Annotated in this window: 84 protein-coding genes and 1 riboswitch (1 of these 85 running past the window's edge); of the genes, 45 read left to right on the top strand and 39 right to left on the bottom strand. The window is 37.8% G+C overall.

Annotated elements, in window-relative coordinates; translation table 11 throughout:
* From EO244_RS16860 to EO244_RS04250, 6 genes are all read left to right on the top strand, one after another.
* A partial coding sequence (locus tag EO244_RS16860) for a hypothetical protein (protein ID WP_206734482.1) occupies positions 1-2,187 on the top strand: 2,187 nt, incomplete at its 5' end.
* A gap of 165 nt (positions 2,188-2,352) precedes the next feature.
* Complete coding sequence (locus EO244_RS04230; protein WP_129253287.1) at positions 2,353-2,859, top strand: hypothetical protein; 507 nt, start codon at positions 2,353-2,355, stop codon at positions 2,857-2,859.
* A gap of 307 nt (positions 2,860-3,166) precedes the next feature.
* A complete protein-coding gene (locus EO244_RS04235; RefSeq protein ID WP_129253289.1) occupies positions 3,167-12,676 on the top strand; it encodes a Tc toxin subunit A-related protein in 9,510 nt (3,169 codons plus the stop codon).
* Between the two features lie 347 nt (positions 12,677-13,023).
* Entirely contained in the window at positions 13,024-20,091 is a 7,068-nt protein-coding gene (locus tag EO244_RS04240) for a SpvB/TcaC N-terminal domain-containing protein (RefSeq protein ID WP_129253292.1), read from the top strand.
* A 22-nt stretch (positions 20,092-20,113) separates the two neighbouring features.
* On the top strand, positions 20,114-20,488 hold the full coding sequence (locus EO244_RS04245; protein WP_164977400.1) for a hypothetical protein: 375 nt from the start codon (positions 20,114-20,116) through the stop codon (positions 20,486-20,488).
* A gap of 580 nt (positions 20,489-21,068) precedes the next feature.
* The gene (locus tag EO244_RS04250) at positions 21,069-21,476 is read left to right on the top strand and encodes a GxxExxY protein (protein WP_129253295.1); all 408 of its coding nucleotides are present in this window, start codon (positions 21,069-21,071) and stop codon (positions 21,474-21,476) included.
* Positions 21,477-21,505: 29 nt separating this feature from the next.
* On the opposite strand, the gene EO244_RS04255 is transcribed toward EO244_RS04250, so the two are convergent.
* Positions 21,506-22,183 carry a LexA family transcriptional regulator gene (locus EO244_RS04255; protein ID WP_129253297.1) on the bottom strand — a complete coding sequence of 226 codons (678 nt, stop codon included), beginning with the start codon at positions 22,181-22,183 and terminating at the stop codon, positions 21,506-21,508.
* A gap of 734 nt (positions 22,184-22,917) precedes the next feature.
* Between EO244_RS04255 and EO244_RS04260 the strand changes: the two genes are divergently transcribed.
* Positions 22,918-23,247 (top strand): hypothetical protein, encoded by a 330-nt coding sequence (locus tag EO244_RS04260; protein ID WP_129253299.1) that lies wholly within the window; start codon positions 22,918-22,920, stop codon positions 23,245-23,247.
* Positions 23,248-23,846: 599 nt separating this feature from the next.
* Here the strand turns inward: EO244_RS04260 and EO244_RS04265 are convergent.
* The 4 genes from EO244_RS04265 to EO244_RS04280 form a co-directional block, all read right to left on the bottom strand.
* Complete coding sequence (locus tag EO244_RS04265; protein ID WP_129253301.1) at positions 23,847-24,386, bottom strand: hypothetical protein; 540 nt, start codon at positions 24,384-24,386, stop codon at positions 23,847-23,849.
* Positions 24,376-24,897, bottom strand: coding sequence for an RNA polymerase sigma factor (locus EO244_RS04270; RefSeq protein ID WP_164977401.1), 522 nt, complete (start codon positions 24,895-24,897; stop codon positions 24,376-24,378). Before EO244_RS04270 ends, EO244_RS04265 begins: the two co-directional genes overlap by 11 nt.
* Before the next feature lie 220 nt (positions 24,898-25,117).
* Positions 25,118-25,246, bottom strand: coding sequence for a transposase (locus tag EO244_RS17205; RefSeq protein WP_129253305.1), 129 nt, complete (start codon positions 25,244-25,246; stop codon positions 25,118-25,120).
* A gap of 88 nt (positions 25,247-25,334) precedes the next feature.
* Entirely contained in the window at positions 25,335-26,345 is a 1,011-nt protein-coding gene (locus EO244_RS04280) for a TolB family protein (protein WP_164977402.1), read from the bottom strand.
* Between the two features lie 108 nt (positions 26,346-26,453).
* Here EO244_RS04280 and EO244_RS04285 point away from each other — a divergent pair, with 108 nt between their 5' ends.
* Positions 26,454-26,906 carry an FKBP-type peptidyl-prolyl cis-trans isomerase gene (locus EO244_RS04285; RefSeq protein ID WP_129253308.1) on the top strand — a complete coding sequence of 151 codons (453 nt, stop codon included), beginning with the start codon at positions 26,454-26,456 and terminating at the stop codon, positions 26,904-26,906.
* 739 nt (positions 26,907-27,645) lie between these two features.
* Here EO244_RS04285 and EO244_RS04290 read toward each other — a convergent pair.
* From EO244_RS04290 to EO244_RS04305, 4 genes are all read right to left on the bottom strand, one after another.
* Complete coding sequence (locus tag EO244_RS04290) at positions 27,646-28,062, bottom strand: DoxX family protein (RefSeq protein ID WP_129253310.1); 417 nt, start codon at positions 28,060-28,062, stop codon at positions 27,646-27,648.
* 283 nt (positions 28,063-28,345) lie between these two features.
* Positions 28,346-31,459 carry an efflux RND transporter permease subunit gene (locus EO244_RS04295; RefSeq protein ID WP_129253312.1) on the bottom strand — a complete coding sequence of 1,038 codons (3,114 nt, stop codon included), beginning with the start codon at positions 31,457-31,459 and terminating at the stop codon, positions 28,346-28,348.
* Between the two features lie 24 nt (positions 31,460-31,483).
* On the bottom strand, positions 31,484-32,569 hold the full coding sequence (locus EO244_RS04300; protein ID WP_129253314.1) for an efflux RND transporter periplasmic adaptor subunit: 1,086 nt from the start codon (positions 32,567-32,569) through the stop codon (positions 31,484-31,486).
* A 19-nt stretch (positions 32,570-32,588) separates the two neighbouring features.
* The gene (locus EO244_RS04305) at positions 32,589-34,934 is read right to left on the bottom strand and encodes a TolC family protein (protein WP_129253316.1); all 2,346 of its coding nucleotides are present in this window, start codon (positions 34,932-34,934) and stop codon (positions 32,589-32,591) included.
* 373 nt (positions 34,935-35,307) lie between these two features.
* Here EO244_RS04305 and ruvX point away from each other — a divergent pair, with 373 nt between their 5' ends.
* The 5 genes from ruvX (at position 35,308) to EO244_RS04330 (ending at position 41,576) form a co-directional block, all read left to right on the top strand.
* On the top strand, positions 35,308-35,730 hold the full coding sequence (ruvX, locus tag EO244_RS04310) for a Holliday junction resolvase RuvX (protein ID WP_129253318.1): 423 nt from the start codon (positions 35,308-35,310) through the stop codon (positions 35,728-35,730).
* Between the two features lie 45 nt (positions 35,731-35,775).
* Positions 35,776-36,330 carry a peptide deformylase gene (gene def / locus EO244_RS04315; protein ID WP_129253320.1) on the top strand — a complete coding sequence of 185 codons (555 nt, stop codon included), beginning with the start codon at positions 35,776-35,778 and terminating at the stop codon, positions 36,328-36,330.
* A gap of 157 nt (positions 36,331-36,487) precedes the next feature.
* Positions 36,488-38,524: a ComEC/Rec2 family competence protein gene (locus EO244_RS04320; protein ID WP_129253322.1), complete on the top strand. Its 2,037-nt coding sequence runs from the start codon at positions 36,488-36,490 to the stop codon at positions 38,522-38,524.
* A 229-nt stretch (positions 38,525-38,753) separates the two neighbouring features.
* Positions 38,754-40,094, top strand: coding sequence for a Trk system potassium transporter TrkA (gene trkA / locus EO244_RS04325; RefSeq protein WP_129253324.1), 1,341 nt, complete (start codon positions 38,754-38,756; stop codon positions 40,092-40,094).
* 33 nt (positions 40,095-40,127) lie between these two features.
* Entirely contained in the window at positions 40,128-41,576 is a 1,449-nt protein-coding gene (locus EO244_RS04330) for a TrkH family potassium uptake protein (protein WP_129253326.1), read from the top strand.
* A gap of 73 nt (positions 41,577-41,649) precedes the next feature.
* Here EO244_RS04330 and EO244_RS04335 read toward each other — a convergent pair whose 3' ends face one another.
* Positions 41,650-42,417 (bottom strand): TrmH family RNA methyltransferase, encoded by a 768-nt coding sequence (locus tag EO244_RS04335; RefSeq protein ID WP_129253328.1) that lies wholly within the window; start codon positions 42,415-42,417, stop codon positions 41,650-41,652.
* Positions 42,418-42,590: 173 nt separating this feature from the next.
* Between EO244_RS04335 and tamL the strand changes: the two genes are divergently transcribed.
* The 5 genes from tamL to EO244_RS17210 all read left to right on the top strand — a co-directional run bounded on the left by tamL (position 42,591) and on the right by EO244_RS17210 (position 51,054).
* On the top strand, positions 42,591-44,912 hold the full coding sequence (gene tamL / locus EO244_RS04340) for a translocation and assembly module lipoprotein TamL (protein WP_129253330.1): 2,322 nt from the start codon (positions 42,591-42,593) through the stop codon (positions 44,910-44,912).
* 231 nt (positions 44,913-45,143) lie between these two features.
* Positions 45,144-46,220 (top strand): class II fructose-bisphosphate aldolase, encoded by a 1,077-nt coding sequence (fbaA, locus tag EO244_RS04345; protein WP_129253332.1) that lies wholly within the window; start codon positions 45,144-45,146, stop codon positions 46,218-46,220.
* A 173-nt stretch (positions 46,221-46,393) separates the two neighbouring features.
* The gene (locus EO244_RS04350) at positions 46,394-47,755 is read left to right on the top strand and encodes a sodium-dependent transporter (protein ID WP_129253334.1); all 1,362 of its coding nucleotides are present in this window, start codon (positions 46,394-46,396) and stop codon (positions 47,753-47,755) included.
* A 309-nt stretch (positions 47,756-48,064) separates the two neighbouring features.
* Positions 48,065-50,617, top strand: a complete 2,553-nt coding sequence (locus tag EO244_RS04355) for a bifunctional aconitate hydratase 2/2-methylisocitrate dehydratase (protein ID WP_129253336.1) — start codon at positions 48,065-48,067, stop codon at positions 50,615-50,617.
* Positions 50,618-50,895: 278 nt separating this feature from the next.
* Positions 50,896-51,054 (top strand): transposase, encoded by a 159-nt coding sequence (locus tag EO244_RS17210; protein WP_129253338.1) that lies wholly within the window; start codon positions 50,896-50,898, stop codon positions 51,052-51,054.
* Between the two features lie 234 nt (positions 51,055-51,288).
* On the opposite strand, the gene EO244_RS04365 is transcribed toward EO244_RS17210, so the two are convergent.
* Positions 51,289-53,679, bottom strand: a complete 2,391-nt coding sequence (locus tag EO244_RS04365; protein ID WP_129253340.1) for a cache domain-containing protein — start codon at positions 53,677-53,679, stop codon at positions 51,289-51,291.
* Between the two features lie 473 nt (positions 53,680-54,152).
* On the opposite strand from EO244_RS04365, the gene EO244_RS04370 reads away from it, so the two are divergent.
* The 6 genes from EO244_RS04370 (at position 54,153) to EO244_RS04395 (ending at position 67,558) form a co-directional block, all read left to right on the top strand.
* Positions 54,153-54,860 (top strand): hypothetical protein, encoded by a 708-nt coding sequence (locus tag EO244_RS04370; protein WP_129253342.1) that lies wholly within the window; start codon positions 54,153-54,155, stop codon positions 54,858-54,860.
* A 112-nt stretch (positions 54,861-54,972) separates the two neighbouring features.
* Positions 54,973-55,278: a TfoX/Sxy family protein gene (locus EO244_RS04375; RefSeq protein ID WP_129253344.1), complete on the top strand. Its 306-nt coding sequence runs from the start codon at positions 54,973-54,975 to the stop codon at positions 55,276-55,278.
* 4 nt (positions 55,279-55,282) lie between these two features.
* Positions 55,283-55,531 (top strand): putative signal transducing protein, encoded by a 249-nt coding sequence (locus tag EO244_RS04380; protein WP_129253346.1) that lies wholly within the window; start codon positions 55,283-55,285, stop codon positions 55,529-55,531.
* 473 nt (positions 55,532-56,004) lie between these two features.
* Positions 56,005-56,589, top strand: coding sequence for a phage tail protein (locus EO244_RS04385; RefSeq protein ID WP_129253348.1), 585 nt, complete (start codon positions 56,005-56,007; stop codon positions 56,587-56,589).
* 64 nt (positions 56,590-56,653) lie between these two features.
* Positions 56,654-57,814, top strand: a complete 1,161-nt coding sequence (locus tag EO244_RS04390) for an ABC transporter substrate-binding protein (protein ID WP_129253350.1) — start codon at positions 56,654-56,656, stop codon at positions 57,812-57,814.
* A gap of 60 nt (positions 57,815-57,874) precedes the next feature.
* A complete protein-coding gene (locus EO244_RS04395) occupies positions 57,875-67,558 on the top strand; it encodes a cadherin-like domain-containing protein (RefSeq protein ID WP_129253352.1) in 9,684 nt (3,227 codons plus the stop codon).
* A 73-nt stretch (positions 67,559-67,631) separates the two neighbouring features.
* Here the strand turns inward: EO244_RS04395 and thiC are convergent, their stop codons facing one another.
* The 7 genes from thiC to EO244_RS04430 form a co-directional block, all read right to left on the bottom strand.
* Positions 67,632-69,296 carry a phosphomethylpyrimidine synthase ThiC gene (gene thiC, locus EO244_RS04400; RefSeq protein WP_129253354.1) on the bottom strand — a complete coding sequence of 555 codons (1,665 nt, stop codon included), beginning with the start codon at positions 69,294-69,296 and terminating at the stop codon, positions 67,632-67,634.
* Positions 69,297-69,488: 192 nt separating this feature from the next.
* Entirely contained in the window at positions 69,489-70,226 is a 738-nt protein-coding gene (locus EO244_RS04405; RefSeq protein ID WP_129253356.1) for a HesA/MoeB/ThiF family protein, read from the bottom strand.
* A 100-nt stretch (positions 70,227-70,326) separates the two neighbouring features.
* Positions 70,327-71,433, bottom strand: coding sequence for a 2-iminoacetate synthase ThiH (gene thiH / locus EO244_RS04410; RefSeq protein ID WP_129253357.1), 1,107 nt, complete (start codon positions 71,431-71,433; stop codon positions 70,327-70,329).
* Between the two features lie 2 nt (positions 71,434-71,435).
* Positions 71,436-72,206 (bottom strand): thiazole synthase, encoded by a 771-nt coding sequence (locus EO244_RS04415; RefSeq protein ID WP_129253359.1) that lies wholly within the window; start codon positions 72,204-72,206, stop codon positions 71,436-71,438.
* A complete protein-coding gene (locus EO244_RS04420) occupies positions 72,194-73,456 on the bottom strand; it encodes a thiamine phosphate synthase (RefSeq protein ID WP_129253361.1) in 1,263 nt (420 codons plus the stop codon). The genes EO244_RS04415 and EO244_RS04420 overlap by 13 nt, the downstream gene beginning before the upstream one ends.
* 33 nt (positions 73,457-73,489) lie before the next feature.
* Positions 73,490-73,690, bottom strand: coding sequence for a sulfur carrier protein ThiS (thiS, locus tag EO244_RS04425; RefSeq protein ID WP_129253363.1), 201 nt, complete (start codon positions 73,688-73,690; stop codon positions 73,490-73,492).
* A gap of 33 nt (positions 73,691-73,723) precedes the next feature.
* Positions 73,724-73,814, bottom strand: a riboswitch (TPP riboswitch).
* A 322-nt stretch (positions 73,815-74,136) separates the two neighbouring features.
* Positions 74,137-74,379, bottom strand: coding sequence for a hypothetical protein (locus EO244_RS04430; RefSeq protein ID WP_129253365.1), 243 nt, complete (start codon positions 74,377-74,379; stop codon positions 74,137-74,139).
* 242 nt (positions 74,380-74,621) lie between these two features.
* Here EO244_RS04430 and EO244_RS04435 point away from each other — a divergent pair, with 242 nt between their 5' ends.
* The 4 genes from EO244_RS04435 to EO244_RS04450 all read left to right on the top strand — a co-directional run bounded on the left by EO244_RS04435 (position 74,622) and on the right by EO244_RS04450 (position 77,714).
* On the top strand, positions 74,622-75,158 hold the full coding sequence (locus EO244_RS04435; RefSeq protein WP_129253367.1) for a hypothetical protein: 537 nt from the start codon (positions 74,622-74,624) through the stop codon (positions 75,156-75,158).
* Positions 75,142-75,687, top strand: coding sequence for a PepSY-associated TM helix domain-containing protein (locus EO244_RS04440; protein WP_129253368.1), 546 nt, complete (start codon positions 75,142-75,144; stop codon positions 75,685-75,687). Before EO244_RS04435 ends, EO244_RS04440 begins: the two co-directional genes overlap by 17 nt.
* A 428-nt stretch (positions 75,688-76,115) precedes the next feature.
* A complete protein-coding gene (locus EO244_RS04445) occupies positions 76,116-76,865 on the top strand; it encodes a hypothetical protein (RefSeq protein WP_129253370.1) in 750 nt (249 codons plus the stop codon).
* A 444-nt stretch (positions 76,866-77,309) separates the two neighbouring features.
* Entirely contained in the window at positions 77,310-77,714 is a 405-nt protein-coding gene (locus EO244_RS04450) for a transposase (protein ID WP_129253372.1), read from the top strand.
* A gap of 312 nt (positions 77,715-78,026) precedes the next feature.
* Here EO244_RS04450 and EO244_RS04455 read toward each other — a convergent pair whose 3' ends face one another.
* The 10 genes from EO244_RS04455 to recG all read right to left on the bottom strand — a co-directional run bounded on the left by EO244_RS04455 (position 78,027) and on the right by recG (position 88,292).
* Entirely contained in the window at positions 78,027-78,599 is a 573-nt protein-coding gene (locus EO244_RS04455) for an electron transport complex protein RnfA (protein ID WP_129253374.1), read from the bottom strand.
* Positions 78,600-78,611: 12 nt separating this feature from the next.
* Positions 78,612-79,196, bottom strand: coding sequence for an RnfABCDGE type electron transport complex subunit E (locus EO244_RS04460; protein WP_129253376.1), 585 nt, complete (start codon positions 79,194-79,196; stop codon positions 78,612-78,614).
* Complete coding sequence (locus tag EO244_RS04465) at positions 79,189-79,806, bottom strand: RnfABCDGE type electron transport complex subunit G (RefSeq protein ID WP_129253378.1); 618 nt, start codon at positions 79,804-79,806, stop codon at positions 79,189-79,191. Before EO244_RS04465 ends, EO244_RS04460 begins: the two co-directional genes overlap by 8 nt.
* 2 nt (positions 79,807-79,808) lie before the next feature.
* Positions 79,809-80,804, bottom strand: a complete 996-nt coding sequence (locus EO244_RS04470) for an RnfABCDGE type electron transport complex subunit D (RefSeq protein ID WP_129253380.1) — start codon at positions 80,802-80,804, stop codon at positions 79,809-79,811.
* Between the two features lie 74 nt (positions 80,805-80,878).
* A complete protein-coding gene (locus EO244_RS04475; protein WP_129253382.1) occupies positions 80,879-81,238 on the bottom strand; it encodes a four helix bundle protein in 360 nt (119 codons plus the stop codon).
* 56 nt (positions 81,239-81,294) lie between these two features.
* Positions 81,295-82,623 (bottom strand): electron transport complex subunit RsxC, encoded by a 1,329-nt coding sequence (gene rsxC / locus EO244_RS04480; protein ID WP_129253384.1) that lies wholly within the window; start codon positions 82,621-82,623, stop codon positions 81,295-81,297.
* A gap of 129 nt (positions 82,624-82,752) precedes the next feature.
* Positions 82,753-83,688, bottom strand: a complete 936-nt coding sequence (locus tag EO244_RS04485) for a Fe-S cluster domain-containing protein (RefSeq protein WP_129253385.1) — start codon at positions 83,686-83,688, stop codon at positions 82,753-82,755.
* 5 nt (positions 83,689-83,693) lie between these two features.
* The gene (locus tag EO244_RS04490; protein WP_129253387.1) at positions 83,694-84,119 is read right to left on the bottom strand and encodes a SoxR reducing system RseC family protein; all 426 of its coding nucleotides are present in this window, start codon (positions 84,117-84,119) and stop codon (positions 83,694-83,696) included.
* 555 nt (positions 84,120-84,674) lie between these two features.
* Positions 84,675-86,060, bottom strand: a complete 1,386-nt coding sequence (locus EO244_RS04495) for a hypothetical protein (RefSeq protein ID WP_129253389.1) — start codon at positions 86,058-86,060, stop codon at positions 84,675-84,677.
* 126 nt (positions 86,061-86,186) lie between these two features.
* Positions 86,187-88,292: an ATP-dependent DNA helicase RecG gene (gene recG, locus EO244_RS04500; protein WP_129253391.1), complete on the bottom strand. Its 2,106-nt coding sequence runs from the start codon at positions 88,290-88,292 to the stop codon at positions 86,187-86,189.
* Positions 88,293-88,463: 171 nt separating this feature from the next.
* Here recG and EO244_RS04505 point away from each other — a divergent pair, with 171 nt between their 5' ends.
* From EO244_RS04505 to EO244_RS04515, 3 genes are all read left to right on the top strand, one after another.
* The gene (locus EO244_RS04505) at positions 88,464-89,222 is read left to right on the top strand and encodes a hypothetical protein (RefSeq protein WP_129253393.1); all 759 of its coding nucleotides are present in this window, start codon (positions 88,464-88,466) and stop codon (positions 89,220-89,222) included.
* A 131-nt stretch (positions 89,223-89,353) separates the two neighbouring features.
* The gene (locus EO244_RS04510; RefSeq protein ID WP_129253395.1) at positions 89,354-89,914 is read left to right on the top strand and encodes a cob(I)yrinic acid a,c-diamide adenosyltransferase; all 561 of its coding nucleotides are present in this window, start codon (positions 89,354-89,356) and stop codon (positions 89,912-89,914) included.
* Positions 89,915-89,965: 51 nt separating this feature from the next.
* Positions 89,966-90,187, top strand: a complete 222-nt coding sequence (locus tag EO244_RS04515; RefSeq protein ID WP_125031983.1) for a DUF2795 domain-containing protein — start codon at positions 89,966-89,968, stop codon at positions 90,185-90,187.
* A 15-nt stretch (positions 90,188-90,202) separates the two neighbouring features.
* On the opposite strand, the gene EO244_RS04520 is transcribed toward EO244_RS04515, so the two are convergent.
* From EO244_RS04520 to guaB, 5 genes are all read right to left on the bottom strand, one after another.
* Entirely contained in the window at positions 90,203-91,837 is a 1,635-nt protein-coding gene (locus EO244_RS04520; RefSeq protein ID WP_129253397.1) for an OstA-like protein, read from the bottom strand.
* A 59-nt stretch (positions 91,838-91,896) separates the two neighbouring features.
* Complete coding sequence (locus EO244_RS04525) at positions 91,897-92,862, bottom strand: AAA family ATPase (protein ID WP_129253399.1); 966 nt, start codon at positions 92,860-92,862, stop codon at positions 91,897-91,899.
* Between the two features lie 85 nt (positions 92,863-92,947).
* Positions 92,948-94,300, bottom strand: a complete 1,353-nt coding sequence (locus EO244_RS04530; RefSeq protein ID WP_129253401.1) for a peptidylprolyl isomerase — start codon at positions 94,298-94,300, stop codon at positions 92,948-92,950.
* 10 nt (positions 94,301-94,310) lie between these two features.
* Entirely contained in the window at positions 94,311-95,153 is an 843-nt protein-coding gene (locus tag EO244_RS04535) for a hypothetical protein (protein ID WP_129253403.1), read from the bottom strand.
* Between the two features lie 89 nt (positions 95,154-95,242).
* Positions 95,243-96,712 (bottom strand): IMP dehydrogenase, encoded by a 1,470-nt coding sequence (gene guaB, locus EO244_RS04540; protein WP_129253405.1) that lies wholly within the window; start codon positions 96,710-96,712, stop codon positions 95,243-95,245.
* A gap of 249 nt (positions 96,713-96,961) precedes the next feature.
* On the opposite strand from guaB, the gene EO244_RS04545 reads away from it, so the two are divergent.
* The 8 genes from EO244_RS04545 (at position 96,962) to EO244_RS04580 (ending at position 106,679) form a co-directional block, all read left to right on the top strand.
* Positions 96,962-98,860 (top strand): RecQ family ATP-dependent DNA helicase, encoded by a 1,899-nt coding sequence (locus EO244_RS04545; protein WP_129253406.1) that lies wholly within the window; start codon positions 96,962-96,964, stop codon positions 98,858-98,860.
* A gap of 79 nt (positions 98,861-98,939) precedes the next feature.
* The gene (locus EO244_RS04550) at positions 98,940-99,569 is read left to right on the top strand and encodes a DUF5063 domain-containing protein (RefSeq protein WP_129253408.1); all 630 of its coding nucleotides are present in this window, start codon (positions 98,940-98,942) and stop codon (positions 99,567-99,569) included.
* A 64-nt stretch (positions 99,570-99,633) separates the two neighbouring features.
* Positions 99,634-100,221, top strand: coding sequence for a 3'-5' exonuclease (locus tag EO244_RS04555; protein ID WP_129253410.1), 588 nt, complete (start codon positions 99,634-99,636; stop codon positions 100,219-100,221).
* 80 nt (positions 100,222-100,301) lie between these two features.
* Complete coding sequence (locus tag EO244_RS04560; protein ID WP_241687936.1) at positions 100,302-101,489, top strand: class I SAM-dependent rRNA methyltransferase; 1,188 nt, start codon at positions 100,302-100,304, stop codon at positions 101,487-101,489.
* 275 nt (positions 101,490-101,764) lie between these two features.
* Complete coding sequence (locus tag EO244_RS04565; protein ID WP_129253412.1) at positions 101,765-102,970, top strand: DEAD/DEAH box helicase; 1,206 nt, start codon at positions 101,765-101,767, stop codon at positions 102,968-102,970.
* Positions 102,971-103,001: 31 nt separating this feature from the next.
* Positions 103,002-104,198 (top strand): protoporphyrinogen/coproporphyrinogen oxidase, encoded by a 1,197-nt coding sequence (locus EO244_RS04570; RefSeq protein ID WP_129253414.1) that lies wholly within the window; start codon positions 103,002-103,004, stop codon positions 104,196-104,198.
* A 70-nt stretch (positions 104,199-104,268) separates the two neighbouring features.
* Positions 104,269-106,395, top strand: coding sequence for a Tex family protein (locus EO244_RS04575; protein ID WP_129253416.1), 2,127 nt, complete (start codon positions 104,269-104,271; stop codon positions 106,393-106,395).
* Between the two features lie 47 nt (positions 106,396-106,442).
* A complete protein-coding gene (locus EO244_RS04580) occupies positions 106,443-106,679 on the top strand; it encodes a CpXC domain-containing protein (RefSeq protein ID WP_129253418.1) in 237 nt (78 codons plus the stop codon).
* Positions 106,680-106,746: 67 nt separating this feature from the next.
* Here the strand turns inward: EO244_RS04580 and EO244_RS04585 are convergent, their stop codons facing one another.
* Positions 106,747-107,469: a head GIN domain-containing protein gene (locus tag EO244_RS04585; RefSeq protein ID WP_129253420.1), complete on the bottom strand. Its 723-nt coding sequence runs from the start codon at positions 107,467-107,469 to the stop codon at positions 106,747-106,749.
* 220 nt (positions 107,470-107,689) lie between these two features.
* Here EO244_RS04585 and EO244_RS04590 point away from each other — a divergent pair, with 220 nt between their 5' ends.
* The 6 genes from EO244_RS04590 to EO244_RS04615 all read left to right on the top strand — a co-directional run bounded on the left by EO244_RS04590 (position 107,690) and on the right by EO244_RS04615 (position 111,761).
* Positions 107,690-108,178 carry an RNA polymerase sigma factor gene (locus EO244_RS04590; protein ID WP_129253422.1) on the top strand — a complete coding sequence of 163 codons (489 nt, stop codon included), beginning with the start codon at positions 107,690-107,692 and terminating at the stop codon, positions 108,176-108,178.
* A complete protein-coding gene (locus EO244_RS04595; RefSeq protein ID WP_164977403.1) occupies positions 108,159-108,611 on the top strand; it encodes an anti-sigma factor family protein in 453 nt (150 codons plus the stop codon). Before EO244_RS04590 ends, EO244_RS04595 begins: the two co-directional genes overlap by 20 nt.
* Positions 108,612-108,655: 44 nt before the next feature.
* Positions 108,656-109,930, top strand: a complete 1,275-nt coding sequence (locus EO244_RS04600) for a hypothetical protein (protein ID WP_129253426.1) — start codon at positions 108,656-108,658, stop codon at positions 109,928-109,930.
* 298 nt (positions 109,931-110,228) lie between these two features.
* Complete coding sequence (locus EO244_RS04605; RefSeq protein WP_129253428.1) at positions 110,229-110,483, top strand: hypothetical protein; 255 nt, start codon at positions 110,229-110,231, stop codon at positions 110,481-110,483.
* A 74-nt stretch (positions 110,484-110,557) separates the two neighbouring features.
* The gene (locus tag EO244_RS04610) at positions 110,558-110,755 is read left to right on the top strand and encodes a PspC domain-containing protein (RefSeq protein ID WP_129253430.1); all 198 of its coding nucleotides are present in this window, start codon (positions 110,558-110,560) and stop codon (positions 110,753-110,755) included.
* A 289-nt stretch (positions 110,756-111,044) separates the two neighbouring features.
* Entirely contained in the window at positions 111,045-111,761 is a 717-nt protein-coding gene (locus EO244_RS04615) for a hypothetical protein (protein ID WP_129253432.1), read from the top strand.
* 69 nt (positions 111,762-111,830) lie between these two features.
* On the opposite strand, the gene EO244_RS04620 is transcribed toward EO244_RS04615, so the two are convergent.
* The 5 genes from EO244_RS04620 to EO244_RS04640 form a co-directional block, all read right to left on the bottom strand.
* Positions 111,831-112,220 carry a hypothetical protein gene (locus EO244_RS04620; RefSeq protein WP_129253434.1) on the bottom strand — a complete coding sequence of 130 codons (390 nt, stop codon included), beginning with the start codon at positions 112,218-112,220 and terminating at the stop codon, positions 111,831-111,833.
* 286 nt (positions 112,221-112,506) lie between these two features.
* Positions 112,507-113,082, bottom strand: coding sequence for a nicotinate (nicotinamide) nucleotide adenylyltransferase (nadD, locus tag EO244_RS04625; RefSeq protein ID WP_129253435.1), 576 nt, complete (start codon positions 113,080-113,082; stop codon positions 112,507-112,509).
* A 79-nt stretch (positions 113,083-113,161) separates the two neighbouring features.
* Entirely contained in the window at positions 113,162-113,725 is a 564-nt protein-coding gene (gene gmk / locus EO244_RS04630; protein WP_129253437.1) for a guanylate kinase, read from the bottom strand.
* 77 nt (positions 113,726-113,802) lie between these two features.
* Entirely contained in the window at positions 113,803-114,705 is a 903-nt protein-coding gene (locus EO244_RS04635; protein ID WP_241687937.1) for a YicC/YloC family endoribonuclease, read from the bottom strand.
* Between the two features lie 81 nt (positions 114,706-114,786).
* Positions 114,787-115,343, bottom strand: the 3' portion of a protein-coding gene (locus EO244_RS04640; protein ID WP_129253441.1) for an MATE family efflux transporter. 778 nt of this gene lie beyond the right edge of the window; only the last 557 of its 1,335 coding nucleotides appear in the window; the start codon falls outside the window, past its right edge; its stop codon occupies positions 114,787-114,789.

Below are 115,343 nucleotides of genomic sequence, written 5' to 3' on the forward strand. Positions count from 1 at the left end.
GCTGCGATTAGTGCGGCGGCGATTGAGGCACAGGCGAAGGCTGATGCGGCCCTTGCAGCAGCTCAAGCGGATGCTAAGCTCAAAGCGGATCAGGCCAAAGCGGATGCTATTGCATCAGCTAATGCCAAGGCAGAAGCCGAAACAGTGATAGCCAAAGCTTATGCTGATGGTATTGTCACAGAGGCAGAACAACGCGCCATTGATGATGCCACAATTAAGGCGAATAATGCAGAGGCAGCTGCCATTAGTTCAGCTCGATTAGATGCTACGGCTAAGGCCGCTGCTGCTGAAGCTGCCGCCATAGCAAGTGCAGCTACAGATGCTGCAACAAAAGCAACAACAGCTAAGAATGCTGCGATTAGTGCGGCGGCTATTGATGCACAAGCGAAAGCAGATAAGGCATTGGCTGATGCAAAACTACACACCGGAGGATTGATTGGTAGTAAGTTAACGAAGATTGGTGCAACAGGTATCTATACAGGCACATTGAGTGCAGACCAGATTTTGGCAACAGGTATTAAGGTTGGCACAGGAGGTATCCAACTTGATTCATCAGCAGTTATCTCATGGAACAATGTATCAAGTAAACCATCCATAGAAACACCTGCTGGAGCACAGTCTAAAGCAGACGCTGCTAAAAATTCTGCAATCTCTGCTGCCGCAAATGATGCAACATCAAAAGCAAACCTATCTGCTAAAATGTCTGGAGCTAAAATGCTGTACCGAGATCCTAATTTTATTAATGGTTGGAATGGCACAGGAACATACAATAATGCTGCTAATGGTAATGTTGTACGTACTCTTGTAGCACCTACTTCTGATTCTCCAAATAAAGTTGGACAAATGATGAAAATTGTAACAAGTGGAACTGCATCACCTGGGCACGGAGGTTTTTATTTTTCAGTTGGGACTCATGCAAACAGGGAGCTTATCTGTAAGTTTATTGCTAAAATTCCAGTGGGATATAATGTAGCTTGGGCTTCTAATAGTATTGGTACAGGTGCTATTAACAAATGGCTTACACCTACAGTAGGTACTGGTAGATTTGAGGAGTATGTATACTACGTAAAAGCTGGTTACTCGGGTACATTAAGCTCTACTCATTACTACTATTTAAGTGGGGGTTCTGCTCCTGTAACCTGGTATGTGGCATATGCTACAGTGTTTGACTCTTCTATAGCTGAGGGATATACTACTACAATTGATGCTAACGGTATCTATACTGGTACTATCACAGCAAATCAAATAAATACTGGATATATAGATTCTGCTAGGATAAAAGCCGGTACTATTACAGCCGATAAAATAGCAGCGGGAGCAATTACCGCAGACAAAATAGCAGCGGGTACTATATCTGCAGATCATATTAATTCTCTTACGCTAGATGTAACTAAAGGTAGAATTGGAGGCGTTAACATATACAATAACAAACTAGAATCCACATCTACATTAAATCTATGGGGAGGTTCTAGTAGCGGTGATGTAACGACAAAGGTAATAATGGATGCATCAAGCGCAGTGTTTAGAGCTGAACATAGTTCGACCGGAACTGTTTCTTCTGGAACGGCATATGTGTCTTCAAAGGGAGTCTTTGCAAATCATGCTGGAACAAGTGGATTTTCTCCATCAAGCGGATTAGATATTAGAGGTGCAATTGTAGGATTGGGATATAGTAACGTTGAGGCTTCATCAATATATACCTCAAATCGAAGAGCCACGGCAGGAATTCTAGGATCTGCTTACAATTCTAGCACCAATCCATGCTATGCCTACGCGGGTTATTTCCAGGGAAATACGAGAATTAATGGAATGCTGATAGCTCAAGCCAAAGTATCTGATACTTGTGATTTTGGTACATCTTCCTCTGGAACATTAATTGAACCATTCAAGTATAGTAAGTGGAATTATAGTACCTACTTCATAAAGGCTGCTTCTGGAAGTAAAGTGTATTGTAGATTACCAAGTTTAAGTTACACGAACCCATTAAGAGTTCCAGAGGGGACAATGATAACATTTGGAACAAGTGGCAGGGATATCGGTATCGTTGCTAGTGCTGATTCTCCATTAGTTTGGGATAGTTATTCTAGTCGAACTTCTGGAATGTATACAATTAGTGAAGAAAATAGATGGGCAACTTTTATTTATGTGAATGGAGCTTGGAGACTTAGAGAAAATCAAAATTGTTAATGATTAGTCAGAAGGCCTAATGAATCATTAATAGAACTTATATGCCTTCTATATGTTTAATGAAATAGCAATGTTAAATACAATATCATTCGGTTAATTCAGATGTTATTGGAAAATATTAACAAAGTTCAAGTATTATTATTTATAACAGATAAATTTAACGAAATGAAAAACAAGAATCTTTACGAATTAAAAGAAGTCATTAGCCGTGTAAATAACAAAGGCAACAACAAATTTAAATTGGCCTTATTGTTAAATGAAAAGATGATTGAAGAGCGCATCGCGACAATTGATAAACTACGTGAGCAATCAGATGAGTTTAAAGTCTTTGAACAGAAACGAAACGAGTTGATTACAGCCCATGCCGAATTGGATGAGAACGGACAAATTATTGTTTATACTCAAGCTGAAGGCCGTGGTGAAAAATCAAGTAATGGGTATGGTTACCCGAATATTGTTAAAGAAAAAAAGAAATACGAAAAACAATTGATCGCAATGCAGGAAGAATACAAAGAGGTGATTGAGGCTGAGATCAAGAAGGAAGCTGATTTTGTTGAAACACTTAACCAGTCAGTAGATCCTGAAATTGAGTTCAGTTCAATTCCATTTGACTCTGTACCGGAAATTGAATATGAAGAAATGAAGGTTTTAATGCCTTTTATTGAAAAGTAAAAAATGATTAGATGTGTTAAAATTTAATAACACACCAGTATTATCCCTTATCTGAAGACTAGAATATCCGGATCTAATTTTGATTGACCATTCATTCTGTTTCCCCAATAGAAAAGTTGATCATAACCTAGGAAGTTCGTTCAAATAAACAAAAGAGGTTACCCTTAATTTTCAGTTGAATAGATTGAAATTGGTGGACTAACAGACATATTGGTTGTTGGTCTACCCTGGGTAAGCTATGCAATAATTTTAAAAAATTTAATACTACAAATCAAAATAGACGTAGTGTTAATTAACAACTATTAATATGATAAGTAAATTAGAAGAATTTAGAGAATTTGATGATATCGCCCCAGGTGGGGAGTCATATAAAACAATACCTGAGAAGGGCTTACGTCTTAATTCCTTCATGATAACTGGTCGTGTTTTCGATCAGGCAACAACGGGACTTGGGCGTGGATTGTATGTCAGTGCATATCAACATGACACAGATAGTCTGGTTTTCAAGAAAAAAGTGTTCTGTAAAGCTGATGGTAGTTACAGTATTAAGTTTTGGGAAAATGAAATAATAAATTTAAATTATAATAATCCACTTGAACTTTTTGTATACCAGGGAAATACTCAATTGCCTTTGGTTAATGATGGTCAGATTATTGTATCAGCAACGCAACCGCATTATTTAAAGGATTTGTTCATTGCAACCAGATCATCGGTAAAAGGTGTTGTGAAACGTAAAAACTTTGTTAATGCAGCCGGTTGTTTGGTAGAATTATACAAAGATACTGACAACGACACCACCACAGCAACATTGATTGATGGTGCAATGGCTTTCACCAACATCAATGGTGAGTACAAGATTCCTTATGTTGGGGATGAAAAAAACAGCTTACGGTTAAAATTTTATAACAATGAGGATATTGTATCTAAAACAGTAGATGTAAATGTTTCTGAATTGGGTGATACACCCTCATTAATTGTTGAAGAAGTTGTTCCTTCTAATGGGAACTCATATTCAGAGGGGGAATGGTTCGAGGTATATACAGCTTCTGAAAGTAAGGTTTATGAGTATATATCAGATGCAGGTTCAGGAAATGTTAACGCAAAGTTAGTTTCATGGACTGATGAGAGTACCTCATTGGAAAAGTTTTTTTATAAACGTGAATTTGATAACAATAATTATTATCTGGTTCTTGATAAGAAGGTTGTATATAGCTTTGATGGGAAGTCGAGAGTAACTTATATTCGTGTTCCGGAAAGTTTTTCTACTGGAAGTCCAACTTTACACGATAAGATTACTGAAACTTACAATTCATATTGGTCGCCACAAATGGTTACGGCTAATCAGGAGGAAGAGGTAAATTATTTATTTACCAACAATACTTTGGATGAATATACAAGAATTATAAACCGTGAGGAGGAGTTTATCGCTGCAAAAGCATCTAGTGGCAGCACCATTCCTACGCGAAGCAGGCTAAAAGGCTATAATGCTGAAGAAACTTCATCCATTGCATCATTAATTGGTGCGACTGAGGAAGATGTACAGAGCTTGAGTCAGGCACGTGATTTTAACAGCCAAATGAAATTGGATCATGAAATGATTCTATTTGGATTGGCTAAGAAAAGTGTGAAGCTTGATATGGCCGTTTTCTTTAGCATGTCGGAGAGGAATTTAAAACTAAAAATTGAAGAAGCGGTTAAGGACAATTTTATTCCTGCACAAGATGATGTACAGTCGATTTTAGACGAGATCAAAGCGAGACTGATTGAAATAGTTTCAAATGAATTTACTGATCTTTTCAAAGGTGTTACGGATACAAAGGTAATGGCTGTTATTAACGACTCAACTAAAAAAGGAAAGTTTATTCGTTGTATGGCTCAGTATTCTTATGATAATAAAGTTTTGGATGCAGAGTTTTGGTCTGCACTGAGTTTAGATGCTTTAGAAGAGCAACAACTGAGACGAACAGTACAGTATAGTGAGATTTGTAACAGTAACGAGATTTTTATCAATCGCTTTGTTGTGTCAGGGGCTTTACAGCCATTTAGTGTCGTTTTGAATAAAACCAAAGCAGAGATTGAAGCTGAAATTACACCTGAAGTATTGGCATCTGAAGATGTGCCTGAGGGAGTTTCCACTAAAAGCGAATATGCAACTTTTATTTATGATAAAATTGAAGAACTTTTTGCTACAGAATCACTTTTTTATGATTTAGCTAATACTTCTTTTACCATTGAAGGCGATACTGAATTTACAACAAAATTTAATCTGTTTAGAACTAAGTTAATCACTGAGTCTGAGAATAGTAATGCTCATTTCTACGATATTCTTTTTGGATCTGGTCATACTTTTAATATTGAGAAAGGACCTGTGCGGGATTATCTTGAAATTAGTGGAGTTGATACGGCTCTAACTTCGTTTTACAGCGCATTAGCGCCATATGGTAAACAGGACTGGATCAATTTTATGACTCTGATTCAGCGTGTTTACAGTATCACCTCAGAGGGTAAGTTTGAAACAATTAAGGCTCTAATTGAGAAAGGCTACCATTCGGCTTATGATATTGTGAAAGATGGAAGAAGCAATCTTATCAACAAGATGCAAGGTCGACTGGATGATGCAAAGTGTATTAAAATTTATAAAGCTTCTGAATATAAGGTGAATAAGGCACTTGTTATTTTGAACAAGTATTCCGGTAATTCAAGCTCTGGTACGCCGATAGTTGTGAAAGATAAAAAGTTGGTGTCTGGTAATGAAACTAAAGTTCAATTACTGAGTCTACCTGAGATGTCTATGCTTTTTGGTGATCAGGATGTGACTGATACCAAACATGGAGAATCTGTATTAGGGCCGGCCGCTTATTTGGTAGATGTCTTAAATGTGCTGAAACAGTTTAAGGTGAGTGATAAGGATAATGAAAAAACGTTGTATGATAAGTTAATCTTACGTCGTCCGGATATTACCAAGATTCCTTTGAATTGCGCTAATGCTATAACACCATTGCCTTATATCGATTTGGTGATGGAGATATTGGAGGATAAAATTCATGAACTGGAAGAATTGCCTGAAGATCCTGCAATAAAATATGATACCACAAAAACAGAAGAGCAGTTAAAAACTGATCCGGAATACAAGCGATATGCAGTTTATGAGATTATTAAAAATGCAGCAATTACCAATTGGTTGCGCAAGCCTTTAAATCTTTTTAGCGAAGAGCTTAAGTTGTATGCTAAAACATTGGGGATTAATCGTACTAAATTGGCAGAACCCTATTATAAAAATGTAAGTAATGCAGTAAAGCCTTATTTCGATGTTTTGGGTCTGAGTTACGGAGAGGTAATTAATATCGATGGAAAAAGAAGAGCTACAGGCGATTTAGCATTATTTCCAGCTACAACGCTTGCCACTTATGATGTGTTGGATTTTACTGCAGATGCTATAGTCGCTGATCCGAAGTCTATTCAAGCAAGCTTTTTAGTGAAAGAATTCCTGGAGAATACATCAATGACACTCAGTGAATTCAATGATTTGCTTGGCTCTTATTATGTGAATCCGAATGTGACAGATGGTCAAGACTATCAGCGTTTTAATATTCATTTCAGAGGGAAGCAAGAGTTGAGTACTACATATATGGAGTTTGCATCACTTGATGTAATGCATGCATTTATTATGCGTATGTACCAATTCCGTCATTTATTGAATGCTACCGGATGGACTGTACCTGTGTTGGATGCGGTATTATTATCAGGAAACGAGTACGAGGCGTATTATAATGTTGCTCAGACAAATAATAATTTGATTACATCGGGTGCTGTTGAGCGCATTGGAAAAGCTAAAATGAACCAGGATTATCTGGATTTAACAGACAATCAGGTGTCAACTATCTTTAGTAAGGCAGTCATATACGATTATGAAGGTACAAGCTCTTTTATCAAGTCTACTTTTATTGAAAATGACCTTGCGGAAGAGCATAAGGAAACGTTTACAGAATGGTTAAGCTTTGGTAAAGTAGATAAGGCGCCTTTGGATGAATTGGCTTATTCGTCTGAAAATGTACCTAATGTATTCATGGAGTACCTTAAGGACGCTATGAATTTGAATGAAGGTGAGCTATTAGCTTTGTCATCTTTATTGGAACAAAATGCAGAAAATCATCCAAAATTAACAGCCAGAGGTGTCCAAAATATGATCACTGCATGGCAACTGGCCGAAGGATTTGGTCTGGAAATTGAGGAATTGGTGAGTTATTGTCAATTGATTCAGTTTAAAACTAATTTGCCTTTGGTCGACAGTATCGAAATGCTGACCAATGCTCAGAAAACAGTCATTGCTAATCAGACCAATGTATTAGAGTTATTGTTTTTACTATATCACCAGGGAACTGACAAAGAGTTGCAAGACTTTGAAGATAAAGCTCTGAAAATTGTCAATAATATTATTGAAAAGAGAGAGGAGTATGCGCCTAAATTAGAAGAGGGCAAGTCAATGACTCCGGAGGATAAAGATGCATTAATTACTGCCTTAAAGCCAGTCGTTGAGGAACAGTTGAACAATACGACAGGTTTGGATTTGGCTTTTGTTTCAAAAGTATTGGCACTAAAAACCATTGATGGTAAGGAAGTCGCTTCGTATGTTGCTGATCCAGGAAACGACGAGTCTTCAGTTGTAAAGAATAAGCTAGCTGCGGTAATCAAATATTGCCTGAAAGGCTTATCTTTTTGTGAGCTAATGGGTATTGAATTGGTAGATATTGATCATATTAGTAACAGTCCTGTTTCTATTTTTGATTTACCTATGAATGCGGCACAAGCTTTATTCATTGAGGATTTTAACAAGTTTTCTGCTATTTGCCAGGCCGGACAATATCTTATTGAAGGGAAAAACCGCTTTGAGTTTTATAACCAGGTTATTTCAACAGATAAGGCGAATATGACGCTTTCTGATTATATCGACTGGGCTCCAATTTTAACGGACTGGAAGCACAATGATGAATTGGAAGGAAACAAATATAACAGTAAGCTGAATTGGTTCTTACAGGCAGGGGAAATTAATCAGTTTTTAAATCGATATGACATTGCCTCTTCGGATGCGATTAAGTTGATTAAGTGGAATTGGGCTGATATAACAGAAGCAAAGGCAAGTGTGACAAGTATGGCAACGATTGCTCAAACTAAGACAAATGCCGCGATTTATGCTGCAGAAATGACTGCAGGCCGTAATAAGCTTCGGACTAAGCAGCGCGATGCTTTGGTACAGTATTTGTTTGAAAAAGAGCGATCTAAAGCAGATCCTCAGTTTGCAACCCTTTATGATTTGTATGCTTATTTCTTGATCGATACGCAAATGACACCAGCTGTTTCGAGTAGTCGTATTTTACAAGCGACTTTAGCGGTTCAGTCTTTTATTCAACGCGTTCAGTTGGGACTGGAAACAGATGTTGTTTTTACCAAGAAAGATGCAAAAAAGTGGGAATGGATGAGTTTGTATCGTGTATGGGAAGCTAACCGTAAGATTTTCTTATATCCTGAAAACTGGTTAGAGCCTGAATTACGTGATAATAAATCACCGTTCTTTAAGGAGTTGGAGAAAGAGCTAACAGGTAAAGAAATTACCAAAGAGGCAATAGAGAGTTCTTATATGGACTATGTCTCTAAATTTGAACAGGTTGCTAATATTGAAATTTGTCAGTTGTATAACGAAGAACATGATAATTTCTCGGTATTGCATGTGATTGGTCGTTCACGTTTCGAACCACATGAGTATTTTTATCGTAAGCTGATTAACGAGTCGTATTGGACGCCATGGGAGAAAATGGGAATTGAGATCAATACAGATCATATTGCTCCTGCTATCATCAAAGACCGTTTGGTTGCTTTCTGGTTGGAGTGTACCGATGTGGCTAAGGAACCATCTGATGAAGATTTATCGGTAGTAAATCCAAAAGAGGGATCGACCATTGCTCCTAAACGTGCACAAAAACAATTGCAGATGCAGGTGTGCTGGAGCGAATTGATCGATAATAAGTGGACACGTAAACGTAAATGTGATGAAACAGTAAAGATTAATGATTTAGGAACGAAGGATAAATTTGATTTCCGTTTGGTATATGAGGCTGGGGATACAAATTATCTGCACATCTTAAATGCACCCCAATCATTTCTTGCTAAGAAAAATGGGGTTACTTTTTCAGTTGAATGTTTTAATCATATTCACCTAACGAAAGAAAGTGATTTTAAGGGAACAGGTTATGTGATGCCAGAGGGGATGAGTACCTATGGGCAAAAAGCTCAGATGAATAATGCTAAGAATTGGTTGTCATTACCTGTTGCAGCGACTAATGGAGTTGCTTATGTTAATAATGTCGTTGAAAATATCAAGGGACAGACTCGTTTGGTTTATCCACATCAGTATAAGAATTTTATCAGTAATGCACCTTTTGTTGTTGAAACCAATATGCAATCGGTCGTTTTTATTCCAACGGTGAAAGCTGAACGTAGTTCTGTACTCCTGAAAAAAGTGATGAAGTTCACCTATACACAACCAAAGTTCAGACCCAAAAGAAACTGGTACAGAACTGATTATTCTTGTCGTTACAGGAATGAAGAGAGATACTATCGTGAAGATAGGTACTATAATGACTGGAGGAGAGAAGAACGTAGCGAGTATAAGATGCCACATTATTTTACACACGATCATGAACATCTTTCTGTAATTAAACAAACGCCAACAGGCAGAGTGATCGCTTTTGAAAAGGAGTTTAGTCATTTTGAAACGATACTCAGTCATTTGAAAATGCCGAAATCAGTTGTGTTTAAACCGGAAATGAAAGCCAGTTTGGCTTATCATCCGTATATGGAAACCCTACGTTCCAATCTGCAAAAGTATGGCATCGATGGTATTTTAGATCCATTGGGTATTGAAGATAAAAATCATCAACTATTACCACAGCAATCTAATAGAGCTTATTTGAGAGACTTTGAGTTGAATAGTGAAGTGGTGAAAAATGTACTTAAGGACGCTAAAACGGAAGACAATGAAAAGTATATCGAAGAGAAATTTGAGTATGGCCTAAGTGGTGCTTATTCTTTGTATAACTGGGAGTTATTTTTCCATATTCCTTTTTTATTGGCCAATCGCTTTTTAATCGAGGGTAATTATAAAGAAGCCTTAAAATGGATGCACTATATTTTTGATCCACGTGAAACTGAGGGTGATACCTCGGCAAAATACTGGAAGTTTAAGCCTTTTGCCGATTACAATTCAACAGTTGGTATTGATGATTTGTTGTTCGACTTGAATATGAACGGCATTGATGATCCTGAGAATGTGGAGTTGAATAAGCAGATTGAGATGTGGAGTAACGATCCGTTTAAGCCACATAATATTGCTCAGATGCGTCCAGGGGCTTATATGAAGGCCGTTGTTATGCGCTACCTCGATATTATTTTTGCTCATGGTGATGATTTGTTCCGTATTGATACAACAGAATCGATTAACGAAGCCATGCAATATTATATGATTGCTGCCCAATTATTGGGACGCAAGCCTGAAGTGCTTGAGACAGAGATTTTAGCTCCTAAGTCTTATGCACAGATGAAAACGGATGGCATGGGGAATGCGATTGAATATTTCGAAGAAGGAATTATTAAGCCTGAAAATGCTGCCTATTTGGAGAAATATGTTGAGTCCAGTGAGTTGGAGATTGCGTCTAAGCCATTTAGCAAAGACAAGGACCTTAAAGGCATGTTAACCGATGTATATGGTGCGCTTGAACATGAAGGAGATGTTGCCAAACTCTACTTTGGTATTCCAAAGAACGATAAGATGTTGGCTTACTGGGACCGTGTAGCCGATAGGTTGTTTAAGGTTCGTAACAGTTTGAATATCGACGGTATTAAACGTACAGTGGCCTTGTTTGCACCGCCAATTGATCCGGGGCTGTTGATTCGTGCCCGTCAGGCAGGACTTAATATTGCTGATGTAATGGCTTTGAATAAGGCTAATCAGACTGATTACCGTTTCCAGACCCTATTGCAACGTGCTTTAGAGATTTGTAGCGAAGTAAAATCGCTTGGGTCACAATTGTTGTCAGCACTTGAGAAAGGGGATACCGAGTATATTAGTGTGTTGCGTGCCAGTCATGAAAAAACGCTGACTGAGCAGGTAACGAAGATTAAGGAGAAGAGTATAGAAGAAGCAGAAGTGGCCATTGAGCAAGTGAAACTGCAGCAAGAGAATACTCAGTTTAGGGAAAGCTACTACCGTAAAAAGAAGAAAATTAGCGGTAAGGAACAGCAGCAGCTGAACTTTATGGATAAAGCTATGAAATTGCAAGTTACATCTCAGGCACTTCAATTGATGGCTGGAAGTTTAAGTCCAGTTCCTGATGTTGAAGCAGGTGCAAATGGATTTGGTGGTTCGCCTGTATTTACAACAACGTTTGGAGGAACAAAGCTCACTCTTGGTGGAACTACAATTGCTTCTGCAGTAGGTATCTTGGGGACTATTGCAAGCCATAAAGGCTCTAAAGCAGGTCTTATTGCAGGCTACGAGCGTCGTAAGGAGGACTGGACTTTCCAAGCCGATGTAGCGAAGCGCGAGATGGAGCAATTGAAACAACAAGAGCTGTCTGCAGAAATTCGTAAGGCGATTGCTGAGTTGGATCAAGCCAACCATTTGAAACAGGTAGAGCAAACGCAGAAAAGCTATGAGGTTTTAAGCAGCAAGTTTACCAACGAGCAATTGTACCTATGGATGGCTGGAGAGATCAATACCCTTTATCGCTCTGCCTTTGATATGGCCTATAAAATGGCCAAGCAGGCCGAGGCTGCTTATAACTTTGAGTTATGTCCTGATAAGCCAAGAAAACCTTTCGCAACTGATTTTTTCAGTGCGCAGAATAAGGGCTTGTTAGCAGGTGAAAAGTTGTATATGGAATTGAGGAAGATGGAAGCCGATTATCTGTCAGATAACAAACGAAAATTTGAATTGACCAAGCATGTGTCAATGGCGATGCTTGATCCTCAGAAGATTTTGGATTTACGCAGCGGTGGAACTTGTTCTATTGAATTGCCTGAGGTCTTATTCGATTTGGATCATCCGGGACATATCAATCGTCGCATTAAGAGTGTATCCTTAACCATTCCGTGTGTAGCGGGTGCTTACACTTCAATTTCGGCTGATTTAACTCTTATTGGCAGTTCAATTGTGACTGATGATAAGGGAAGTGTGTTGACGCTAAATAACAAGATTACGAGAATGGCAACGAGCAATGCTGTAAATGACAGTGGTTTGTTTGAGTTGAATTTCAACGATGCCCGTTATTTGCCATTTGAGGGTTCAGGAGTTGCAAGTCAGTGGGTTATTACTCTGCCGAATAACATTCGTCAGTTCGATTACAACAGTATTAATGATGTGATTATGCATATCAACTATACAGCTGTGGATGCAGGTAACAGAGCAACCGTGGAAAACGATCTGGTTAGCAAGTTGAATGATATAGTGAAAGATGCTGATTTGGCTTCCATGTTTAGTTTGAAAGCTCAGTATCCTGAAGCTTGGGCTAAGGTCGGAACTGAAGATGTGATCATTGAGCTTAAAAAGTCGCAATTGCCATTCTATTTGCAAGGACAAAGTATTAATGTGACCGGAGCTGAAGGAACCATTCTTTCCGGAAAGGATCAAACCGCTCAGGCACTTACAAATGTTGCTACCGGTACAATGGGAACTTCACATTCAGTAACCATTCCCGCGACGGCAGATGTTAGCAATGCTGACGACCTGATGATTGTATTGAAATATAAGGTAGCGGCTTCGTAATTCAATATTTAAGCTTTGATTAAAAGAACATAAAATTTAATCATTGGTTGTAATCTAAACAGTGGTTAATACAATTTTTAGAACGGTTTATTTCATTCTACAAACTCAGCCAGTTTTAAGGCAAATAACACAAGGTAGCTGATGTAAATAAGTCCCGTTTTAATATTAAAAACTATTAACCGATAATTCTTCACAAAAACCTGTGCATACCGAAGGCCTTTGGATGCACAGGTTTTAAAAATATACCAGAGGAATTTATTCAAATTATCCATTCTGTTGTAAGTCCCTGGGATATACATCAGCTGGGCTTGCTATATCTAAAAAAATAATCATTCAATCTTTTATCGATGGAAAACAGGAAGTCAGATAAACCGGAAATAAATAATAGTGCACATGAAACGACTGCACAAAATAAATCGGCTGGAACTCGATCTGCCGGAACAAAAAATGAATCATCACAACAAGGAAATAAATCATTAATTAACCTACCTAAAGGAGGAGGTGCTATTAAGGGGATTGGCGAAAAGTTTGAAACCAATCCGGTAACCGGTACTTACTCGATGAGTGCCCCCTTAGCCATTAGTCCGGGACGTGGAGGTTTCACTCCCCAATTGGCATTGTCCTATAATTCGGGCAGTGGCAACAGTCCTTATGGTATCGGTTGGGGGATTGGCATTCCCAATATCACACGAAAAACAGACAAAGGCTTGCCTCAATACGACGATCAGAACGATTCCGATACCTTTATTTTATCGGGAGCTGAAGATTTGGTGCCTTTAAATGGAGCCATTCGTGAACAAGGTGACTTTGCTATTCGCCGATATATTCCACGTACCGAAGGCTTATTCGCTCGTATTGAACAATGGAAAAACAAAACGACCGGAAGAATTCACTGGCGTAGTATTTCTAAAGAAAATATCACCTCGGTTTATGGGGAAAACAAGTCTGCTTGTATCTCACATCCCGACGATGAGAACAAAATTTTCTCCTGGAATTTAGAAAAAACTTACGATGCAAAGGGGAACCTGATGCAATATTCTTATCTGAAAGAGAATAGCGATAATATTCCCAATACAGCCAACGAAATACATCGTCTGAAATCAGGTAAAACCTTTAATCAGATCTATTTAGATCGTGTGCAGTACGGGAATACCCAAATGTATTCGCCAGCGACACCAAATTATACGGGTAAGTGGTTGTTTACACTTGCTTTTGATTATGGCAATTACAGTACATATTCAACAGCAAATGCACAGCTCACCTCTCAAGCCAATTGGGAAATGCGTGAAGATGCCTTCTCGGTTTACAAATCAGGTTTTGAGTTGCGTACCTACCGTTTGTGTCAGCGTGTGTTGATGTTTCATCAATTTGACGAATTGGGAACAGATCCCGTATTGACTAAGGCTACGAATCTGCATTACACCAAAAACGAGCATTTAACTCAGCTTAGTCAGGTGAGTCACACCAGTTATAAAAAGGGAGAAGAACCCGCAGAAATGCCGCCTTTAACCTTTACTTATACGCAGGCAAAAGTTGGTACAAAACTACATGCTGTAGATCCCCATATGTTGGAAAATCTGCCCAATGGAACAAGCGATTCAGCCTGGCAATGGGCAGATTTATATGGCGAAGGCATTAACAGCTTATTGCGTACCGACAACGAGGCCTGGTATTATAAAGCCAATTTGGGCGAAAAATCATGGGCAACATCCGTTGAACCGACAGGGGAACGTGCGCCCGAACTGAATTTAGGCAGTTTAACACGTATGGGCAATAAACCCAATGTGGTTAATGCTAAAGGTTCATCATTTTATTTGGGTGATGTTGACAGCGACTCGGAACCGGAAATTGTGGTTCATGGTTCGGGTATTCATGGTTATTATAGCCTTGAGGATGGGGTTTGGCAAAATTTTAAGTCTTTCGACCAGATGCCAAATATCAATTTATCTCATCCTGATGTCAAGCAAATTGACCTGACGGGGGATGGTTTGGCCGATTTACTGATCAGTCGCGGGGACTATTTTGAGCTTTACTTTTCGGCTGGAAAAGAAGGTTATAAAGATTACCGCAGAATTCATAACGGAGAGGACGAAGATGCAGCTCCGGTGATTCTGTTTTCCGATTCGCAAAGCAGCATTTACCTGGCGGATATGACGGGTGATGGTTTGAGTGATATTGTGCGTATTACCAACAATTCAGTTTGCTACTGGCCCAATATGGGATACGGTCATTTTGGTGAGAAGGTACTCATGAAAAACCCGCCTCTTTTCGATGCACCGGATCTTTTTAATCCTTCGCGCATCCGTTTATCCGATGTGGATGGAACAGGTACTGCCGATATCATTTATTTGGGAGCCAGAGGCCGCACCCTGAGCGGAGTCGAAGGGGTGGCTTACTACAAGAATCAGGCTGGTAATGGCTTGAGCAACGCCGAGAGCATTAAGGCATTCCCGAATATCGATAACTTATCGCAAGTGAGTGTGGTCGATTTATTTGGTAATGGTACTTCGTGTTTGCTATGGTCTACGCCTTTGCCCAATCATATACAGGAGATGCACTTTGTTGAACTGACATCGGGTATTAAACCCTATATTCTGAGCAGTTTCGAAAATGGCATGGGACGAAAAGTCAGTTTGCAGTATGCGCCTTCAACCAAATTCTTTGTGCAGGATAAGCTGGCAGGTCAGCCATGGATTACCAGGCTGCCATTTCCGGTTCAGGTGTTGGAGCGTGTTGAAGATCACGAACAGGTTTCGGATATTCGATTGGTAAATAAGTATGCCTATCACCATGGGCATTACGATATTGCCGAACGCGAATTCCGTGGATTTGGAATGGTGGAACAATGCGATACCGAAATTATCAACAGTGAAAGCGAAGGCTATCAAGCGCCGGTTTATACGAAAACCTGGTTTCACACGGGTATTTATAAAAACAGAGAATCTATCTCTCAGCAATTTGCCAAAGAATATTTTAATCAGGATATCAAAGAATGGCTATTACCCGATTCGCTTATCCCTCAGGGCTTGAGCTCAGAGGAAGAACGTGAAGCTTGCCGTGCTTTGCGTGGACAAGTGTTGCGTTCTGAAGTGTATGCTCTGGATGGTACTGATAAAGAAGATATTCCTTATACCGTTGAAGAGAAAAACATGTCGGTTAAAATGCTTCAGTCAAAAGGGAAGAACAAACATGGTGTTTTTCTGGCGATTGACAATGAAGCGATTTCTTATCATTACGAACGTGATGTAACTGATCCGCGTATTTCGCATGCCCTGAGTATTGAAACCGATCATTACGGTAATGTGTTACAAGCGGTACAATTGGCCTATCCACGCAGGGTGGTTGATGCCAAAGATGAGCAAAAATCCTTGAAGGTTGTTTGTACCCAAACCGATTTTATCAATCGCTCCGAAACCGAGGTGAATCTCATTGGTTTGCCATATCAGAAGCAAAGCTTTGAACTGACAGGCTTGATTTATACCGGAAACCGATTCGATACGGAATCGCTTAAAGCGGCTATGGATTGGGCGACTGAAATTGATTATGCCGAAACCAATTTGGCCGGGATTCAGAAACGTTGTTTTTCGCACGAAAAATCGCTGTTCTATAAGGATGATTTAAGTGCAAGCCTGCCTTTGGGACAAGTGGGGGCACTGGCATTGCCCTATCAGACTTTATCGGCTGACTTAACGGACGATTTGTTGAATAAAATTGATCCTCTAAGAGAAAAGTACAGCAATGATTTATTATTAAACGAGGGGAAATACATTCACGAAAATAATAAGTGGTGGGTGCCTTCGGAACGTGCAAGTTTCGATGCTTTGGCCTTTTATTTGCCCGTGAAAAGTACCGACGCTTTTGGCAACGAGAGTTTTATTAGCTACGATACATCTGCCTTTTTTGTAACAAAAACCAAAGATGCTCTGGGCAACGAGACTCTGGCCGAATACGATTATCACTTTTTACAGGCCAAAAAGATGACCGATCCCAATGGCAATAGCCAATTGGTGGGATTCGATACCCGAGGGATGGTAACTGCGCTGGCTTTAAGCGGTAAAAATGGCGAAGGCGATACACTGGCCTCACCAAGTGTGATTTACGATTACGATTTGTTTCAATGGTTGGATCATAAAAAGCCTGTTTTCTCGCATGTCAAAACGCGTGAAACACATGCTGCTGCTGATACGGCATGGATGGAAACTTATGCGTATACCGGAGGTTTGGGAAATTCGGTGATGAGTAAAGTGCAAGCCGAAGATGGACTAGCCAAACAATTTAATGCCGATGGCAGTGTAGAAAACGTACAGTGTACCAATCGTTGGGTTGGCACAGGGCGTACTGTCGTGAATAATAAAGGGAAGGTGATTAAGCAATACGAACCCTATTTTAGTACGACCCATGAATACGAAGCAGAGACTGCACTGACTCAGCATGGTGTGAGCCCTGTGATGTATTACGATCCGGTAGGACGAAATACGAAGACTGAATTTCCCGATGGAACACTAACACGTGTGGAATTTACGCCCTGGGTACAGAAAAGTTACGATCAGAACGATACGGTGCTCGAAAGTGACTGGTATGTAGCAGCCGGATCACCCGACCCTCAGGGTACTGAGCCAACAGATGCGAATATCAGAGCGGCCTGGTTATCGGCACAACATGCCAATACACCACAGGTGAGCTATTTCGACAATTTAGGGCAGGTGTTTATTGTTGAGGACGATAATAATAACAACAATAAGTATTGTGTGACCACAAGCTTTGATATTGCAGGAAGACCCGTTAGCGTAACTGATGCCAAAGGGCGACTGATGACTACAAATACCATGGGTATGTTGCAGCCATTGGGCATGCAGAATATCGACTCGGGCAGCCGACAGATGATTTCGGATGTGGGAGGTAATCCTTTAAGAGCCTGGGACAGCCGCGGGCATATGTTACGTATGACTTACGACGCTTTGCGACGCCCTGTTGCCACTTATTTGACTGAAGGGAATGAGGCTGAAATAAGAACGCAATACAGCGAGTATGGCACAAATCCAGCTGATAATTCAATCGGACAGGTGGTTAATGCTTACGATCAATCGGGTTTGACCCATATTGTGAAATACGACTTCAAAGGCAATCCTTTGGAGAGCCGCAAGCAGTTTTGCACTATTTACGATGCATATATCAATTGGGATTATACTTCGCTTTTGCAAGACGAAAGTTTTACCTCTAAGTTGACTTACGATGCCTTGAATCGTCCGGTTGATAAAATTCTACCCGATGGCAGTATAGAACTCTATACCTATAATAAGGCCGGAATGCTCGAAATGGTGCATTCGGGGGGCAAAGCCTATGTGACGAATATCAATTACAACGAAAAAGGGCAGCGAACCGATATTTATTATGGTAATGGATCGAAAACCAAATACGAATACGATGCGCAGAACTTTCGTTTAAAACGCCTGCTGACCACCCGTAATACGGGACAGGATATTTTGCAGGATTTGCGTTATGTGTACGATGCTGTGGGTAATATTGTGGAGCAAAACGATTTGGCTCAGCAAAGCTATTACTTTAACAATGCGGTGGTAGAACCCAAAGGGCTTTATTATTACGATGCTTTGTACCGCTTGGTAAAAGCTAAAGGGAGAGAGCTGAACAGCCTGGCTTTGCCAACGCATACCGATATGGCCAATGATATTGCTCTGCCCAATACGGCAACCAACGCTATGCAAAATTTTACCCAGGAGTACACTTACGACGAGTTGGGTAATATAATGCAGCTAAAAAGCCTGGGGCAGTGGACGCGTGACTATTTTTATAATTTTAGCCAGAACAATTACCTGCTGGGGCATACCGATGGACAGACCGATTATACCTACGATGCCCATGGTAATATGTTGAGTATGCCTCACTTGCAAGCCATGCATTGGAATTATAACGATTGGCTGACAGCTGTGGATTTGGATGCTACAGGCAACAAAGCGTATTATGTGTACGACAGCGCGGGCGAACGTGTGCGAAAAGTAATTGTAAAAGGTAACATAAAAGAAGAGCGTTACTATTTTGGAGATTACGAGATTTACCGTAAATTCGTGAGCGGTGTACTGGAAACGGAGCGTACTACGGTTAATATTAGTGATGATAAAGCTAAGATAGCCACGGTAGATTCATTGACCTTAGACCAGAGTTCTTTGATAACAGTTCGATACCAATTAGATAATCATTTGGGATCAGCCTCTTTGGAGCTGGACGAAACGGCGGATATTATCTCATACGAGGAATACCACCCTTTTGGAACAACAAGTTACCGTTCTGGTAGAACTGAGACCGAAACCAGCCAAAAGCGTTACAAATATGTAGGCAAGGAGCGTGACGAGGAAACAGGACTTTATTATTATGGAGCTCGTTATTATGCCACCTGGATATGTCGATTTGTGAGTGTGGATCCTTTACAAGGAGAACGTAACTGGCTCAATCCATACAATTATTGCCAAAATAATCCTATAAATAAAGTTGACCCTACTGGGGCATTGGATGAGGATCCTCCTAAGTCAGAACAAGCATTTCAGATAAATACAAATGAGAACGGAGAGTTAGAATCTATTTTCATAGGGAAATCTACGAATGTTGTTTATGATGAAAATGGTGAAATTATTTCTGGTTCTAAAAAAGTTGAAAGACACCAAAATATATGGACTTTGCAAGATAGTGAGTTGTATAATTCTCTTAATGATGATTTGAAAAAATCATTGGAAGGTCAATTGAAAGAATTATATGACGCAAATCCTTATGCATTTAGTAGACCAAATTTAGGTTTACCTGATTATTCGAAAAATGATGGAATTGTTTTAGATGATAATAATTTGGATAACTCTAGCGGCTTTGGAATAGATGACGCTATTAGCATTGGAATGGGTGTTGCTGGTGCTATAGGTGGTGGTGTTCATAATATTATGGTCGATAGGGGTAAATACCTACCTCGTACAGAAACAGGATGGTTAGGAAAATACGGTAAACGATACAGTATAAAGAAAACTGGTGATATTGTTATACGATCACGAATAACAAATATTACAGCAAATGCAAAATATTTAAATTACTTAAGAGTTGGAGGAAAGGCATTGGGAACTATTGGTACTGCCATGAGTATAATCCCAGCTGGATATGACGCAATTACGAAACCTTCAACTAAAACCATAACTAGTCTAGCAGTAAAATCTATAGCTGTGGGAGCTGCTTTTATACCAGTTGTTGGATGGGCTGTTTCATTGGGAATAGGAGTTGCTGATGCAATTTGGGGAGAAGAATTTTATGACTGGGTTGATTCTATAAATAAGGATTCTGGAAAAAATTCTATTATGCAAATGCATGATCTTCATACAAAAGATGGCGTTATGATGGCACCATGGCTATATGGGAAATAATAACTTAAAATTAATCAAAATTATGGATTATTTGTTTTACAAATTTTATAGACTATCTCAGAGATCTTCTATACCTGAAGTCGCAGGATTATTAGCAGAAATATTTTTAACAATATGTTTGTCATTTAATTTTCTTGCAATAGTAGCCTTACTAAAAAAAACGGATGTTATTAATTACTTTCCTTCTAAAAATGATTTTATTTTTATTGCTATAGGGATATTTTTGTTAATATGCTTATTACACTTTTTAAAATTTCGCTATAAACGCATTATTGAAAAGTATAAAAATGAAGATAGTAGATCAAGAGTACGTGGCAATTTGATTGTTACATTGTATGTGATTTTTTCTTTCGTTTTTTTATTAGGAATTGCATTTTATAAACCAGGAGTTTTTTAGGAAAATTGAATTATTAATTCCCCCGTATTCTAAGATAAAAACCCCAGATAGTCCGAGTATGCAATGACTGCTGGTGCGTGTGTCACTCGTATCTATTTTCAAAGAAAATAATGTAAATATAACCCGCTTGCAGTAATGTAAGTGGGTTTTTGTTTGTCTGATTGTTTGTCTGAACCATGATTTCAAGGATTATGGGATTTCTTGATTTTGTGTTTTACCCCAAACCCCTAAAGGGGCTTTAGGTGGTATTTTGGGGTCCCCTTTAGGGGATTTAGGGGGAGGATATCGTAGCCCCAGATAGTCCGAGTATGCACTGACTGCTGGTGCGAGTGTGTCACTCGTATCTATTTTCAAAGAAAATAATGTAAATATAACCCACTTGCAGTGATGTGAGTGGGTTTTTGTTTGTCTGATTGTTTGTCTGAACCATGATTTCAGGGATTAATGGATTACTTGATTTTGTGTAAATTGCTTATTGCTATGGTTTTAGTTTGTAATGGAAATTGTCTTGTTTTAAAATAATCAGGTCATCAAGTGAATCAAGTGTTATCAGGGTTCAGACAACTGGAAATGAATAGTTATGAAGCATCAAGATTTAAGCTACAAGATAATTGGTTGTGCCATGGAGGTGCACAAGCGCTTGGGTAATGGTTTTCAGGAGGTTATTTATCAGCGAGCCTTGGCTATCGAGATGAAGATTCAGGGGATTGAGTTTAGCCGAGAGCATGAAATGCCAATTCGCTACAGAGGGCATAATATTGGCTCTCGTCGAGTTGATTTTTTTGTTGAGGAATGTGTCATGCTTGAAATAAAGGCTCTGATAAATCTTGAGGATGTGCATTTGGCACAGGCAATGAACTATGTAGAGGCCTATGGATTGGAAATTGGTTTGTTAATTAATTTTGGAGCCAAAAGCCTGCAGTATAAAAGAGTCCATAATAATAAACTCATTTCGAAAGAATCACGACATCAAGAAAATCAGGTATAATCAGGGGGCAGACATGCTTTTATTCTCATTTATTTGGGATTGTATACAAAGCAGACTCTTTGAATCTCAATAATGTCCGATTTAAAAACTTTAAATTTAGGATAGTTGGGGCTCACACACCATAAAACCTCTTCGTTCTCTTTATCGGGCTCAATTCTTTTAATCATCCTATCCTCCCGGGTGATGATCATATATACCCTTTCGGTATTCAGGCTTTCCCAGTTGTTCATTTTTCTGACGCCAATAATGGCACCATTGGAGATTTCGGGTTCCATTGACATACCGGATACGGGGAGAATATTTTCGGCTAAATCGATTCCTGGCAAATCCTTGATATAACCACTGGGTTTATTGTTGTCAATAACTTTTTGAATACTCTGACCAGCTGATACAGGAAGGTTCCAGTAGGGGACAGCACCGCGTGGAACGATTCCGGTTTCATTATTATTTTCGATCACAATATTCTGTTCTTTATTTAACATGTCACCTTTGCCGGTAATAAGCCAAACGGAATTTATTAGTTCAGAATATTCTGAATTAAAAAGTTTGTTGAAAAAATCAAAACTCGGTTTTGATTTTCCATTTATGATGTCGTAAACAGATTGAGAACGTTCGTATCCAAGTTTTTTTGCAAAAACATTTCGGCTAATATTCAGATAATCAAGTAGGGCTAAAATTCGTTCAGAAATATTTGTATTTTCTTTCATTGAAATTTATTTTGTTCAGATTATTCTGAATATATTTATGCTATCAAAGTTTAACAAATGTATAAAAAAAATGCAAGCTGCCACCACTGAAACGATAAAAGGTATGAACTTAAATCTGTTCTGTCACAATTTTATGATGATTGCCAAGCTGTTAAATGCGAGTCAAAATAAATTTAATTTATTGGTTGTTAGTTATCTGGCAAACAGAATTAGGACAAGTGACTCAAATTATCAAATCTCCAATCCATATAACAGCATAGTCTTACTGTATATGTTGATTTATGAGGATTTTGCATTATAGTCAATTCAATAAATCATAAATGTCAATAAAAAAATAGCTTTGTTTTACTAAAAAATATTTACAAACTAGCTCAGTTCTAAATCATAAGCTTTTGTTGTTGATGTAAAGAACAACATAATATAACTGAAGCATTGACCAAAATAAACATTCTATATAAAGCGATTTGCATTGAACATTCCTCTTCTACATATTTGTCATGTAATTTACGTTGGTCAAATAGAATAATACTTTATAACTCAAGTAGAATAACCAAATTGTGTTGAAAATGAATGTTCTATTGCTATTTTATGTGGTGGATCTGTTGAGATGGAAGTCTCTAGTCAAAAACAGTGTGGCAATAAATAAAGGGAGAAATCAACGAGTATAATAAAGTGTTAGAACCATTAAAGTAAAATAGAAGCATCACTTTAACCTGAAAAAATATAAGATTAAAATGAAAGGATCAATTAACTTAAACTCAAAACAAAACAATGAGCTATTAGGAAATGTAGGAGTAAACAATAATGAAACAAGACGTTCCAGATTGATAGAGCGAAGAAACAGATGCCTGATTGCAAGGTTTTATTATTGGACTGAAATTAAGAGATTAAGGTTTGATGACGTACTGGATGTCCTTCAAGAAGAAGAATTCTTTATAAAAGATCGGAACATTATGAATATCATCAATTCATCGAATGACTATCTCAATAATTTGATTAAAAGCTCGGCGACCCCACGAGAATTAAAAAAACAATACCCAACATTTAATTGGAATAAAAACTGAGACTGAAAGATGAAGCTGTGGCATTACCCCCATTATATGCTACAGTTTCAAAAGAAAATCAATATCAGCTAAATTCATCCTTATCTCATACTAATGAGTAACCTGAAAATAAATAACCAGAATTATTCTCCTGAGGAATTTTTTGTCTAACCAAGACGAAATATATTTTCATACAACTATAAGGATATTTTTGATGTGTCTGTTTTTAGATGATTGTGCTGTATGATTTTGGCTTCATCCCCTGCAGCTCCACCAGAACATGGCTCAAGTGAGCAAACAAAAGTGCCCAAATCGTTTTGATTTGGGCATTTGTTTTTTTTGTGATTGAGGTATTTTTAGCTCTTTTTAGTCATAAAAGCTTTCTGTTTTTTGATGGTTGACCTGATCATCATCAGAGTTCCGAATATAAGCAGACACACTGATAAGCTTTCGCAGAAACCCAATTGAAAATCGCTTAATTTATCATGGTATATCCGACTCATCAGCAGGATGCTGTATCCTATGAACATGTATATTAATGAGATGGTCTGTGCTTTAGGGTTTCTCCTTTTAGTCGCGTTTTGTAATTCCATAAGATGTCATTTGTTTATCAGGTGTCTTTATTCACCTTCAATTTCGGCAATCAGTCTTAGAGCGTTATCGCGAAGGGGTTTGTATTTGAAATACCAGATAGTTAAGCCTATCATAACCGCACAAAACATAGCTCCCAGAAAATAGATTTGAACTTTTAGGAAAGAGAAGCCAATGGATTCGTTTAAGCACAAACCTGCATCCATAAATAAAACAGCAATTAGGGGCCAGATGCTTTTTAATTGAACGGGTTGATATCTGTAAGCTGCGTTTTTTAACATCTTAAGAGTAGGGAGTGAATAGTCGGCATACTTGTATTCTTTGTGGTATATCCCGAAAAAGATAGCAAAGATGAAAAAGGCAATCACATAACACAAGCCACCGATCAGGTCTTTTATTTCGCTGGATTCCCTGTAATGTGAGATTGCTAAAAAGGTGTAGAGTGGAATGAAAATCCAATACACAATTTGAAGACTTCTGCTCAGTCTTGCATATCTGGCATCTTCTTTTTGGAGTTTACCAGCCAGCTGATCGAGATTGATATTATCGTTATTTCGTTTAAAATTCATGTGTAACCCCTCCTGATAGTTTGGTTTTGAGTTGTGCTTTAATTCGGTGTATTTTAACTTTTACATTGGGTTCACTAATACCAATCACATCGGCAATTTCTTTCATACTAAGCCCCTCGAGCATAAGCGATATTAAGGCTTTATCGATAACCGATAGCATATTGAGTTCGGTTTGAAGCAAATTGAATTGGCTTTCCTCTTTTTGTTTTTCAGCCAGGCTTTCGTCGTCGATAATGGAGGAGAGGTTTTGTGTATCGGTATTGACCATCAACTTCATTTGCTTAAAGGCTTTGCCTGTAAAGCTGAGCGAAGTATTTACGGCAACCCGGTAAACCCATGTGCTGATTGCCGAATCGCCCCTGAAATTATCGAGACTCTTCCAAATATTCACCAACACCTCCTGGTACATGTCTTTTTGATCCTCGGCATTCGAATTGTAGTAGCGGCATATCCTCTGTATCCGTTCACTATTTTCCGATAGTATCTGATTAAACTGTTCTTCTTTTTTCAATGTATAAGTTTTTGTTCTTATCTATTTAGTAGGGGAGAATAAAGATAGTTACATTTTATTTTTATTTTTTTTTCGTTCCAGCCATCAGGCTTGTTGTGGGGAAACAGTCGCAGGCCTCAAGGTAGCCTGACTAAGCCAGCATGAAATTCTTTGAAAATATAAAAGTTGAAAGTCTCTCTTTTAAGGGGAGAGGGGGGATTGCTTCTATCATTTATTGGGGTCATTTTTTTAGATCACTCTTATGGATACCAAAAGTATCACTAACCATGGTGATGCTTTGATAATCTTGTAAAACTTTCTGAACGGCTTCTAATTTAAATGCCTTACTGTATTTGTGTTTTCTACTCATAAAAATACCCCCAAATAGTGTCTAACTTTTTGGGGGCAGTGCATTTGAACAAGAGGTGTTTTTACTTGTGAAAGCGGGTTTGATACGGTTATTTTTTAGTCTGAGGTTTTAAGTCCTCAAGAATTTTAGCATCGACCCAATAAATATCGGAGTTGCCGTTTTGAGGCATTAAAGAGAATTGATGCAGAAAGTCCAGACTTAAATTCTTTGGTTGTTTCTCCTTAGGGAATGGTTTTGTCGCCATAAAGAAGATGTACTTTTTATCAGGAGAGATATAAAAAGACCAACCGGTTCCTCTTGCTGTATTTATTTTAGAGCTCAGAGGCAATGGCTCCTGCCAGCTGTCGTCATCGTTTCTGAAAACAATATAGTAGTGTACGCCCCTGAAACCTTCTTCAACGCCTATGGCAGGTACAACCACAAAGCTTTCGTCGGGTGAGACATAGGCATTAAATCGATTGGTGCCGCAATTAATTTGACTGGGTAATTTTTGAGGTGTCGTATACTTACCATCCACAAGGCGAGATCGGTATATATTACTGATTTGCCCTTCCAACTCGTCTCTCGTAAAGTACAGGGTACCATCTTTTGTTAGTGATGGATAAAAATCCCCACCTTCAAAATTGACAGGTGCACCCAGATTATAAGGTTCTCCCCAACTGTCTTGTTTTCTGTCGACAACCCAAATATCTTCAGCTTTGCCGCTATCATCCTTGGGTTGGTCTGAGACGAAAAAGAGTTTCTTGCCATCGTAGCTAAAAGCGGGCTCTAAATATTTATAGCGCGAATCTCTAGCGAAGGGCACAATTTCAGGTTTGGTCCAAGTCCCCTTTACCAGTTTTGAATAAACGATAGTTGCGTATTGGAACTTGGCTGTGTGTAGAGTGAAATACATCTCTTTTCCATCAGGCGATATGGCTACATCCCGGTTGGCTAAGCCATTGGATATGATATTAGGTGCAAAAATTTCAGGATTTAATCCGGGAAGCTTTTGTCCCATATAGGGGCCTCTTAATATTGGGAAAGTCTCCGTATCATTTTGTGCGAATACGGAATTAAATATTGCCAGTAAACTTAAAAGGAGTAGGGCCTTTTTCATGTCGGTAGTAGATTTTGGTCTTGTATAGTGGTTTGACTTGTAGGCTAAATTTAATAAAAGTTCTGACTCCATTTTGTTATATTTGTTTTTTACTAAAAATTGATGAAAATGAAATATAGTGTATTAGCCATCGTATGTGCCTTTTTAGTTTCGTGTTCAAGTGGGCCTGAGAAAGATTTCTCGACAATAAATGAGAAACAAATTACCGATTATATAAAGATCAATAAGCTGGAAGCAATTAAGTGTGAGTCTGGATTATATTATGTGATTGATGAGGCAGGGGAAGGTTCGAAACCTACAAGTGCATCAACTGTTCAGGTGGCCTATAAAGGTTATTATTTAAATGGAGAAGTTTTTGACGAGAGTAGTGAGAGAGGTATTTCATTTCCGTTGAAAAGAGTGATAAAAGGATGGACCGAAGGCATCACTTATTTTAAAGAAGGCGGGAAAGGAACGCTCTTGGTTCCCTCACATTTGGGCTATGGTCCTTATGATACAAGAGGTATTCCGGGTGGTTCTGTCTTGGTTTTCGATATTCATTTGATATCTGTGAAGAAGTAATATGCTGCAATAAAATAGAGAAAGGAACCCGAAATGGTTCCTTTTTTTGTTCTTTAATTTTAATCAATTTTTCTTTTCGCTCAAGCCGCTAGGCTTTTACTTTTCCTTGATGAAAAGTAAACAAAAATCCCCCAGCTAGTGCGAGCTTGTTGCTCGTACTCTGAGAAGCAGAAATGGAAACAAAATACAAACCCAAGCCCAATCATGCTTGGGTTTTCCAATTAAAAAATGGGGAGATCTGCATCTAGGCTAAAACACGCGTAACGTATTAACCCCAAACCTCTAAAGGGGTTTATAGGTGCTGTTTGTGAAAGTCCCCTTCAGGGGATTTAGGGGTAACGAAGCGGAGCTTGACGTAGTCCATTTAGGGGTAGTGATGCTGGTGTTTTAACACTTACACAATCAATTCTACCAGCAAATATGCCCATTCTACCCTTCGAAATGTTCATTTTACGCTCAGGGAATGAATTCTACCGCCTGATTCATCAATTTTACCAGTCACTTTATTCATTTTGCGCTCAGGGAATGAATTCTACCATCTGATTAATCGATTCTCCCAAGCACTTTATCCATTCTACCTTTGGGGAACGAATTTTCCCAACTGATGTAAGTCTGTAACTTGTATCGGGTAAATAAGAATACAAGTTTTGGCTATCTCATAAAAAAACAAATATTAAGACAGAAAAGGCAGCCTACCTCTTAAGGTAAACTGCCTTTTTCATCTTAGGTCGGACAGATCTTATTTTTTCTTCTGTAGGAGATAGTCAAGTGAGAATTTACGACCGCCAACGACTAATACAACCAGGTAAATAAGCAGGTAAAGTAGGGCAAATTCCTTTTTAGCAAAAGGATCAGCGCCGTGAATTATAAAAGTTGCCACAAGCATTGTAATGATCAGTGGAATGGAAGCCAAACGCGTAGCCAGACCTAATCCAATCAGAATGGAACAAACAACTTCAGCAAAAACGGTTAGCCCTAATGAGAATGTTGCACCTAGTCCGATTGGATCGGCAAATTGTATCTCGTTGCCCGAAAATAGGAGGTTAAGTTTTCCCAAGCCATGTGTTAGCATAAAGGCTGCAATGCTTACTCTCAATACAAGGCTTAAGAGGTCTAAGTAGGTTTCGTTGGTTCCTGTATGTAATAATCGTTTCATACTTATGAATATTTGATGATTTTATAAAAAGTAATAGATTTTCTATATGCAAATTTAAGATATCGGATGAGCTGGAAGCTTAACGAATTGTTAAATCCCTGAAAAAAACACATTCAACTCTTTTTTGTTTGATAAGTCGTATCATGGCCGTGTGGGAAACAAAACCTGGGGCAGGCTTGTTTGAACAAGGCTATATTTTAAATGCAACATTTTTCATTTGTATGTGTTATTGGTGTTGAGACAAGAGAAACGATCAATTGTCTCAACACCTATTTTTATTAAGCTAGTCTTCTAATAAATCATTTTTGAAAACGTAATCTTTATAGCTGACCTTATACAGAATGCTGTAGAATGCCGGGATAAATATTAAGGTAATGATGGTTCCAAACAGAAGTCCAATCATGATGGATGCCGCCATGGGTTCCCACATGAGGCCACCTCCCAGATATAAGGGAATTAGTCCCAAAGATGTGGTGAAGGTGGTTAAAAGAATGGGGCGGAATCGCTGTAAACAGGCGGCTATGATGGCATCCTGAGGTGTTCGTTTTAGTTCATTTATTTCAATTTCAATTCTGTCGATCAGAACGATGGCATTGTTGATGACAATTCCGGCAAGGGAAATGACGCCAAGGAAGGCCATAAATCCAAAGTAGGAGCGAAGCACAATCAAGCCAATAACCACACCAATCACCCCCAATGGAATGGTGCTGACAACCATCAGTGTTTTTCTGAACGAATTAAACTGAATGACCAGAAGAAGCAGAATGATGAAGGCCGATAGGGGTAAGTAGTCGATTACGGCACCCATGTTTTCGGAGGTGCTCTTGCTGTCGCCACCCAATTCGTAGACATAAGCATCAGGCCAAGTTTGTGTTTGCTCGTCGAGCCATGGTTTAAGTTCTGCCATAATTTCGGAGGCATTCCCCTCTTCATTAAGTTCACTGGAAACATTGATGCTTCGAATCAGATTTAAACGTTTAATTCTGGCATATTGCCACTGAGGAACAATAGAGGCAAGTTGCGAAAGGGGCACACTTCGTCCTGATTTTTGTGCGAAAACATTCATGGTTTCGATTGATTCGTAAGTCTGTTCCTGATTCGCAAATCCTCTCAGTAGAATTGGAATGTTTTTATCATTTTCGCGATATTCTCCGGTTTTGAATCCATCCAATACCGTTTTTAGCGATGTGGCAATATCCTGATTGGTTATGCCTGCCATTTGTGCATTGTTTTGGTTGATATCGATGATGAATTTTTTTGTTTTTGGGCCCCAGTCATCCTTCACATTTTTGGTTCCTTTTATGACAGAGAGTCTTGATTTTATTTGCTCCGATAATACCGAGAGGATATCGGGATCTTTTCCTGAAATTTTAATCTCGATGGGTGTTCCGCCACCGCCTGCAGCCAAAGGACCCACTTTAATATCGGCATTGGGCAAGTGTGAAAAACAGTACTCGTCAAGTCGGGCAATCATCTCATTATTGACTTGAAATGTGCTTGTGTTGACGAGGATATGGGCGTAACTCGAATTGGCTTCATCCTGCGAATATCCTAAATCGTATGACTTCGGTCCTTGTCCGATGAAGGATGACCAATCGGCAATGCCCTCTGATCGGGATTCGTTCACCAATAAACTATCGGCAATAAAGCGTTCTATCTTTTTTACGACGGTTTCAGTTTTTTCAATTTTGGTGCCCAGAGGTAAATTGATATCAACAGTAATCATATTGCGATCGCTATCGGGGAAGAAGTCGAAAGGAACCAGACCAAAACCGAAGAGTGATAGGAAAAACAGGGCAAATATGCCTATGATGACACTGCGTTTGAAATCCAAGGCAAGCAAGATGAGTGATTTGTAATAGACTTTTAAGGCATCGAACATACGATCCATTATACCCGGTTTTGTTTCTCCTTTGGGTTTTACCTTTAAGAAAAGGTAGCATAGCATCGTAATAATGGTTAGGGATACAATCCATGAGGAAAGTAAAGCCAATGTGATTACGACGAAAATAGGTCCCATAATGTCACCCATAACCGAGTCAGCCAGAAAGAATGAAAGAAAGGCAACCGAGGTTGTGAGTGTCGAAATTAATAGGGGGATCAGGAGTTCTGAACAGGATGAAATAGCTGCTTCTTTAACCGATATTCCCTTTTCCATTTTCACCATGATGGATTCGGAAACCACAATGGCATTATCTACCATCATGCCCAGAGCCATAATTAAGGCTGCAAGGGTTACCTGGTTTAGGCCCATATTGATAAGCCCCATTAGCATCAATGTCATAATAGTAACAAGAGGAATTAAACTGGCTACAATCAGTCCGGTTCTTAATCCAAGAAAGATGAGCATCACGACCAAAACAATCACAATGGATTGAATCAGGTTACCAATGAAATTTCCAATGCTTTTGTCGACAAAGGTATCCAGTGAAGAGAGTCTCTGTATTTTTAATCCAATGGGGAGTTCCTTATTCCATTTGGTTACAACTTTGTCTACTTCTTCGCCAAGTTTGATGATATTGGCGCCATCAATCAGCGAAATTGCTAAGGAAATAGCGGGCTTTCCATTCACATGCACAATGGAATTAGCCGGTTCGATATAGGCTTTCCGGATGCTCGTAATATCGCGAAGCTGCACCACTTGTTTGCCATCGCCAACGGGAATCAGGGTGTTTCGGATGTCTTCAAGTGAGTTGTAGTTTCCGGTTGGTTCCAATATAATCTTTTCATCTTCAAGGTTTACCTCACCACCTGAGTCAAGGATATTGGTGGAGGCAATCACATTTTGAAGACTGGTTGACGTTAAACCATATTCTTTTAGTTGTGATTCATCAAATTCGATAAATACCCTTTCTGCCTGGGCACCACCAAACTCAACTTTAGCGGCATCATCCAGTTTAATCAGATCATCGCGAAGATCATCAGCAATATCTTTCATTTCGGTATAGGAATAGCCATCGCTTATTAAGCCTACAATAATCCCATAAACAACACCAATGTCATCATCGTTCAAATCAGGCTTAACACCCTTAGGCAAGTCGCGAATACCATCGAGTTTACGTCTCAATTTGTCCCAAATGCTTTGAAGCTGTTTCGGTCCGACTTCGTCCTTTAATTTGACTGTAACAATGGATAGTCCTGTTCTTGAGGTGCTGTTTATTTCTTTAACTTCGGGTATCTCCTGTGCTTTTTTTTCGATTTTATCGGTGACCAAAAGCTCTACGCGTTCGGGGCTGGCTCCCGGAAAAGAGGAGACAATGGTTGCAACCCTAACTGTGTAAGGCGGCATACTGTCTCGTGGTAACGATTTGTATAAGCTTAGTCCCATCACCACCACTACGGCAAGCAGGGTGAAGGTAATTCGATTTTTCTCAATGGCAAATTTAGTCAGATTCATAGGTGCTGATTTAATGCGTTGAAACTATTTAAGGCTTACTTTCTGACCATCAAGCAGGGTTTGTAGTCCTGCGGTGGCAACAATTTGTCCGGCTTTAAGTCCGCTTTTGACTTCGAACCCGGTAGGTGAGAGCTCCCCAATTGTAAAGTGTTGTTTTTTTATCAGACCTACGGCATTATTTTGTTTCTCGATGAGATAAACAAAGTTACCCTTGCTGTCTTTGCCTACTGCAGAAATCGGCACGATTAATATTTCCTGGTTGTCTGTCTTGGGAAAGGTAAACGTGATGTTGGCAGCCATTCCCGATTTGATTTCGCTTGTTTCGCCCGAAAGCTTGATACTGACAGGGTAAGTGGCAGTTCCACTCTCAACAGAAGGGGCTATTTCGTTGACAACACCATCGAATATTTTCCCTTGAAGTGCTGGAAACTTGGCCGAAACGTTCATTCCTTTGTGTACCCGGTTGATAACATTTTCGGGTAAGCCCAGACCGACTTCCATAAAACTGCCGGCATTCAGAATAGCAATAATGCTACCAGCCCCAACATTTTCGTTGTTCTCCACATTTTTTGAAGCAATCACACCGTCAGCGGGGGCATATATAATACCGTATCCGACTTGTTTTTTCTGTATTTCAACGCTTCGCTTTGCCGATTCGTAGTTGGCCTCTGCTGAGGCAAATGACGATTTTGCATTCTCGTAATCGCTTAGCGAGGCAGATCCTTTTTCGAACAGGGTTTTGGTTCTTTCCAAAGTCGATGTACTTGTGTTCAGATTGGCTTTGGTACTGTTTAATGCTGAGATGGATTGTTCTAAAGACAAGCGAGCTTCAGAATTATCGATTTGAGCCAATAAATCACCTTTATGAACTTTTTGTCCGGCGGCAATATTCAATGTCGTTAGGATACCACTGGTTCTGAAACTCAGGTTAATTTCTTTGTCCGATCTGGCAATTCCATTGAATGATCGAACCTGACCGATGCCGGAGTAGCTGACCTCGGCATATTTTACGGGGCGTAACTTTTCTTTTTGTACGGGCTCTTTTTTATTGGAACAGGCTGTGCCAAATACCAAAACAGTTAAGATTAAAGTATAATATAGAGTTTTCATAAGATTATAGTTTAAAGTTTTATCGAAGAATTTTTTCTTTTACTCGACTGATAAAAGCCTGATTTTCTTCTTCGGAATGGAGAATAAAAAAGTACGACATGATTCTTTCAAGTTGCAAAATGCTTAATTGGAAATTGTAGGTTGCATTGGCTTGTTGTTGCTGGGCCTGAAAATAGGCTTGTTGGGAATCAATTAAGGAAGTAATGCCTATGGCTCCGTTTGAGTAGGCTACCTGCATCAGTTCAAGGCTTTCTTTGGCTGCCTCAGTTGAGACTTGTGAAAGTTCGATACTGGAATACTGACTTAAAATGGATAATATAATATCGTTTACATTTTTTTTGATTGAAACAATGGTTTCATCTTTCTGGAAATTCAACTGTTCTCGTTGAATAAAGGATTTTTGTCGGTTGATATTTCGCTGGTTTTTCTGGAAGATGGGCAGGTTTACCTGTACGCCTAAATTGTAATAACCATCAGGGGGGCCTGCAAATCCGGTTGGATAGTTTGTGCCCTTGCCATCCCTGCTGAAAGTGTGATTGTATTGTCCCTGCAAACCCACTGTTGGCAAAAACTTACTGCGTTGATATAAGGTTTCCAATCGTTTGGTTGCACTGATGTTGTATTGCAATGCTTTTAATTCATGCGCATTTTCGATGGCAAGTTCTTCTATAAAAAGAGTGAATTTTTCTCTTAGGAAGGGATCATCCACGAGGTTGAAAAATTTTTTATGATCTTTTTTTGTTTGACCTACCTCATTTTCTTCGGTATTGAACACATCAATTCTTAGGCCAATGGGATTGTTTAGAATTTGATTCAATTCATTGAAAGATTGGTTCAGTGAGGTGTATCCGTTTACAATACTTTGTGTCGCTCGAGCCAATTCACTTTTCCATCTTAAAACATCAGATTTCCCCGTTTGCCCGGCATCATATCTTTGTTGAGCTATTTCATAATTTTTGCGTGTAACCCTTAGGTTTTCATCGCTTATTAAGAAGTTCGCTTTGGCAATAAGTGCACTGTAATAGGCGATACCGGCATCAAGAATCGCATTCTTTTCGTTGGAATTATAGGTTTCCTTTGTCGCCTTTTCAAGCTCTTTCTGAATCTTAATATTAGCACTTGCCTGTTCCGAAAAAATAATCTGTTCCAGTTTAATATTACCGGATGTGCTGTATTCCGGGTTTGATCCATTCGAAGCCTCTGCTAAATCAGGATCGATATGTGTGCCACTGGCTGAAGCAGAAAGATTGGGAAGGTATTCGCTTTTGGACAGTTTAACTTCTTGTGCAGCCAGTTCAATATTTTTCTGTTCTGCCTTTAAGCTGAGATTCTGTTCCAATACTTGATGCATGACATCGGGTAGGGTATATCTTTTTTGTGAGGCAAGTTGGTTGGCATTTCCTACGATATTGGTTTGTAATAAAAAGCTGTATTTCAGTGGAAAGTTAATTTGAAACGCCGTTTCGATATTGAGTGATAGTTTTGCTTCAATATCCATATAAATGGGCAATTGGGATAAATTGTCGCCATTTACAGCCGCTTCGATATACAAAGCAATGCGTCTGAAAAATTGATCGAGATTGTTTATCGGTTGTGATGTTAATAAGATGCCACAGTCCGCAAAATGCTTACCAATGGAAGTGAATGTTGGTCGTTTTTTTTCATTTAGTTTTTTTACCAAAGAGATCTGTTCATCCTTAGTGAAGAAAATGCCACCAGACAAATAGACCGCATCCAGAGATTCTAATTTGCCATCAAGATCGGAAACCTGATTGATTGGGATCAAAACATATTCAGCATCAATTTCCTTGAAGATTTTATTCAGAGTGTTCTCTACTGGATAAATCTCAGTAAGGTATTCATCCAGAACAATTCCAATTTTTTGATAGGGGTAAATTTTTTTGAATTGCAAGAGGTCTCTTTTGTAGGATTGAGAGGTCAGGATATAGGTCAGGTTAGGTGTGTTTGAAGCCTTTTGTCCTTCGGGGAATGTGATAAAATCAGCATTAATTACACCAAATAATATAACGGGTTTGGGAAATGTTTTGTTTTTAGCAATGACAAAGTTGTTAACCGAACCGAATGAAAGAATCAGATCTACATCCTTAGCTTCGAGCATCTTTTCGTAATTGTTTTTGGCTTTGTCAAGATTCAGGTCATTCAGTAAGATAAATGAATCTTTAAAAACAATATTTGCAGACTGACCAACAACGGATTTGATTTCTTCCTTAAGTTGTTTGAGTAGTAGAACGGTTTCCGGGATTTGTTTATCGCCCAAAATAGCGATGTGGAAGTCTTTCTGTTTTTGTCCAAAACCAACAAAGCCGGAAAATAACAGAATAAGAAGGATAACTTTGTTCTTCATATTGGGGGTTGTTTAGGATGTAAGAATTGGTTTTTACTGCAAGCAAGAGCTTGGTTTAAAAGGTGCTGCTTTTACAGTTGTTCTCCCTGGGTTTTTGTTCAGCCATTAATGATACCTAATATAGTAAAAAAAAGAAAGGATCTGAATCAGAGTAAATTATATTTTAAACAGATGAGGTTATAGATCCGCTTATTTTCTAAAACAGGAAGCTGTTGCAGTTAATTAATTTGGTATAGAAGTGATTTGTCAGGGGCGATTTGGGACAAGATTTTAGTAACTTATAGTCCATAAGGATACGATTATAAAGGCTTTGGGTTTACGCTTCCATTAAGTTTTTCTATCTTTGCACATTAAAAATTAAAAATGATAAGCTTTGGCAAGACTTTTAGCAATTGATTACGGTAGGAAACGAGTGGGTTTAGCTGTTAGCGATCCGATGCAAATCATTGCAAATGGATTGGATACAGTGCATGCCAAGGATGTTTTGGATTATCTGCAAAAGTATATGGAGACTGAGGAGGTTGAGTGTATTGTTGTTGGTCATCCCAAGCAATTGAATAACGAGGATAGCGAATCGATGAAATATTTGAAACCTTTTCTGGGGCAGTTGAAGAAGCGATTTCCGGATATGCCTATCGAAATGGTGGATGAACGTTTTACATCCAAACTGGCTTTTCAGACGATGATAGACGGAGGAATGACAAAGAAGCAGCGTCAGAACAAGGCAGTTATCGATAAAATTAGTGCGACTATTATACTTCAATCGTATATGGAAGCCAGAAGGAATATGTTTTAATAAATTACCAATTGATTGATTTCAATCGATTTTAAGAAATAAAGAATGATTTTACCCATTACAATTTACGGGCATCCGGTTTTACGAAAAATAGCAAAGGATATAGATAAGGATTATCCGGATTTGGAGAAATTTATGGCAGATATGTGGCAAACCATGTATTTTGCAGATGGTGTTGGTTTGGCTGCACCTCAGGTTGGACGTTCAATTCGTATGTTTGTGCTTGACTGTTCAAATTTTGCAGATGAGGAGCCAGAGTTGGAAGGTTTCAAAAAGATGTTTATCAATGCAAAGATTACCGAGCGTACAGGCGAGGAGTGGAGCATGTCAGAAGGTTGTTTGAGTATTCCAGGACTGAACGAAGATGTGGTGCGTCCCGAAAGCATTAAAATTGAATATTACGATGAGAACTGGGAGTTTCATGAAGAAGAATATTCAGGTTATGCCGCTCGCGTTATTCAACATGAATACGATCATTTGGAGGGTATCATGTTTACTGATCATTGTTCACCGCTTCGTAAGCGTTTGTTGAAATCGAAGTTGACAGGCATTTCAAAAGGGAAGTTTAGTGCCAAATACCGATTCAATTTGGCGAAATAAAGCTGAGAAAAAATAAAATCTTCATCTCAAGTATTTAAATAGCAGATGTTGATGCCGTACTTATAAAATCCTTTGATTCAGTCGAATCAGAGGATTTTTTTTTGATACATACAGAATGTTTTACTAATTTGTTATGTATCAAACCTAAAAGTATCTTATGTCTTTCAGGGAATTTCTACATCAGGTGCCATTCTTGCGCTTACTTCTACCTTTTACATTGGGCATTGTTTTGGCAGAGTTCTTTTTGTTGCCAACCAATCTGATATTTATTTTTTTAGGCATAGCCTTTACGGGTTTGTGCTTGTTTCAGCTGATTCCTGTTTTTCGAAAATCATATGCTCATTCATATGTCTTTGGGCTTTTTATTTTTTTACTCATTTTTAGTTTTGGTCAGTTCCGAGTTAGTCAGGTGAATGCTGATATGCAATTAAATAACATTGACTCCATCTCATCTTTTAAAGGAAAACTCAAACGTAATTCGGATGAAAAGACAAATTCAATGGCCTGTGTTCTCGAATTGGAAGCTGTAAATCAAAGGGGTATTTGGAATAAAAGCGATGCTCAAATACTCCTGTATTTGGCTAAGGATTCGTTGTCAAAATCGTTAAAGTTTGGTGATCATATTCTGGTTTCGTCCAAACTTAATAGAGTGAGAAATAATGGCAATCCTTATGAGTTTGATTATGCTACTTATTTAAAGCATCGTTCTATTTTATATTCGACATATGCGCCAGGTAATTTGTGGTGTATAACGGAAAGAAATGAGCGATTAAGTTTGAAAGGTCAGGCTTTGGTTTGGAGAGAAAAGCTATTACATATTTATAAGAGGACAGGTTTAAAGGATGAGGCATATGAGATATTGTCCGCTTTGACTTTGGGAGCCAGAGATGAAGTTTCAGATGATGTGAAGCAGGTTTGGACCTCAGCCGGAGCAACGCATGTGCTGGCTGTTTCGGGCTTGCATGTAGGAATCATCTTTGGTATTATGCAATTTCTTTTAAGCTTTATGGCACGATCAAAAACAGGACGTATTCTGCGGGCTGTAATTTTGATTATAAGTTTGTGGTTGTATGCTTTACTGACGGGTTTGTCGCCTTCGGTTATGCGTGCTGCTTGTATGTTTTCAATACTTGCTCTGGGATTAGCCATCAATCGAAAGGGAACAATCTACAATTCCTTGGCTATATCTGCCTTTCTATTACTTTTGATAGATCCCTATGTTCTGTTTCAGGTTGGCTTTCAATTTTCTTATCTGGCAGTTATAAGTATTGTTTACTTTCAGCCCAAATTTGAAAGCTTACTTTTGTTCCATTCTTTTATCCTGCGTTGGTCGTGGAAATTGTTTACCGTTTCAGTTGCTGCTCAGATTGGAACTTTTCCTTTAGCAATATTCTACTTCCATCAGTTTCCAACCTATTTTTTCCTGTCCAATTTTGTGATCATCCCATTTGCCGGACTTTTAATTTATGGTTCTGCTTTGTTATTGATATTTTCGGAAGTCAATGTTTTATCCAAAGCATTAGCTTACCTTTTGCAACACTTTGTTGAGTTGATTCATTGGTTAATTTATCAAATTCAGATCTTACCAGGGGCTTTAATTGAGAGAATTACTATCTCATCTTTCCAAATTGTTTTAATTTATGTCTTTATTATTGGACTTATAATTAGTATTAAATGGAAAAAAAGAAAACTTGTTCATCTGAGTTTGATTTTCTTAATCGCTTTTAAATTGACAACATTTTCAAATCGATATTTAAATCGATCATCTGAAATGGTTGTATTCAATACGCATAAGCATACTGTTGTTTGTTTTAGAGATGATCAACACGTTTTAATTTTGAGTGATATACTTCTTGATGAAAAAATGAAGACTCGTTTGATTTACCCTTATACAATGGCAAAGGGTGTGAAGTATTTTCAATACGATACTTTAAAAGATAATGATTGGCGAGTGTTTAATGATCGGACTGTTGCCCTAGTAGGAAATTCTTCATTAGGGAAGTATGTGACGGATTTACCTGCCGATTATATTATTATGCGTAATAATGCTTACAGCATGAAAAACCATCTGCCGGAACTTCAAAGAGGAGTACTTATTCGTGATGGCTCAAATATTGGAATGAAAACTGATGTCTTGAGTGCTTGGACTTGGGACACTCAAAAGTCGGGAGCCTATATTAGCATATTTAAATAAGTTAATTGATGCAAAGCTTTTTTAGAATTTAGGCTTAGTGAGCTCTGTTTCTATAGAGAGTTGATTTTGAAACAGGTATTGCGAATTCTTTACTCATTTTAGATTAGTATTATTTTTGGTATATATGCTGTATATTTAAAGGATATTGTTTTATTTTGCCGACTCGTTTTTGGTTGGTCTATTTATTTAATGTTTTAGATAGACCAGGAGGTTCAAATTAAATACCATTATGAAGATTGTAATTGCAGGAGCAGGTGCAGTAGGAACTCACTTGGCAAAAATGCTTAGTCATCAGGATCATGAGATTATTTTGATTGATAGTGATGAGGAAAAATTGAAATTAATTGATTCTCATTTGGATCTTTTAACCATTGTAGGATCAAGTTCTTCGATTAAGGATTTGAAAGAAGCCAATGTAAAGAAGGCTGACCTGTTTATAGCCGTAACACAATCTGAAGAGGTTAATATTACTTCGAGTTTGCTTGCTAAAAAGCTAGGTGCTAAGCGTACAATTGCTCGTATTAATAATCAGGAATACCTCATCCCTGAAAACAAGGATTTTTTAAATAGTTTAGGAATCGATGAATTTGTGTATCCTGAACGTTTGGCAGCCAAGGAAGTGATTAATTATTTATCGCGTTCCGGAACACGTCAGATGTACGAATTCTCAGGTGGTAAATTATTGCTTTATGGTATTAAAATAAGCAGTAAGTCGGTGGTAATGGATAAAACTATGGCCGAGGTTTCTCAAATAACGGGTGACAATGATTTCAGAGCTGTTGCGATTAAACGAGAAGATCAAACCATTATTCCGCGTGGGCACAATCGATTTATGAGAGGCGATTTGGTTTTTGTTATCAGTAAAGCTGAAAGCATCGATAGAGTGATGATGCTTGCCGGAAAGCAAAAATACAAAATCAAGAAAGCCATGATTTTAGGCGGTAGCCGTATTGGTTTTAAAACAGCAAGTGAACTGGAACAAAACCTGGATCTTAAATTGCTGGAGATTGATAAAAACAAGAGTATTAAGCTTGCTGATGCATTAGATAGAACATTGGTGATAAATGGTGATGGACGTGATCTGGATCTTTTACGTGAAGAGGGAATCCACAAAATGGACGCCTTTGTTGCCGTAACAGGTAATTCGGAGACCAATATTCTGGCTTGTTTGTTAGCAAGTAAGATGGGCGTGAAACGCACTATTGCTGAAGTTGAAAATATCGATTATATCGATTTAGCTGATAGTATTGGTGTGGGAGCCATGATTAACAAAAAGCTACTGGCGGCAAGTTATATTTACCGATTTACTATGGATGCTGATGTGCAGCATTGTAAATGGTTAACCGTTTCGGATGCTGAAGTGATTGAATTGGTTGCACAGGCTAATTCCAAAATCACTATGGGAAAACTGAAAGATATTGACTTTCCTGAAGATGCGAATATTGGAGGTATCATTAGAGGCGATCAAGGTATTATTGCCATGGGAGATACTCAGATTCAAGAAGGTGATCAAGTTGTTGTATTTACCTTACCTTCGGCAATCAAAAAAGTTGAAAAGATTTTTAAATAGTTTGATCGTTAAAATTGACTACAAGCTTGAACAGTGATTAGAAAAAAAATAATATTCAATATCCTGGGGAAACTCCTAGTTGGAGAAAGTGTCTTTCTTTTTCTATCTCTTTTGGTTTCTCTTATTTATCAGGAATCAGATACCCAGGCTTTTTTATACTCTGGCTTGATTACATTTGCAGTGGGTGGCTTAAGCTATTTAACTTCGAAAGGTGTTAAAAAAGATATGGGGAAGCGTGAAGGCTATATTATTGTGAGCCTTGTTTGGATTGTGTTTTCGATTTTTGGATGTCTGCCTTTTTTGTTTAGTGGATCGATACCTTCGATTACCGATGCTTTTTTCGAAACGATGTCCGGATTTACGACGACAGGTTCATCTGTTTTGAATAATATCGAAGCATTACCTCATGGAATTTTATTTTGGCGTTCATTAACCCAGTGGCTAGGAGGTATGGGAATTATTGTAATGTTCCTGGCTATTCTTCCAACTTTGGGTATTGGAGGACGGGAGCTGTTTATTGCTGAAGTACCTGGTCCCTCTCCTGATAAATTAACACCCAGAATTAAGGAAACAGCACGTAATCTTTGGGGCTTATATGCCTCTTTCACCCTTTTAGAATGTCTTTTATTGGTGTTGGGTGGGATGTCTTTTTTTGATGCCATAAATCATTCCTTAACAACGATGGCAACGGGTGGTTATTCCACCAAGCAAGCCAGTATTGGTTATTTCGATTCCATTTACCTGCAATATGTTATTATTACTTTCATGTTTATTGCGGGGACAAACTTTACCTTGTCCTACGGTATGGTTACAGGGCGTATATCCAGGATTTTTAAGGATGAAGAATTTCGATTTTATACTTTCGTGATTCTGTTTTTCACTCTCATTATTTCGGGAGGAATTCTATTAACATCCTCTATGGGAGTTGAACAAGCTTTTCGTGATGCACTCTTTACAGTTGTTTCTATTATCACGACCACAGGTTATGCCACTGCAGATTATTTATTATGGATGCCATTTTTAGGTATGTTAATATTTGTGTTGATGTTTGTTGGTGGTTCGGCGGGCTCAACTGGTGGAGGTGTCAAAGTGGTTAGGATATTGCTGCTTTTTAAAAATAGTTTTTACGAATTAAAGCGATTAATTCACCCCAATGCAGTCATTCCAATTCGTTATAATCAACGTGTTGTTGATCAGCGTACAGTGACAAACATTTTGGCTTTCTTCGTTTTTTATATCATTATTTTCATAATTTCAACCGTATTGATGTCATTTTGGAGCTCGGATATTTTCTCGGCATTAAGTGCTGTGGCAACGACACTTGGCAATATAGGACCAGGATTTTCAGAGATCGGGCCTATGGAAAATTTCTCGAAAATGCCTGATCTTGCTAAATGGTTTCTGTCTTTCCTGATGCTTTTAGGACGATTGGAGTTATTTACTGTTTTGATTCTGTTTTCACCATCTTTTTGGAAACATTAAAATAGACTTAGAAATATTGAATAAAAAAAATGCAGCCTTTAAAGCTGCATTTTCTGTGTTAGATATTTTGTTTTTAAAATTGACGCCTTCTGAATTCAGAGCACACAATAGAGCAGGCTACTGAAACATTTAAGGATTCGGAAGTTGCTTGGTCTGCTGGAAAATTGGGGATGAATAGTTTGTGACTAACCCGCGTTTTCAGATCATCTGAAATACCTTTGCCTTCGTTCCCCATGATAATAAAGCCCTGTGTGCTGAGTTTGCTTTTGTAAATTGTTTCCCCTTCAAGGAAAGTGCCAAAAACAGGAAAGTCAGGATTTGCATACTCATTGATTAACTGTGGCAGATCGGTATAAATGACTTGCACACGTGCTAAGGCTCCCATGGTTGCTTGTATGACCTTAGGATTATAAAGATCGACGGTGTTTTTAGAGCAGAAAATATGCTTAATACCAAACCAATCTGCAATTCGAACGATTGTTCCTAAATTTCCAGGATCCTGTACATCGTCAAGAAGTAGTGACAACGATTGGCTGATTGTTTTTTTGTTATAGTCAGAATCCGGAATTTTAAAAATCCCCAGTACATCCGAAGGCGTCTTCAGATTACTGATTTTTTTTAATTCGGAAGCATCACATTCAATGAGTTCAATCTGCTTGTTGAGTTTCAGAAAATCAGTAGTTGACGCTTGTTTATTGTGAATGATGTATTGGGGTTCAAGCTCTGACTTTAATAAATCAACGATCAATTTATATCCTTCAGCAATAAAGAGCTGATGTTGATCTCTAAATTTTTTTTTCTGTAAACTACTAATGAGTTTAATCTGATTTTTTGAAAGCACAATAATTGAATTGAATTTTTATCTTTGAGAATACGAATCAGGCTAAAAAGTTCTTGAAGATAAGTATCTTTGTAAAATTGATAACTAATAACACAATACTCTACTTGAAACCTAATCTGAAATACAAAAATAGTTATTTTTTTTTATCCTTAATCTTTGCTCTGTTTTTACTCATGGGAGCTGTTTCTTGTTCGACTACCAAATATGTGGGCGACAAGGAATATCTTTTAAGTAAGGTGAGTGTTAAAGTAGATGATAAGAATATTTCTTCAAGCGAGCTTAATCAGAATATAAAACAAAAACCGAATATTAAAATTTTGGGTGTTTGGAAGTTTCATCTGGGCTTGTATAATCTTTCCGGAAAAAATAAGAAGAAAGGGATTAATAAATGGTTACGTCGAATTGGAGAGGAACCTGTTATTTATGAAGATTATCAAACACAAAGAGCTAAAGTTCAACTGGAAATTTATCTGAGAAAAAAAGGTTATTATAATGCTGTAATTGAGGACACGGTTATTTTTCGAAGAAAAAAAGCGAAGCTTAAATTTAATATCATCGCCGGTACGCCTTACAAGTATCGAAATGTTTATGACGAGGAATCTGATTTGCCACGTAACTTTTTATCACCATATCAAAAAAGTAAAGAAATAAGTGATACATCTTTGCTCAGATATTATTTGGTTGCTGATTCGGTAAATAGAGATATCAAGCCCGGACAGAATGTGGATTCTGATAATTTGGGAAAGGAGCGTGATCGGATTTCAAAATTGATCAAGAATCAAGGTTATTACAATTTCTCTAAGGAATATATTCATTTTATGATGGATAGTATGGGTAAGGACCATCAGATGGATGTTTTTGTAGGGATAAAGAAACCTCAATCTCTGAATGTTGAACGCAAGTATCGTATTAGATCTATTGTAGTTAATACGGATTATAATCCCAAATCTGAGTTGATGAACGATTCGTCGTATATAAGTAAGCTGGATACTTTAACGTATGACAACTGTCAATTCATTTATAATAAGAAGTTGAATATCAAACCTGATGTTATTTTGAATTCATTAGGCTTTCAGCCGGGAAGTCTTTATAATTTATCTAATGTTGAAGCATCATATACTAAGCTTCAGGCTTTAAGTCAGTATAAATTTGTGAATATTCGATTCGAAGTTGATGCTGAAGCTGAAAATCAACCTGAAGGCAGTTTGAATTGTATTATTCAATTGACTGCACACAAAAAACAAGCTTATACCATCGAGGTCGAAGGAACCAATACTTCGGGTAATATTGGATTTGCAGGTAAGTTGCATTACCAGCATCGAAATTTATTGCAGGGTGCAGAGATTCTAGATATTAGTTTATCTAATGCGACAGAAACGGTAAAATCGAGTAGTAAGGGGAATTTCTTTTCCCGGGAGTATGGTGGTGAGGTTAGTTTGAGTACGCCAAAATTCATGTTGCCTTTTTTTAATGCCAATCGTTTTAAACGAAAATACAATCCTAAAACAAGATTGTCAATGGCCTACGATTATCAGAAACGTCCTGATTATACAAGAACACAGGCTGATATAAGTTTTGGTTATAATTGGAAATCGTCTCGTTATTTGTCTCATAGTCTTAGTTTAATGGAGTTGAGTTTTGTTGACGTTAAAAATTTAAGTGACGATTTTCTGAAAAATATCAATAATCTGTATATCGCCAATTCTTTTACCGAACATGTTATCTCGACGACGCGTTATACATTGACCTATAATAACCAGAACCTGAACAAACCAAGTAATTATAATTATTTGCGTTTAAGTTTTGAGACGGCAGGTAACGCGCTTAAAACGGTTGATCAGCTCATGGGGTCAAAAAAGAATGAAGACTATAATGATGCCGGAGAATTGGAGGGAACCTATTATGATTTATTGGGTATTCGTTATGCACAGTATGTGAAAATGGATGTTGATTACCGATACAATTGGCATTTAAACAAAGTGAACACAATTGTGGGACGTTTGTTTTTAGGTTTGGGATATGCTTATGGAAATTTGGAGGTATTGCCTTTTGAAAAGAGTTATTTCTCAGGTGGTGCCAATGGTATCCGAGCTTGGCAGGTCAGGTCTTTGGGGCCGGGATCGTTTTCGAATGATCAGGCTGCTTACCCGAATAATACTGCCGACCTAAAATTGGAAGGAAATCTGGAATACCGTTTCAAATTGATCTGGGCATTGGAAGGCGCTTTGTTTGTTGATGCGGGTAATATTTGGGCCGTATCATCAAAAGATGGTCGTGCTGGTGCAGAATTTGAAATGAACCGATTTTATAAAGAAATAGCAGTTGGAACGGGAATTGGTGCACGTGTCGACCTGAACTTTATACTTTTCAGATTGGATTTAGGTCTGAAATTAAGAGACCCGTCATTGCCTGTTGATCAACGTTGGATTATTGGAAATCGGCCATTTAATTTTTCTCAGTTAACCTATAATATAGGTATCGGCTATCCATTTTAAATTGCATTCGTTTGCGGAATTTTCTTAGAAAAAAAAGGAGGTAAGTTCTATTATTTCTTTTTAACTTCGTACTCAAATTGGGTATATATCTAATTGATATTGCCTAATTTTATGTAACCCGAACCATTTTAATAAAATTAGATTACAAGAATGTATTCTTGTTTCAGAACTGAAATTTGAGTAAATTCTGTTCAATATTTATTGAGTTAATCTTATCAAAAACTATCACATATGAAAAAAGTATTAGAAGTAGTTAAGCCAGGTGTAATCACAGGTGATGATTTACAAAAGGTATTTCAGATTGCCAAACAAGAAGGATTCGCACTACCTGCAGTAAATGTTGTAAATACAAACTCAATTAATGCTGCTTTAGAAGCTGCTCGCGAAGCTAACTCTCCTATTATTATTCAGTTCTCAAATGGTGGTGCTTCGTTCTTTTCAGGAAAAGGTATCGGTGCTAATGGACACGAAGCTGCAATTATCGGTGCGGTTGCAGGTGCTAAGTATGTTCACGCTGTGGCTGAGCATTATGGTATTCCTGTAATTTTGCATACTGACCATGCGGCTAAAAAATTGTTGCCTTGGATTGACGGCCTTTTGGATGCTGGTGAGGAATTTTATGCACAAACCGGAAAGCCATTGTTTAGTTCTCATATGCTGGATTTATCTGAAGAACCATTGGAAGAAAATATCGAAACTTGTGCGAAGTATTTAGAGCGCATGAGCAAAATTGATATGACTATTGAAATTGAGCTTGGTTGTACAGGTGGAGAAGAAGATGGTGTGGATAATACAGATATGGATAACTCATTATTGTATACTCAACCTGCTGATGTTGCTTTAGCTTACGAAACATTATTAAAAGTATCACCTCGTTTTACTATTGCAGCCTCTTTTGGTAATGTACACGGTGTTTATAAGCCAGGTAATGTTGTTTTAACACCAAAGATTCTTCTAAATTCTCAGTCGTTTATATCTGAAAAGTATGGTGTAGCTGAGAATACAGTTGATTTTGTATTCCACGGTGGATCAGGTTCTTCTTTGGAAGAGATTCGTGAAGCAATTTCTTATGGTGTTGTTAAAATGAATATCGATACCGATACACAGTGGGCATGTTGGGATGGTGTTCGTAAGTACGAAGCAGCTAATCGTGACTACCTTCAAGGACAGATTGGTAACCCTGATGGAGAAGAGAAACCAAACAAAAAATATTATGACCCACGTAAATGGTTACGTGAAGGTGAGGTATCAATGAAAAATCGTTTGGTTGTTGCTTTCAACGACTTAAATGCTGTTGGCCGTAACTAATAATCTTCTTTATATAGATTTTAAACCCAGACATTGTCTGGGTTTTTTTGTTTCCTAACAATAATCATGTTCAAATAACTTGTGAGTTTTTGTGAATTTAGTTTCTTTATAGACTGATTATTATAAACTAGCCGATTTTTTAACCCCAAAATTGATAAACCCCAAAATCCTATATGAAGTCAGATAAAATTCCCCCAGTCAGAGATGTGTTCTCAAGTAAAATTGGTGTGTTAGCAGCAGCGGCAGGTTCGGCTGTTGGTCTTGGTAATATTTGGAAATTCCCCTATATCACAGGGGTGTATGGAGGCGCAGCTTTCCTTTTTGTTTATTTGGGGTTTATTGCACTCATTGGTTTGCCAATCATGTTATCAGAATTTATGATTGGTCGAAAATCTCGTTCAAATGTTTTTGGTGCTTTTAAAAATCTTGCCCCAAAATCGGGATGGAAATATGTTGGATTATTAGGTGTTGCAGCAGCGACAATGATTCTTTCGTTTTATGGTGTTGTTGCAGGCTGGAGTATCGATTATATTGTAAAGTCTGTGACTAATAGCTTTGCTTCTAAAAGCCCTGAAGAATTAGCCAGCATGTTCACTCAATTTAAAGAGTCGCCTTTGTTACCCGTGTTTTATCAGTTATTATTTATGCTAATGACTATGGCGATTGTTATTATTGGTGTTAAAGATGGAATCGAAAAATATGCCAAAATATTAATGCCAATTTTGCTTCTCATTATTATTGTTCTTGATATTAGAGCCGTTACCCTTGAAGGAGCAAAGGAAGGTTTGTATTTTCTGTTTCATCCTGATTTTTCAAAACTAAGTTCAGATGGTGTATTGAGTGCTTTGGGGCACGCTTTCTTTTCTTTGAGTTTGGGTATGGGAACTCTGATTACTTATGGATCATATATTGGAGATCAGAATAATCTGGCAAAAACAGCTCTGCAAGTAACCGTTGCCGATACATTTATTGCAATTTTGGCTGGAGTAGCCATTTTTCCTGCAGTTTTCGCTTTTGGAATCGAACCAAGTAGCGGGCCTGGTCTTGTTTTTATTACCCTTCCTAATGTATTTCAGCAAATGCCTGGTGGTGTCTTCTTTTCAGTCCTGTTTTTTATCTTATTAACTGTAGCTGCACTGACTTCTTCAATTTCAATTCTCGAAGTGGTAGTTGCTTACTTTAGAGAAGAGCTGAATATAAAAAGGAATCTGGCTACAATTTTAGCAACGGTATTGATTTCTATTGTGGGTATTTTCTGTTCCCTATCGATGGGTTTATTTAAAGAGCAAACGCTGTTTGGCTTAAATTTATTCGATTTAGTTGACTGGATATCTGCAAATATGTTACTTCCGTTAGGTGGTTTGTTTATTTCTCTGTTTATAGGATGGTTTTGGGGTCGTAAAAGGATAGAAGAGGAATTAGCCAAAGGATCGAAATTGAGTCGGGGATTGATAACAGCTTTCATATTTGTTGTTAAGTTTGTTGCCCCGGGAGCAATCGCTATTGTATTCTTAAATGGTTTAGGCCTTATTTAAAGTTAAAATGGAGTCTTTTTCTTAGGTTTGATTGTTTGATTTCGCTCTGTTTTTAGGAATTCGGTTTTGGAGGAAAATCCTATAAATATTACTCAGAAATCGATTTTTTTTGATGGGCCTAAATATAGTATTCTCTTTGATTTAGGGTAGGATTTATCCTCGTTTTTCCATGCTCAAAATATGATATAAAACACATAATTTTCTGGATCGTGTAAATGATAAAAGCTCTATGTTTGTTTCGAATAAAGGGATATTTCTTTATTCTAAATACGTAAGTTACTTAAAGAACATAATCGTATCAACAAACTCATGATTGACGCATATTTAAAACACGAAGCAGCCCGCGCTACCAAAGGTATCCCGGCTTTGCCATTGAATGCAGAACAGACTGCAGAACTTTGCGAGTTATTGCAAAATCCTATCGAAGGAAAAGAGGATTTTCTATTGCATTTATTCAAAGAAAGAATCGCTCCTGGAGTTGATGATTCAACTAAAGTAAAAGCTGACTTTTTAGGACAACTTTTAAGAGGTGAAGTGAGTTCTCCAATCATTACAAAATCTGAAGCTATTAAGATTTTGGGAACTATGATGGGTGGCTATAATGTAACCGTATTGGTTGAGGCTTTAAAAGACGAAGTTTTAGCTGATGAGGCTGCAGAAGCTCTTAAAGGCATTATCCTTGTTTATGATGCTTTCCAAACGGTAGCTGATTTAGCTAAAGACAATGCTGCAGCTAAAAGTGTGCTTGAATCCTGGGCAAATGCTGAGTGGTTTACTAAGCGTGCAGAATTACCAGAAGAAATCAAGCTTAAAGTTTATAAGGTAGAAGGCGAAATCAATACAGATGATTTTTCTCCTGCTTCTCAGGCATTTACTCGTCCTGATATTCCATTGCACGCTTTGGCTATGGGTGCTGGTCGTTTCGAAGATGGTATTGAAACGATTGCCGGATGGAGAAAAGAAGGTCACAAGGTTGCTTTTGTAGGTGACGTTGTAGGTACTGGTTCTTCTCGTAAATCAGCTGCTAACTCATTGCTATGGCATATTGGTGAAGATATTCCTGCTGTACCAAACAAGCGTACTGCTGGTGTTGTAATTGGTGGTGCTATTGCTCCAATTTTCTATAATACAACTCAGGATTCAGGAGGACTTCCTATCACAACTGATGTATCTGTTTTAAATACAGGTGATGAGATTGTAATTAATAATGTGAAGGGTGAAATTACTCGCGATGGTGAGGTAATCTCTACTTATACCTTAGCTCCTGATACTTTGGCCGACGAGTACCGTGCAGGTGGTCGTATTCCATTGATTATTGGTAAAGCATTAACTGAAAAATCCCGCGCCTTACTAGGTATGCCGGCAACTGATATTTTTGCTGTAGCAAACAACCCACAGCCTAAGGCTAATCAGGGCTATACTATGGCTCAAAAAATAGTAGGTAAAGCTTGTGGTGTTGAAGGCGTATTGCCAGGAACATCATGTGCACCTAAAATGACAACTGTAGGTTCTCAGGATACAACGGGACCTATGACCAGAGACGAAATTAAGGAGTTGGCATGTTTGAGTTTTGAGGCGCCAATGTTTATGCAGTCTTTCTGTCACACTGCGGCTTATCCTAAAGCAACTGATGTTACAATGCATAAAAGCTTACCTAAGTTCATCTCTGAGCGTAAAGGTGTGCCTTTGAAGCAAGGTGATGGTGTTATTCACTCTTGGTTGAACCGTTTATTGGTTCCTGATACTGTTGGTACAGGTGGTGACTCTCATACACGTTTCCCATTGGGTATTTCATTCCCAGCTGGTTCGGGTTTGGTTGCTTTCGCTGGAGCTCTAGGTTTCATGCCATTGGATATGCCGGAATCTGTTTTAATCAAATTTAAAGGCAAGCTTAACCCAGGTATCACTTTACGTGATGTGGTAAATGCTATCCCATATTTTGCTATTCAAAACGGACAGTTGACTGTTCCTAAGAAAAACAAAATCAATATATTCAACGGTAAAATTATCGAGATGGAAGGTCTTGAGGATATTACAGTTGAGCAAGCTTTCGAATTAACGGATGCGACTGCTGAGCGTTCTGCTGCTGCAGGTTGTATTAAGTTGTCAGAAGAGCGTGTTATTGAGTACGTGAAGTCTAATGTTGCCTTGATGGAATCTATGATCAAGATGGGTTACGAAGATGCAACTACAATTCAGAATCGTATTGACGCTTGTAACGAATGGTTGGCTAATCCGGTATTGATCTCAAGAGATGAGAATGCTGAATATGCTGCAACTATCGAGATCGATCTTTCTGAAATTACTGAGCCTATCCTATGTTGTCCTAACGATCCGGATGATGTAAAATTACTTTCTGATGTTCAGAACACTGAAATTCAGGATGTATTCATCGGTTCGTGTATGACAAATATCGGTCATTTCCGTGCTTGTGAGAAAGTTTGGAATGGTTTAACGCCATCTGATAAGGTAAGAACTTATATTGCACCTCCAACTCGTATGGATCAGGCTGTATTGAAAGAAGAAGCGACTTTTGCAACTTTCTCTCAGTTAGGTGTTCGTGTTGAGACTCCTGGATGTTCACTATGTATGGGTAACCAACTTCGTGTTCCGGATAAGGTAAATGTATATTCTACTTCAACTCGTAACTTCAACAACCGTATGGGTACAGGTGCTCAGGTTTACCTGGGTTCTGCTGAACTAGGTGCTGTTGTTTCAGTTCTTGGAAAATTACCGACTCCTGCTGAGTATATGGCGATTTACAAAGAGAAGATCGAAGCTCACCAAGAGGAAGTTTATAAATATATGCAGTTCGACGAAATGGATATGGAAGATGCTCTATATCAGCGTCGCGACCTGTAATGATTAACGATTTGTAATTATCGATTGATAATTATTAATTGATAATCACAAATTGTAAATTGAGCTTTAAATATGGACAACCTTAAAGCTTCAATCCAAAGCCGGAGATTTATTCTTCGGCTTTTTTTAGTCCCAAATTTGTTCGGTTCAACACATCAGAAATGCTTGCAGATACGTTGTATGAAAAGATAAGAAAGAGTAAAAAAAACAATATAAGCAGATTTATAATGCGCCTACCAAGCATTTAGGAGGGCTGTTTTAGAGGATTTTGCTAGCAAGTGGAACCAAAATATTCTTATTCAATTAGGAGTTGTAGGGGTAATTGGGAAGAATTCACAGCTTTCTTTGAATTTCCATTAGAGATCAGAAAGATTAATTATAACACGAATTTGACCGAGAGTTTAAATGGGAAAATTAGGCAATACACCCAAAATTAATTGTCTTTCCCTACCAACTATGCTGTAACGAAATACGCTTATCTGGCAATCAGAGAAGCAACTTAGAAATGAACCATGCCAATCAGAAATTAGCGGATAATTCTCAATCAGTTTTTGACTATCATTAAAGAAAGGGAAGACTATAAGTCTAAGCCTTTAAATTTTAACTTACACACTTTGCGGGAAAGTGTTATAAAAAAAGGAAATAATTATTATAAAAATATAATAGCTATTTTAGGACAACATAATCTCTTTGACCAATTCGGTTTGTTTGGGGAAAGTCATAATGAAATCTGAGCCTTTGCCTAGTTCACTTTCTACCCATATTTCACCTTGGTGTTTGTCAACAAACTCTTTGCAGATGAGTAGACCAAGGCCTGTGCCTTTTTCATCCATAGTTCCGCTTGTTTGAATTTTAGTGTCAATTCGGAAGAGTTTAGCTGTATCTTCCGGACTCATACCTACACCATTGTCTTTTATCGAGATTTTAATCTGTTGGTTATCTTCTTCAGCTTTTATTTTTATTTCACCATGTTCCGGCGTGAATTTTATGGCATTCGAAATCAGATTGCGAAGTAAACTGGTTAACATGTTATCGTCAGCATAAACTTGCAGATCAGATTCGTTTGAGCTTTGTATTTTAATCTTTTTTTGATTTGCCTGATAGGAAGCAAATGAAATGGAATCTTCAATAATTGTTTGAAGGTTTAAAAGCTCAGGATTGAATGGGATTTGATCGGACTGACTCATAGCCCATTCAAGTAACTTCTCAAGAAGTTTGTAATTAAGTTTAGCTGAGTGTTGGATATCCTTAATCAAATCGAGTTTGGTTTCATCATCCAGGTCTTCATAACTCATGCTTAGAAGATCAGAAAAACCAATTATAGCATTAAACGGGTTTTTCAGATCGTGGGCAATTATCGATAAGAATTTATCTTTAGTCAGATTAGCTTCTTGTAATTTTTCTGCTGTTGTATTAAGTTCAGTAAGTGTCTTTGTCAGTTTGGTTGTGTCGTATCCCACACCAATAGTAAGATCAGATGAGCTTGAAAAACTAGCCCAAAACTGATTTCTAAGTTCTTTGTTTTTGTTAATGATAGTATATTCACAAAACTTACCGTTTGGCATGGTCATGTGCTTATTTAGAGCCTTAGATTCTTCGGAATATTTTAGTAAGAGTTCAAACGGATTATCAATGTTCTGTATCTCTTTTAAAGTATAGCCCGTTACTTTTTCACATTCTTTATTCCAAAGGCAAATTCTTTTATTTTCGTCCACACCAAGAATCATAATGGGGGCGATTTCAAATAAAGATTTGAATTGCATCTCGCTCTTCTTTAGTTCTTTATCAGCTTTTTGTTTGTCTTCGATAATACGATTGGTCGCATCAGAAATGGTATGGAATTCAGAATAATTTAGTTTTCTTTTATCGATATTGGTGTTGGAATGAATGGCTTTTTTCAGTTGTCGAATAAAGGTTTTGGTATTTCTCTTCGTTTTATTCGTAAGGTATCTAAATATAAACAGGAGAATTAAATGGTTTAGAATGATGAGAATTAAAATTGTGCTCGCTTTTTTGATTTGAGCCTTTTGCATTGTTTTAATATTACCAGCAATTTCGGTTTCAATCAGGCTTAGGTCAAACCAAGCGCCAATTACCCAATTCCATTCAGGATATGCTTTTACAAACGATCTGTTTTTATCTATTTGTCCATTATCTTCATTAAGCCAATCAAAATTAGTGAAGCCTCCATTGGGTTTTTTTGACGTTTCTATTTCGGCTCGAATGAGAGCAAAGCCTTTTGCATCTTTGAAATCGATAATATTATCACCATTGCTGTATTGTTTCGTATTCGATACAATTACGTTCCCACTTGTGTCGTTGATGAAAATTTGTTGATTTACGCCATACTTGATATTTTTGATATATTGAATTGCGTCCTTTTTGATATCTTCTTCTATATCAGGGGTGTATTCACCTGTGCCTAAGATAATATTCAATGGCTTGAAATATCTGAGATAGATAACTGATGGTGAACTAAAGGATTTATTCTCGTTAAGAGAAGATGATTCACCATTAATAAAACCCTTTCCGTGTTCAAGTGCAATTCTTATTTCTTCCTGTACAATTTCTCTTTCAGGGGAATTGGGACCTTCTAAAAAGTTTGTTCCTTCAATTTCCGGATGAGAAGGATAAAGCACTTCTTCTCCATTCGTTTTAATCATAAAATAATCACCGCGAATTTCTTTTGATCTAAGAGGTCGAAGGGCTTCTTTGGCCATTTGAAGTATGGCTTCTTTGCTGTATTTATGTTTATTTTTTTGATATAAATTCTCAACTAATAGGTAGGCTTGATCAACACGGTGCGTGAGAATATCATTCACCTGATTGATTCTAATATCTCGACTAATAGCAATGTGTTCTATCACCTTGTCAACCATATTCTGAACCAATTGTTCTTGAGTTTGGATATGTATTTTCTTGCTGGTTTCGCTTTGTTTTTCAAATGATTTGTATTCGAAATAAAGAAACAAACCACTTGTTAGGATTGCAGAGAGAGCAAAAAATATGATAACGTATAACAGAAAGGTTTGAGGGATGGATAGGGTTCTTTTTTTTAGCATAGGAAAATAAAATGGGCTTCTGAAAAATCAGGGTCTAAACTACAAAAAAATGAACAAGTTTTGTCCTTATTATTGAAAATATATGTTTTGATTGAAAATATAATTTTCTTGATTTGAGTTGTATTATGCGTTTTGCTTATTTATATAATAAAATTTAGGTGTGGACTGATCCTGAATGTAAAATCAATCTTATTGATTGATAGTGCATAACATTTTTAGTTTTTCTTATTAGAATGACTGATACAATGTTAGTGTTTATATTTAGTTTATGATTGGGAAACAACAACTCGTTAGTTTTAGTAGATTTATAAATGCTTATTCTAAAATTCTCGAAAGAAGAAGTGTGTTGCTAAAGAATATAAAAAAATAATAAGATGGTAAGAGCTATCCCGTGAATACTATAATAAATAACATCAGTGGGATTGAATGCTAATTTTTTTAATAGGATTAAATAATTTATTTAAAAGTAAAGTATGAGTAATAAAACACAAAGAGATATAAAGTTTTTAAAGGTCTATTCCGGACTTCTGACATTGGCATTAATGGGGATTATTATATTTCTATTGAGTAAACCAAGGCAGACAAACTTTGAAGAGATTAATGTCGAACGAATAAATGTTGTTGAAAAAAATGGTGATTTGAAATTGGTTATTAGTAATAGTAAAAGGCAGCACCAAGGAGTTGTAAATGGTAAACTTTTACCCAAAAGAAATCGACAGGCAGGTTTGATCTTTTTTAATTCAGTTGGAGATGAATGTGGTGGCCTCATTTATGATGGTAATGATAAAGAGGCTGGCTTGGTACTTTCGGTGGACAAATTCAGAGATGATCAGGTTATGCAACTTAGATATATCGAGAATACAGAGAAAAATCATCGTATGTATGGTCTTCAGTTATGGGACTATCCAAAAGAAGATAGTTATGATGAAAGAAGTGAATCTGTTGAAAACTTGCAAAAGATACAAGACCCCAAAGAAAGAGATGTGGCTTATTTGAAAATGAAAGAAGAAGGGGTGTTACCGGAAAATAGAATGTTTGTCGGCAAGAAGATGAACAAGGATGTCGGGGTTTTTATTAATGATAATAAAGGAAATCCTCGGATTAGGATCTTTATTGACAAGGATAATAATCCCAAAATTGAGCTTCTGGACGAAAAAGGAAAAACAATCAACCAACAATAAATTATTCAGCATAATGGATTTATTTTGTGTATAGGAAAGTTGAAATAGTTGTTTTTTTGTACACGATACAAAGCTGAATAAACTTATTTGGATAATAAAAGGATTTAAATTAATGAAGACTCTGACTGATTTACCTAATATAGGAAAGACTCTTGCAGATAAACTCAATAAAATTGGGATAAAAAATGAGCAAGATTTAAAGCAAATTGGTAGTGAGAATGCGATACTTAAAATTTCTGCAATTGAAAAAAGCGGAGTTTGTATCAATATGCTTTATGCTCTTGAGGGTGCGATACAAGGAATTCGATGGCATGGGCTTGATAATGAAAAAAAGGACGAATTGAAGGCGTTTTACAGAATGTTTGAGTTGAGTGAAAAGCTGTCAAAAGAAGGGATAAACAATTTTAAAAAACATTAATACGATGTCGGAAAAAGATACTGAAATTATTGTCATTTATAGAGGAAATCCCGTTGATTCCGAAATTATAAAGGATGTTTTGAATGATCAGGGAATTGTTGCCAGTTTAAAAAATCAATTGATGGGGAGTATTGCTCCCTGGTACGTTTCTGCCGGAGGAATTAATCCTGTAGAAGTCGAGATTTTTGCAAGAGATAAGGAAAAAGCGCTTGCTCTGATCGACGAGTTTAATAGAAATAACCCGGCTGATTAGTCCTTAATCAGTTCGTGATATAAATTAGTGTTAAGCTGTGGCGATAGGCCATGGCTTTTTTTTGTTCTTTATGGAATAAACAGAGCGATTTTGATTTTATATTTTTTATCAACTTAAGAAAAGTTAATCTGGAATTGTACTTTTTATCTGTTCTTCTTCGACGCTTAAACTATGCATGTTTATATGAAATTTAACTGTTGTATTTATTGTTAATGCTTGATTATCTTTTTATTAGTTTATTGTTTTTTTTGTTTTGCATTATATTGTTTTTTATATTTAGTAATGCTTTGGGGTTGAATTCAGTCATATTGTTTTAAGCTCTTATAAAGTTTGTTTGGTCACACGTTTTAAGTTGTTAGAGGAAGTTTCTGGTTTGTGTTGTTGAATAGGTGTTGGGTGATTAGTTAGATTCAGTTAAGTGTTGATTTGATTTTTTTATTAGCAATATTTATTAATAACCAACATTCTAAATTATGGATGCATTTTTATCCTTTATTGGCTTATGGCCCCTTGGTTGGGCTCCTAATTATTGGTCTCTTTGCTGGGGTCAAACACTTTCAATTAACGACAACACAGCTCTTTATTCTTTGATTGGTACCACTTACGGTGGTGATGGTAGAGTTAGTTTTATGTTGCCCGATTTTAGAGGCAGAGTTCCTCTGGGTTATGGAAGTGGTATAGGTCTTTCTCCTAATCAAATGGGCTTGATGGCTGGTGTAGAAAAAGTGAAACTGGTTTCATCTCAGATACCTACACATACACATACAGCCACTCTTTCGTCTGTAGGTGTTAAATTTATGGCTAGTGCACTTCCCGGAACAGAAAGTGTTCCAGGTACCAATAATGCCAAAACTTTAGCAGCAACAGCAGGAAGATATCCTGATACCATTTACAATTCTGAAGAACCAACTGTAGAGTTGAGAGGGGTGGCCTCTAGTGGTGGTGATATTGATATTCAAGCAGCAGGAGGAGACCATTATCATACCAATATTCAGCCATCGTTGGTAGTGAATTATATCATTTGTATGAATGGTATTTATCCTCCACGACAAAATTAAAAAATAATGGGCTGGCAATTTTTTGCTAGCCCAATTTCCTTTATTATCAAATCCTATTTTTTTGATGAACAATAATATTAAAATCGGTTTCCTTACACCGTATTCTTCAATTTACCCAGAAATGACACCTAGTCTCATTTCTGGATTTTATTCGGCTATTCCAGAGAAATATCATCATCTTTTTCAATTTATTCCCGAGTATGTCGGACAAGGTGGGGATAAAGCCATTACAGAGTCGGTTAATAAGTTGCTAAATTTCAATAGAGTAGATATTGTTTCAGGTTTTGTCAGTTATAAAGTTTTACCGTCGATTATTCCTAATATAGAAAATCGACAAAAAATGGCTTTGTTCTTTGATGTTGGAGAGTATATTCCTTACAATCACCATATTTCAGAATCGGTTTTTAATAATAGTTTTCAAATGTGGCAGTCGGAATTTGCTTTAGGATATTGGGCGTATAAGCAGTTTGGAGATAAGGGAACAGTGCTTACGCCCATTTACGATGGCGGATATCATCTGCAATCGGCTTTTCGACAAGGAGCAGAAATGGCAGGAGCCAAAGAGATGGATTTTAAAGTACTCAATTATCTTCCCGAAGGTTCTCAGGTAAAAGGCCGAATTCAAGAAGTTTTTTCGCAAATAAGAACTGAAAAACCGTCATTTATTCATGCACTTTTCTGTGGGAACGAAGCATTAGAATTCTATGACGAATTTTATAAATCGGGCTTAAAAAATGAAATACCATTAATTGTAAGTGCTCACATGGCTTCAGATGAAATATTAAAGCAAGTGAGTAATCTGGATCTGAAATTTTATTCGGCCTCCATGTGGAATTATAATTCACAAGAAAAGGTTAATCTGTTATTTAAGAAAAGAGTGGCCGATTTTGCAGGTCAAAAACCTGATTTTTATACCCTTTTAGGGTATGAGGTAGGGTTGGTTTTTGAAAGATTAATTCCGGAATTCCAAAAAAGAGATTGGCCAGAAATTAGAAAACGACTCAAAACAGAAACTATTGAAGGGCCAAGGGGCAAACGCTCATTTTTCCTTAACTCAGAATATGCTACCCCAATTATCGATATTGAAAAGATTGGGTTTAATTCTAGCACAGTTACCAAGATTGTTGTTGAACAAGGAAGTGCCTTAAAATACGATCACAAAACATACGAAAAAATTCACAAGGAGAATGTCAGTGGATGGCAAAATCCCTATCTGTGTATTTAAGCTTATTTTTCATTATCAATACTAAATTTACTATTTCTGTTAATTATAAAATCCTAAGTTATGAAAGTATTATCTCTCCAACATCTAGTTCTTGGTATTACTAAAAACATATTGGCGATAGCTTTTCTGTTTGCTGGAAGTTTAAGTTTTGGACAAACAACTGAAAACTATGATGCTGCAGGCACAGCCAACAATCAGGTTTTGGCAAATGGATTTGCGGCATTTGATTATGGCGGTTTTACCTATCAGATAATCTCTTTTAATGGTACAAATTCATCGTTGTTAGATATTCTGAATTGGGAAACCTATGGGAATAATGGTACTGATGCAATAGGTGTAAGCGGGGCTATAAATGATAAGATAACAGTATTTAAGCTTACAAAAACAGATGGAAGTGCTTTTTCAACATCAAGTCTTTGGATGACATCTGCTGGAGATAGTTACACTATTACTGGCTATAATGATGGGAATACGACAGGCCAGTCGGTTAGTGTTTCAGCTAGCTTTAGCGGTATTAAAACCCTTAATTTTACAGGTGTTGATGAACTTCGGTTTGAGGGGACAGAAATTATTGTTGATTTAGACGATTTTACTTACACTTTGGGTGCTGCCAACGCTGCGCCCACCGCTACTGCACCAAGTGCACCAACTGTAAGCGAAGATGATACAAATGTTGCTTTGTCAGATGATATTCAAGTAGCAGATACCGACGGAGATAATCAAACAGTTACTTTTACAATAACCGGAGGAACGCTTACTATAGGTACTACTGGCATTACATTTGGTGGCAGCGGAAATGGAAATGCAAGTTTTACAGCAGCGGGTACATTGGCAGCAATTAGTACTGCCTTAGATGCTGCAACTTTTACTCCCACACCTAACCTAAGTGGTACGAATGCTGGAACCATTGCTTTTATTTCCAATGATGGGACTGATAATTCCAATACAGCGAGCGTTAGCTTTGATATTACGGCTGTGAATGATCCCCCAAGGATTAGTACCAATAGCTCATTAAGCCTTAATGAGGGTGCAACGGGAACAATAACATCCGCCTCGCACCTTTCAGCCACCGATGTTGATAATGATGACTCAGGTTTGATTTTTACTATTACCACTAATACGTCTAACGGGGCTGTAAAACGATCTGGAACTATTCTTAATCTGAATGAGACATTTACACAAGCCGATCTTGTTGCAGGAATTATTACTTATACACATGATGATTCCAATACGACCAGCGACAGCTTTGTGTTCAAAGTGTCCGATGGTAGTGCTGAGCTGACAAACCAAACTTTTTCTATATCGGTTACTGCCATCGATGATGATACACCCACGATATCAACCAATAATGGTCTTACGCTGAATGAAGGGGCGACTAAAGTAATTACTACTACGGAACTGGAAGCCGACGATGCCGATACTGACAATACTACCCTGACCTATACCGTAACTGCAGCCCCTTCCAATGGGCAGCTGGAGAATACGGATAACGCGGGGAATCCAATTTCTTCCTTTACCCAACAGCATTTAATCGATGGAAAAATTCAATATGTCCACGATGATGGCAACACCACATCTGACAGTTTTACCTTCAAAGTTGCAGACGGAACGCCCAATGAACTAACGGGACAAACCTTCAATATCACGGTAACGCCTGTGGATGATGATGCGCCAACAATTGCGACCAATAACGGTCTCGCGTTGAATGAAGGGGCGACCAAAGCCATTACGACGACGGAACTGGAAGCCAACGACGCCGATACGGATAATACTACCCTGACCTATACCGTAACTGCAGCCCCTTCCAATGGGCAGCTGGAGAATACGGATAACGCGGGGAATCCAATTTCTTCCTTTACCCAACAGCATTTAATCGATGGAAAAATTCAATATGTCCACGATGATGGCAACACCACATCTGACAGTTTTACCTTCAAAGTTGCAGACGGAACGCCCAATGAACTAACGGGACAAACCTTCAATATCACGGTAACGCCTGTGGATGATGATGCGCCAACAATTGCGACCAATAACGGTCTCGCGTTGAATGAAGGGGCGACCAAAGCCATTACGACGACGGAACTGGAAGCCAACGACGCCGATACGGATAATACTACCCTGACCTATACCGTAACTGCAGCCCCTTCCAATGGGCAGCTGGAGAATACGGATAACGCGGGGAATCCAATTTCTTCCTTTACCCAACAGCATTTAATCGATGGAAAAATTCAATATGTCCACGATGGCAGCAATACGACTTCTGATAGTTTTACCTTCAAAGTGGCCGATGGAACGCCCAATGAACTAACGGGACAAACTTTCAACATTACGGTAACACCTGTGGATGATGATACACCCACGATATCAACCAATAATGGTCTTACGCTGAATGAAGGGGCGACCAAGGGGATTACGACGACTGAACTTGTAGCCAATGATACGGATACAAACAATACCACCTTGACTTTCACTGTAACCTCAGCTCCCAGCAATGGGCAGCTGGAGAATACGGATAACGCCGGGAACTCAATTTCTTCTTTTACCCAACAGCATTTAATCGATGGTAAAATTCAGTATGTCCACGATGATGGCAATACCACATCTGATAGTTTTACCTTCAAAGTTGCAGACGGAACGCCCAATGAACTAACGGGACAAACCTTCAACATCACGGTAACGCCTGTGGATGATGATGCGCCAACAATTGCGACCAATAGCGGCCTCGCGCTGAATGAAGGGGCGACCAAAGCCATTACCACCACAGAACTGGAAGCCAACGACCCTGATACAGACAATACGACCTTGACCTACACGGTAACGGCAGCACCGTCCAACGGACAACTGGAGAATATGGATGCCGTGGGTGTGGAAATCTCTTCCTTCACCCAACAACATCTAGTCGACGGAAAGATTCAGTATGTCCACGATGGCAGCAATACGACCTCTGATAGTTTTACCTTTAAAGTGGCCGATGGAACGCCCAATGAACTGACAGACCAAACCTTTAATATTACGGTTAATGATGTAACTCCCCCTTCACTCACTTCGAGCAGTCCGGCAGACGATGTTGCGAATGCCACACTAAGTGGAAATATCGTTTTGAATTTTGATGATGGTATGGTCGCGGGGACAGGAAATATTACCATCAAAAAAATGGCAGATAATTCGATTTTTGAACAAATCCCAATCGGAGATGCCAAAATCAATATTTCCTCATCCCAGATTACGATAAATCCTGCAGGAACTTTAGAAAAAGGAACAGGCTATTATATTGAAATAGATGGAACTGCCTTAGATGATGATGGTGGAAATTCTTTTGCTGGTATCAGCGGCAATTCCACTCTTAATTTTACCACTGTTGATGTAGTGATCAACGAGGTGGTGACCGATCCGCAACAGGATTGGAGTAGTACTTCTTTTGCTTCAGCTCCGGGAGGGACCTCTGGTTCTAATGATGAATGGGTGGAGCTATACATTAATTCGACAGGTATTGATTTAACGGAATGGACCATTGAACTTTTAGATGGAAGTGACATTACGGGTAATTTAACGAATACTGGAGCGTTTGCTGTTTCGAATTATATTGGAGGTGGTTCATTTGCAAACACAATGGCAGGAGATTATTTGGTTTTAGGAAATCCTGCTGGCGCTGGTTTGTTGAATAATTCGATAACTATCAATCTAAAAGATTCAGGTGGGGCTATAGTTGATGTTGTTGTTCTTGGAGGAGGCTCAGGAGAGGCGCCAGATGGTGGTTCAACAGGTATATACGACGAGTCAGTACAACGCTATACTAATGGTTTAGATACTGATGTTGATAGTAACGATTTTACTAAAGGGATTGCAACAATTGGTGCTACTAACAGTGGGCCAAGCGTTACCTTATCTGTTTCATCTACAACTGTTGCCGAAGCTGCTGAAGTTTCCACTATTACTGCTACTTTAAGTGAAGCATCAAATCAAATTACTACTGTAAGTTTAGCGGTAAATGGTTCAAGTACAGCATCAGCAGGTGATTATAGTTTATCTTCAACTTCAATAGTTATTAGCGCTGGTAGTATAACGGGTACAGCAACAATAACTGCCACTCAGGATGTTATTGATGAGAATAATGAGACTGTGATTATAGATGTTACAGGAGTAACAAATGGAACAGAAGCAGGAACACAACAGCAAACAGTAACAATTACGGATGATGATGAAGCGCCAACTGTTGCTTTTAATGCTACTTCTTCAAATGGTGTAGAATCATTAAGCAGTGCAGATTTACAAGTTGATCTTTCAGCGGTAAGTGGATTGAATGTTTCAGTTGACTATGCAGTAACTGGAACAGCAACTGGCAGTGGAACAGATTATACTTTAGCAAACGGAACGTTAACAATAAGTGCAGGGTCAGCATCAGATAATATCACAATAGCAAGTATTATAAACGATCTTTTAGATGAGAATAACGAAACAGTTATTGTTACATTGTCGAATCCATCAAATGCAACTTTAGGAACAAACACTGTTCATACCTATACAATTAGTGATGATGATGCAAAACCAACAATAGCCTTTAATTTGACAAGTTCAAATGGTGATGAAACTGTTAGTTCGGCTAATCTGCAAGTTGATTTGTCTGCAGCAAGCGGTAGGGATGTAACAGTTGATTATACAGTAACCGGAACAGCAACAGGAAGTGGTAATGATTATACATTGGCTAATGGAACACTGACTATTACTGCAGGATCTGCTAATGACAATATCACAATAGTAAATATTGTAAATGACTTGTTGGATGAGAATAACGAAACAGTTATTGTTACATTGTCGAATCCTGTAAATGCAACTTTAGGATCAAATACGGTTCATACTTATACAATTAACGATGATGATGCAACACCAACAATTGCTTTTAATTCGACAAGTTCGAATGGAGCAGAATCAGTAAGTAGTAAAGATTTACAAGTCGATATTTCAGCAGTAAGTGGATTGAATGTTTCAGTTGACTATGCAGTAACCGGAACAGCAACTGGTGGTGGGACTGATTATACTCTTGCAAACGGAACCTTAACGATTGGAGCTGGTAATGCTAGCAATAATATTACAATCGGAAGTATTGTGGATGATTTGTTGGATGAAAACAATGAGACGGTGATTGTTACCCTTTCAAATCCATCGAATGCCACATTAGGAAGTAATTCGGTTCATACCTATACGATTACGGATAATGATGCCACGCCAACAGTTGCGTTTAATTCCACTTCATCAAATGGCTTGGAATCGGTAAGTAGCGCAGATTTACAAGTTGATCTTTTAGCTGTAAGTGGTTTAACCGTTACTGTAGACTATGAGGTAATCGGTACGGCCAGTGGAAGTGGTACGGATTACACTTTAGCAGATGGCACCTTAACGATTGCAGCCGGAGGTACAAGTGAAAATATTACAATCGGAAGTATTGTTGATGATCTCTTGGATGAAAATAATGAAACAGTGATTGTAACTCTTTCGAACCCAACGAATACTACATTGGGTACAAATACGGTTCATACCTATACGATTACGGATAATGATGCCACGCCAACAGTTGCGTTTAATTCGATTTCATCAGATGGCTTGGAATCGGTAAGTAGTGCCGATTTGCAAGTCGATTTATCAGCAGCAAGTGGTTTAACCGTTATAGTAGACTATGTGGTCACCGGTACGGCCAATGGAGGTGGAACTGACTACACTTTAGCAGATGGCACCTTAACGATCGCTGCAGGAGACGTTAGTGATAATATTACAATCGGAAGTATTGTTGATGATCTGTTGGATGAAAATAACGAGACGGTGATTGTTACCCTTTCAAATCCAACGAATGCCACATTAGGGAGCAATACAGTTCATACCTATACGATTATGGATAATGATGCTACGCCAACAATTGCGTTTAATACTACTTCATCAAATGGCTTGGAATCGGTAAGTAACGCAGATTTACAAGTTGATCTTTCCGCAGCAAGTGGATTGGTGGTTACAGTTGATTATGTGGTCACAGGAACAGCAATTGGTGCTGACTATACTTTAGAAGATGGCACCTTAACGATCGCAGCCGGAGATGTCAGTGATAATATTACAATTGGAAGTATTGTTGATGATTTGTTGGACGAAAATAATGAAACAGTGATTGTGACGCTTTCGAATCCCACAAATGCCACATTGGGAAGCAATACGGTTCATACCTATACGATTACGGATAATGATGCCACGCCAACAGTTGCGTTTACTTCGGTTTCCTCAAATGGTTTGGAATCGATAAGTAGTGCAGATTTACAGGTTGATCTTTCCGTAGCAAGTGGCTTAACCGTTACCGTAGACTATGAGGTCACAGGAACAGCAACAGGTGCAGATTACACTTTAGTAGCTGGTACCTTAACGATTTCAGCCGGAGATACCAGCGAGAATATTACGATTTCAGGTATTGTTGATGATCTCTTGGATGAAAATAACGAGACGGTGATTGTGACTCTTTCGAATCCAATGAATGCCACATTGGGCAGTAATACGGTTCATACCTATACGATTACGGATAATGATGCCACGCCAACTGTTGCGTTTAATTCTACTTCCTCAAGTGGGTTGGAATCGGTAAGCAGCTCAGATTTACAAGTTGATCTTTCCGCAGCAAGTGGCTTAACTGTTACTGTAGACTATGAGGTCACCGGTACGGCCAATGGAGGTGGTACGGACTACACTTTAGCAGATGGTACTTTAACGATCGCAGCCGGAGACGCCAGTGAGAATATTACGATTTCAGGAATCGTTGATGATTTGTCGATTGAAAATAATGAAACGGTGATTGTGACTCTTTCAAATCCAACGAATGCCACATTGGGTAGTAATATAGTTCATTCTTATACGATTACGGATAATGATACTCCACCGGAGATCGCTTTTAATCTGGCTTCTTCAGCTGGATCAGAATCGATTGGTAGTGCAGATTTGCAAGTTGATCTTTCTGTTGCATTTGGGTTAACTATTACGGTTGATTATACGGTTACGGGCACAGCCAGTGGAAGTGGAGTTGATTATATTTTGACTGATGGGACCTTAACGATCGCAGCCGGAGACGCCAGTGATAATATTACGATTTCAGGAATTGTTGATGATCTTCTGGATGAAAGTAACGAGACAGTGATTGTGACGCTTTCTAATCCAACAAATGCCACATTAGGAAGTAATACGGTTCATACCTATACGATTATGGATAATGATGCCACGCCAACTGTTGCGTTTAATTCCACTTCTTCAAATGGTTTGGAATCGGTAAGCAGCGCAGATTTACAAGTTGATCTTTCCGCAGCAAGTGGCTTAACAGTTACCGTAGACTATGAGGTCACCGGTATGGCTAGTGGAAGTGGTACGGATTACACCTTAGCTGATGGGACCTTAACGATCGCAGCTGGAGGTACAAGTGAAAATATCACAATCGGAAGTATTGTTGATGATTTGTTGGATGAAAATAATGAAACGGTGATTGTTACCCTTTCAAATCCAACGAATGCGACATTGGGCAGTAATACGGTTCATACCTATACGATTACGGATAATGATGCCACGCCAACAGTTGCGTTTAATTCCATTTCATCAAATGGCTTGGAATCGGTAAGTAGTGCAGATTTACAGGTTGATCTTTCCGCAGCAAGTGGCTTAACCGTTACTGTAGACTATGAGCTCACAGGAACAGCAACAGGTGCAGATTACACTTTAGTAGCTGGTACCTTAACGATTTCAGCCGGAGATACCAGCGATAATATTACAATCGGAAGTATTGTTGAAGATCTGTTGGATGAAAATAACGAGACGGTGATTGTGACGCTTTCTAATCCAACAAATGCCACATTAGGAAGTAATACGGTTCATACCTATACGATTACGGATAATGATGTCATGCCAACTGTTAGGTTTAATTCGATTTCATCAAATGGCTTGGAATCGGTAAGCAGCGCAGATTTACAAGTTGATCTTTCCGCAGCAAGTGGCTTAACAGTTACAGTTGACTATACAGTAACGGGTACAGCCAGTGGAAGTGGAACGGATTATACTTTGGCAGATGGTACCTTGACGATTGCAGCCGGAGACGTTAGCGATAATATTACAATCGGAAGTATTGTTGATGATCTGTTGGATGAAAACAATGAAACCGTGATTGTAACTCTTTCGAATCCAATGAATGCTACATTGGGCACAAATATGGTTCATACCTATACCATTAATGATAATGATTCAGCTCCAAGTATTGCATTTAATACGGTTTCATCAAATGGTTTGGAATCGGTAAGTAGTGCTGATTTGCAAGTCGATCTTTCTGCAGCAAGTGGTTTGATCGTTACGGTTGATTATGCGGTAACTGGAACAGCGACGGGGAGTGGAACTGATTATACTTTGGCAAATGGTACCTTAACCATTGCAGCCGGAGATGCCAGTAATACTATTACAATCTCAAGTATTGTCGATGACTTGTTGGATGAGAATAATGAAACCGTGATTGTAAGCCTTTCGAATCCTGTGAATGCGATATTGGGCACTAATACGGTTCATACCTATACGATTACGGATAATGATGAGACTCCGGTAATTGTATCAAACCAAAGTTTTTCAGTAAATGAGGATGCACTTAATGATGTAAGTCTTGGTACTGTTTTAGCTACAGATAGTGATGCCGGGACAATATTCAGTAATTGGACAATTACCAGTGGTAATGATGATGCGATTTTTGCTATTGATCCAGTGAGTGGTGTAATTACTGTTAAAGATAATTCGAATTTGGATTTCGAGACTCAAACAAGTTATTCATTAGAAGTGGCTGTAAGTGATGGAACCAATATCAGCGTTCCAGAGGCAATCACGGTTAATGTGAATAATATCAACGATAATACGCCTGTTGTTATATCAGATCAGAACTACTCTATAGATGAGGATATTGCAAATCATACAAATTTTGTGACAGTTTTGGCATCAGATGCCGATTCCGGAACCATCTTTACTGAATGGGCAATTTTATCAGGGAATTCGGATGGTATTTTTGTAATTAATTCAGCTACCGGACAACTAGGTATTGCTGATAATGCCATGATTGATTTTGAGAATCAAAAAAATTACCATTTAGGTATTTGTGTTTCTGATGGTTTGTATACGTCAACTGCTGAAGAGGTAGTGATTACAATTAGGGATGTAAATGAAAGACCTGTTGCCATTGCTGGAGAAAATCAAATTGTACCCAATAATTCGAAGGTGACACTTGATGCCTGGAATTCCTATGATCCGGATGGTGATTATTTAGACTTTGTTTGGACTGCTCCTGATGGGATTGAGTTATCAGATATTCACGATCCTAAACCGATATTCATGTCTCCTAATGTGCTTGTTTCTACTGATTTTGTTTTCAAGCTTGTTGTAAATGACGGAAAATTATATTCAGAAGAGAGTTCAGTGGTTGTGACTGTTGACAATGTGACAGGAATTGAAGATATAGATGCTGATCAGGTGAATATCTTTTTATATCCTAATCCTTCAAAAGGCGCTTTTTATATCGAATTGAATAAGCGTCCTATTAATGATGCTACTGTTGGACTGATTAATCTAAGTGGAAAGCTTGTTTATAGTCAGAAACTTTATGAGAAGAAAACGTACTTGAATTTATCACTTAAGTCAGGCATGTATTTCTTAAAAGTAGAGTTGGATAATAGAATTGTAATGAAGAAGATTATCATAGATTAAGAGGCTGTGTTTTTTTAGTCGCCCTGCTTATTCCAAGCAGGGCGATTTTATTTATTGATAAAAGGGAAGCGGATTAGTTGTAAACTTCACCTCCGGCCTCTATAAATTCCTGACGTTTCTTCTCTTTTTTTGCAGCCATATCCCGTACATCGCGACTGGCTTTCATAGAGCAGAAATGTTCGCCGCACATCGAGCAAAAGTGCGATTGTTTTGAACCTTCATCAGGAAGGGTTTCATCGTGGTATTTCATAGCAGTTTCCGGATCAAGGGAAATGCAAAATTGATCTTTCCATCGGAATTCAAAACGGGCCTTACTCATGGCATTATCCCGAACCTGTGCACCAACGATCCCTTTTGCCAAATCAGAAGCATGCGCTGCAATCTTGTAGGTGATCACACCTGTTTTAACATCGTCTTTGTTGGGCAATCCCAAATGTTCTTTCGGTGTAACGTAGCACAGCATGGCAGTTCCCAACCAGCCAATCATGGCACCTCCAATAGCTGAGGTAATGTGATCGTAACCCGGAGCAATGTCGGTTGTGATAGGACCTAAAGTGTAGAAAGGAGCATTATGGCAAAGCTTCTCTTGTAATTCCATATTCTCCTTAATCTTATGCATGGGCACATGTCCAGGACCTTCAATCATAACCTGAACATTTTTATCCCAGGCACGTTGACAAAGTTCACCTAATGTTTCCAGTTCAGCAAATTGAGCACGGTCGTTGGCATCAGCAATCGAGCCCGGACGTAAAGCATCACCTAAAGAGATGGCTATATCGTATTGGGCCAGGATGTCACAAATTTCATCGAAGTGGGTATACAAAAAGCTTTCCTGATGATGATACATACACCATTTGGCCATGATGGCACCCCCACGTGATACAATCCCCGTTGTGCGATTGATGGTGTGACGAATATGTCGCCAAAGCAAGCCAGCGTGAATGGTAAAGTAATCGACCCCTTGTTCGGCTTGTTCAATCAGTGTTTCACGGAAAACCTCCCAGCTTAAATCTTCGGATTTACCTTTTGTCTTCTCAAGAGCCTGATACAAAGGAACGGTTCCCACTGGTACAGGAGAGTTGCGGAGAATCCATTCGCGGGTTTGATGAATATTATCACCGGTACTCAAATCCATAATGGTATCTGCTCCCCAGCGGAAAGCCCAAACGGATTTGTCTACTTCTTTTTCGATACTGGAATCAACCGGTGAGTTTCCAATATTGGCATTAATCTTCGTCAGAAAGTTTTTCCCAATAATCATAGGCTCACTCTCAGGGTGCTTGATATTGGCAGGAATAATGGCACGACCACTTGCCACTTCATCGCGAACAAATTCAGGTGTAACCAATTTTTCACCTTTTTGCAGCTGCTCTTCGCTTAAACCCTGATTTTCACGAATGGCAACATATTCCATTTCGGGGGTAATGATGCCTCGTTTTGCGAAATACATTTGGGTTTGGATGATCTCATTTTTTCGGCTTTCAATCCAGGGCTGTCTGATTTTATCGATGCCTTTATTCAAATCGATTTTGATGTTTGGATCGGTGAATGGACCTGAAGTATCATAAACTGTAAGCGGCGCATTCTCCTCAAGTGTGTCATCAGAATTTCGTGTTGGGCTTAGCTTAATTTGTCGCATGGCCACATTTACACCTTCCATTTTACCTTTGATATAAATTCTTTCTGAATTTGGGAATCCATCCCTTGATATCATGTTGTTGATGTCTGTCTTATTCATTTTATATTTTTGTTTAGTATTTGTTTTTATTTAAAAGTCGAAAGGATCAAAAGTCCAAAGAGTCGAAAGACTGGTTTTTTATTTTTCAGTCTAACAGTCTAACAGTCTAACAGTCTAAATCAGTTATCAGTTGTCAGTTGTCGGTTTTCAGGATATCGCCTTTAATTTTGAATAACTTTATCCTTTAAACCTTTAGTCTTGTTTCCCAATTTTTAGTTTTCTACAGCTTAAGTCCAAAGCATTGTAGAGCAGCAGTTCGCCGTCGAGTATTTGACCAATGCCTGTAATGATCTTAATGGCCTCACTTGCTTGTATCAGACCAATTAAACCGGGAACAACAGGAAGCACGCCTATCTTTTCTCCATCTGTAAGAGGAATTTGATCCGGTGCTTCAGGATACAAATCGCTGTATTGCGTTTGGGTTATATGGTTGAAAACAGAAACTTGTCCGCCATATTCAAACACAGAAGCATAAATCCAGGCTTTAGCAGCTTTTTGTGCTGCATGACAAATGATGTAACGGGTTTCAAAATTGTCACAGGCATCAATAATTAAATCGTATTTTTCAAATAAGTCAGCCGCATTATCACGAGTGAGTCTGAAATTGAAACAGTCAACAGCGATATTTGGATTTTGTTCCTTCAGCTTTCGCGCGCTCACCTCAACCTTGTATTGTCCGGCGTCGCTTTCATCATACATGATTTGACGTTGCAGATTACTCACTTCAACCACATCACCATCCATGAGACCTATTCGTCCTACTCCGGTTGAACAGAGATACTTTAGAATAGGGGAGGCTAGTCCGCCTGCTCCAATAACCAGAACACTTGCATTCTTTAGTTTGATTTGTGCCTCTTCTCCAAAATCTGGAAGGATGATCTGGCGCTGGTAGCGGTTCAGTTCTTCATGATTTAGTTTTGTTATAGCCATAGGTTCGTTTTAATTTGTGTTCTAACAGTCTAATAGTTAAATGGTCTTCAGTTGATGATTCAATCTGTGGTTTCTTTTTTCACTTTAACCTTTTCACTTGTCACATATATCTATCCCAGTCCTTCCATACGGCCTCGTATTCCTTTTCGTGTAGCATGCTTTCAATTTCTTTGGGGCTTCGTTGATCCGAAACCTCGAATTGTTCCAGAGCTTTGGTGTGTACTGCATAGCCTCCCGGTTCTGTTTTTGATCCTGCACTCATGGCTGTTATGCCAAGTTTGAATACATGATCGCGAAACGTGGGTGATTCCCGTGTCGAGAGTGAGAGTTCCACTTCCTGATTCAGAATTCTGAAGGCGCATATAACCTGTAAAAGTTCCCGGTCAGAGATGACCATGTTGGGTTGAAAGCCGCCTGCATTGGGACGTAAGCGAGGAAAGGAGATGGAGTATCGGGATTGCCAGTATGTTTTCTCCAGATAGGACAGATGCAGAGCAATGTGCCAGATATCCGAACGCCAGTCTTCTAATCCGATAAGACAACCCAATCCAATTTTATGAATGCCTGCTTTCCCAAGTCTGTCGGGGGTTTCAAGTCTGTATTGAAAGTTTGCTTTTTTCCCGGCAGGGTGATAGTTTTTGTAATTTTCCTGATGATAGGTTTCCTGATAAACGTAAACGGCATGCAATCCTGCTTGTCTCAGTTGCTGATACTCTTCGGTACTCATGGGTTGCACTTCCACCGAAATTTGGGCAAAATGAGGACGCAACAATTCGATAGCTCGCATCAGGTAGGTAAAACCGGCTTCCTTTTGATGTTCGCCAGTGACTAAAAGGAGGTGTTCGAAACCCATTTGTTTAATGGCCATAGCTTCTTTTAGAATCTGATCTTCGCTAAGGGTTACGCGTTCAATTTTGTTTTGGTGACTGAACCCGCAGTACACGCATGAATTCGAACAGGTGTTTGAAAGGTATAAGGGGACGTAAAGTTGTATGGTTTTACCAAAACGTTGTTGAGTTGCTAGCATACTTTTTTGAGCCATTTGCTCTAAAAAGGGAGCTGCTGCAGGAGAAATCAAAGCTTTGAAATCTTCCAGACCACATTGGGCTTGATTAAGGGCATGCAAAACATCTTGTTTCGTTTTGGCATAGATACTGTCCTTAATTTGTTCCCAGTCGTATTGTTTTAAGGTGTCAAAAAAACGCATGCTTATAAGTCTAGAAATGAAGTTAGAGGACTGCTTGCTTCGGCTTGGTTAAGTTGTGCACCCAGTTTGGCTTCGAAAGCCATTCGACCGGCTTGAACGGCCAGTTTGAAAGCTTCAGCCATTTTTATAGGATCATTTGCAACAGCAATAGCCGTATTAATCAGGACAGCGTCGGCTCCCATTTCCATGGCTTCGGCAGCATGACTGGGAGCCCCAATGCCAGCATCGACTACGACCGGAATGTTTGCCTGCTCGATAATAATCTTGATAAATTCACGTGTGATGAGGCCTTTGTTACTTCCGATTGGAGAACCCAGAGGCATCACGGCAGCGGCGCCTGCTTCTTCAAGCTGTTTGGCCAAAATAGGATCGGCCTGCATATAGGGCAGAATGATAAATCCTTTTTTTGCCAATTCTTCACAAGCCTTTAGCGTTTCTATAGTATCCGCAAGTAAATATTTCGGATCGGGATGAATCTCAAGTTTCAGCCAATTGGTTTGCAGGGCTTCTCGTGCAAGTTCTGCTGCAAATACGGCTTCTTTAGCTGTACGTACGCCTGATGTATTGGGTAATAATCTAAAACGATTCGGATCGATATGCTTCAGGATATCGTCTTCCGGGTTTTGAATATCTACTCTTCGCAGGGCAGTGGTGACCATCTCGCTGCCAGAGGCAATCAGAGCTTCTTCCATAAGTTGATTGGAACTGAATTTTCCGGTTCCAAGAAAAAGACGGGAATTAAATTCCTGACCCGCGATTATTAGTTTTTGCATAACGGACTTATTAGTTGTTTAAGGTAGTTTGTTGTTGTTGATATGAGATTTTTACTTGATGTAATGGCTGAGGACAAAGCAATACCATGCAAACCACTACTCACAAGATCGGAGACGTCTTCAATATTGATTCCGCCGATGGCAACAATAGGCAAATGGATGTTTTCAATTTGGCACTGCTCTATGATTTGTTTGTAGCCATTGAGCCCTAAAACAGGAGCTAAGTTCTTTTTGGTCTGCGTAAAACGAAAGGGACCCAAGCCGATGTAGTCGACACCCGACTGGTGTAGTCGGCGAATATCATCTATATTATTGGCCGTTCCACCAATAATGTATTCACGTCCCAATAGTTCCCGGGCTGCAATGGGCGACATGTCTGCTTTGCCCAGGTGAACCCCGTGTGCACCAATTTCTTTTACCAGATGCGCATGATCGTTTATGATGAGTTTGGCTTGGTATTGCTGGCAAATTTTCAAGGCTTGTTTACCAGCTTGTAAAATATTGTATTCGGATTGGTTTTTTAATCGCAATTGCACCCATTTGGCACCGGCTTCACAAACCTGCTGGATTTGTTCCAATTCATTCAGCTTGGAAAAATCGTTTGTAATGAATTGAAAATCTGAAATTGATGTGTTTTTTGTCATCGTTTTGTAATTTGCCTGAATCTCACAAAAACGTTTGGAGACCAGTTCCGGACTGAGATGCTTGCCTTCCCAAATACTTCCCAAAAGCGCACAACCCATAAATCCCAAATCCAGACAATCCTGAACATTCGTCTTGTTTATTCCGCCCAGAGCGATGCAGTTTTTTATTTCAGGATGGTCCTGAAATAAAGTTTGGATCTCGTTGGGGTAGAAAGCAGAAGGGTAGCCTTGTTTAGAGATTGAATTGTAAATCGGACTTAAAAAAACATAGTCGTGCGTTTTGTAGTGGTTCAAAACTTCGAGGGGCGTATGGCAGGATCTGCTCCGGCTTATATTTTGACGTTTTATTGGATATTCATCTGTTTGATGGACGCTTTTGAAATGAATTCCTCCCAGATTGAATTCTTCAGCCAGAATATGGTGCTGGTGCAGAATCACGCGTGAATGGTATTGCTTTTCTAAGTCATTAAGCATGTTTCTTAAATCTGAAATTGAAGCTTGTGGCTTTCGAACATGTAGCCTTTGAAGCCCCGATTGAAAAAGGGCTTCCCAAAGACGAACTTCATCCGTAAGGATTTCCTCAGGGGTGATAACGATTGGTGTCATAGAATATTGGGATTGATTTTGTTGGATAGGAGATTAACCGCCTTGTGTGGCGCGAATCAACAAAACTTCATCGTCTGCTTCGAGCTTGTATTCATTCCATAAGTTTGAGGGAATGATGTTGGGGCCAATGGCAATAGCTATGCCTTTGGGAGATGTGTTGAGCTGCTTCAGCAGCTGCGAGATAGTAGAAGCATCAGCCAGAGTAATGCTTTCATCATTTACATAAACCTTCATACGAGTTTGTTTTGTAGTAAATGAGAAGAGGCTTTGGCCTATGCTTGATATTCCTACGTCGGTATGATCCGAATCAGGTTATGAGGGTGTGATCTCAGCCCATAGGGCACCCCTTATCAATTACTATGTTCAAAAAAAAATGTGTGTTTTACAGAAGGCTGGTAAACAGAAATCAGAATGCTATTAACTCCCTTCGTCGGCATTATCCGCATCAGGTTATTAAGGGTGTAATCTCAGCCTGGTTTTTATACCGATTAGCAATCAGCTTAACTAACTTTTGCTTTAAACTCAAGTTATTTGTCTGATTGTTTATCGGAATTATACCATAAAAAAAGTGAATTAGATATCACAAGTTTAAATGAAATGGTATAAGGCACCCCCGTAAAACGTTGTCAAATGTATGGAAATATTTTAATAATAAAAGACCGGAACGAATTCGTTTTAAATTATTTTTTTGATTGATCAGCTGAGGGAGATGATTTCTTTTTAATTTGAGTGAGCTCCATTTTACGGATTCGGGCACGAATAGCCCCTTTGGTTCTGTTTAGTTTGATAGCCATTTCACCAACTGAGACCCCGTCAAAAAAAAGATTAATCATTTCATCATCGTCTTGTCTGCTCCAAGGCTTATAGGCTTCCTTGTTTTCTTTTTTGATTTGTTTGATTTTATCAAAGTCGTCCTGATTCATTTTTGTTTTTTTATGTGATTATCTGGATTCCGATTGTAAAGATAGTTAGAAGTATTTAGTTTGAACCCTTGAATAGTTTTAGGCTTAATAAATGCTATGTTGATAAATATAAAAGGAGTTTTTAGTCTTGTATTATGTTGTTAATGAATTGTTATTCCTTTTGGAAATATGTTAACTTAATTATAAATTTGATTTTCAAAAAAACGAAATAATAAAGTGTTTAATCCTAAATTCTAAAATTGATGAAGTATCTAAGTCTATTAGTCCTGGGTCTTGCGTTTATGTCATGCAATTCAACACAGTCAGAGTCGAAAAAACAGAATACCCAACAGCAAGTTATTAGTCAGGTAAAAACAGCAGTACTTAGCATCGATCAATTGATGACGGTAGCTGCTGATAAGGTTGGACAAGAGGTGTGTTTTAAAGGTTTGGTCAATCACGTGTGTGCCCATTCCGGCAAGCGATGTATTTTAAAAAATACGGAGGGGAATCTTTCTATTCGGGTTGAAGCTACAGGAGATCTTGAAGGTTTTAATAAGGAAATAGCGGGTAACGATTTGGTGGTGACCGGCATTCTTCGTGAGAAAAGATTAGCCACAAGTGAGATTGATGAGTGGGAAATGCAAGTGAAAGAAAAGCATAAAACTGAAGAAGGCGGGAAGCATTGCAGTTCTGAGATGGCCAATATCAAAGAAATGCGCGATTGGATGAAAGCCAACAACAAAGATTATTATGCCATTTATTATGTAGACGGAACAGATTATGAAGTTGTGGACTAAGAAAGCTATTCGTAAGTGGTTAAGACTGACTCACCGTTATCTGGGCTATTTTTTTGTTGGGATCACCCTTATTTATGCCATTTCGGGAATTATTCTGAATCATAAAAAAAAGGGTGAGGATCCGGCTTATAAAACAGAGTATATCAGTTATCAATTAAGCCCCAGTCTTAGTCCGGGGCAATTAACAGCCTATTGGAACGAGAATATAACGGATTATGCATTAAACAGAATTATACCCGAATCCGAATCATACAACCTCTACTTAAAGGGTGGTTTGGGAACCTATAATCCGATGACCGGGGAGTTAAATTTTGAGGTTTATCAGAAGAAACTATGGGTGTTTTTTATTAATAAATTGCATTACAACAGTAAATTAGGCTGGACACTAATGGCCGATATATTTGCTATTGCCTTGTTACTTTTTGCCCTTTCGGGCATGTTGATGGTTCCTGGTAAAAAAGGCTTTAGAGGAATAGGAAAATGGCTTATTGCCATTGGTATTGTTTTGCCATTCCTGTTCTTTTTGTAATTAATGACAGACAATTTGATAAAAGCTTATCAAAGGCAAATTGCTTTTGATGAGCTTTTTGTATTAAGATTAATGGGTGTTTGTTATTTTGATTGAATTTAAATTGAGTCTATCCGATTTTATTGAATAGCTGATTATTTCTTTAATGTGTGAAATATTTGCACCCTATTTTGTTCTTATTGCTTTGTGTTTGATTGTTTTATGATGTGTTTTTAATTAACTTCAATATGCGTTTAAGATTACATAATACATTGGTGTGGTATTTCTCTTATGTCATTATTTTGTTTTAACGATCTGCATAACAAATATCCATTCATAAGTAAACTTGTAATTCTTGAATCTGTTAGAAGGAACAAGAAGCTCATTGGTCTTATGTGTCTGATAAGTTTAATTGGGTTTCGATTTATTCATTAATCAAATTCATTAAAATGGTTACAGAAGAACAAATTACCACATGTAAAGCGCAGGTTGCTGCAATAGCTGATGAAAAAATTTCAGTACCCAACATGCCATGCAATGTTTACCTTGCCGAAACTGAAACCCTTGAAACCTGGGCCATGCAGGATAAAGAAAAGCTTTCTACGGCTGGCATTAGCGAAGAACGAATTGCTGAAATAGCTGTGCGGGCCACAGTCCTTCGGCAATACCAAGCCGATTGGATTATTGTGCGCCGAACCGGCAAGGACGCCGAAAAAGAGTGGAAGGCCTTTGCTACGGGCGCTTACGATTTGTGTAGCGAAATGAAACATGCCTTTAAATATGCGTTCAGAAATGAGCCCGAGCTTTTGAGACGTGTGGATGAGATTGCTGAAGGCACAGGTGATGCTGATATGATTCAGGATTTGAAAACCTATTCGAAATTGGGGCTAAAACATCAGGATTTGCTTACGCCTATTGGTTTTGATATAGCCAAGTTAGATGCCGCAAGTACAATGTCGGATGAAGGGGCTAATTTGCTGGCTGAAGCCAATGGGAGCAAGTTAAAAGGCAATGTGCAGAAGGTTGCTCGCGACAAAGCTTATACTCACCTAAAAGAAGTGGTGGATGAAGTTCGCGCCTGTGGAAAATACCTTTTCTGGAAAGACAAAAAACGTTTGGTCGGCTACGAAAGTTCTCATTGGAAGAGCCAAAATGCCAGACGCAAGAAAGATGAAATAGAAGAAGTTATCATTGATTAATACAAAGCTAAATAAAAAGAACTCTGCGTAAGCGGAGTTTTTTTATGTCTTAAATAAAGGACTCATGTTCTATAATTTATCGTCATGTTGGTTTTTACGCTTTCATGTTGCTAATTCTTCGGTCATGTTTGTCTTTGCCTCTCCATGCTATTTATTTAGTGCTCATGTTCAACATGGAGGCCTAAAACTTAACATGGCAGCTTATTTTACGACATGAGCACATAAAACATGACATGGCAAGTCGCTTGTTAACATGACAGCCTTAAAGTTAACATGGGAGCTTTTGTGTTGACATGGGGATGAGTAACTGAACTTTTGGGCTAAGTGATGTACAAGGATTCTATTTCTGAAATCAATTGTTGATTGCGTTAAGTATTAATTGTCTGGCAGTTATCGATTTTGTAACTTATTGGGACTTTGCATGGTAATATTAGGAATGGGCTGATGCAATTGTCCGAAATAGGCAAATTGGCTGAAATATATTGGCATGAAATCCCATTGCGTTTTCCATTTGCAGCCATAGATGAATTTGTTGTGATGCCCGATCATATTCATGGTATTATCATTATTAATAAGCAGGATGATAATGGATCGTGTTCTGATAGAGACGCGATTAATCGCGTCTGTACGGATGTAGGAGGCGTTACAGGCGTTAAAAATCCGATGTTATCGGATAATTTATCGAGAATCGTTAGATGGTATAAAGGTCGTGTATCGTTTGAATCGAGAAAAATCCATGCCGATTTCATGTGGCATTCCCGATTTTATGATCATATCATTCGAAATGATGAAGCCCTGCAAAGAATCAGAAATTATGTTAAAAATAATCCATCGAAATGGGCCAGATAGAGACGCGATTAATCGCGTCTGTACAGATCATTTATCGAGAATCATCAGATGGTATAAAGGTTGTGTATCATTCGAAATGGTGAAGCCCTGCAAAAAATCAGAAATTATATTGAAAATAATCCATCTAAATGGGCCAGATAGAGATGCAATTAATCGTGTCTGTTGTGAATGATATATAAAAAAAACAGCCAGATCGAGGGCTCGAACCGGCTGTTTTTCTTGTGTGCACGGGGCACGATCATATGGGGATTTAGGTTATTTCTAAAACGATGTACGAATATAGCACAATATTTTAAAAAACCTTAATATTTGTTAAACAATTCCTGAAAATCCCATAAAGGCCATTGCAAGCAGACCTGCTACAATTAGGGCTGCAGGTGTACCTTTCATACCTTTAGGCAGATCAATTAGGTCAAGATGTTCGCGAATACCGGCAAATAAGACAAGAGCCAAGCCAAAACCGATGGCAGTTGCACCTGAGAATACAACGGCTTCTAAAAGGTTGTAATCTTTCTGAATAGTCATAATGGCCACACCCAAAATGGCACAGTTTGTTGTAATCAGCGGAAGAAATACACCCAAAGCCTGATAAAGTGGAGGACTTACTTTTTTTAGGATGATCTCAACCAATTGAACCAATGCCGCAATAATTAAAATAAAGGTAATGGTTTGCATAAAACCAATACCAAAGGCATCCAATACAAATTTTTGAATCAGGTAAGTAACGATAGTCGCCAAAATCATAACAAAGGTTACGGCGCCTGTCATCCCTACGGCTGTTGATATTTTTTTCGATACACCAAGGAATGGACAAATTCCAAGGAACTGTGCCAATACAACGTTATTAACGAATATGGCTGATATAATAATTAAAATATATTCCATGATTAGTTCTCCTTAAGCTTTTCTTAATCGGTTAATAATTGCAATCAGATAACCCAATGCCAGGAAAGCACCTGGTGCCAATACGAATACCAGCATGCCATAATTTTCGTTGAATATGCTGATGCCGAAAACTTTTCCGCTACCCAACAATTCACGAACCGATCCTAAGATTGTTAATGCCATAGCAAAACCCAGTCCCATACCGGCACCATCGATAATAGAAGGGATGATCTTGTTTTTTGAAGCAAAGGCTTCCGCACGACCGAGTACAATACAGTTTACTACAATCAGAGGAATAAATACACCCAATTGCTCGTGTAGAGCTGGTACAAAACCTGCCATCACCAAATCAACCATGGTTACAAATGAGGCAATAATAACAATAAAAGAAGGAATCTTTACCTTATCAGGAATTTGGCTGCTCACTAAAGAGATAACTAAATTCGACATGATAAGTACAAAAGTTGTTGCCAAGCCCATTCCCATACCATTGATTGCCGATGAGGTTACACCCAATGTAGGACACATTCCAAGCAGCAGTACAAATACTGCATTCTCTTTGAAAAATCCTTTTGAAAAATTCTGCCAGTTATTCATGACTTGTGTCCTCCTTCGTTTTGGTTTTCATATACTCGTTGTAACCCTTTTGTACGGCATCCAGAAATGCACGAGAGCTGATAGTTGCTGCTGTAATGGCATCGATATCACCCCCATCTTTACTTACAATAAATTTGGTTGTGCCTGGATTTTTATTGATAATGCTGCTTTTTTGTTTGGCAGGATCTGTTGGTTTAAACCAATTCGCCATTTTTGTTCCCAAACCTGGTGTTTCCTTATGTTCCAATACCGAATAGTTATTTATCGTTCCATCGGGTAAGAAACCGACCATCACCCAAACATAGCCTGAAAAGCCATTGGTTGTAAAGGTTTTTACAGCGGTTCCAACTAAATTTCCACCCATTGTGGCAGGATAGAATTCCAGCTTGTCGCCACTTGGCATTTCTACTTCAGACATTTCGTCGCTAGGATTGTTGTCGAATGCAGGAACAACTTCTTTAATTGCTTTTAACTTTTTTGCCAGCTTAGCTGCGGCAATTGGTTCTTTGGTTAGTTCGTAAAGTCCACCCAAAGCAGCTGATGCTACCAGTGTTATTATAAACAACACCAGAACCATATTTATAAATGTAGATTCTTTTTTTCCAGCCATGATTATTTCCTTTTTTCGCCGAAACGCTTAGGTTTAACAGATACATTAATAAGTGGCACAAATGCATTCATAATAAGAATTGCGAATGATACGCCTTCAGGATAAGCTCCGAATACACGAATCACAACGGTTAGTATACCAATACCAATTCCGTAAATGATCATCCCTTTGTTCGACATAGGAGAGGTGACATAGTCGGTTGCCATAAAAATAGCACCTAGCAATAAACCACCTGTTAGGATATGAAAAGCCGGACCTGCATAGGCCTCAGGATTCGATAAGTTTAAAATTCCTGAGAATATTGCTACAGTTGCAATAACTGAAACAGGAATATGCCAGGTGATAATCTTTTTAACCAACATATAAATTAGGCCCAGAACCAAAGCTGCTCCGGCCACTTCACCTAGTGAACCGCCCATGTTGCCAAGGAACATATCCGTGCTGGATGGGAGTTGTGACATTAAATCGGTTAGAGAATCACCTTTCTTCAAACCTTCTTTGATGATTGCTAAAGGAGTTGCTCCAGTTGCGGCATCGAAATAAGAGGTTTCAAAACCTAGAGCTTTAGGCCAGGATGTCATTTGAACAGGGAAGGAGATTAATAGGAAAACACGACCAACAAGTGCAGGGTTGAATACGTTGTTTCCTAATCCTCCAAAGGTCATTTTACCTACGCCAATTGCAACCAATGCACCAATAATGATGATCCAGATAGGTAGGTTGGCAGGCATGTTGAAGGCCAGAAGAATACCGGTGATTAAAGCTGAACCATCATTAATCGAAGGCTCAACCTTAAGTAAATATTTTTGAATTAAGAATTCGAATAGATAGCATGATGCTACGGCAGTAAGGGTCACAATAAGGGCACCCATTCCAAAGTAAAAGAAGGATAATAACAGAGCCGGAAGCATCGCGTAAACCACACCATACATATTTTTTTGTATGGAATCGCCACTGTGTATATGTGGCGATGGGGCGACAAGTACTTTGGTGTTCATATTTTTTAGATATTAATTAATTATATTTTAGTACTTAGAGTTTAAAGTATTTATGAGTACTTAGAGTCATTTGTTTAACTTTTTAGTTTATTGCTAATAGATGTAAATATTGCCAAAATCTCGTTTGCTTCAATAAGAATTGTTTTTAGCTTGTCATGAGCTACCCAGTTCATATCTTCAATGAGTTCTAACCAATAAACTGTCTCACTAGCCTCGCTTTCACTAATTTTGATTTTATTCTTAAAATCAGCTTTGCTTCTAGATCTATTTGCTTCTCTGTAATTGGCACCTATACTTGTTCCTGATTTTGTAACTTGATTTTTAATTACTCTACTTTCAGGTGTATTGGGTAAAGAAACGGATAGTTTAATTATGCTAAGAGCAAATAATTTTGTTCTTTTTTCTAACTGATTACCGAATTCTTTATTATCCATTACATTTAACTTTAAGTATTTTAGGCATTTCAAGTACTCTAAGTACTATTATTCGTTTATTTTCTGGAACGCATGATCTGTCCAACCTTACCTTTACCTAATCGGATGTAATCCAAAAGTGGTCGGGTTGCAGGACAAGTAAAACTACAAGAACCACACTCAATACAGTCCATTACAGCATCTTTTTCAAGTCTCTCGTACTCTTTTTTGTCAGCCAAAACCATAAGCAAATAGGGTTCCAATCCCATAGGACATACCGAAACACATTTACCACAACGGATACAGGCTTTGGTTGCTTTACGTGCTGTTTCTTCCTGAGCTAATAAGAGTAAACCAGAGCTACCTTTGGTCAAGGGAACATCGACGCTAACCAGCGCTTTCCCCATCATCGGACCTCCACCAACAATCTTGGCAGTGTCTTCAGGTAGACCACCAGCTGCTTCAATAATGTCGCTTACAGGTGTTCCAACTCTGAATTTCCAGTTTGATGGATTTTTTAACGATTTACCAGTAACTGTTGCAACTCGTTCGAACAAAGGCTTGTTTTTTTGAACGGCTTCGTAAACCGCAAATGCCGTTCCTACGTTTTGTACTACAGCACCCACTTCAATTGGAAGTGCTCCTGATGGAACTTCACGGTTTATGGTTGCAGAAATCAATTGCTTTTCACCACCCTGAGGATATTGAGTTTTTAAAGGACAGACCTCAATCCCTGAATATTTTGTTGCAATCTGAGTCATGTGAGCGATGGCATCGGGCTTGTTGTTTTCAATACCGATGATGGCTCTTTTAACATCGAGTGCTTTCATTAAAATCTCTACTCCGACCATGATTTCGTCAGCCTTTTCAAGCATCACTCTGTGGTCAGAAGTCAAATAAGGCTCACACTCAACAGCGTTGATAATAAGTACTTCAGCCGTTTTTCCCGGAGGTACTGAAAGTTTTACATGAGCAGGGAAAGTTGCTCCACCAAGCCCAACAATACCTGCATCGCCAACGCGTTTGATAATTTCTTCTTTGGTGAGGGTAATTTCTGTTACCAACTCTTCACTTCTGTCGATGTGCTCCAGCCATTCATCGCCTTCAACCTTAATAACGACAGATGTACGACGGAATCCTGTAGCATCCATTACATCATCAACCTTAAGTACTGTTCCCGATACTGACGAGTGGATGTTTGCAGATACAAAACCTGACGCTTGAGCAATCACTTGACCAACTTTCACTTCATCGCCTTTTTTGACAATGACTTTGGCAGGTGCACCAATATGTTGAGCAATTGGAATTGTTGCTATTTGGGGAATTGGCAATTCTTGGATTGCACTGTTGGCAGAAAGTTTATTTTCTTGCGGATGAATACCCCCTATTGAAAATGTTTTTAACACTGATTGTCCTCCTTGTTTTTTTAGTTTCTAAGTGCCTTGAGTGCTTAAAGTATTTACAAGTTTCTAAAGTCTTTTAGAACTTTAAGTATTTATAAATACTTATATAACTCTAAGTACTTGCACTTAAAATTATTTGTTATCAGATGTTTCGTTCTTAGTCTCTTCGCTTTTTTCTGCTTTTTCAGCCGTAGGCTTTGCCATTGGTTTTACAGTTTCAGCAGTAGGCTTATCGGCTGGTTTTTCCTTACGAGGAGGAAAGTTTAGCTCGTGAATAGCCTGTGTTGGGCAAACCACAACACATTTACGACACAACTTACATTTATTGTAATCGATATAAGCCAGGTTGTTTTCAAGTGTAATGGCATCGAAAGGACACTCTTTTACACATTTACCACAACCAATACAAGCTACAGCACAAGCTTTTTTAGCGATGCCACCTTTATCTTTGTTTACACATGAAACAAAAACACGACGGCTCTTAGGACCTTTCTTTCTTAATTCGATAATGCTGTTTGGACAGGCTTTAACACAAGCTCCACATGATACACACTTGTCTTCGATAATAACAGGTAGTCCTGTTTTTTCATCCATATACATGGCATCGAAATTACATGCGTCCACACATTCACCTAATCCCAGACAACCATACTGACAGCCTGTGTCCCCGGAATAAAGAGAGGCAGCGATTGTACAAGAAGTTGCACCATCGTAAACATTGGTTTTAGGTCGGTTGTCGCAAGTTCCGTTACAACGAACAACGGCAACTGTTGGGTCTGCAGCTTTTACTTCGTGTCCTAAAAGGGCACCAACGTGAGACATTACCGGAGCGCCTCCAACGGGGCAGTAAAAGTTTGAGATATCGTCTGCCTTAACTAAAGCTTCAGCAAAACCTCTACATCCCGGATAACCACAGCCTCCGCAGTTTGCTGCAGGCAATGCTTCTTCTACCTCGTCGATGCGAGGATCTTCGTATACTTTGAATTTTTGTGCTACAAAATAAAGGATGATTGCAGCCGCAATTCCAATAGCACACAAAGCAATAATCGTGATAACTATAATGTTCATTGTTTTTAGATATTTACAATTTTATGTATAGTGAATGAAAACGTTTTCTTTAGTTTGTCTTTAAAAAAATAGAGCAAACTGTAATAGGGTATTAAGATACCCAAAGCCAATAAGCCACTTGTTAGCTCGTTGGTAAATGCCGAAGCGATAAACAGGGTAATAAGAACTATAATAAAGGGTAAGACATAAGCTAATACAAGGGCCAGCCAACCTAATGATTCGCTATAAACCACTTTAACTTTTTCGCCTATTTCGAAAGATTTGCTGTAGTCGATGATATCAATTTCTTTCTCTTTCATATCGGACATGGAGCAAGCCGATTTGGCATGACATCCTGAACAAGCCGATACATTAATTATGCTGACAGTAATCTTTTCGTCTTCTATCTTAGTGATGATTCCGACGTGATCTATTTGCTTGTTATTCTGCATGTGTTTTGACCTTACTATTTAGTTGTATGATTTATAAACGGTATTAAAAGTGCTATCAAAAATACATGTTTGCAATCTTAATGATGTAGAGTATCTTTCTGGTTAAGATGTGATTAGCTTGCCTTAAAAAGAATCTCTAACACTTAATATTTAAATCACACATCAGCAAAAATAACACTTTAGGTCAGATAGCATTAGGGGGCTGGTTTATTTATTATTTGTTTAAATAGAGGGACTTCGCCTCTTTTGTAAACTAGAGATAGCAATTTTTCATCTATCTCTGTTTGACACAGTCTGTTTGAAAGATTAGAGAAAAAAATCATTATTTTTTGATTTCCTGAAAAGCATTTTTAATTTAGAATGATTTTAAGATATAAAGCTTGTTGAAGACCTTATATAATCAGTGTTATTCCGATATGTTGGCTGCTATTTCTTATCATTACTAAATAGAGAGAGGGTGGTATTTTGTTTAAAATTAGAGCGTTGGTTTGTTTTAAAATATAAAGCGGAACCTGCTACATGCAAGTTCCGCTTTAAATATTGCTTAAATAGGTACTAGAAATTAAACCTTAGAGCCACATAAGGCATTACTGAATTGTCAATTTTGTAGTTGCCATCTTCTTTTTCTACCCAAGCCCAACGGTAATCGACCCCGGTATAAAGAAACGGACTGATTTTATAAGCAAAGCGCATCACTGCTAATGAGTTCTCATCAAACTTGAAAGCATCATCTAGTTTGGTTAGATTTCCTTTACTATAACTTCCTTCAATCAGAATTTTATCGAAAAGGTCTTTTGTTCTCAAATGGATTTGCATGAAAGCAGGAGATGTTTCGTTTATGTCATCAGGTAGCAAAAGATTTCCCCCTATGATGATTTTATCAAGAATGCTTGCATTCAATGAGCCATAAATTCCTTCTTGTTTTTCGGCTCTACCTAACTGAGCAATTTTAGCATCTTTATTCAATTCATACATGGCATCGAAGAATTGTGGCATGTAATTGTCGCTATACCATAGTCTTTCGATACGTGCATTTAATTTAAACAGGTTGCCAATAATCTTCATGTTTGCATTCAGACCGATCCCCATTCCTGTACCACTATCGTAATTAGCCAGTGTTTCAGGTGCTGCGAAATAGGTTTTTAAGCTATCCGATTCAACTTTTCTTAATTTACTGTAGTGTGCATACCATCCTAAATTGAAAACTGATGAGTTGACAAGGGTAATTCCCATATCAACACTCCAGGCATTCATACCGTCTTTAAGGAAATGATTGATGTCATGACTTTCGTCGTAACGTTTGCTTTTGTCTTTATCCGATACATAAGTGAAACCCATATCCAGTGTTTTAATCACAGGAATTTCGCTGGCTCCAAACGGGCGAACATAGGGACGAATGGCGAAAAGATTGAAAGAACTGGCATCGAAATCGCTATACATTCCTTCAATACCCACTATCTTTTTTATACAAATATCGTAGCTAACACCAGTTTTACGTTTTTCGAAACTCATTGAGTTATTGTAGTTGTTTACCAAACTACCGTATCCTACATGTTCGCCTCTAAGTTGGCCAACTTTAATATAAAGAGGATCTTTTTTCTTACGTCCGTAACTTAAGTAGGAAATCATACGAAGAACACCGCTTCCATCTTTAAATTCGTCGGTATACATCTTACCATTGTCCAGATTGAAATAAACCGGAATATCGAAACCAACACCAAGTTTACCCAATCTCAGTTCGGGATTTAAACGCACACCAGCATAGTTTTTTTCTCCGATGCGGGCGTAGCCAAATGCGGCAGAAAACAGACTGACAGAATCTATTTGATTGATATTTTCAAACGAACTTTCGAATTCGAAATTGACTTGAGATTTAACTGTTTGGGGCAACAGTAAGACAGAGAGTGTAATGGCTAAGATAGCCAAGGTGATCTTTCTCATTAATTTATAGATTTTGGTTATACGTATATTAAAATAATGAGAGCCAAAAATAATCTAATTATTAAGATTAATCACATATTTTTAAATATTCGTCATTTATTTTAAGTCAGTCGTCAGTGTGGCTCACTAGCTAATAACACTCCAATTGAATTGTGCTTTGCTTAAACGCTTTACTTGTTTGGCTAGAGTAAAATTGATTTCTTTTTCGAGTAAAGGATCTTTATCAAGGATGCTTTGAGCAATATCTCGTGCATATTGTAAAACTTGTCCATCCTTTGCTAAATTGGCAATTTTAAGATCGTAGGCAATACCGCTTTGTTGAGTTCCTTCAATATCACCAGGGCCACGGAGTTTCAAATCGACTTCTGCAATTTCGAAACCGTCATTGGTTCTGACCATGGTTTCGATTCGTTTTTTCGATTCGTTTGACAGTTTGTAACTCGACATGAGAATGCAGTAGGATTGATCGGCACCACGACCAACCCGACCTCGGAGCTGGTGGAGTTGCGACAGTCCGAATCGTTCAGTCGATTCGATAATCATGACTGAAGCATTGGGTACATTTACACCAACTTCGATCACTGTAGTAGCTACCATAATTTGTGTCTCACCTTTGGCAAAACGTTGCATTTCAGCATCCTTTTCGGCAGGTTTCATTTTGCCGTGAACCATACTGATGCTGTATTTATCCGGCGAAAAGAAACTGGCAACAGATTCATAGCCCTGTTCAAGATTTTTGTAATCCATTTTTTCCGATTCCTTTATCATCGGATAAACTAAATAGATTTGACGCCCCAAATCAATTTGTTTTTTCATGAATTTGTAAACCTCTTGTCTTTTGTTTTCAAAATAATGAACGGTTTGAATGGGTTTTCGTCCGGGAGGGAGTTCATCAATTACAGATACTTCCAAATCGCCATATAGTGTCATAGCCAGCGTTCTGGGGATAGGCGTAGCTGTCATGACCAAAATATGAGGAGGGATCGGATTTTTAGCCCATAATTTGGCCCGTTGAGCAACCCCAAATCGATGTTGTTCATCTATAATAACAAAGCCTAAATTTTTGAATTGAACCACATCTTCGAGAAGAGCATGTGTTCCAATTAGAATTTGTAATTCGCCACTAATGAGATGTTCGTGTATGACTTTTCTGTCCTTAGGCTTGGTCGATCCTGTCAGCAAGGCATAATTCACATTGATTCCATCAAGAAATTCAGCGATGGTTTCCAGGTGCTGAGTCGCTAAAATTTCAGTTGGTGCCATCAGGCAAGCCTGACAACCATTGTCAAGAGCCATCAGCATGCTCATTAGGCCAACTAAAGTTTTTCCACTCCCCACATCACCTTGCAAAAGGCGGTTCATTTGTTTACCCAAACCGACTTCTTTACGAATTTCTTTTAAAACTCGCTTTTGAGCACTGGTTAGTTCAAAGGGAAGATTATTCTGGAAAAATGTATTGAAATACTCACCAATCTTAATGAATTGATGTCCTTGATAGAGAATTTTTCTCTTCATTTTCTTTTTCAGAATATTCAGCTGAATGTAGAAAAGTTCTTCAAATTTTAAACGATACTGCGCTTTTTTAAGGATTTCGGTATTTTCAGGAAAATGAATTTGCCACAAAGCATCGTGTAGATTGATTAAGCCAAGATGGTTGACCAAATAGGCAGGGAGGGTTTCAGGTATTTTGCCATTTACTGAATTAAGGATTCCTTCTTGAAATTTGTGAATGGTTTTTGAATTCACAAAACCTGCTTTCATCTTTTCCGAAGTGGGATAAAAGGCTTGCAAAGCCGCCTGAATTTTGTTCTTATTCGGCTTAGCTTCTTCAAGTTCGGGATGCACAACATTAATTCTGTGATTGAATTCATTAGGTTTGCCAAAGACAATATATTCGACACCAATTTTTAAATTCGGTTTTACAAATTTGATTCCTTTAAACCAAACTAGTTCAATTATGCCTTGCCCATCCGTAAAGTTTGCAACCAATCTTTGCTGGCGTTTTTCGCCTATGGTTTGGATATCCGTTATTCGTCCCTTTACCTGTATATAAGGTAGTTTTGAATGAATTTCAGATATGGCATAAAACTTCGTTCTGTCAATATATTTGAAAGGGAAATGGTACAGCAAATCTTCGTAGCTGTGTACAGATAATTCCTGCTTTAGGAGCAGGGCTTTTTTGGGCCCAACACCTGGTAAAAATTTGATATCCTGTCCTGCTAATTCTGACATTTAAATACTCGATTTCATTTTTTAGTTAGAGAAACAGAAGTCTCAACTAACTCCTGAATGGTGATTCACAAAATCAAAAATACAATTAAATTTCTTATACTTTTCAAATGGAGATTTATTGATTTTGATACTTTTTTTTATCTTCAACTTAGAATCTTAAAATATAGTCAGATGCCCCATTTTAAGTACCATATACAAAAACGTTTTACTCGATTAATTTCCAGACATTACAGAGGTTTTGGCCTTGATTCTCCTTTTGTGTATCATTTTGTTAGAAATGTGATAGAGGCTAAAATGCATTATTACCCTTTTCGGAAATTGGATAGGTTATGTCAGAATATTCTTTCGGTTTTGGAGGGAGCGATTTCTAATAAAAATTTGAAAGAAGATGAAAATCTATGGTATGTATCGGAGTTTAATCATTTAAAAGATTGCACAAAATTAAATCGCTTTATATTTCGATTGGTAAATTTTGTAAATCCTAAAAGTTTAGCTTTTATAGGAGATGATTCCGGATTAAATTTAATTTATCTGGCAAAGACTGATACGCGACGAGATTTGTATTGTATGGGGGCGCGTGGTTTTGTACATGATTTTGCACATCCAATTTTAAAGGAACAAGCTCTAAGTAATATTGTTTTTTCAGACTTAAATACAGATTTGAATTTTGATTTTATCCAGATATCGAGGTCTGTTTCATCTGAAGTTTTATTAAAGTTTGAACAAAATCTCGATAAATATCTAAATGAAGAATGCTATTTGATAATTGAAAATATTAATCGGGATGAAAAGATGATTTCGTTATGGGATCGCTTAAAGAAATTGGACCGCTTTACTGTGAGCTTGGATTTGTTTGATGTGGGAATTTTAATTGCGAGAAAGGGCTTAAAAAAGCAAGAGCATAATTTAAGTGCACGTGCGTATAAATAGCCGATAATTATTAATATAAAATCTTTAATAATTTGTTATGAAATGTGAGTCTAAATTTTAACTTTGTGTAGCTGATAGAAAAATGATAAATATTTTAAGTACATTTTTTATCACGACTAAAAAATAAAATCATGACAAAGTTTAAAGTATATACTAAAACAGGTGATTCCGGAACCACAGGATTAATTGGTGGAACTCGGGTTCCTAAGCATCACTTACGTCTCGAGGCATATGGGACTGTTGATGAATTAAATTCATATATTGGTTTGATTCGATCTCATGAGATCGAGACCAAATCGAAAGAGACATTACTTATTGTTCAAAATAAATTATTTTTAATAGGTTCACGTCTGGCTACCGATGATACAAAATCGGATTTGAAAGAAAAACTGATTATTGCTGAGGATGATATCCTTTTGTTGGAAAACGAAATGGATAGAATGGATGAGAGTTTACCGGAATTAAACAATTTTGTTTTGCCTGGAGGTGATCCTTTAAATGCTTATTGCCATATTGCCCGAACTGTTTGTCGTCGTGCCGAAAGGCGAGCCAATCAGTTGGCGGTAGAAGTCGATATTAACCCATTATTATTGAAGTATATAAACAGACTTTCTGATTACTTATTCATTCTTTCCCGTAAGGTTTTGATTGATATGGGAAAGGCGGAAATAAAATGGGAGTTAAACTTGTAGATTCAGAAAAAAAAATTATATTCGCAAACTTAAAAAAGCAAAAATAAGACTATGTATTGGACTCTAGAATTAGCTACGAAGCTAGAAGATGCGCCATGGCCAGCATCCAAAGATGAATTAATTGATTATGCAATTCGTTCGGGAGCGCCATTAGAAGTTATCGAGAATTTGCAGGAAATCGAGGACGAAGGGGATGTGTATGAGAGTATTGAAGATATTTGGCCCGATTACCCAAGCAAAGGAGATTTTCTATTTAACGAAGATGAATATTAAAAAAAACGTGAGATTTTACATCTCACGTTTTTTTGTGTCTTTTACTTTGGGTTTTGGAGCAGACTCATTATTTTCTTCAGAAATTGTTTTTTGAAGTCTTTTCTTTAGTTTTTCCTGGAGTTTTTCTATGGCAGATTCCCAAATAAAGATTTCATCTTTAGTTTTGGGTCGAAGTTGTTCACGCCACTCAAAATCTTTGAGAAAACGTTTCTGATTGACAATATCAAATACAGGATACATATTGCCGTCCGGTTTTTTTGTAAACAGAATCTGATCGATTTTTTGGCCTTTTATATCAATACTGATTGTACTACTCTTTGCGACGTTCATACCTACAATAATACCATGTTCATCTCTGGGGAAATACAGCGTTTCGCCATTTCCAATAATATCAAGTTTATCAAGGTGATTTTTATTGACGTGCCCGAGCATGTTTCGGCCTTTTATTTGGTTGTATAAGGTGCTGTCTTCTTTTGAACACAAAAAGGCATTGGTTCTGAAATGAAGATATTTAATCGCATTGTTTTGGCTCTCAATACTAATGGAATCTGCTGTTATTTGGTTACCCTGGGCCCAAACAATAGGATCGTTAAACATTCGCATAGTTGAATCCTTAAGTGAGTAACTCATCGAATCGCATCTGCCTTGCAGATCTTTACGGAAGAATTTAACCTTATTGTAAGCCAGTATTCTATTAAAATCATTAGTGTCTTTTTCAATGCGAATGGTGTCAGAATGTAAAAATAAACTATCCTGTTCTCCTACATGAATAAAGAGGGTTGAGTCGGTTAAAAATGCTTCCTCGGTATCCTTATGCATTTCCAGATAATGTCCTCTTAGGATAAGTTTATTGATGGTGTCCCTGAGTTCAACATTTCTGAAAATTTTGGCCTGTTTGGTATGTTTGTTTAAGTAGATACTATCGCCCTTAATCTGATAATTATCTCTGTTTACAGTCGTGTTTTTGAGAAGGTGAGAAATACCTGTTTGTGTGTTGTACCAACCCGATTCGCTATAAAGTGTTTCTTTCTCACTAACAATACGAGTTGGTCCAAGAATATTCACCACTTTATTTACCGTTTGATATTTTAGTGTGTCAGAGTATAAGGTGTAATCGGTGTTGATAAGAACAACACTATCTTTAAAAAAGAATAGATCCTCATTGGTGTAGTAGCGTCCAATAATACTATTGAGTACATTGGTTGAATCAACGATTGTGCCACCTTCATCGTAGTAACCGATGTTAAGAGTCATATCGTAATCAAGCTTATCTGTTGTTAGTTTTACACTTTGGTTTTTAAGTGTCACATTTTGTCTCAACTCAGCTCTGCGGGTGTCTCCATCATATCTTAAGTAATCACCAAAAATATGAACCGTATCTGCGTTGATGATGTGAACATGACCGAAAGCTTCAACTTCATTTTTTTTATCATATTGATAGGCACTGTCGCAATACATTTTCAGGTTTTGATGTGTCAGAAAGACATCTCCAATAAATTTATTTACATCAGGATGAAGATCGCGATCAATTTTAAGATCATTGGAATTCTTAATTAGAATTTTTGATTTTTTCTGAGCATTGGACAGCTGTGGTAATGTAATTACCATTAGTAAGATAAGAGGGAAATATTTCTTTACAATGTTGGCCATTGATGATAACTTATGAATGAAAAGACTGTTATTACGATTGTTATGAATTGATTTGAGCTTTATTTAAGTAGCTCCTCAATGATATTTTCAATACTGACACCTTCGGCTTCAGCTTTGTAGTTTTTCATGATTCTATGGCGAAGAATTGAAACGGCTACGGCTTTTACATCTTCGATATCCGGAGAGTATTTCCCGGAAATGATAGCGTGAGCTTTGGCTCCGATAACTAAATATTGTGAAGCTCTGGGACCGGCTCCCCAATTGATATATTTATTTGTGATTGCACTTGCATACTCTGTGTTTGGTCGTGATTTAGCAGCCAAATTTACAGCATATTCCAATACATTTCGGTTAATGGGTACTTTTTGGATCAAGCTTTGGTAATAACTAATTTCCTGAGCAGACATGATTGTTTCAATTTCGAATGTTTTTCCTGAGGTTGTGTTTTCAACAATGCTGATTTCATCCTCAAAGCTTGGGTAGTCAAGGTAAATGCTAAACATGAAACGATCGAGTTGCGCTTCGGGTAAAGGATAGGTTCCTTCTTGTTCAATCGGATTTTGAGTTGCAAGAACAAAGAATGGCTTGTCGAGCTGATAATTTTTACCATTGACCGTTACTTCCTTTTCCTGCATGGCTTCTAATAGTGCCGATTGAGTTTTAGGAGGGGTACGGTTAATCTCATCTGCCAAAATAATATTGGCAAAGAGCGGGCCTTGAATAAATTTGAATTGTCTGTCGCTGTTCAGAATTTCGGTACCAATTATATCCGAAGGCATCAGGTCGGGCGTAAACTGAATGCGCTGGTACTTTAAGTCGAGGGCTTGTGAAATGGTATTTACAAGTAATGTTTTTGCTAGTCCTGGAACACCAACCAGTAGGCAATGTCCGTTACTGAAAATTGAAATTAATACCTGTTTGATGATATCATCCTGACCGTAAATCTTTTTCTTGATTTCGGAAAGTAAAGCGTCGTATTTGCTTTTTAAGGCATTGGCAGCCTCAACTTCAGTTATAAAATTCATCACAGAAAATTTTAATTTTCAAGAATAACAAAAACAAAGAATCAGACACAACTTATGCTGTGTCTGATTGTTGTATGCGTTAATATTACTTAATCCAGTTTTTGAATCTGAATTTAGCATTCTTATACGAATCATCAATGCTAATATAAGTCGATGATTGTTTTTCGCTGATCCATTTGTTAAGCAAGTCTTGTTGTTTTTGTTGCTTAAGCATGTTTTCAAACTGGTTCCAGTCATCGGCTAAATTAGCTTTATGAGGCTTAGTTTGTGATTTAATTTTAATGATTTTATAGGCTTCTTGCCCTCTTTGATCATCAAGAAAAGCTTCAGAAATTTCACCCACTTTAAGTTTGTTGACTGCTTTGGCAATGGCCGGAGCTAAGCTTTCTTTTGTGAATTTAGAACTCGAATTATACTGGTTTACAATTAAACCGCCATTGTTTTTAGTGTCTTTGTCATCTGAGTAATAGAATGCAGCTTCTTCAAATTTGATTTTATCATTACGAATCATATCAGCAATACTATCCAGTTGCTGAGTTGCTGCAGTTCTGTCTTCCTGTTGAATGTGTGGCTTAAGAAGAATGTGGCGAACATTGATTCTTTCTCCTTTACGATCGATAAGTTGAATGATGTGGAAACCATATTCCGATTCAACAATCTTCGATATTTTGTCTGGCTTTAGGTTGAAAGCTTCGTTAGCAAATTCAGGAACCAAATTGGCTCTGGGTGTAAATCCCAATTCGCCACCACGTGGAGCGCTACCCGGGTCTTCAGAATAAAGAACAGCTAAGGTTGCAAAACTTTCACCTTTCATGATTCGATCACGGAAATTTCTTAGTTTTTCACGGATTCGATCTTTTTCATCATCTGTAATTTTGGGACTTCTGGTGATTTGCTGAATTTGCAGTTCTCCAGGTATGACAGGTAAACTATCTTTAGAAATGTTGTTATAAAGCTCGCGAACCTCGGCAGGTGTTGCTGTGATGTTTTTAGTAATCTCAGCCTGCATCTTTTGCTTAATCTTGTCGTTACGTGTCATGTCACGCAACTCATTTTTCATATCAGAAATACTTTTCTTAAAATATTGTTCAAGCTTTTCTTTTGAACCAATTCGTTGAATATACATTTCGATTTTGCGTTCCAAATCGTTCTCAACTTCTTGTTCAGTCACCTCAATACTATCGACCTGTGCTTGTGCAATCATCAACTTTTCAATCAAAAGATCTTCAAAGATCTCCGATTTCAAATCTACACTCCCAGACTGGTAGCCCTGTGCTTGTAAGCCTAGAAAACGATTTTCTACGTCAGATTTCAAGACAACCTGATTGCCGACTACAGCAATAATCTTATCAATAGAATTATCCTGAGCATGAGCCGTTGTAAAAAGGATAGCCAATAATGCTAGTGACGTGCAGACTTTAAAAATAATGTTGCGCATATGTGATAGTTTAGTAAATTTTGAATTTGTTTTTTGATTCGGCATCTTTAAAGATACTTTCCTCCATATTTTTAATAAACTGAATTTTTCTCTTATTGATAATTATTTTTCGAATATCCTCGTCAACAAATGAAAGGGGGGCTAGTTCCTTTTTAAGTTTGTAATCCTGAATATTTATAAAATAATGAAATGTACTATCCTCGGTTTCAAAATACTTATTTTGTCTTAGAAAATTGGCTTCATCTTTAATCTTAATAGGCGTTTGACTTAGCAAGTTTTGAGAATAAATCCATTGCTCGCTAAAATTATCAAATTTTGTGGCATTTTGAAAGCAGTAGTCCTCTAATTTCTCCCAATCTTCATCTTTCTTCAATTTATAGATTTGTATGATCTTCTTAGCTTGAGGGAGAGGTTTAGGAACTTTAATGTAAACAGCCTTAACAATATTACGGTTTAGTAGAAAGTTACCAGGATAATCACGGTAGTATTTATCGATTTCAGCATGTGTAACAACGGTATCGAGTTTTTGTTCGATTAAATGCTGCTGGTATTTATGAATGATGAGTGAAGAGCGGTAATCTTCAACCATTTCTTCAACATTTTGATCTTTTTCGGAAAGGTTGAGTTCAGCTTTTGCAACAAGTAGCTGTTTTTTAATCCATTGGTGAACGTAGTTTTGAGCAATTCTTAAGCTGTCTTCTTTTGAAATGTCATTGGGGATAAGTTCTCGTATTTTATTTAGATACAAATAAGAATCATCAACTTTTGCAACGATAGGATTGTCAGAGTTGTTATTTGAGTTACACGATATAAATCCTAAGAGAATGAATAGTAAGATGATATTTCTTGTCATAAATTAGCTTTAAATAGGTTTTAAACTCAAATATTATCGGCAATTAGTCCAAGACCAATTGCCGATTATCATATTAATCTTTAAAAAGATTATCTGCTATAATTAGGAGCTTCACGAGTAATTGCGACATCGTGAGGATGGCTTTCAGCCATACCCGAAGCTGTAATTTTTACAAATTTGGCATTGTGAAGTGCATCAATATTAGCTGCACCGCAATAACCCATTCCGGCACGTAAACCACCAAGTAGTTGGTAGATTACTTCGTAAAGTGTTCCTTTGTAAGGTACACGTCCTACGATTCCTTCCGGAACTAATTTTTTGATATCATCTTCCGCATCCTGGAAATAACGGTCTTTTGAACCTTTTTCCATTGCTTCAATTGATCCCATTCCACGGTAAGCCTTAAATTTACGACCGTTGAAAATAATCGTTTCCCCTGGAGACTCTTCAACTCCGGCAAGTAGTGAACCAGCCATAATTGAGTTTGCACCAGCTGCAAGAGCTTTAACAATATCACCCGAGTAACGTAATCCACCATCAGCAATTACAGGAACTCCAGTTCCGGCAAGGGCTTTGCTTACTTCGTAAATAGCTGTAAGTTGTGGTACACCCACACCTGCAATGACACGTGTAGTACAAATTGATCCCGGACCAATACCAACTTTCACGCCATCAGCACCTGCTTCAACAAGCATCTTAGCTGCCTCTGGTGTTGCGATATTTCCAACGATGAATTGCATTTCAGGATACTGTTTTTTTGCCTTTTTCAACAACTCAACCACACCTTTTGAGTGTCCGTGAGCCGTGTCAATAATGATAGCATCAGCACTAGCTTTTACTAAAGCATCAACTCGATCAAGTGTGTCAGCTGCGATACCAACAGCAGCAGCAACTCTTAAACGCCCTTTTTCATCCTTACAGGCAAAAGGTTTATCCTTTGCTTTAGTGATATCCTTATAAGTAATTAATCCAATGAGTTTGTTGTCAGAATCAACAACAGGTAATTTTTCAATTTTGTGAGATTGAAGAATTGCAGCAGCCTGATCAAGGTCTGTGCCTGAGTTTGTTGTGACAATGTTTTCAAAAGTCATAACTTCTGAAATGGCTTTGTTCATCTGCAACTCAAAACGTAAATCTCTGTTGGTAACAATTCCAAGAAGAACCCTTTTTTCGTCAACAACAGGAATACCTCCAATTTTATACTCTTTCATAAGAGCAAGAGCGTCTTTAACTGTTTTGTTTGGAGCAATTGTAATAGGATCATAAATCATCCCATTTTCGGCTCTTTTAACCGTTAAAACCTGTTTGGCTTGAGCAGCGATGCTCATGTTTTTGTGGATAACTCCAATTCCACCTTCACGAGCAATTGAAATAGCTAGAGCTGATTCAGTTACGGTATCCATTGCTGCTGAAACAATTGGGGTGTTTAGCGTAATGGTGCGTGAGAATTGAGTTTTTAGACTTACGTCTTTAGGCAAAACTTCAGAAAAAGCTGGTACCAAAAGAACGTCGTCAAATGTTAATCCATCGGAAACAATTTTATCAGATACGAATGACATTATGCAATAATTTTAGATTTAAATTGCATGCGAAATTACAAAAAAATAGTGTGATTCGTCTTGTTCAATAATCTAAAAAAGTGTTAATTGATTTTTGATGCTTAGTTTTGTATGAGAATAAAATATATATACGGCGTATTTACTGTTGTTTTTATGTGTATATTAAATCTCAATATAGACTGTACATCCCTTTGATGCAGTGGGTTGTTTGTGAAAATGATAAGATGGATTGTTAAATATTTGAGTTAAATGAGCGTGTATCACAAAGTCTTAAAAAAATATTGGGGTTACGATGAATTTCGTCCTTTACAAGAGGATATTATTTTATCGGTGGCTGAAAGTCGCGATACTTTAGGCCTAATGCCAACAGGAGGAGGCAAGTCGTTGACTTTTCAGGTTCCAACTCTTGCCATGGACGGGCTTTGTATTGTTGTCTCCCCTTTGGTTGCTCTCATGAAAGATCAGGTTTTAAATCTGAAAGAGAAAGGGATTAAGGCGGAATTGATCTATTCAGGCTTGACTCGGGATGAGATTGAACTTATTCTGAATAAATGCCTTTATGGCCAAAATAAGTTTCTATATATTTCCCCGGAACGCATAAGTACCTCAATTTTTCAGGAAAAGTTGCAAAGCATGAATGTGTGCTTGATTGCCATAGATGAATCGCATTGTATTTCGCAGTGGGGATATGATTTTCGTCCTTCATATCTTAAGATTATCAAGCTAAGGGAGCTTTTGCCTGATGTGCCGGTATTGGCTCTTACTGCCACGGCAACACCTGAAGTTGTTGATGATATTCAGGATCGTTTGGGGTTTGAAAAGAAGAATGTTTTCCGAAAAAGTTTTGAACGTCCCAACTTGTCTTATATCGTCAGGAATGTGGAAGATAAAAATCGGTATTTGTTGAAAATTTTGAGAAAGCAGAAGGGGAGTTCGGTTGTTTATGTACGCAGTAGAAAAAAATGCAAGGAAGTCGCTGAGTTTTTAAAGTTGAATCAGGTTAAGGCTGAATATTATCATGCCGGGCTTGATAATGCGGTGAAAGACATGAGGCAGGAACGCTGGCGCGATGGGCAGGTTCAGGTTATGGTTGCGACCAATGCTTTTGGTATGGGAATCGATAAAGCTGACGTGCGTACAGTTGTGCATATGGATTTGCCGGATACTTTAGAAGCATATTTTCAGGAGGCGGGTCGCGCAGGTCGTGATGGGAAAAGGGCTTACGCAGTGATGCTTTTTTCAAATCCGGATAAAGTTCAGTTGTTGAAACGAATTAAAACATCCTTTCCTGAGATTGAGACTATTAAACGAGTTTATCAAGCTGTAGGTAACTTTTTACAAGTTGCTGAAGGGGCTGGGAAAGATGCCGTATTTGATTTTAATCTGGCTCTTTTCTGTCAGAATTTCAAGTTCAATGTTTTACAGGCTTTCAGTAGCCTTAAAATATTGCAGCGCGCAGGTTATCTGGAATTGACGGATGATTTGGAACATGCCACCAAAATTCATTTTGTAGTTCGTCGTGATGATCTGTATCGTTATCAGCTGGAAAATCAGCAGCAAGACGATTTTATTAAGCTTTTGCTGAGAACGTATACGGGCTTGTTTACCGATTTTGTTTCTGTAAATTTGGATACACTGGCGTATCGGAAAAAAGTAGATGTGAAGCTTTTGATTGATAATTTGAAAGATTTATCCCAGCATGGGATCATCAAATACATTCCGCGAAAAAAGACACCTTTTATTATTTTTACTCAGGAGCGTTTGCCTCTTAAATATCTGACATTTTCAAAAGAAGTTTATCAATTCAGAAAAGAAAATCTTGAAGAAAAGATAAATGCGGTTATCTCTTATGCAGAATCAACGGAAGTTTGCCGTTCTAAGTTTTTGTTGGAATATTTTGGACAGCTTAATGCGCCTGTTTGCGGTGAATGTGATGTGTGTAAAGAAAAAGATGGTGAGATAGAAAGTAAAATCTATCAGGCAATTCAAACTGAAGTGAAAACTTTTTTGACCGAAGAGGAGAGTTCCGTTTACGAATTGGTGGAAACCAGTCAGTATCCTGAAAAGAAATTGTTGGAAGTTATTCGGATTATGATGGATAATGGCGAGCTGAAAATGGTTAAAGACGATAAGATAGGATTGGCTTGAATCTGTGAGAATTGTACTCAGAAGAATCATTATTGTCAAAATCTTATTAATTTTGCATGATTACACTAGAATTTGAGAAATGGAAGAGAATTTTGAACATCCGGTTTACGATAAAAACACCATTGAATTTGTGACTGTTGCCAATGAGTTTTGTATACTCCTGGAATCGAGCAGCAAAATTTCTAAAATGGATTTTATTAATCGTTCACAAAAACTATTGCCCCTTTTGTACTTAAAGTCGAGTTTGTTGCCCAAGGTGGAGAATGAGTTTGAAGGAGAAATAGAAAAATTTGTAGGAGAAGGCGATTGGGAATATATTAGAACTGCCGTACTTGAGAAGATGGGGGCTAATGATGAATATCTCGAGGTATTTGATGATGGGATGCGTGATAGCGATGAGCCTATTGTAGCCTCTATTTCTGAGAATTTTGCTGATATCTATCAGGACCTTAAAGACTTTTTAACCTCATATCGCATAGCCAGCGTTGAGATTATGAATGATGCCCTTTGGGATTTAAATAATAATTTCCATCAATATTGGGGGCAATCCATAGTCAACTCTTTGCGTGCAATTCATTATTTATTGGCTCATCCGGAAAAATTGGAAGATGATCTGAATGAACACGGACCATCTTCTTTGGACCGATTAGATATGAGTCAGTCAATTTTTTCGCAGCGCCAGCAACAGTGGGGAAATCAAGAAGAATAGCTATTAGTTAGCCAATAATATGACCAGCCTGCCGGTGATCAGCGGACTATGAAAAATATAAGGAATGATCAGTTTTCAGAAGAGTATAACAAAAGAAGAAATAAATGAACTCCCTTTAGAAGCTTTCGAAGGTGAAATCGTCATAATTGATAGTGAGGAAGGCTTGGAAGAAGCTGTTGAATATTTGAAGCAATTCCCTGTTTTGGGCTTTGATACTGAGACCAAACCCTCTTTTACCAAAGGGAATGTGAATCCTGTCGCTTTATTGCAATTGTCGAGCTTTGAAAAGAGTTTCTTATTTCGATTGAATCGGATAGGTTTGCCTTTCCCGCTTATTGATTTGTTAAGCGATCCTGAAATTATAAAAGTAGGAGCAGCCATAAAAGATGATATTAGAGGATTGCAGGATATTAAGGATTTTGATGGCAATTCGTTCTTAGAACTTCAGCAATATGTGTCTAGTTTTGGTATTGAGAATTATTCACTTAAAAAGCTAGCGGCTATTGTTCTAAAAATTAGAATTTCGAAACGCCAGCAGGTTTCAAACTGGGAAGCTGCCGAATTGAGCCTTGGACAATTACGATATGCAGCTACTGATGCCTGGGTTTCTTTAGAAATTTATAATGCATTAAGAGCTAGTATATCCAGATAATTCAATCTGCTCCCCCGATTAACGTATAATAACAAACTAACTTTAGCGTTTGCTAAAGTCAATTTCAAATAAGAATTTTCATGATAAGTTATCCCAAAGTTGTATTAAAGAAAGATAAAGAAAACTCAATTAAACGCTTTCACCCTTGGGTTTTTTCAGGAGCAGTGGCTCGTGTTGATGAGGGATTGGAAGAAGGGGATTTGGTATCGGTTTACAGTAATGATGATGAATTTTTAGCATTAGGACATATTGCTATAGGCTCTATTGTTGTTCGTATTTTAAGTTTCGAACCCGTTGAAATTAATTTGGCATTTTGGGTTGATCGACTGGCTTCAGCATGTCGTGTTCGTCGTGAGATTGGTTTATTAGGTATCGAGAATAATAATGTGTGTCGTTTGGTCCATGGTGAAGGCGACAACCTACCTGGTTTGATTGTCGATTTTTATGCAGGAACGGCAGTTTTACAAGCTCATTCGGTAGGTATGTATTTGCATCGTGCTGAAATAGCGGAAGCTTTGAAAGAAGTTTTGGGCGATGAGCTGATTGCAGTATACGATAAATCAGAGGGAACTCTGCCATTTAAGTCAGGAATAGAGCCTACCAACGAATATTTACTGGGAGAGACAAAAGATTTTACGGCTCTTGAGAATGGTTTGAAGTTTAAAGTCGACTGGTTGGAAGGACAGAAAACGGGTTTCTTTATTGATCAGAGAGAGAACAGATCCTTGCTTGAGCGCTACTCAAAAGGACGTTCTGTATTGAATATGTTCTGTTACACTGGAGGTTTTTCTTTTTATGCCATGCGCGGGGGAGCCAATTTGGTTCACTCAGTAGACAGTTCATCCAGAGCGATTGAAGTGACCAATGAAAATGTGGAATTAAATTTCCCGGGAGATAAACGTCATGAAGCTTTTGCAACGGATGCCTTTAAGTATCTTGAAGAATCAGATCAGAAATATGATTTAATTGTTTTGGATCCACCTGCATTTGCCAAGCACAAAAAAGTGTTGTCAAATGCTCTTAAAGGGTACAGACGTTTGAATTTTAAAGGTTTTCAAGCCATCAAAAAAGGCGGGATCATGTTCACATTTTCTTGTTCTCAGGCCGTAAGTAAAGAAGATTTTAGAAAAGCCGTTTTTGTTGCTGCAGCCAATGCCGGACGTCGTGTGCGTATTTTGCATCAATTGAATCAGCCAGCTGATCATCCTGTAAATATATTCCATCCTGAAGGCGATTACCTGAAAGGTTTGGTCTTATATGTAGAGTAAAAATAAGCTTGCCTTACTGGTTGAGGCTTGCGATTCAAACAGTGTTTTTTTTGATACAAAAGATTTGCTTAAACGTTTCTTTATAACGCGTTTCAAATCTTTTTTGTATCTTCGAATGAGTCTATTGGCGAGGTGTAAGCTGTATCGTTTATACTTTTACAATAGATGAATTAATTTTTATAGTGAGATGGGTTCTATGAGTTATGGAAGCTGGAAAATTGGAGAAAACTCAATCTCATGTTTCATAATATTCATATAATAATTTCTAAGAAAACTTGAAATTTTCAGAACTTGATTTTTGTCCCGACATCATGGAAGGCCTTGATGCTATGGGCTTCGAAACCCCTTCTCCTGTTCAGGAGTTGGCTATACCACAAATTATAGATAATAAGGATTTAATTGTTTGTGCACAAACAGGTACCGGAAAAACGGCTGCCTATTTGTTACCAATCATGGATAAAATCCAAAAGCATCAGATTGAAGGCTTCAGTACATTGATATTGGTTCCGACTCGTGAGTTAGCGCTTCAAATTGATCAGCAAATGCAAGGTTTTGCCTATTTCCTATCCATTTCATCACTCTCGGTTTATGGGGGGGGCGATTCAGGTGTTTGGGATCAGCAAAAGACAGGTTTGATGACCGGTGCTGATGTGATTATCGCAACGCCTGGTCGATTGATTTCTCATTTGAATTTAGGCTATGTAAATACCAAACAGGTTAAACATCTGATTCTTGATGAAGCAGACAGAATGCTGGATATGGGATTTTATGATGATTTGATGCAGATCGTTAATCATCTGCCAAAGCAACGCCAGAATTTAATGTTTTCGGCAACGATGCCTGAGCAAATGAGAAAATTGGCAAGCAGTATTATGGTGAACCCTGAGAATATAAATATCGCCATATCAAAACCAGCCGAAGGGGTTTTGCAGGCGGCTTATATGCTATACGAACCTCAGAAAATACCATTGATCGAATCTTTATTAAAAGATAAAGACGTTAAATCGGTGATTATTTTCTCGTCAACCAAGTTGAATGTAAAGGCGATGACAAAGGAGTTGAAACGTCAGAAATTTAAGGTTGAAGGCATTCATTCCGATTTGGAGCAATCTGAGCGTGAAGAAGTGCTTCGTGGCTTTAGAAATCGGAAATATCAAATTTTGGTGGCAACCGATATCATTGCTCGTGGTATTGATATTGATTCAATCGACCTTGTTATCAATTTTGATGTGCCTAAGGATGCAGAGGACTATGTCCATCGAGTTGGGCGAACTGCTCGTGCTGCTTCAGAAGGGGTTGCTCTGACTTTTATTACAGAAAAAGATCAATTGGATTTTAAGAATATTGAAGATTTGATTGAGAAGGAAATATATAAAATTCCTGTACCTGCAGAACTAGGTGAGGCTCCTGTGTACAATCCTAAAGTCAGGAAAAAAGGGCCTAAGAAGTTTTTCAAAAAACGTCCTTTTAAAAAGAAATAAAATTGTATTAACCATACTAAACCTAATAATCATGACTCATTCTGAAAACTACGATCTTGTAATTGTTGGTGCTGGAATTAGTGGGCTGACAATGGCATTTAAGATTGCTGAATCCGGAAAAAAAGTATTGTTGCTTGAATCGAAAGATAAGGCTGGTGGTTGTTTAAATACGCTTTATGGAGAAAATGGTTATTGGGTTGAAATGGGAGCGCATACTTTTTATGCAAGTTACACCAATGTGATCGATTTGTTAAAAAGTCTGGGCCTGGAATCAGATATTGTTGGGAGAGAAAAATTGAGCATGAAGCTCTTTTCTGATAAGCATGAGAAAATATTTGCCCCCTTATCAAAATTAGAGTTGTTAGGGAATCTGCCCAAACTGTTTGTATCGAAACGCGATGGAAAAACGGTGAAGGAATACTTTTCAAATGTATTGGGCAAAAAGAATTTTGATAGGGTATTTACTCGCATGTTTTCGGCTGTGATTGTGCAGAATGCAGATGACTTTTCGGCAGAATATTTTCTGAAGCGAAGAAAAACTAAGAGTAAAAATCATCCCAAGAGTTTTATTTTAAGAAGAGGAATGTCTTCAATTGCTGAAACTATTTTGGCTCACAAGAATATTGACATTGCTTACAATAAGGTGGTTACCTCCTTTGTTAAATCAGATGGTTATACGATTTCAACTCAGGATGGAACATCATATCAGTCTAAAGATTTGGCTTTTGCGACTTCACCTAAGCATGTGGCGAGTTGTGTTAAGGATCTGAATCCTAAATTAGCTGGTTTATTGACCGAATTCCCAATTCAGGATATCGAATCGACTGCCGTTATTATGGATAAATCAGAGGTTAAGATTGAGCCTTTGACTTTTGTGATTCCATTGCAAGGGGCTTGTTATTCTATGGTGACTCGTGATGTGCTGGCAGATGAGAAATACAGAGGATTTGCCTGTCATTTTCAAAAGAATGATGCGACCAATGGCGAGCAGGTGGCTACTATGGCTGAACTTTTATCTGCTGATCAATCTGAACTACCACAAGCCACAAAGGCTATTCATAGCTTGCCTTTGATCAAAGTTGGACATACCGAACGAATGTCTCAGATCAAGGAAGAAGCTCAAAAGTCAGGAATCTATATCACAGGTAACTTTTTTAATGGTCTTTCTTTAGAAGATTGTGTTGAGCGTTCTACTGAAGAAGCCAAGAGGTATCTGGAAAATCAGTAGGAATGCTAGTTGCATTTTTATTTAAGCTTCCTTTTGATATTTGATTAGCTGATCAAAAAAAACTACACGAATGAATTATATCAATATTATAGCTAAAAGCCTGGGAATTTCAGTTTCTCAGGTTGAAAATACGGTCCAGTTACTTGACGAAGGAGCAACTTTGCCTTTCATTGCGCGTTATCGTAAGGAAAGAACCGGAAGTTTGGATGAGGTTCAGATTGGGAATATTAAGGATGAATTGGCCCGACTGAAAGAGCTGGATAAAAGAAGAGAAAGCATTATAGATGCGATTGAAAAGCAAGATAAGCTGACCGATGATTTAAGAGACAAGTTAAATGCTTGTACTCAATTGAATCAACTTGAAGATTTGTATTTGCCTTACAAACAGAAGCGTAAAACAAGAGCAGTAAAAGCGAGAGAAAAAGGTTTGGAGCCATTGGCAAAAATTCTAATGTCGCAGAACGAAAACGATCCGGAAGCGAGAGCCTCACAGTTTTTAAATGATGAGGTTGCTAATGAAGATGAAGCTTTAGAAGGAGCCAGAGATATTATTGCAGAATGGATTAATGAGAATGAAGTTGCCCGAAGCACGGTTCGAAATATTTTTCAGCGAAGTGCATCGATTCGATGCAAACTTGTAAAGGGAAAAGAAGAAGAGGGAGCTAAGTTTAAGGATTATTTCGATTCTGAGGAGCTACTGAAGAAATCCGCATCGCATCGTTTGTTGGCTATGCGCCGTGGAGAGGCAGAGGGAATCCTTCGTGTTAGCATTGCACCTGATGAAGAGGAGGTGTTGGATCGCTTGTCTCGAATTTTTGTGAAAGGACAAACAGCATCATCAAAACAGGTGGAATTAGCAGAAAAAGATGCATATAAGCGTTTGCTTAATCCTTCTATAGAAACTGAGTTTGCAAAAAGCTCAAAAGAAGCTGCTGATATCGAGGCGATTCGTGTTTTTGCGGAAAACCTGAGACAATTATTATTGTCATCACCTCTTGGACAGAAGCGTGTTTTAGCAATCGATCCTGGTTTTAGAACAGGGTGTAAAGTGGTTTGTTTGGACGCTCAGGGGAATTTGTTACACAACGAAACCATTTATCCGCACGCTCCGAAAAATCAGGGCAATATGGCTGCTCGTAAGCTGACGAATATGGTGGAAACTTATGATATTCAAGCCATAGCGGTTGGGAATGGAACGGCTGGTCGCGAAACGGAACGCTTTGTAACCAATTTGCATTACGATAGAAAGGTTCAGGTTTTTGTCGTGAGTGAGGCTGGTGCGTCAATCTATTCTGCCTCGAAAGTGGCACGTGAAGAATTCCCTGAATATGATGTAACGGTTCGCGGAGCGGTGTCTATCGGACGTCGTTTGATGGATCCTTTGGCTGAGTTAGTGAAAATTGAACCCAAATCGATAGGTGTGGGACAATATCAGCACGATGTGGATCAGAATTTACTACAAGAAAGTCTCGATCAGGTTGTTGAATCTTGTGTTAATAAGGTTGGGGTTAATCTGAATACAGCAAGTAAGCATTTATTGACCTATGTATCAGGTTTAGGGCCTCAGTTGGCTCAGAATATTGTAGATTATCGCACAGAACAAGGGGCATTTACATCACGTAAGGAGTTGATGAAAGTGAAACGAATGGGGGCAAAAGCTTTTGAACAATGTGCAGGTTTCCTACGTATTCAGAATGCAAAAAATCCGCTTGATAATTCAGCAGTTCACCCCGAAGCTTATGGCATTGTGAAAGCTATGGCTAAAGACCAGAATTGTTCTGTTGAGGACTTGATTAAGGATAAGGAAATTCGATCGAAGATTGATTTGAATCAGTATGTCAGTGCTGAAATAGGTTTGCCAACTCTTAAGGATATCATGGATGAGCTTGAAAAGCCGGGACGCGATCCGCGTCAGGTGATTAAGGTATTCCAGTTTAAAGAAGGCGTTTATAAGATTGAGCAGTTGGAATTGGGAATGGAATTACCAGGAATTGTAACGAATATCACCAATTTTGGTGCTTTTGTTGATATTGGGGTTAAGCAGGATGGTTTGGTTCATATTTCACAATTGGCTAATCGTTTTGTATCCAATCCAACCGATGTGGTTCAGCTGCATCAGCATGTTAATGTAAAAGTTACAGAAGTGGATGTTGCTCGTAAGAGAATTCAATTGTCGATGAAAGACGTAGAACAATAAGTGAGTTTATTATAACCCCGATTTTGAAGGGAATAAAATTAGATATTATGGATTTTAACGATCAGGATGTTGTTATAGAATGCCCAAAATGTCAGGGAGAGATTGTGGTTAAGATTTTGGAAATTACGAATCATCACACAGTTACTTGTCCGGATTGTGGTGCAAAAAATGATTTGTCAGCTAACGATCCTTCGGCCAAACTGGGGATACCCAAAACATATTTGCCTTTCGAGGGTTTGGGTGATTATATCGAAGAAGTTGAGAAAAAAAGAAAGAAGAAATAATTCTTTTGAACTGATTGATAAAGAAAGAGCCTGTTCGTGATGAACAGGCTCTTTTAGCGATTGAGTATTAGCGTCGATTAACATCTCCACCGCTAGATGTATTTACGTCAACTTTTGACGGATTTCCATAATAGTTTACGTCTCCACCAGAACTTGCTGAGGCTTCAATTTCTTCAGTTGCGTTCACTGTAACATCTGCACCACTTGATGCCTTTGCTTTGCAAACTTTAGCGCTTAGTTCACGAGCATTTAAATCGCTGCCACTACTGGCTTTTCCATAAAAATAGTTGGCAGTTCCCCAAAGGTCAGCATCTGCACCTGAACTTACTGAACAAGAAAGCTGGTCGGCGTGAATGTCAAGTTTTGCATCGGCACCTGAGCTTACTTCAATATCTAAGTTTTTGGTATTAATTGTCGATTTTGTTTTAAAATCACACCCACTTGAGATGTGAATTTCGTTAACATCAACTAAAGTAATATATACTGACATTGCTGTTGCTCTGCGAATACGGTCTTCAACTTTGACCACTAATTTATCGCCTCGAACTTCTGTAATAATATTGTCCTGTAAGTTTTCGTCAGCTTCAACAGTAATGGCTTCTTTATCGCCTTGTACAACAAAAACATCAAGGCCGGTACCAGCCGAAATTGCTGAGAAATGTCCAATCTCTCGATCTTGTTTTACGACGTTTCCATTACCTTTTTCGCCAGAAAATTGTGCGTTTATACACGATGTTGTTCCTAATATAATAGCGATTAGGAATAAACTAATTCGGTTAATTTGTTTCATATTATTAAATATTTGTTGTGTGAAAATGTTAATCTGTATGTATGACGCTAAGTGGCTGAAAAAAGTTACAGCTTTTTATACTTTTAAAAAGTTATTGTAAAATCTATGTTAATTTTAAAATGGATTTCTGAATTGATATTTTGAAAATAAAATCAAACAAAAGTTAAATAAAATTGTCACAAATGCTATTTTATTCCGACTAAGTATTAAAAGCCGTTTATTGGAGACATTCGAAAAAATATATACAGATAATTATGAGGCTATGTTTCGTGTTGCGCGAAAAATGGTTTACGATGTTGATGTTGTAGCCGACATTGTACAAGAAGTTTTTATTTATTTTTTTGATAAGGTGAATAGTGGTGATGTGGTTCGTTATCCTAAAAGTTGGTTGTATAGAGCAACTTATAATAAATGTATAGACTATTGGCGTGATAAAAAACGGTTTGTAGCATTAGATCTGCTTGATTCATGTGAAATAGAAGAGTACAATACAGATCATTCTGAGATGAAAGCGGTTCTGAATAAGGCAATAGATAAGTTGAAACCTCAGGAAAAGTTCTTGATTGTATTGTATAGCGAAGGATTATCATATAAAGAGATAGCCGAAGTTACTGAAATGAAATTTTCATCAGTAGGGAAAACATTATCAAGACTATTAAAGAAGATTGAACAGAAACTAATATATCAATATGATGAATTGTATAACTAATGAGTCTATTCAGCGGTTTATTGATTGCGAAACAAATTTGGATGAATCTGTTTTGATCAAAAATCATTTGTCAAAATGTGAGCAATGTGCGAGTCGAGTCGAAGCTCAGCAGAAGCTTGCAGACGACATTAAATTGGCTCTGAGTGAACATCAAGAGAATTATATTGAAATACCAAAAATAAACATTCCTCATCAGATTAATAGAAGACGTCCTGTTTTGAAGATGAGAATGATTTATGCTTTGTCAGCAGCTTGCTTGTTGTCGTTTTTTGTTTTGACTTTTCCCAATAAAGGAGATTTTGATCAGGATGAAATTACGATGTTGGAAAGTTTTGATGACGATTTCGACGCAAACTTACCTGTCGATCAGCAAAAAATGATGATTCATGTTGTTGATCCCACTGGTAAAGTAACTGAATTCCATGTAAAATAGAATTCAGAAAAAGCTATGCATTTGTTTAATTTAATAATGACAAAATGAGAAAATTTGTATTAACAATTTTGCTTTCAGCAATAATAATGTCTGTGTCAGCGCAAAAACTAATTGATATTTATAAAAAGGGCCTGGTTAAATTAACGCCGGATACGGAGTACGCTTTAAATAACAATTGGAATCAGGTATTTAAGACTTACTATGATACCATTTATAATACGCCGATGGGAAATAGAAAATCCTTGAAATTATTACCTGATGGATCGGTTCTTGTGAATCATCAATATCGAAATTACTATAGCAAATTTGCCCCTAATGGAACGTTTGTGAAAGAGTTTGGAATTAGAAACAGTAAGGGTAAACAATTCAAACGCATTGATCCCATTGAAGGTGTTATCAATAACAATCTATTTACAAAGCTTGATAATATGGGAAATATGGTCTGCTGCGATTTTGATGGGAATTACATCAAAACTTTGAAGCTGGACTATATGGCAAAACAAATGATTCCAATTGGTGATACAAAAATTGCTGTTTCCGGATGGGTGATTTGGGAAAATCAGTTTAGAGATTTTGTATCTATTGTTGATTATGAAACCAATGAAGAAAAGGTAATATGGGAGCATTTTACCGACAGGTCTCATGCAAAAGAACATACAACGATGTTTCAATATAGCTATGCGTTTAAGGGAAATGGTATGTTTTCAATCAATACAATGCCATTGACAAACGATCAGGGGTTAACATCTCATCCTAAAATTGCTATTTCAGGAGACGAATTAGTCATTGCCATTCCTGATACAGGTGAAGTTCTTGTCTATGATTTTAATGGTAAGCTCAAGTCAGAACAAAAGATAGAATGGGCCCGTAATTATATTTCGATTGAGGAACAAAAGGCAATTCAGTCTAAAGCAATTGCGAAATACAAGAGCATAAAGAATCCAAGATTTGCAAATTGGGTCACTCCTGAAGAAAATCAGGCAGCATTAAACAAGGTAATTAGAGAGATGGAAGATGATTTAAAGAATATATCAAAGCCTTTGGCTGTACCTGTATTTTCGAATATCATTAAGGATTCTGATGGTAATCTTTTATTCTTTGAATTCCCTAAAGAGGTTAGTGCAAATAAATTTAATGTGTGGATTTATAAAGAAGGCGGTCAGTTTATAAGCCAGAGTAGTTTTGTATGTGATGATTACGATTTGCAGATTACGCCTTCGAAAATGGTATTTCGAGATGGCTACATTTATGCTTTACAAAATTTGAAAAATACTTCAGGTGTACCTTTACGTCTCGTTCGATTTAAATTAAATAACTAACTTATTAATAGAATATAAAGGCCAGCATGACTGGTCTTTATATTCTGTCAGCTTGCTTGTTTAAAGATTCTATTTTAAAACCTTGCCTGTAAATAATTATTGAAAAAAGGTTTTGTTAAATTGTTGTGATCATGACATATATAAAAGTTGAATACTTTTAGGATGAGTATGATATAAGAATCATAAAAACAATTTTTTATAATGAAAGAAGAATTTTTTTTTCTTTTTCTACTGATTTTGTTGTCTTTAGAAGTTTTGTATGTATATCTTTGTGATAAGCTTTTATAAAACTACAATTATGCTACCTAAATTTTTATTAGCGGATAATTCACAAGAATTACCAGACACTTTGTTTATCATTCATACAAAGGAACCTCGTTGCATCATCGAATGCGATGTAGAAGACTTTAATTCCAGTCAGACTGTGTATTGGCTTGATGAAGAACCTAAAGAGCAAGAAATAATCGAGGATCTTATGGATGAGGCCGAAACTTTCTATAATGATGAATTGGAAAGTCAGGAAGATCTTTACGATGAAGAGTTTGACGATTAGTTTAAATGATTTTATGAAAGCCGATAATCTTGCATTTGTTTCTTGTGAGATTTTCGGTTTCAAATTTTAGTGTAATGAAAAAAAAGTTAAAACGATCATCCAATAAAATGATTGCCGGTGTATGTGCCGGAATCGCTGAATATTTGGGTTTAGATATTACGATTGTACGCGTAGTTTATGTTTTACTTTCTATTTTTAGTGCTGGTTTCCCTGGCCTGATTGTTTATTTGATATTAATGTTCGTGATGCCCGACTATTACGAAGTGATGTAAACATATCCCTATTTTAAAACCATCAGTATTTTCTTATTGATGCCCTTCTTTTCCACTTGTTATCAGTGTTTTATTATTTTAGTTGACTTGGTTTGTCATGAGCTGATTAAAAAAATATTATTTTTTTTAAGCTTCATACTTCTGACATAAATTTTTCTTTTACTTTTGCATCGATTTTGATAAAATGAGATTTTACTGAAGCCTTGTATTTCAGGGTCTTTGGTGATTTTTATCATGTTTTGTTTTCGAAATCAGACAAGCTTTAAAACAACCAACACAAAAAAAAAGAATGAGAATTTTTAGAAGTTTGCTATTGCTATCAATAGCAGTCTTATTGACTATGACTGCATATGCAGAAGAGGCGTTAAAAAAAACGGATGTGTCATTAAGCGTAGATGTAGTCAGTCGACATGTATGGCGTGCACGTTTCTCGGGCAATGCGCCTTGTATTGAACCAACTTTAAATTTCAATACAGGTAAGTTTTCTTATGGCGTTTGGGGATCGTATGCTTTGGATGAGTCTTATCAAGAGGTGGATTTTTATATTCAGTACAACACACCTTTGTTTCAATTCAGTCTGTACGATTTTTATTGTCCTAATGTCGACTTTAAAGATTCAAAATTCTTCGATTTTGATAGCGATAAAAGCGTTCATTTTTTCGACGCTGTGGCTAAGTATAAAGGCTGTGAGAAATTCCCGGTTTCTGTAATGGCTTCAGTTTTCTTTTATGGTGAATATGATCGTGATGCGAATAATGATCAGCGTTATTCAACTTATTTGGAGTTAGGTTATTCGAATTTTATTGGAGGTAAAAAAGTTGCGTGGGCACTGGGCATGACTCCGGCAAAAGGTTTTTATGCCGATGAAATGAATATCGTAAACATGGGGATGACTGTGTATGATAAAATTAAATTTAGCGAGCAATATTCTTTACCTGTTCGTGCAGGTGTAAGTTTGAATCCGGTAAGTGAACGTTTACTTTTTAGTTTTGCTTTTACTCTATAAGAGAATTGTGTAAGATATTTTAAATCCCTATTGAGTGTCATCTTAATAGGGATTTCTTATTTAATACATTTAGATTAAATGTCTTATTTGTATTTTGAAAGCAGAAATCGTTTGTTTGAGCATGTGTATTTTATGAAAACAGAAAAGTCCGTATATACTCCATATTAAAAAGACTGCCAAGTCAAAATACATCCAAATGCCCAAATTTTCTAAAAAGCAGATGCCTCCTAATAAACTTAAAGAAATCAACAAAGCATTCATTATAATGAGGGTGTTGGATTTTAATACGTTTTCAAATTCAGCATTAAAAGAATCAGGAAGTACTGCTTTGGAATTTGTGGTTTGATAAAGAACTTGTTTGAGATAGTTCTTGTGTTTTTTTAGAACCATATATTTTTCATAACCAAATACCTTCAACTGAAATGAAAGTGTACATAAATAAAATAAACCTGAATTCATCCACCTTGCATTAAATCCTAAGATTTGTATTGAGCTTAATAGAGCAAATGTAATTCCTAATAATAAAAAGATAAGCGACACGTAAAATGTAAAGTGAAGACCAAATTTCTGTTGCTCAGTTTGAGAGAAATAAATGGGTTTGTTCTTTTCAATTATACTAATTTCTATTTTCCAGTATATTCAGAATTGTCACAGCCTATTAGTTTTAATTTATAAAATGTTAACTAAATTATAAATTAAATAGATTTTATCCAAGTTGTAATTATGTTTTTTACAAGATGGCTTATTATTTTTCGTAGAAGTGCATTTCTTTGATATATTGGTATGCCTGAGCTGGTAAGAAGAAAGGGATTTCTTTCTTTTCTTTGATTGCCTGACGAATAAAACTTGATGAAACTTCCATTAAGGGAGCAGGAACAATATGTATAATGCCTGGTAGATTAACATCTTCATCTTTAAAACCCGGGCGAGGGTAGACGTAAAGTTCATGATTTTGTAAAAGTAACTCGTAGTTTTTCCACTTGGTAAAGCTACTCAGGTTATCGGAACCAACAATTAACGAGAATTGATGCTTGCTGTGTTTTTCTTTTAAATAGCTAAGTGTATCAATGGTGAATGAGGGTTGAGGTAATCCAAATTCAATGTTTGAAGCTTTAAACTGAGGATAGGTTTCAATGGATAGTTTTACGAGTTCTAACCGGTGGTGATCAGCCAAAAGGCTGGCCTTATTTTTAAGGGGATTATGAGGACTCACGACGAACCAAATTTCTTCCAGATCAGTATACTCAGCCATAAAATTCGCAATAGCTAAATGTCCAATGTGAATAGGATTAAATGATCCAAAAAAGAGTCCAATTTTCATCGTTGTTTCAATTTCTTTATAAGAGAAAAAAAGCCGTGAAATATGATTGTCGCATACATCACGGCATAATATCAATATTTTATTTTAAAAACTTCTTTAGTGTTTCTTCTGCTTCTGTCAGGGCATCCTCAAGTTTATCATTTACGATAATGATGTCAAAACGATTCGCGTAGCTAAGTTCATATATAAATTTATCAACTCGATTCCGAATGACATCTTCACTATCGGTAGAACGACCTCTCAATCGGTTTTCCAATTCCTCTACCGAAGGGGGTTGAATGAAAACAGCCAGTGCTTTGTCTTCGTAATATTTTTTAATATTAAGGCCACCCACAACATCAACATCAAAAATCACATTGTTGCCATTGGCTGTAATACGATCAACTTCACTTTTAAGGGTGCCATAGAAACAACCTTTATACACTTCTTCCCATTCCAGAAATTCATCGTTTGCTATTTTAGCTTGAAAATCTTCAGTGCTTAAAAAATGATAATCTTTACCATCAACCTCATTGGGTCTCATAGGGCGGTTTGTAGCCGAAATTGAGAATTCAAGATTGAAATTTTGTGTCAGTAGGTGCTTAACGATAGTCGTTTTTCCAGCTCCGCTAGGAGCAGAAAATATAAGGAGTTTGCCAGACATTTTAATAATATGAAAATCCCGAAATGAATCGGGATATGAGTATTCGAAATTTCTTGATGTATATAGATGTGCTTAATTTATAGCACGTTCAGTAATTGTTCTTTTATTTTTTCCAATTCGTCTTTCATTTGAATGACAATTTTCTGAAGATTGGTATCGTTAGCTTTTGAACCTAGGGTATTGATTTCTCTACCAATTTCCTGAGCAATAAAGCCTAATTTTTTACCAATTGATTCGTGAGTTTGAGCTGTTTCGATAAAGTATTTGCAGTGATTGGCCAGGCGTACTTTTTCTTCAGTAATATCAAACTTCTCAAGGTAATAAATCATTTCTTGTTCAAAACGATTTTTATCGATATGTTGCTTTTCAACAAATTCGTTTAAATTGTCGTTTATTCTTGTTTTGATTGTATTGATTCTGTCTTCTTCAAATTGAGGAACCTGTGAAAGCAGATCTTCAATAATATGGATTCTGGAAAAAATATCTTCCTCAAGAGCAGTCCCTTCCTGGGTTCTGAATTGGATTAATTCTTCTATAGCAGATTGTGCACCTTTGTGTATCAATTCCCACTCATTTTCATCCAAAGTTTGGTATTCAACTTTTAATGTATCCGGAAGTTTGATAATTGTGTTTAACAGTGGTTCATTATCAATTGAGATATTCAATTTCTCAGATAAGTCCTGAAGTTGACGATAGTATGCTTCAACAATGGGTTGATTGATTTTTGTCTCTTTTTCAGCACCAACACTCTCAATAAAGATTGAAAGTTCAACCTTACCACGCTCCAGTTGCTTTTTAATATCATTACGAAGCACCAAATCTTTTTCCTTATATAAGTTAGGGATTCGCGTGAAGATATCGAGCTGTTTGCTGTTAAGGGATTTTATTTCAATGGAAACTTTTTTGTTCTCCAATTCAAGAGTGGCTTTTCCGAAGCCCGTCATCGATGTTAACATAGTAGCGTAAGTTGATTTTTGCAAAGGTAAGGCTTTGAATGCGATTTGCAAATAGACAGTCAGCTAAGTTATTTGAACTTAGCTTTCATTGATCACAACAGGGGTTTAATATTTCACAACAGCTTTAGTTTTCCATTTTCCGGTTCGGTAATAGAAATATGAAAAGCTCATCCCAATGACCCAGCCCATAGGGATTGACCACCAGATACCATCTTCACCAATTTTTGAGGATAGGAAATATGCAGCAGGAATTCTGATAATCCACAGCGAAAATAGAGTGATAAACATAGGAATTAGTGTATCTCCAGCTCCACGCAGAACACCATGTATGGTGAACATAGAAGAAAAGATTAGGTAGAATGAACTCACAATAATCAAATAGTTCTGACCAATTTCTATTACTTGTTGATCTGTTGTAAACAGTCGCATTAAATCTCCTCCAAAAATGACGATGAGTGCTGTCATCGCCAAACAAAAGATATTAGACATGATAAAGGTGGCTTTAAATCCCTTTCTGACGCGGTCGATTTTATTCGCCCCCAGGTTTTGTCCTACGAAGGCGGCAACAGCTTGTGAGAAATTCATGGCCGGCATCATGGCTAATGAATCAATTCTTCCAGCTGCTGTATAAGCAGCAATCACATCGGTCCCAAAGGTATTTA

It is taken from the genome of Ancylomarina salipaludis (genome assembly GCF_004122035.1).
Classification (GTDB): Bacteria; Bacteroidota; Bacteroidia; order Bacteroidales; family Marinifilaceae; genus Ancylomarina; species Ancylomarina salipaludis.

Excerpts from the sequence above, each read along its gene's own strand:
- fbaA (WP_129253332.1), top strand. The coding sequence starts at position 45,144 with ATGAAAAAAGTATTAGAAGTAGTTAAGCCAGGTGTAATCACAGGTGAT.
- EO244_RS04350 (WP_129253334.1), top strand. The coding sequence starts at position 46,394 with ATGAAGTCAGATAAAATTCCCCCAGTCAGAGATGTGTTCTCAAGTAAA.
- guaB (WP_129253405.1), bottom strand. The coding sequence starts at position 96,712 with ATGTCATTCGTATCTGATAAAATTGTTTCCGATGGATTAACATTTGAC.
- EO244_RS04605 (WP_129253428.1), top strand. The coding sequence starts at position 110,229 with ATGCTACCTAAATTTTTATTAGCGGATAATTCACAAGAATTACCAGAC.
- EO244_RS04295 (WP_129253312.1), bottom strand. The coding sequence starts at position 31,459 with ATGAATCTGACTAAATTTGCCATTGAGAAAAATCGAATTACCTTCACC.
- EO244_RS04550 (WP_129253408.1), top strand. The coding sequence starts at position 98,940 with ATGGAAGAGAATTTTGAACATCCGGTTTACGATAAAAACACCATTGAA.
- EO244_RS04560 (WP_241687936.1), top strand. The coding sequence starts at position 100,302 with ATGATAAGTTATCCCAAAGTTGTATTAAAGAAAGATAAAGAAAACTCA.
- EO244_RS04610 (WP_129253430.1), top strand. The coding sequence starts at position 110,558 with ATGAAAAAAAAGTTAAAACGATCATCCAATAAAATGATTGCCGGTGTA.
- EO244_RS04300 (WP_129253314.1), bottom strand. The coding sequence starts at position 32,569 with ATGAAAACTCTATATTATACTTTAATCTTAACTGTTTTGGTATTTGGC.
- EO244_RS04250 (WP_129253295.1), top strand. The coding sequence starts at position 21,069 with ATGAAGCATCAAGATTTAAGCTACAAGATAATTGGTTGTGCCATGGAG.
- EO244_RS04470 (WP_129253380.1), bottom strand. The coding sequence starts at position 80,804 with ATGAACACCAAAGTACTTGTCGCCCCATCGCCACATATACACAGTGGC.
- EO244_RS04245 (WP_164977400.1), top strand. The coding sequence starts at position 20,114 with ATGGATTATTTGTTTTACAAATTTTATAGACTATCTCAGAGATCTTCT.
- EO244_RS04370 (WP_129253342.1), top strand. The coding sequence starts at position 54,153 with ATGAGTAATAAAACACAAAGAGATATAAAGTTTTTAAAGGTCTATTCC.
- EO244_RS04290 (WP_129253310.1), bottom strand. The coding sequence starts at position 28,062 with ATGAAACGATTATTACATACAGGAACCAACGAAACCTACTTAGACCTC.
- EO244_RS04620 (WP_129253434.1), bottom strand. The coding sequence starts at position 112,220 with ATGAATTCAGGTTTATTTTATTTATGTACACTTTCATTTCAGTTGAAG.
- EO244_RS04575 (WP_129253416.1), top strand. The coding sequence starts at position 104,269 with ATGAATTATATCAATATTATAGCTAAAAGCCTGGGAATTTCAGTTTCT.
- thiS (WP_129253363.1), bottom strand. The coding sequence starts at position 73,690 with ATGAAGGTTTATGTAAATGATGAAAGCATTACTCTGGCTGATGCTTCT.
- EO244_RS04465 (WP_129253378.1), bottom strand. The coding sequence starts at position 79,806 with ATGGCTGGAAAAAAAGAATCTACATTTATAAATATGGTTCTGGTGTTG.
- thiH (WP_129253357.1), bottom strand. The coding sequence starts at position 71,433 with ATGCGTTTTTTTGACACCTTAAAACAATACGACTGGGAACAAATTAAG.
- EO244_RS04435 (WP_129253367.1), top strand. The coding sequence starts at position 74,622 with ATGAAGTATCTAAGTCTATTAGTCCTGGGTCTTGCGTTTATGTCATGC.
- EO244_RS04570 (WP_129253414.1), top strand. The coding sequence starts at position 103,002 with ATGACTCATTCTGAAAACTACGATCTTGTAATTGTTGGTGCTGGAATT.
- EO244_RS04545 (WP_129253406.1), top strand. The coding sequence starts at position 96,962 with ATGAGCGTGTATCACAAAGTCTTAAAAAAATATTGGGGTTACGATGAA.
- EO244_RS04415 (WP_129253359.1), bottom strand. The coding sequence starts at position 72,206 with ATGCAAAAACTAATAATCGCGGGTCAGGAATTTAATTCCCGTCTTTTT.
- EO244_RS04495 (WP_129253389.1), bottom strand. The coding sequence starts at position 86,060 with ATGAGAAAGATCACCTTGGCTATCTTAGCCATTACACTCTCTGTCTTA.
- EO244_RS04380 (WP_129253346.1), top strand. The coding sequence starts at position 55,283 with ATGTCGGAAAAAGATACTGAAATTATTGTCATTTATAGAGGAAATCCC.
- trkA (WP_129253324.1), top strand. The coding sequence starts at position 38,754 with ATGAAGATTGTAATTGCAGGAGCAGGTGCAGTAGGAACTCACTTGGCA.
- EO244_RS04420 (WP_129253361.1), bottom strand. The coding sequence starts at position 73,456 with ATGACACCAATCGTTATCACCCCTGAGGAAATCCTTACGGATGAAGTT.
- EO244_RS04615 (WP_129253432.1), top strand. The coding sequence starts at position 111,045 with ATGAGAATTTTTAGAAGTTTGCTATTGCTATCAATAGCAGTCTTATTG.
- EO244_RS04580 (WP_129253418.1), top strand. The coding sequence starts at position 106,443 with ATGGATTTTAACGATCAGGATGTTGTTATAGAATGCCCAAAATGTCAG.
- EO244_RS04460 (WP_129253376.1), bottom strand. The coding sequence starts at position 79,196 with ATGAATAACTGGCAGAATTTTTCAAAAGGATTTTTCAAAGAGAATGCA.
- EO244_RS04510 (WP_129253395.1), top strand. The coding sequence starts at position 89,354 with ATGACAAAGTTTAAAGTATATACTAAAACAGGTGATTCCGGAACCACA.
- recG (WP_129253391.1), bottom strand. The coding sequence starts at position 88,292 with ATGTCAGAATTAGCAGGACAGGATATCAAATTTTTACCAGGTGTTGGG.
- tamL (WP_129253330.1), top strand. The coding sequence starts at position 42,591 with ATGGGAGCTGTTTCTTGTTCGACTACCAAATATGTGGGCGACAAGGAA.
- EO244_RS04265 (WP_129253301.1), bottom strand. The coding sequence starts at position 24,386 with ATGAATTTTAAACGAAATAACGATAATATCAATCTCGATCAGCTGGCT.
- EO244_RS04445 (WP_129253370.1), top strand. The coding sequence starts at position 76,116 with ATGGTTACAGAAGAACAAATTACCACATGTAAAGCGCAGGTTGCTGCA.
- EO244_RS04430 (WP_129253365.1), bottom strand. The coding sequence starts at position 74,379 with ATGAATCAGGACGACTTTGATAAAATCAAACAAATCAAAAAAGAAAAC.
- EO244_RS04595 (WP_164977403.1), top strand. The coding sequence starts at position 108,159 with ATGATGAATTGTATAACTAATGAGTCTATTCAGCGGTTTATTGATTGC.
- EO244_RS04260 (WP_129253299.1), top strand. The coding sequence starts at position 22,918 with ATGAAAGGATCAATTAACTTAAACTCAAAACAAAACAATGAGCTATTA.
- EO244_RS04375 (WP_129253344.1), top strand. The coding sequence starts at position 54,973 with ATGAAGACTCTGACTGATTTACCTAATATAGGAAAGACTCTTGCAGAT.
- EO244_RS04395 (WP_129253352.1), top strand. The coding sequence starts at position 57,875 with ATGAAAGTATTATCTCTCCAACATCTAGTTCTTGGTATTACTAAAAAC.
- EO244_RS04230 (WP_129253287.1), top strand. The coding sequence starts at position 2,353 with ATGAAAAACAAGAATCTTTACGAATTAAAAGAAGTCATTAGCCGTGTA.
- EO244_RS04515 (WP_125031983.1), top strand. The coding sequence starts at position 89,966 with ATGTATTGGACTCTAGAATTAGCTACGAAGCTAGAAGATGCGCCATGG.
- EO244_RS04285 (WP_129253308.1), top strand. The coding sequence starts at position 26,454 with ATGAAATATAGTGTATTAGCCATCGTATGTGCCTTTTTAGTTTCGTGT.
- EO244_RS04450 (WP_129253372.1), top strand. The coding sequence starts at position 77,310 with ATGCAATTGTCCGAAATAGGCAAATTGGCTGAAATATATTGGCATGAA.
- EO244_RS04555 (WP_129253410.1), top strand. The coding sequence starts at position 99,634 with ATGATCAGTTTTCAGAAGAGTATAACAAAAGAAGAAATAAATGAACTC.
- nadD (WP_129253435.1), bottom strand. The coding sequence starts at position 113,082 with ATGAAAATTGGACTCTTTTTTGGATCATTTAATCCTATTCACATTGGA.
- EO244_RS04240 (WP_129253292.1), top strand. The coding sequence starts at position 13,024 with ATGGAAAACAGGAAGTCAGATAAACCGGAAATAAATAATAGTGCACAT.
- EO244_RS04255 (WP_129253297.1), bottom strand. The coding sequence starts at position 22,183 with ATGAAAGAAAATACAAATATTTCTGAACGAATTTTAGCCCTACTTGAT.
- EO244_RS04365 (WP_129253340.1), bottom strand. The coding sequence starts at position 53,679 with ATGCTAAAAAAAAGAACCCTATCCATCCCTCAAACCTTTCTGTTATAC.
- EO244_RS04305 (WP_129253316.1), bottom strand. The coding sequence starts at position 34,934 with ATGAAGAACAAAGTTATCCTTCTTATTCTGTTATTTTCCGGCTTTGTT.
- EO244_RS04320 (WP_129253322.1), top strand. The coding sequence starts at position 36,488 with ATGTCTTTCAGGGAATTTCTACATCAGGTGCCATTCTTGCGCTTACTT.
- EO244_RS04280 (WP_164977402.1), bottom strand. The coding sequence starts at position 26,345 with ATGAAAAAGGCCCTACTCCTTTTAAGTTTACTGGCAATATTTAATTCC.
- EO244_RS04235 (WP_129253289.1), top strand. The coding sequence starts at position 3,167 with ATGATAAGTAAATTAGAAGAATTTAGAGAATTTGATGATATCGCCCCA.
- EO244_RS04530 (WP_129253401.1), bottom strand. The coding sequence starts at position 94,300 with ATGCGCAACATTATTTTTAAAGTCTGCACGTCACTAGCATTATTGGCT.
- def (WP_129253320.1), top strand. The coding sequence starts at position 35,776 with ATGATTTTACCCATTACAATTTACGGGCATCCGGTTTTACGAAAAATA.
- EO244_RS04355 (WP_129253336.1), top strand. The coding sequence starts at position 48,065 with ATGATTGACGCATATTTAAAACACGAAGCAGCCCGCGCTACCAAAGGT.
- EO244_RS04535 (WP_129253403.1), bottom strand. The coding sequence starts at position 95,153 with ATGACAAGAAATATCATCTTACTATTCATTCTCTTAGGATTTATATCG.
- EO244_RS04485 (WP_129253385.1), bottom strand. The coding sequence starts at position 83,688 with ATGAACATTATAGTTATCACGATTATTGCTTTGTGTGCTATTGGAATT.
- EO244_RS04585 (WP_129253420.1), bottom strand. The coding sequence starts at position 107,469 with ATGAAACAAATTAACCGAATTAGTTTATTCCTAATCGCTATTATATTA.
- EO244_RS17205 (WP_129253305.1), bottom strand. The coding sequence starts at position 25,246 with ATGAGTAGAAAACACAAATACAGTAAGGCATTTAAATTAGAAGCCGTT.
- thiC (WP_129253354.1), bottom strand. The coding sequence starts at position 69,296 with ATGAATAAGACAGACATCAACAACATGATATCAAGGGATGGATTCCCA.
- EO244_RS04440 (WP_129253368.1), top strand. The coding sequence starts at position 75,142 with ATGAAGTTGTGGACTAAGAAAGCTATTCGTAAGTGGTTAAGACTGACT.
- EO244_RS04455 (WP_129253374.1), bottom strand. The coding sequence starts at position 78,599 with ATGGAATATATTTTAATTATTATATCAGCCATATTCGTTAATAACGTT.
- EO244_RS04505 (WP_129253393.1), top strand. The coding sequence starts at position 88,464 with ATGCCCCATTTTAAGTACCATATACAAAAACGTTTTACTCGATTAATT.
- EO244_RS04600 (WP_129253426.1), top strand. The coding sequence starts at position 108,656 with ATGAGAAAATTTGTATTAACAATTTTGCTTTCAGCAATAATAATGTCT.
- EO244_RS04390 (WP_129253350.1), top strand. The coding sequence starts at position 56,654 with ATGAACAATAATATTAAAATCGGTTTCCTTACACCGTATTCTTCAATT.
- EO244_RS04490 (WP_129253387.1), bottom strand. The coding sequence starts at position 84,119 with ATGCAGAATAACAAGCAAATAGATCACGTCGGAATCATCACTAAGATA.
- EO244_RS04385 (WP_129253348.1), top strand. The coding sequence starts at position 56,005 with ATGGATGCATTTTTATCCTTTATTGGCTTATGGCCCCTTGGTTGGGCT.
- EO244_RS04405 (WP_129253356.1), bottom strand. The coding sequence starts at position 70,226 with ATGGCTATAACAAAACTAAATCATGAAGAACTGAACCGCTACCAGCGC.
- gmk (WP_129253437.1), bottom strand. The coding sequence starts at position 113,725 with ATGTCTGGCAAACTCCTTATATTTTCTGCTCCTAGCGGAGCTGGAAAA.
- EO244_RS04475 (WP_129253382.1), bottom strand. The coding sequence starts at position 81,238 with ATGGATAATAAAGAATTCGGTAATCAGTTAGAAAAAAGAACAAAATTA.
- EO244_RS04525 (WP_129253399.1), bottom strand. The coding sequence starts at position 92,862 with ATGAATTTTATAACTGAAGTTGAGGCTGCCAATGCCTTAAAAAGCAAA.
- EO244_RS04520 (WP_129253397.1), bottom strand. The coding sequence starts at position 91,837 with ATGGCCAACATTGTAAAGAAATATTTCCCTCTTATCTTACTAATGGTA.